The organism is Rhodoferax sp. AJA081-3, from assembly GCF_017798165.1.
Classification (GTDB): Bacteria; Pseudomonadota; Gammaproteobacteria; order Burkholderiales; family Burkholderiaceae_C; genus Allorhodoferax.
Window position 1 is genome coordinate 4,229,941 of the sequence record NZ_CP059068.1, and the last position, 115,343, is coordinate 4,345,283.

Consider the following 115,343-nt stretch of genomic DNA (forward strand, 5'->3'; position numbering starts at 1 on the left):
TGTTTGATGCGCCGCTGGAGCTGCTGTCCAGCGTGGAGAACGCCTCGGCCCTGCTGTTCGGCGCACGCCGCCTGCTGGCGCAATTGCAACTGTGGCTGCGCGCACGCCAGCGGGGTGTACTGGCCCTCGAATTGTTGTGGGAGCTGGACGCCCGGCGCTCCAACGCCGCGCATATCGACGCCCACCACAGCGGCGGCGCGCGGGGTCGCCTGGTGCTGCGCACCGCCCAGCCCACGCAAGACATGCAGCATCTGGCGCGCCTGCTGGGTGAACAGTTGGCCCAGGTCACACTGCCCGCACCCGTGCTGCACCTGCGCCTGCGCTCCCTGCAGACCCAGCCGCTGGCGGGCGAGAGCATCAGCCTGCTGCCCGAAGATGTGCGCCACGGCGACAGCCTGCACCAACTGCTGGAGCGCCTGAGCGCGCGCCTGGGGCCACAGCTGGTGCGCAGCATCTCCTTGCATGCCGACCACCGGCCCGAGCGTATGCAGTGTTGGCAGGCGGCTGCCGATGTGCCAAGCACCGGTGCCAAGAAAGGTTTACCACTTGCTACTAAATCAGTAGCAATAACGTCATATTCCACGAGGGTCAAGGGGTTAAATGGCTTGGATGGTCTGCCCCCCATGGCCCTCTACCCCAGCTGGCTGCTGGCCACCCCGTTGCGCCTGACGGTGCACCAGGGCCTGCCGCAACACGAGGGTGGCCCGTTGACGCTGCTGGCAGGGCCGCAGCGGCTAGAAGCAGGCTGGCTCGACGGCGACGCCCACTGTGCGCTGCGCGACTACTACGTGGCCCGCAGCGCGGTGGCGGGGCTGGTGTGGTTGTATTGCGAGCGCTTGAGCGGGCAGGCCTGCTGGTATCTGCATGGGCTGTATGCGTAGACTTCACCAGTACGGGTGGTGCCAAGAACGGCTGAGCCCACTGCATGGACCCGTGTGGTGTCGTGCAAAATGGAGCGCCGCAGGGGTCTGAATCAAGGTTCGAGTCCAAGCCGAAAGGCAAAACCCCCGGCACTTGCCACACTACAAGTCCATCACATGAAAATTAGCATTCACAAGTTGTCCCGTTCCATGGCGTTGGTCGCCATGGCATTTGCGTCAGTCCACTCGCATGCGGTCGACGCATTTGACTCCAAAGACGGGCTGTTGACTTTGGACAGGGTCAAGGTAGGCGGAACAACCTTCCGCAGCATTGTTGCGACCGTGAATGCCTACACGCTGGTCGGGGTGGCAGGCGGAGCACCCGTCGAAAATACCTTTGATACCACCACCAACACATTGGTGATGGGCGAAGTTGCACACGAGGGAGTGACGTACAACAACGTCACCGTAGTGCTCAGAACGTTTACCTTGCGCAGTTCGGGCAATACTGTCATAGGCAGTTCCACACTCGCCACGCATCAGTTCACGGGCGAGATGGCTGGCTACTTCAATGCTTTGAACCGTTACCGCACGCAGTGCGGCATTGAAGCGTTGGCCGAAAACACCGTATTGGATGGCATTGCCCCGTCGGTGGGAACGGCTACAACGCCCTCCACATTGGCCTCCGGCGCTGGTTACCCAAGCTGGTCAACGGTCGGCGCCGTATCGAGTACTTACCTGAGCAATTCAAGCAACGCGGCTTTGGTAGGGGAGTACGAACTGCAAATCGCCTTGATGGACCCGGCAGCCATGCTCACACTGATGCGTCCATACACACAGATTGGCATGGCGTCGAGTCTGGGCAATGGCGCAGTCAATCAACGGGGCGCGAAAGTCGTATTGGGCACGCCGGTATCGCGGAATATGCCAGGCGTGGTGACCTTCCCCTGCGCGAATACAACGGATATTGCACCCTTCGACCCCGCAAACACTGGCAGCGTCAGCTATGTAGGCCCCGTCTATGGACAGTTCAATGATGACCATCTTGTAACGGGGGCACAAGGCACGCCAATTGGCGTCTACGCGAATGTAGGTGTGGCGCTCACCTCTGCCACGGTTACCGCGCGTGGGGGCACGTCAGTGCCTGTGAAACTTAAATCAGGGACGATGGTGTATCCCACCGAGGGTTATGTATGGCCGCAAGCAAAGTTGCTGCCTAACACGACATATGACGTCGTGATTAACGGTACGTTGGGTGGAAGCTATAACTTCACCAAGCGCTTTGCGTTCAAAACAGGTGCAGCAATTCCCGAGCAAAATTTGCCGTAAGCGCCTCGCCCCACATTCGCTGCAACTGCCCCCGGTGTAGCTGCAGTCGCTCGGGTAGAGTCCCTTCTTGGGGACATGCCCGAGGAGGCGATGGGTACGTCAACTCCGTCTAACCCAACCGCAAAGCCGTCAACTCCCGTATCTGCGCCTCACCCGCCAGCCCCACACGCCCCTGCGTGATCAGCCCGCGCACCAGCTCCATATCCGGCGCCAGGCTGCGGTCCACCATCATGGCGGGTGACACGGAGCGCACAAGCTCCAGAATGCCTTCCAGCACGGGTGAGCTTTGCAGCGGGCGCAGGAATTCAATGCCCTGGGCGGCAGACAGCAGCTCAATGGCAACGATGTACTCGGTATTGCGCAGCATCTGCTGCAGGCGCCGCGCGGCGAATGTGGCCATGGAGACATGGTCTTCCTGGTTGGCGGATGTGGGCAGGCTGTCCACACTGGCGGGGTGGGCCAGGGATTTGTTCTCGGAGGCCAGCGCGGCGGCGGTCACGTGCACGATCATGAAGCCGGAGTTCAGGCCCGGCTCGGGTGTCAAAAAGGCGGGCAGGCGCGACACCACGGTGTCCACCAGCATGGCAATGCGGCGCTCGGTGATGGCGCCGATTTCGGCGATCACCACAGCCAGCGCATCGGCAGCCAGGGCCACGGGTTCGGCGTGGAAGTTGCCGCCCGACAGCAGTGTGGCAGATTCGGCAAACACCAGCGGGTTGTCGGTGACCGCATTGGCTTCGCGCAGCAACACGTCGGCGGCGTAGCGCATCTGGTCCAGGCAGGCGCCCATGACCTGGGGCTGGCAGCGCAGGCAGTAGGGGTCTTGCACGCGGTCGTCGCCTTCCAGGTGTGACTTGCGGATGGCGCTGCCAATGGCGAGTGCACGGTAGGCTGCGGCGCAGGCGATCTGGCCGGGCTGGCCGCGCACGGCGTGGATGCGGGGGTCGAACGGGCCGTCGCTGCCGCGGGCTGCGTCCAGCGTCACCGCGCCGGAAATGACGGCGGCTTCAAACAGGCGTTCGGTGGCCAGCAGGGCGTCGATGGCCAAACCGGTGGACACCTGTGTGCCGTTGATCAATGCAAGGCCTTCCTTGGCCGACAGCTTGATAGGCTCCAGCTTGGCCTGCGCCAGAGCGTCAGCGGCTGGCATGCGCTGGTCTTCAAAAAACACTTCGCCTTCGCCGATCAGCGGCAGGCACAGGTGTGCCAAGGGCGCCAGGTCGCCCGATGCGCCGACCGAGCCTTGGCAAGGAATCACCGGAGTGATGCCCAGGTTGTAAAACGCAAACAAACGGTCAATGACGATCTCGCGGATGCCGGAGTAGCCGCGCGCCAGGCTGGCCGCCTTCATCAGCAGAATCAGGCGCACCACGGGTTCGGACATGGGTTCACCCACACCCACCGCGTGGGAGCGCAGCAGGTTCAGTTGCAGGGTTTCCAGATCGGCCTGGGCGATGCGCTGGTTGGCCAGTTTGCCGAAGCCGGTGTTCACGCCGTAAACGGCATCGCCACCTTGGGCGGCCTTGTGCACCAGGGCCGCACTGGCGCGAATGCCGGGCCGGGCGGCGGGGTCCAGGGTCAGGGTGGTCTTGCTGGCATGCAGTTCGCGCAGCTGCGCTAGGGTCAGTTCGCCGGGTTGGATGTTCATGGTTGTGTGGGCTACGGTGTTGGAATCAAATGCTACAAAAATACTAGCTATAGGGCTATATTTGACGGGGGCTACGTGTGATTTTTACTTGAGCATCGGCAGGTTCAGGCCATTGTCGCGGGCGCTTTGCCGTGCAATGTCATAGCCTGCGTCGGCGTGGCGCATCACACCCGTGGCCGGGTCGTTGAACAATACACGGCCCAGCTTCTCGCCAGCCTCCGCCGTGCCGTCGGCCACGATAACCACGCCGCTGTGTTGCGAGTAACCCATACCCACACCACCACCGTGGTGCAAGCTGACCCAGGTGGCACCACTGGCCGCGTTGAGCAACGCGTTGAGCAGGGGCCAATCGCTGACCGCATCGCTGCCGTCCATCATGGATTCGGTCTCGCGGTTGGGGGATGCGACCGAGCCGCTGTCCAGGTGGTCGCGACCGATGACGATGGGGCCCTTCAATTCACCGCTCTTGACCATCTCGTTGAAGGCCAGGCCGGCCAGGTGGCGTTCACCCAGGCCGATCCAGCAAATGCGTGCGGGCAGGCCCTGGAAGGCGATACGTTCACCGGCCATGTCCAGCCAGCGGTGCAGGCCGGCGTTGTGGGGGAACAGCTCTTTCATCTTGGCGTCGGTCTTGCGGATGTCTTCGGGGTCGCCGCTCAGCGCCACCCAGCGGAAGGGGCCGACACCGCGGCAAAACAGCGGGCGCACATAGGCTGGCACAAAGCCGGGGAAGTCAAACGCGTTCTTCACACCCTGGTCGAACGCCACCTGGCGGATGTTGTTGCCATAGTCCACGGTGGGGATGCCCATGGCCTGGAACAGCAGCATGGCCTTGACATGGTCGGCGCAGCTGCGTGCGGCGGCGGCGGTCAAATCGGCGTGTTGTGCCGGGTCTTTTTGCGCGGCCTTCCATTGCTCCACGGACCAACCTGCTGGCAGGTAGCCGTTGATCAGGTCGTGGGCCGATGTCTGGTCGGTCACCAGGTCGGGGCGGGTGGCGGTGCCGGCCTTGCAGCGCTCGGCCAGCGCCGGCAAGATGCGCGCGGCATTGCCCAACAGGGCAATGGACACGGCCTTTTTCTCACTCGTGTATTTGGCGATACGGGCCAGCGCGTCGTCCAGGTCGGAGGCCTGTTCGTCCACATAACGGGTCTTCAGGCGGAAGTCGATGCTGCTTTGCTGGCATTCGATGGTCAACGAGCAGGCGCCCGCAAACGTGGCGGCCAAAGGCTGCGCGCCACCCATACCACCCAGGCCGGCGGTCAGCACCCAGCGGCCGCTCAGATCCCCGTTGTAGTGCTGGCGGCCAGCTTCGACAAATGTCTCGTAGGTGCCCTGCACAATGCCTTGTGAACCGATGTAGATCCAGCTGCCGGCCGTCATCTGGCCGTACATCATCAGGCCCTTGCGGTCGAGCTCGTTGAAGTGTTCCCAGTTGGCCCACTTGGGCACCAGGTTGGAGTTGGCAATCAGCACGCGCGGTGCGCCCTCATGGGTGCGGAACACGCCCACCGGTTTGCCGGACTGCACCATCAGCGTTTCGTTGGGTTGCAGCTTGCGCAGGCTGTCCAGGATGGCGTCAAACGCCGGCCAGTTGCGCGCTGCCTTGCCAATGCCGCCGTAGACCACCAGTTCGTTGGGGTTCTCGGCCACTTCGGGGTCCAGGTTGTTTTGCAGCATGCGGTAGGCCGCTTCGATCTGCCAGTTGGCGCAGGAGAGCTCTGGGCCGCGGGGTGCACGCACGGGGCGGGCTTTGGCGTCGGAAAAAGGTGATGGTGAAGTCGTGGCCATGGTTTTGCTCCCGGGCAGTGGTTGGTACAGCGGTGAATGTTGATACTATAGTTGTCTATACAACTTAATGCAACAAAGGGTTAACCCTAGTCTATTTTTTGACTGGTTTGCACAAAAAAGTGGTCCACTTGGGGCATCCCAGGAGGCTTTGCCGATGCCGCAGCACGTCATCAACCGATCCCGTCGCAACTACAACCAGTGGGTGGCCAACGAGTCGATAGAAGACTACGCCTTGCGTTATTCGCCGGCCAGTTTTCGCAAATGGTCACCTCGCACACTGGCCACCACGCTGATTGGAACCAACTCGGCACTGTCGTATGAGGCCATAGGTGCATTGCTACTGCTGGATTACGGTTTTAGCAACGCCTTGTGGGCCATGGTTTTCGCGGCCGTGATCATCTTTGCGGTCAGTCTGCCGATCTGCCACTACTCGGCGCGGCACAACATCGACATGGACCTGTTGACCCGCGCAGCGGGCTTTGGTTATGTGGGGTCTACCTTCACGTCGCTGATATACGCCTCGTTCACCTTCATCTTCCTGGCGATCGAGTCGGCCATCATGGCGCAGGCGCTCAAGCTGTGTTTTGGCCTGCCACTGTGGTTGGGCTACATCGTCTGTTCGGTAGTGGTTATCCCCATCGTTTTTTATGGCGTAACAGCTATCAACCGCCTGCACAAGTGGACGCAGCCGCTGTGGCTGGTGCTGCTCATACTGCCGTTTTATTTTGTACTGACACGTGAGCCGGCGGCCTTCAGCTCCATGGTGCAGATCAAGGGGCAGGTGACCGGCAGTTCGGGTTTTGATGCGCTGCAGTTTGGTATTGCGGCCGGCATTTCTTTCGCGCTGATTGCGCAGATTGGCGAGCAGGTGGACTACCTGCGCTTTATGCCAGACCGCACCAAGCAGAACCGGTGGAGCTGGTGGGTCAACACGCTGGCAGGTGGCGCGGGCTGGATTGTGATTGCCTTTGCCAAACAGATTGGAGGCGCAGTGTTGGCCGCCTTGGCGGTGCTGGCCGGTGTAGCCATCGTCGACGCCAAAGAGCCTATCGCACTCTTCAACCTGGCCTTTCGGTATGTATTCGACAACCCGGGAACGGCCTTGCTCGTGGGCACCCTGTTTGTTGTGGTGTCTGAACTCAAGGTTAACGTGACCAATGCGTACTCGGGCTCGCTCTCCTGGTCCAACTTCTTCTCGCGTGTGACCCATGCCCACCCGGGGCGTGTGGTCTGGTTGGTGTTTAACAGCGCCATTGCCTTGCTGCTGATGGAGTTGAACCTGTTCGAGGCGCTGAACAATGTCTTGGGGCTGTACTCCAATATTGCGGTCGCGTGGATCTGCGCCGTGGTGGCAGACCTGGCCATCAACAAACCGTTCAAACTGAGCCCGCCCATCATTGAATTCAAGCGCGCGCATCTGTTCGACTGGAATCCGGTGGGCGTAGGCAGCATGGTGATTGCCTGCATTGTGTCCACCATCGCCTTCAGCGGTGCACTGGGCGTGTATGCACAGGCCTACTCCTGGTTGATTGCTGCAGTACTGGCTTTTGTGCTGTCCCCCGCGATTGCCATCCTGACCAAGGGCAAGTACTACATCGCCCGCGAGAGTGCCTACCCGTACCGATCGGAAGAGATGGTGCTGTGCCAGGTGTGTGGCCAGAACTACGTGATGACCGATTGTGCACACTGCCCCTTCCATGGGGGCGCCATCTGCTCGCTGTGCTGCACGCTGGAGACCAATTGCAAAGACCAGTGCAAGCCCAAGACGCGTTCCTTCCTGGACTATTACCACGCGGCGGTGGCAACGGGCCTGGGCCACGTTTTCAAGCGCGGGGTATCGCAACAAAATGCCCTGCGGGTGTCCAATTTCATGTTGCTATGGGGCGTGATGCTGTCGCTCATTGCGGTCATGGTTTGGGTCACGTTGCCCTCGACCAAAGCAGCCACTGGCGCAATGGCAGAGAGCCCCATCACCGACTATGCCTACCGCCTGTTTTTCATCCTGGCCGTGTTCTCCAGCATTGCCACCTGGTGGATGGTGCTGGTTAACGAAAGCCGCAACCTGGCCGAAGAAGAGCTGCGTGCCGCCAAGGATGTGGCCGAAACCGCAACCCAGGCCAAAGGCGAGTTTCTGGCCAATATGAGCCACGAAATCCGCACCCCCATGAACGCCATCATCGGCATGTCCTACCTGGCCCTGCGCACCGACCTGAATGCCAAGCAGCGCGACTACGTCACCAAGGCGCACAAGGCCGCCACCTCACTCTTGGGCATCATCAATGACATCCTGGACTTTTCCAAGGTAGAGGCTGGCAAGCTGGAGCTGGAGCAGATCGAATTCAGCCTGGAAGAGGTGATGGCCAATGTGTCCAACGTCACCGCGTATAAGGCCCACGAAAAAGGTCTGGAGTTTCTGTTCCAGACCCCCGCCGACATACCGCTGGCGCTGGTGGGAGACCCGCTGCGCCTGGGGCAAATTTTTACCAACCTGATCAACAACGCCATCAAGTTCACCGACACGGGAGAGGTCCGCGTCACCACCACCTGCTTGGCGCGTGAACCGGGCCGCGTGCATTTGCAGTTCACCGTGCACGACACGGGCATAGGCATGACCCCAGAGCAGTTGGCCAAGTTGTTTCAGGCGTTCTCGCAGGCCGATGGCTCCACCACCCGCAAGTACGGCGGCACAGGCTTGGGCCTGTCCATCAGCAAACAATTGGTGGACCTGATGCAGGGCAACATAGAGGCCACCAGCACACCCGGGCACGGTACCCGCTTTACCTTTACCTGCTGGTTTGACCTGGCGCACAGCTTGCCGGTCAAGAAACATCTGATACCCCAGGCGCTGAATGGCCTGCGTGCCCTGGTGGCCGACGACAACTCCGCCGCACGCGAGATTCTGCTGGGCATGTTGTCCAGCATCCCATTTGACGTGGACACGGTGGGCTCCGGGGCTGAAGCGGTCGCTGCGGTCAAGAGCGCTGCCAGCACGGGCCGAGCCTATGACATTGTTTTTATGGACTGGAAGATGCCCGGCATCAACGGGGTAGAGGCTACGCGGTTGATCAAGGGTGATGCCAGCCTGGGCAAGACCCCGGCCGTGGTCATGGTGACGGCCTTTGGCCTGGACGAGGTGCGCACGGCCGCGCAGCAGGTGCAGGCCGACGGATTTTTGGTCAAACCCATCCACCAGTCGGCGCTGGTAGACGGGCTGCTGGAAATCTTTGGCTACACCGAGGGCGAGGCCGCTGCGCGGGGCGCAGAGATCCACCAGGTCGAACTGCAGGCGGCCCGTGTACTGCTGGTGGAGGACAACAGCATCAACCAGCAAATTGCCACCGAACTGTTGCAAAGCGTGGGCGCGCGGGTGGATGTGGCCGACAACGGCGCCGTGGCCTTGCAGACGCTGGAGCAGGCGGCAGACGGAACCTACAACTTGGTGCTCATGGACCTGCAAATGCCGGTGATGGATGGTTTTGAAGCCACCCGGCGCCTGCGCCAGAACCCCCGCTTTGCCACGCTGCCCATCGTGGCCATGACGGCCCATGCCCTGGCCAGCGAGCGGGACAACTGCCTGGCGGTCGGCATGAATGACCATGTGACCAAACCCATAGACCCCGACACCCTGTTCCGTGCATTGGAGCGCTGGTGTGGACAAGGGGGCTTGCAAGAATCCGGCACAGACGCTGCACACGCGGCAACGGCAGCAAACGACAAGGGCGATACCCCAGCGGTGGGATTGGATGCGGCGGCGGGTCTGCGGCGCATGGCGGGCAACTGGACGGCCTACCGCAATGTGCTGGTGCAGTTTGCAGAGCACCATGCGGGTGCGGCAGATGCCTTGCGAGGCCTGCTGGAGGCGGGGCACACGGCCGAGGCTGAGCGCCTGCTGCACACCATCAAAGGCGTAGCGGGTAACCTGGGTGCCCAAGCCCTGTCCGCCCAAGCGGCAAGCCTGGAGCTGGCTCTGCCGCAGGGGACATGGGACGCGCACGGCATCGCCGCTTTCGCTACGCAATTGCAAGCCGCACTGGCTGCCATTGACCAGGTGCTGGCTGCAGGGAATGCAGCTAGTGGTGCACCCGACGGCACGCCGGTTGACAACACACCGCTACCAGCGGAGTTGGCAGCCCAGGCGCTGGCGCAGCTGGGCCGCTACCTGGCAGAAGACGACGGTGAAGCTCTGGCCTACCTGGCCGAGCACGCCAGCGCCTTGCGGCAGGCCCTGGGCGATGGTGCAAAATTTGCTACGTTGGAAAAAGCCATACAAAACTTTGACTTCAGGGCGGCAGCGGCCGTGCTGGCGTCCAGCTAGAAGCTCGCCACTGGAAAAACGATGAGTGCCCCCGACACACCTGCTCTCAAAACCGTGCTGGCGGTGGACGACACGCCTGAGAACCTGGCCGTGGTCAATGCACTGCTGCGGGGGCTGTACAAGGTCAAGGTCGCCAGCAATGGCGAACATGCCCTGGCCATTGCCGCCGCCGCTGTGCCAGACCTGATACTGCTGGACATCATGATGCCCGGCCTGGATGGTTATGAGGTTTGCCGTCGCCTTAAGGACGACCCCGCCACACGGGACATCCCGGTCATCTTCCTCACCGCCAAGTCGGATGAGGCGGGCGAGCAACAGGGCTTTGATCTGGGTGCGGTGGACTACATCACCAAACCCATCAGCCCACCTCTGCTGCTGGCACGGGTCAAGGCCCAGCTGTCGCTGAAAGAGGCGCGTGATGCCCTGGAGCGGCGCAACGCCGAGGACAAACGGCGCTTCGAGTTGGCCATGGCCCAGCAGGTGGAGCTCAATGCCCTCAAGTCCAGCTTTGTCTCCATGACCACGCACGAGTTCCGCACACCCTTGACCACCATTTTGTCGTCGCAGGAGTTGCTGGTGCACTACGGCGATCGACTGTCGGCCGCGGAGCGTGGCGACACCCTGCGCAGCATAGAGGGCGCGGCACGGCGCATGGTTGTGATGCTGGACCAGGTGCTGACCATTGGCAAGGCCGACGCCAACCTGCTGGAGTTCAGACCCAAACCCCTGGACCTAGCGACCTTGTGCCGCCAACTGCGGGACGAGGCCCAGGCGGGACAGGTGGCGCCCGATGGCAGCCAGGCCGATCTGCTGACACTGGAGCTGAACCTGGGCGAGGGCCCGGTCATGGCTGACGAAAAGCTGTTGCGCCACATTCTGGGCAACCTGCTCTCCAATGCCATCAAGTACAGCCCCAACGGCCAGCTGGCCTGTTTCAGTGCACACCATTCTGCGCCGGGTGAACTGGTATTTGAGGTGCGGGACCAGGGCATTGGCATACCGGCGGGCGAGATCCCCAAGCTGTTTGGCAACTTCCACCGCGCCACCAATGTGGGCGACATTCCAGGCACGGGCCTGGGCCTGACCATTGTCAAACGCGCGGTGGAAAGCCATGGTGGCAGCATCGCCGTGCAGAGTGAACTGGGGCGCGGAACCTGTTTCACGGTGAGAATCCCCGTTTAAGGGTTTGTCTGCACCATGTTGTCTATACAACTTGTACAATCACCTGAAACGAGCAGACTATCTGTCTACCATGTCCCAGAATCCATTGCCCGCGTACGAACAGGTCAAAGCCTTCGTCAAAGCCCAGATCAACCAGGGAGTTTGGCGCCCCGGTGATGCCGTGCCCAGCGAGGCGGCGCTGCAGCAGCAGTTTGGCCTGAGCCGCATGACCGTCAACCGCGCGGTGAAGGAACTGGCGGTGGAAGGTGTAGTGACCCGGGTCCAGGGCTCGGGCACCGTGGTGGCCCAGTTGCACCGCATCTCCAGCACACTGGCCGTGCGGGACATCCACGAAGAAATCCTGGAGCGCGGCCACACCCACAGCACAACTGTCTTGCTGGTGGAAACGGTGCGGGCCGATGCCGTGCTGGCGCAGTCGCTCAAGGTGCGTGCCGGCTCCCGGGTGTTCCACTCCATGCAGGTGCACTACGAGAACGGGGTAGCCATCCAGTTTGAAGACCGTTATGTCAACCCGGCGTCGGCGCCGCATTACCTGGACGCCGACCTGACCCAGACCACGCCCACTCATTACCTGCTGGAGCATGCGCCCCTGACCGAGGCCAGCTACTCCATCGAAGCGGCCCTGCCCAGTGCGCAGGAGGCCAAGGCACTGGATATCAGTACGACCGCACCGTGTCTGGTCATGAAACGCAGAACCATTAGTGGCAAACGCGTGGCCAGCATTGCCCGCCTGGTGTATCCCGGTGTTCGATACAGTTTCAGTGGGAATTTTCAACTATGACCTGGCGCACCATCCACCTGGCCGACGTGCCAGCAACCCCTTGGCGCAATGGCGGCGGTTTAACCCGCGAACTGGCGGCCTGGCCCGCGGAGGGCGCGTGGCGCTGGCGCATGTCAGTGGCCGAAGTCACCGCCAGCGGGCCGTTCTCGCGCTTCGAGGGCATTACGCGCTGGTTCGCGGTGCTCAAGGGCGATGGCGTCACACTCACCGTGCGCACCCCGTCCGACAGTGGCGACGCGGGGGCTTGCGAACACCGCTTGACCGCGGCCGATCCTGCCCTGTGTTTTGACGGCGGCGCCACCACCCACTGCGCCTTGCTGGGCGGCACCACCCAGGATTTCAACCTGATGGTGCAGGGCGACTGCCTGCCCGCCCGTATGGTGCGGGTACAGGGGGATCTCACGGTGCTGGCCGGCGCTACTAAAACGATAGCTATATACGCAGTGGATTCGGGGGCTAGAGTCCAATTTAATACAGAAGACCTGTTTGTACCGGCTGGTACGCTGGTGTGGCGCAGCTTGACCAAGGCGGCCACTGTGCACATCAGCGGCAGCCACGTGTTGTGGATGGAGTTGGCGGGATGAGTGTGCAGGTTTGGATGCATTGCGACGCGGCCACCATGGTGCCTGGCGCGCAGCAGCCGTATGGGCTGGTGGAGAACGCCGCGCTGGTGGTGGAGGGAGACACGCTTGCCTGGGTCGGCCCCCACGCAGAGTTGCCGTCCGAATGGATGGAACGCTGCACGGTACTAAACGACGCCGGTGGTGCCCTGATCACCCCAGGCCTGATCGACTGCCACACACACCTGGTCTATGGTGGCGACCGTGCCAACGAGTTCGAGATGCGGCTCAACGGCGCCAGTTATGAAGACATCGCCCGCGCCGGTGGCGGCATTGCGTCCACCGTGCAAGCTACACGCACCGCCACCGCGGCGGAGTTGCAGGCCCGCAGTACCCGGCGCATAAAAGGCCTCATGGCAGAGGGCGTGACGACGGTGGAAATCAAGTCCGGCTACGGCTTGGCGCTGGAGCATGAACGCAAGTGCCTGGCCGTGGCGCGTGCGCTGGCGCAGCACCACGCCGTGGATGTGCGCACCACCTTTTTGGGTGCACACGCCGTGCCGCACGAATTCGCCGGCCGTACGGACGACTATGTGGATACCGTGCTGCAGATGCTGCCGGTCTTGCATGCCGAGGGCCTGGTCGATGCGGTGGACGGTTTTTGTGAACGTATTGCCTTCAGCACTGCGCAGATGGAGCGTGTGTTTGCTTCTGCCCAAGCCTTGGGCTTGCCCGTCAAGTTACATGCCGAGCAGCTCAGCGACAGCGGCGGCACCCAACTGGCTGCCCGTTATGGCGCCTTGAGTTGTGACCACCTGGAATGGTTGTCTGCCGAAGGCGCCCAGGCCATGGCGGCAGCGGGAACGGTGGCCGTGTTGCTGCCCGGCGCCTTCTACTTTTTGCGGGAGACCAAGCTGCCGCCCATTGGCTTGCTGCGCCAGCATGGCGTACTCATGGCCGTGTCTACGGACAGCAACCCCGGCACCTCGCCCTGCACCTCCTTGCTGCTGATGCTGAACATGGCCTGCACCTTATTCCGCCTGACACCCGAAGAGGCGTTGGCCGGCGTAACACGCAACGCTGCCGCCGCGCTGGGACTAAAAGACCGCGGCGTGCTGGCCGCGGGCAAACGCGCCGACTTTGTGTTGTGGGATGTGCAACGCCCGGCCGAGCTGAGTTATGCACTGGGCGGCAACCCCCGCATACAAACCATTTTCAAGGGACAAGAAGTGTCATGAGCGCGCCACCACCCGTCTTTACGCTGCAGCAGGGCACCGTGCCGCTGCTGGTCAGCATGCCGCACATTGGCACTCACATTCCTGCCGAGCTGCAACCCCACTACGCGCCCCGCGCGCTGCAGGTGGAAGACACCGACTGGCATTTGCACACGCTGTACAACTTTCTGGGTGAGTTGGGTGCCAGTGTGTTGACACCCAGCACCTCGCGTTATGTGATCGACCTGAACCGCCCGCCGGACGATACGCCCATGTACCCCGGCGCCGCGAATACCGAGCTGTGCCCCACACACTTCTTCACCGGTGAGCCGCTGTACCAGCCTGGCCAGGCACCTGCTCCCGCAGAACGCCTGCGCCGCCGCGAGACCTATTGGCAGCCTTACCACAGCGCATTGGCCGGCGAACTGGCGCGTTTGAAAGCGCAGCACGGCTATGCGCTACTGTGGGATGCACACAGCATCCGCTCACAACTACCCTGGCTGTTTGACGGCCGCCTGCCAGACCTGAGCATTGGCACGGCCAGCGGCGCCAGTGCCGATGCCCGTATTGCTGACGCGGCCCTGCAGGCCTGCGCCAGCTTCCCACACATCAGTACCGTGCTCAATGGCCGCTTCAAGGGTGGCTACATCACCCGCCACTATGGCCAGCCCGCCAACAGCATCCACGCCATCCAGCTGGAGATGTGCCAGCACCTCTATATGCAAGAAGAGGCACCCTACACCTACGACGCCAACGTGGCTGCACATATACAACCTGTATTGAAGAAAATGGTCGCCAGCTCCCTTGCTGCTTGCCGGGGTTGCTATGAAAAGTGAAGCACAGCAGTTTTTCGCACCCCAGGCCTGGATGCAGGGTGCATGGGCCTATGACGTTTTGTTGGGGGTGGGGGCAGACGGCTGCTGGAGCGAGGTGCAGACCCATGCAACCGTGCAACAACAAGCGGGCGCCACTCGCTTGGGCGGTCCGGTGTTGCCGGGCGTGGTCAATGCCCACAGCCATGCCTTCCAGCGCGCCATCACCGGCCTGACCGAGCGGCGCAGCAGCGGTGCTGGTGCAAGCGATGACTTCTGGAGCTGGCGCGACCGCATGTATTCGGCCGCCAACCGCATCACGCCCGACCAGCTGGAAGCCATTGCCAGCCAGCTGTATGCCGAACTGCTGGCCGGTGGTTATACGCAGGTTTGCGAATTCCATTACCTGCACAACGGGTTGGACGGTGCGCCCTATGCCAATGCTGCCGAGATGTCACTCGCCTTGGTGCGCGCGGCCCAGCGCACCGGCATGGGCCTGACGCTGCTACCCACGCTGTACATGCGCTCGGGCTTCACGGCCAACGGGCTGCGCGAAGACCAGCGCCGCTTTGTGTCCACACCCGAGAGCATTGGGCGGGTTATCGAAGCCGTGCAGGCACAGACACAAGGCGATACGCGCATCAACGTGGGTGTGGCCATCCACTCGCTACGCGCAGTCAGCCCCCAGGCGCTGATGGAGCTGGCTGCCTATGCGAAGCAGGGTGGCCTGCCGGTGCACATCCACATTGCTGAACAAACGCAGGAAGTCGACGACTGCCTGGCCCAGACCGGTCAGCGCCCGATTGAATGGCTGCTGAACCATGTCGAGGTGGATGCCCGCTGGAACCTGGTTCACGCCACCCACACCACGCCCCATGAACTGGCCGGCGTGCAGGCACGCGGTGCATCCATCGTCATCTGCCCTGCCACCGAGGCCAACCTCGGGGACGGCGTGTTTGACCTGCCGGGTTATGCCGCGGTGCGCGGAACCTGGTCCATAGGCTCGGACAGCCACGTCACCCGCCGCTGGAGCGAAGAGTTGCGCCTGCTGGAGTATTCGCAGCGCCTGACCCAACGCAAACGCAATGTGGCCGCCCAGACCCTGGGGCCATTGAGCAGCGCTGCTGCCTTGCTGGATGCTGCCATGGCCGGCGGTCACAACGCCACCGGCTTGGCATTGGGTGGCATTGCATTGGGCCAGCGTGCAGACTTCTGCGTGCTGGATACGCTGGCGCCGTCGCTGCTGGGCGTGCCCGCCGACCATATGCTGGACGCCCTGGTGTTCTCCAGCCCGGATGCGCGGTTTGCCGCTGTGTACGTGGCGGGGCAACCGGTACAGATGCTCAGTGACCCCGGGTTTGTAACGGCCATGCACGCCTTGTGGGGCCGGTAGTCGACAAGGACTTGGCCAGTCGGTGGACAATACGCGTCTTATGACGACGCCAACGCCTTCTCAACCCCACAACCCCCTGCACGGCAAGACGCTGGAAGCCATCGTCACCGAGCTGGCCGAGTACTACGGCTGGGAAGGCCTGGGTGAACGCATACCCGTGCGCTGCTTCACGTTTGAGCCCAGCGTCAACTCCAGCCTGAAATTTCTGCGCAAGACGCCGTGGGCGCGTGAGAAGGTTGAAGGCTTATACCTCTTCATGCTGCGCGAAATCCGCCGCCAGGGTGGTGTCCAATAGCGTGATGGAACAACACCTGCCCTCTGACACCACCGACCAACGCCTGACCGATCTGGAAATCAAGGCCAGTTTTGCCGAAGACCTGCTGGACCAGCTCAACCAGGTCATCGTGCGCCAGCAGCAGGAGATTGATCTGCTGATGCGCGAAGTGCGCCAGTTGCGCCTGCAAATGCCCGAAGGCGCTGGCCCGGCGCAAAGCCGGGCCAGCGAAGAATTACCGCCGCACTACTGATGGCATCCGGGGATTACATGCGGGCCACGGTGCTGCCGGTGTTGCGCACCTTGTCACCCACCTGGAAGCCCGGGTCGTTCGTGAAATCAAAGCTGGCCTTGCTCTCGTTGGCATAGATCACGGTGACGGTCCACACCTTGTGGGTCTTGATCTTTTCTTCAATCATCTTGCCGGCATAGGCGCCGCCTGCGGCACCGGCCAGCGTGGCCAGGTCCTTGCCCAGGCCACCGCCCACCTGGTTGCCCAGCACGGCGCCCAATGCACCACCGGCCAGCACACCCACGGCGCTGTATTCACCGGCCTTTTCGGTCACGGTAATGGACAACACACGGCCGCATTCCGCACAGGCGGGTGCTGTTGCCTGTGCCGCTGTGGCGGCAGGTGCTGCTGGTGTGGCTGCAACCGGGGCCGGGGCTGTCGCCGGTGTAGCCGCAGCCTTGGCCTTGGCCGCTGCCAGGGCCTGGTCGTATTCGGCCTTGGCGTCACGGCGGCACTGCAGGCGGGCGTTGGACGAGGTTTCATCGTTGCACAGCTTCTTGTCGCTGTCGTAGCGGGCCAATGCGGCCTTGTTGTCGGCGGCAAGCTGGGTGCTGGCGGGGGTAGCGGGGGTAGAGGCCCATGCGGCGCTTGTCTGTGTCGCCACGGCCAATGTGATGGCCAGGTGCAGGATGTGTTTGTTCATGACGGGGGCACGTTGAAGTGGTGGAAAGTTGCACTATAGGCGAGCAGGTTGACGATTGTTATACTGTACAAATAAACAGTATTTACCATGCAACCCTACCTACCGCTCGCCTATGCCGAGCTGCACTGCCTGAGCAGTTTCAGCTTCCAGCGCGGCGCGTCCCAGCCCGAAGAACTGGTGCAACGGGCTGCGGCCCTGGGTTATAGCGCACTGGCCATTACCGACGAATGCTCGGTGGCGGGCGTGGTGCGGGCGCATGTTGCGCTGCGCGAGCTGAATGCGGATGTGAAAGGGAATCTGAAGCTGCTGCTGGGCGCCGAGTTCTCCGTGGCTCTGGGACCCGGCCTGGACTTCACCGCGGTGGTGCTGGTGCACAACCTGCAGGGCTGGGGCAATCTGTGCCAGTTCATCACGGTGGCGCGCCGGGCCGCGCCCAAGGGGCAGTACCAGGTGGGCTGGCAGGGCGCCGCCAACCAGGCCCTGTGGGCACAACTCAGCCACTGCGAGGTGTTGCTGGTCTTTCAAGATGCTATGAATATAGAAGCGGCATACTCAATATCCGCGGGGGCTAGAGGCCTATTTGGCTCAAGCCTTTGGCTGGCGGCGGCCTTCCACCTGGGGCCGGACGATGCCCTGCGGCGGGTGCGCCTGCAGCAGCTGTCCGCGCTCAGCGGTGTGCCCATCGTGGCCACGGGCGGTGTGCGCATGCACGTGCGCTCGCGCAAACCCCTGCACGATGTGATGACCGCCGTGCGCCTGGGGCAGCCGGTGGCGCAATGCGGCTTTGCGCTGCAGGCCAATGCCGAGCGGCATCTGCGTTCGTGTGCGCGGCTGGCCGCGCTCTATCCCGCCGAGTGGCTGGCCAACACACTAGTGGTTGCGGGCAAGTGCAACTTTGACCTGATGGAGATTGCGTACCACTACCCGATGGAACCCGTTCTGCCTGGTCATACGCCGGCACAGACGCTGCGCCAATACTGCGAAGAAGGGGCACGGCAGCGCTACCCCACCGGCATGCCGCAGGACATCCGGCAGCGCGTGGAGCATGAGCTGGCGCTGATCAGTGAGCTGCGGTTCGAGATGTACTTCCTGACCGTGCACGACATCGTGCGTTTTGCGCGCAGCGTGGGCATCCTGTGCCAGGGCCGTGGCTCCGCAGCCAATTCGGTGGTGTGTTACTGCCTGCACATCACCGAGGCCAATCCGCAAGAGACGTCACTGATGTTCGAACGCTTCATCAGCCGCGAGCGCAACGAGCCGCCCGACATCGATGTGGACTTTGAACACCAGCGGCGCGAAGAAGTCATCCAGTACATCTACAACAAATACGGCCGGGAGCGGGCCGCGATTGCCGCCACCGTCATCAGCTACCGTCCACGCAGTGCGCTGCGCGATGTGGGCCACGCGCTGGACATCCCCGAAGCACTGATCACCGAACTGTCCAAGGAGCACCCCGGCATGTACAACCGCGAGGTGCTGGTGGAGCGTCTGCAAAGCGCGGTGGACCAGTTGGACCCCGACTGTGTGCCGCCGCCGCTGGATCGCCTGGAGCTGTGGATGTCGCTGGCCATACAGCTGCAAGGCTTCCCGCGCCACCTGAGCCAGCATGTGGGTGGCTTTGTGCTGACACAGGGGCCGTTGACCCGGCTGGTGCCGGTGGAAAACGCCGCCATGAAGGACCGCTCCATCATCCAGTGGGACAAGGACGATTTACAAGCCGTGCGCCTGATGAAGGTGGACGTGTTGGCACTGGGCATGCTCAGCGCCATACGCCGCTGCCTGGAATTGGTGACGCAGCGGCGCCAAATGCCACGCCCCATGACTTTGCAAGACATTCCCCGCGAAGACGTCCCCACCTACGACATGATCTGCAAGGCAGACACGGTAGGCGTATTCCAGATCGAGAGCCGGGCACAGATGAGCATGCTGCCGCGCTTGCGGCCCCGCACGTACTACGATTTGGTGGTGCAGGTGGCCATCGTGCGGCCGGGGCCGATTCAGGGCGGCATGGTGCATCCCTACCTGAAGGCTCGCAACAACCCGGAACTGGCGCAGTCCCCCTACCCAGCACTGCGCAAAGCCTTGGGCCGCACCCATGGCGTGCCCATATTTCAGGAGCAGGTGATGCAGATCGCGGTGCTGGCTGCGGACTTTACGCCGGGCGAGGCCGATGACCTGCGCCGTTCCATGGCAGCGTGGAAGCGCCATGGCAATGTGAGCCAATACCACGACAGGCTGGTCAACGGCATGCTTAAGAACGACTACCCCTTGGAGTTTGCCGAAGCCATCTTCCGCCAGATGGAAGGTTTTGGCGAATACGGTTTCCCTGAGAGCCACGCCGCCAGTTTTGCCATCCTGGTCTATTTCAGTTGCTGGTTTAAATGGCACGAGCCCGCCTGTTTTCTCGTCGCGCTGCTCAACAGCCAACCACTGGGCTTTTACGGCCCTTCCCAACTGGTGCAGGACGCACAACGCCACGGAGTGGAGGTGCGCCCCGTGGACGTGTCGCACAGCGACTGGGATTGCACTTTGGAATGCATGGGGTCAGACCACCGCACTGCGCAGCAGGGTGTGTGCTCTGACCCCATCTGTTCATCCCCCGGCCAACCCGCCGTGCGCCTGGGCCTGCGCATGGTCAGCGGCCTGCGCAAAGACGTGGGGGAGCGCATCGCCGCCGAACGGGTGCAACACGCCTTCACCAACACCCAAGACCTGGCCCTGCGCTGTGGCTTGAACGAGCTGGACTTGAAGGCCCTGGCCAGTGCCGATGCCTTGTTATCCCTGTCGGGCCACCGCCGCCAGCAGGTGTGGGACGCATCGGCCCTCAAGCCCGCGCCAGTGTTGTTACAGGGCATCCCGATTGATGAGGACGAGCTGCTGCTGCCCGCTGCCGCCGAGGGGGAAGAAGTGGTGTTTGATTACGCCTCGGTGGGCCTGACCTTGCGCAGCCATCCGCTGGCGTTGATGCGCGGTGAACTGGCCAAGAAAAAACTGCTGACCGCCACGCAACTGGCCACCCTGCCGCACGGCCGCCTGGTGCGTGCCTGCGGCCTGGTCACCATGCGCCAGCGCCCCCAGACCGCCAAGGGCGTCATCTTCATCACACTGGAGGACGAGACCGGCAGTGTGAATGTGATCGTGTGGAAGGCGGTACGCGAGCGCTTCCGCCAAGAGGTGTATCGATCCCGCCTGCTGATGGTGTACGGTGAGTGGCAGCGCGACGAAGAGAGCGGCGGCAACGTCCGCCACGTGATTGCCAAAACGCTGGTAGACCTGACACCCATGCTGGGTGATCTGGCCACAACCAGTCGGGATTTCCATTGACCGGCCGATGCCTTGGTAGTAACCCGCATGCTGAAGCCGGTTCACAGTCTCGTAGGCGACAAAGGGCAAGAATCCTGACCCAAAAGCCAGCTTCCTTTACAGGCTGCTGACAGCAAAAACTGCTACTGTTGTCTCCACCACAACAGCATGGAAGAAGGCCACACGGCCGAGCTCCCTTTACGCAATGGCAACCCAGACCCACAGCAGCGCAAGTTCTTCGTCCCACCCTCCGGCGCCCAGCGCCTGGCTGATGGCCATGGAGCTCAGGGCGCCGTGGGAATTTGGCGCCGTGATTCCGGCCTGGCCGATGTTGCAGCGTGCGCCCGCAGGCGACGGGCATTCCGTGATTGTGTTCCCTGGTCTGTCGGCCAGCGACACCTCCACCTTGCCGCTGCGCGGTTATCTGAAGGGCCTGGGTTACGACGTGTCGGGCTGGAACCAGAGCCACAACTTCGGACCCCGCGCCGGTGTGCTGCAGGAAGCGCGGCGCCAGGTGCAGGCGGCCTGTGACGAGAGTGGCCGCAAGGTAAGCCTCATAGGCTGGAGTCTGGGTGGTGTGTATGCGCGAGAGTTGGCCAAGGAGCTACCGCACTGTGTGCGCAGCGTCATCACGCTGGGTACGCCGTTTTCGGGTTCGCACAAAAGCACCAATGCCTGGCGCGTTTACGAACTCACCAGTGGGCGCAAGGTGGAGCACGAAACCGAACACTTTGACTTGCCCACGGCCCCTCCTGTGCCAACCACATCCATCTTCACCCGCACCGACGGTGTGGTGGCCTGGCAAGCCAGCCTGCAAGCGCCCTGCAAAACCAATCCGCATACCGAGAACATCGAGGTGTATGCCAGCCACATGGGCCTGGGGCTCAACCCGACGGCCTGGTGGGCGGTGGCCGACAGGCTGGCGCAAGCGCAAGGCCAATGGAGCCCTTTTGCCCGCAAAGGTGGACTCCAGGGTCTGCTGTTCCCCAACCCCCATCGCTGAGCGCTCGGGGGTCAGCTTGCCGCCCAGGCTTGGGTGGCCGTCAGCAGTGCACACACCATCAGCATGGAGCCCATGGCCCGTGCCATCACCCGTTGGCGTGCCTGCAAAAAGGCGCGGGAGCGCAAGGCCAGTGTCGCCACGGTGCCGTAGACGGCTATCTGCGTGCCGACGGTGATCAGGCACAGGGCCAGTGTCTGCGCCAGCAACGAGCGTGTGTCGGCCCGCACAAAAGCAGGAAACAGCGCCAGCGTAAACGCATAGGCCTTGGGGTTGAGCAGGCAGGTGGTGACCGCCTGGCGGTAGATGGTGGAAGCAGACAGCGGCGCCACATCGGTTTGCGCAGGCGCGGCCGAGTCGGCACTGCGATAAATTCCCCACCCGACCCACAGCAGGTACAGCGTGCCGATGACCAGCATGACCCGAAACAGCTGGGGGAACAACACCATCAACGCAGCCATGCCGGTTGCCCCCACGATGACATGGATGGCACCCCCGGTTGCAATGCCCAGCACCGAGCTGACGGCACCCCCACGCCCGGCCCCCAGGCTGCTGGCCATCACAAAGGCCATGTCCATGCCGGGTAACAAGATGACGGCGAGAACCGCCAGGAAGTAGAGCCAGAGATCGGGTGCCATGGTGTGTACCTTTTGCAGAGTGTTGAGTGGCTGCAGTCTAGGAGTCATATAGGTCGTTCTATGTCCTATATCGGGCGTACGATGGACCCCATGGAAAAACCCCTGCAACGTGTGCTGGCCGCGCTGGAGCTGCTGCAATCCCACTCCAGCCTCAGCGGTGCACAACTCGCTGAGTTAATCGGCGTGGACCGCCGCACCGTGCGGCGCTACATCGTCGAGCTGGAAAACTTTGGTGTGCCGATACGCAGCACGCGTGGGCGTGATGGCCATTACGCGCTGATGCCTGGCTACAAGCTGCCACCCATGATGTTCAGCAATGACGAAACGCTGGCCTTGTCGGTGGGCTTGCGCGTGGCGCGTGATCTGGGCCTGGGTGACATGGCGCCAGCGGTAGCTAGCGCGCAGGCCAAGCTGGACCGTGTGATGCCTGCCCAACTGCGGCGCAAAATTGGCGACCTCAATGCTGTGATGGCGCTGGACCTGGCCCCACCCCGGGCGCACAGTGGCAGTGAATTTTTTGCCGAGGTGACGCGTTGCGCCAGCGCCGGGCAAACCCTGCGGATGCACTACTGCGCACTGGATGGCAGCGTGACCGAACGCGAGATCGACCCCTATGGCATGGGTTACCTCAACGGCGCCTGGTATGTGGTGGGCCACTGCCACCTGCGCCGTGGCCTGCGCTCGTTCCGGCTGGACCGGATACAGGCTGTGCAGTCTTGCCCCAAATCCTTTGGGGTGCCGGTAGGCTTCAACGTGTTGGAGTACCTGCGGGAATCGATTGCGGCCCTAGAGCGCACACATGCTGTGGTGGTGCATTTCCCACAGGCCGAGATGGCGGTGGTGCGGCGTGCTATCCCGTCGAGCATCGGCAAGCTCACGCAGAAGCGGGGCCACATCCGGCTGGACGCGCAGGCCGATGACCTGGACTGGTTTGCGCGTGAGCTGGCGCGTTTGAATCTGGCGTTCGACATTGTTCAACCCAAGGCGCTAAAACGCGCACTGGTAGCGCATGTGCAACGCCTCTTACAGGGCCACGGGTAAGGTGGCGGCACGGGCTGCGACACGATCACGCGCGGGCGAAAACTGCCAGCGCAGTGCCAGCCAGGTTGCCAGGCCCACACAGGCCAGACTCAGCCACGGCAGCATGGGTAATTTGTGGTCTCGCGCGTAGTCCAGCAGCATGCCGCCCCCGGTGTAGCCAAACAGGCCACCAATCGCCAGGCCTATGCGGCCCATGCCCATGTAGCTGGCGCGCGCCTGGGGTTTGGCATATCGGGCCAACAGGGCCTCGCGTGCCGGTTCGGAAATCAGCGAGCCAATGAAGAAGATCGACAGGATCACAAACGCCGCATGCACACTGGCCACCCAAGCCATAGCGGCAATGCTGACCGACATGGTCAACACCCCGGCCAGCACCCGCGTCTCCAGCCGCAGATGGCGCTCACCCCAGCGCGCCAGCGGGTAGAGCAGGGTCAGCGACAACACCGCATCCAGTGCATACATCCAGCTGACAGCCTGGGCCGTGCCCGCCAGTTCCTTGATGGTCACCGGTATCAACAGCATGATCTGCACACCCAGCGCGTAGTAGCCGCTGAGCGTGAATACAAACACCAGAAACGCCTTGTCGCCCAGCACGGTGCGCATAGCCGCCAGTGGCGCTGTGCGCACCGATGCCACCCGGTAGGCCGGCAGCAAGACGGCATTGGCCAGCGCAGCCAATACAAATACGGCACAGCCACCCATGGCAACCCAGAAAAAATCAAACCCCAGCAACCAGGTGCCCAGCAGTGCACCGCCCATGGCACCCGCACTGTCCTGCATCATCAGCAGGCTGTAAAAGCGGCTGCGCTCGCGGGCATGCGTGAGCTTGATGATCAGGGCACTGCGCGGCGGGTCAAACAACATGCCACCCAGACCCGACAACAGGCAGGAGAAGACCAGTACACCGGGATGCTGGGCCACGGCCATGGCCGCAAAACCGGCGGCCCGTAACAACATGCCGGCCACGATCAGGGGCTTGGCGCCAAAACGATCGGCAAGCGATCCACCTACCAGACCCAGGCCTTGTTGCACCAGTTGGCGCAGACCCAGAGCCAGACCCACTGCGGCAGCGGCCCAGCCCATCTGGTCCACAAAATGCAGGCTGATCAGCGGAAAAACGCAGAAAAATCCGGCAACCACCAGCAGGTTGTCGAACATGATGAAGCGTCGGCCCAGCCGTCGTGCGCGTTGTGCAGCCATGGTGTCCTTCTATGTGAGGACTCAATTTTCAGTGCGCGTTAGTTATTATGGAAGTCGCTAACTCGTAATACTTGTTATGGATTTTTCTTATGTCTATTAGCGTTGATGATTTGCAGTTGCTGGTGGATATCGTGGACTGCGGCAGCTTCAGCCAGGCCGCAGCGCGCCGCGGTTGGTCGCAGCCCCAGGTCAGCCACCGTGTGGGTCTGCTGGAGGCTGATATCGGCACGCCTTTGTTCCAGCGCCACCGCCGCGGCGCCTTGCCTACTGCGGCCTGTGATGCGTTTTTACCCGCCGCCAAAGAGGCCCTTGCGGCACTGGATCAGGGTCGCAAGGCCATACAACACACACCGCCCTTGCCCTTGGTCACACTGGCGTGTTTGCCGTCTCTAGCATCGGTGGTGTTTGGACCCATCTTGGTAGCACTGGCCCAGGCGCCGATGGAGATACGCTGCCGCACCGACCACTCGCCTGCCATCATGGAAGAGCTGCTCACCGGCAAGTCACATCTGGGTTTTGTGCTGAAGTGCCCGCCCATGGCGGGCATACAGATGGAGCGCATCTGGCGCTCACGCATCGTGGCCGTGGTCCACCGCAGCCACCGGCTGGCGCGCTCCAAACCAAAAACGCTGGCTGCCATTGCCAATGAACAACTGGCACCGCAATCCTGGGGCGATGGCTGTTACCAGCTCATCGACCAATTGCGCGGCCTGCGCACCGTGCCCGGCCCCATCCACACCATACAACCCGCCAGCGCTGCGCGGGAGATGGCGCTGGAGCATGGCTTTCTGACCTTCATGCCCGAGGTGGCTGTCAAACGTGAACTGCGCGAGGGCAAGTTGGTCAAGCTGGACTTGCAGGACCTGCCACTATGGGAGTGGGAGGTGATGGTGGCTTGGCGCAGCGGCAAGCGGGCAGACGCCAGCAAGCAGCGTGTGCTGGACACTGTGCGGGCCATGGCCGCCGACTGGGCCTAGCGCTGTTGGCACTGCACTTGCTTGAATGTAGAGGCGCGCCCTTGGGTGCTGCAAAGGAGTTCGTATGCGCAACGGTTCATCGCCCAGCCCGGCATGGTTCACCCGCCTGGGCCGTGCGCCCCCGCCCACCCTCAACCTGGCGTTGCAAGGTGGTGGTGCGCACGGTGCCTTCACCTGGGGTGTGCTGGATGCCCTGTTGGACCACCCAGACCTGGCGTTTGAAGGCCTGAGCGGCAGCAGCGCCGGGGCCATGAACGTAGTGGTCTTTGCGCACGGGTGGATGCTGGGCGGGCGCGACGGTGCGCGCCAGGGCCTGGCAGACTTCTGGACTGAGGTCGGCCGCCAGATGCCGTGGCACACCACGACCCAGGGCGAGGGTGATGCCACCAGCCTGTCCACTGCAACACGTTTGATGGCAAACTGGGCCGGGCACTTTTCGCCCTCGCAGCTCAACCCCTTTGCACTGAACCCGCTGCGCGACATGCTGGAGCGCCAGATAGATTTTGAACGGCTGCGCAGCAGCAGCCCCTTCAAACTATTCATTGCTGCCACGCAGGCCAACACGGGCAAGCTGCGTATCTTCCGCGAGTCGGATTTGACCCTGGACAAGCTGTTGGCCTCGGCCTGCCTGCCCAAGATCCACCATCCGGTGCTGATCGACGGCGAGCCGTATTGGGACGGTGGCTATAGCGCCAACCCGGCGGTCTTTCCGCTGTTTTACGACTGCCAGACATCCGATGTGTTGCTGGTGCTGCTGAGCCCGCTGAAACACGCGGACACACCCCACAGCGTGCATGCGATAGAAGCCCGTATCGCCGAGTTGAGCTTCAGCGCCCACTTCATGCGCGAGATGAACATGTTTGCGCGGGCCAAGGCCTATGCCCGCAACAGCTGGCTCACATGGGGGCGGCTGGAGCGGCGTTTGCAGGGCATGCGCTTCCACATGGTTGATTCCAGCCAGTTGCCGCTGCTGGAACGTGGTGAAACCCGCATGCTGGCGCATGGCCCGTTTCTGGAGTTATTGAAGGAACACGGCCAGCAACGTGCCCGCCAATGGTTGGCCAGCCATGGCGCAGCGGTGGGCCAGGCGTCGTCCATTGATCTGGTGCAGCTTTTTGGCTGAGCCGCCTTGCCAACCCAGGCCTAGCGGAAAACCAGCACCGGGATTTTGGTGTGGGTCAGCACCTTGTGTGTTTCACCACCCATGATCAGCGCCTGTATGCCGCGGCGCCCGTGTGATGCCATGAAGATCACGTCACAGCCCGCTTCGCGCGCGGTTTTGACAATTTCTTCGTAGGGGTGTTCGTTGACGCTGTGTACGGCAGCACATTCCACACCGGCGGCCTGTGCCGCGTCTTTGAGCACCTGCAGGTTGCGCGCCGCCATGGCCTTGCTGTCTGCGGCGTACAGGTCCATGGAGTCCACCAGCATCGAAGCCTCCAGCGCAAAGAAGTGGTAGGGCATGGTGACCGTGATGCCGGTCACCCGCGCATTGATCTCCTTGGCAAATTTCACACCTTGGGTGATGGCCATATTGGATAGCTCCGAGCCGTCGGTCGGGATCAGTATGTGCTTGAACATGGTGCGCTCCTTCACCGGTTGCAGGGTTTCACTGCGGTGTGGCAAGTATGGGCGGGCGTGGCGGCTTTTGCAAATCACCGGCGGTTGCCGTGCCCTACCAGATGTTTCCCCAATTGCCCTGCACACTGCGGCCACAGACCCGGACCACGGGTGGATACGGTCGGTGTTTGGGGTGAGGTTTGTGCTGGAGGAGCACCATTAGTGGAATTTTTGTAAGCAAAAAGTGCCTCTAGCCCCCGTGAAATATGAAGAAGTAGCTATCAAAAAGATAGCTTATTAGGTAATCGAGGCACGATGCCAAGCGTACAGCGCAGTATCACGTGGAGGGCCACCAATGTTCGGGCGGTACGTAGCCATGCGCATTACGCCCTCCTTTTGGAGGCCCAGCCGCTCAAGCACCCGGTGTGACCTGATGTTTTCTGCATCCGCCGTCGCCCAGATACGAAAGATCTCCGGTTGTACCTTCAGCCAATCGAAGACGAGCGCGCCAGCGTCGAGTGCCAACCCTTTGCCCCATTGTGACCTGGCAAGAAAATACCCGAAATCAGCGGAGTGTCCCTTCGGGCGACAGGATATGGTCCCAGCCAAGTTGCCAGTCGCGCGCTCTTCCACGATCCATTGGAACTCGGTTCCCTCCTGCCAACGGCGGGCGACTTGTTCGAGGTGCGCGCGCGTCTGGGAGTCACTGGTTTGTGCAGCCCATTCCATGTACTTCATGACGTCAGGATCCGTGGCGGCCGTGAACAGGCGTTTGGCGTCTTCGGGTGCCGCGCGTCGCAGCCTCACGCGTACACCATTGATCACTTCTGCTGGGGTCTTCATGCAATCTCTAACCTATTGAGTGGAGATTGTTCTGCGCGCTTGGTCGTATGAGGTGTGGCCACTTTGCATGCACTGCCAGCCGAAGATGTAGGCATGCGGGTTAAAACTCAATCGACCAACTGCCCCCACAACTGATCAAACGCCCCCTGAAACTGCCGCACCAGCGCAACGTCATTCGTCGCCACCAAATTCTCTTCATTGTGCGAACAAGCACTGCGCGTCCAGTTGTAGCTGCCATTCAACAACCACTGCCCATCAAAGATCGCAAACTTGTGGTGCATGTGCGCGTCCGTGCGGTCGACTGCGGTGGGCACACCCGCTGCGCGCAGGCGCGTGACGTCACTTCCGGAGTCGGTTTCCTTGTCGTTGTCGGTGATGAAACGCAAGGCCACGCCACGGGCGTGCGCGGCCAGCACCTCTTGGGCGATGCGGTCGTCGGACAGGGTGAAGACGCAGAAGTCCACACTACGGCGGGCGCTGCGGAAGTGTTGGACGATGGTGTTGAGGCAAGCCTCGCCGGGGCTGAAGCAGGCGTTGGAGCGTGTAGCCTGTACGGGCGCACGGGCCACGTCCAGTGCGCGCACCACGGCTTCCACCCAGCGCAACACAGCAACGGGGTCTTGCTGCGCGGCCAGCCGGTTGCGCGCCAGCGTGAAGGCGTGGTTGCGCAGTTGGCGAAAGCCGTCTTCTGGCGGCTGAGCCTGGCGCAGGGTTTGGGCCAGGCTGTGTTTTTCATCGTCGTCCAGGCGCAGGTCGGTCAGGGAGGCATCCAACTGGCCCAACAGGTTTCCAATATCTGCAGCGGCCACGGCGGGTGTAGTGGATGTTGCCATCACGCTTATCCCTCCGTCTTCTTGTTGCCGCTGGTATGTGCGCGCGGTGCCCTTGGCTCATTGGCCTTGGCCAGCAATAGCTCTAGCCGTTTGCTGATGCTGTGGTCCAGGTCCATACGTTTCTCGGTCGCGGCGATCAGCGGCATGATGACCTTGCGGTAGGTCACGGCCAGTTGCAACACGGCCTCTGCCATTTGTTTGCCTTCGCTGTCACCGGTCGACTCGCTGCTTGGTTTGAGGTCATCCACCGCGCGGCTCACGTCCAGCAGGGCGTTGGCAATGCGGGTGGAACCATCGGCTTCTTCACCACCGGCCTTGCGCTGGCGCAGAAAGTCGCCGCAGATGGATTGCCAGCGCGCGGTCTCTTCCGCTGTGGCGCTGCCCATCAGTTGTGCCAGCTTCAGCAGATTTTCTTGCGCGCCGGTGGTCAGCGTTTGCGCCTCGCCGCGGTAGTGGTCGCGCAGCAGGGCGTTGAGCTCGTCGTCGTGCATCAGCGGCGTGATCTTGGCCGCCAGCTTGGTCATGTTGCGGTAGCTGCCCTGCAGTTTGAACGGTGGCTCCGTGCGGTAGCTGTCGCGTTGTGCGGCCGATTCAATGTAGGCCATGTTGACCTTGAGCAGCAGGTCGCGTGCGCGGAACAGGCGTTTCAGCAACGCGGTCAGCTCCTCCAGCTCGGCGCTGCTGTAGGCATGGGCAAAGTCGCCGCTGGCCACGTCTTCGCCCTGTGCCATGCGCACCAGCAGTTGCACATCCTTAGGGTCGCGCGACGACAGCGGCGCCAGTGCCGGGTTGCTGGTCAGGCTGTTCTCAATGTAGGACAGCGCAAACAAGGCCTCGCGCCCGGCCAGCACATCGCCCAGGTTGTAGATGTCGGCGCGGTTGGCCAGCATGTCGGGGATCTTGAAGACCTCGCCCGACTCGGTGTAGGGGTTACCGGCCATCGCAATTGCAAAACGCTTGCCGCGCATGTCGTAGCTGCGGGCCTGGCCCTGCCACATGCCTTCGATGCGGCGCGTGCCGTCGGCCAGGCCGATGAACTTTTGCAAAAACTCTGCGCTGGTGTGCTGGATGTCGTCCAGGTACAGCATCACATTGCTGCCCATGGCCAGGCCCAGGTTGAGCTTCTCCAGCTCCTGGCGCGCGGCGCTGTTGGCGGCCGATGCCGGGTCCAGCGCCGTCACATCGTGGCCCAGCGCCGGGCAGTTGATGCGCACAAACACCAGGCCCAGGCGGTCGGCCACATACTCCATCAACGTGGTCTTGCCGTAACCGGGTGGCGAGATCAGCAGCAGCAGACCCATGCGGTCGGTGCGACTGCCCGCACCGGTGGTGCCGATCTGTTTGGCCAGGTTGTCGCCAATCAGCGGCAAATACACCTCGTCGATCAGTCGGTTGCGCACAAAGCTGGGTAAGGGCTTGGCCTGGAACTGGGCCAGGCTGAGCCGAGCCTTCTCGGCGCTCAACAGGCTGTGGTGCACCTTTTGCAGTGCCTGGAAGCCCGGCACCACGCGGTTGCGGTGGAACGTGAAGCGGCGCCAAAAGTCATTCAGGTTCAGCGCCATGCGGCCGTTGTCCACGCGTGTATGTTCGCCGCGCAATCCTTCTACCGTGGCGTCTAACGATGCATTCACGCGCCGGCGCTGCACCGGCACGGCCAGCAGGCTGGCCGCATCGTCCACCCAAGCTTGCAGGTCTGGGTCTTGTTTACTGGCGAACGCCTTGACCCAGCTACGCGCCTGTTCCCAGCGCTCTGCAGGCGCCGATGCCTCCAGGCTGCGTTGCCAGTCGGGCCATTGGCCACCACGCTCCAGCTCGCGCTGCAGGGCCGCTGCCAGGTCTTCGCCCGCGCCGCTGATGACCCATAACTCGGCACCGCTTTCGTTGGCCACTTCGCGCACCAGATACGCGGCAGCTTGTGTGCACAGCGATGCCATGCGTTCGGCATCATCGGTCCCGTCGGTTGACGGGGGCAGTTCAAAGCCAACAGCTTTGGCAAAAACGGCCAAAGCTTGGGCCGATTCCTGCTCCAGCAACACAAGGCTGTCGCGGGCGCCAAACAGTTGTTGCACTTGCAACGCAGAGCGCGCGCGGCGGTGCAGGGATTCGCGTTCGGCGCCAAAACGGCCGTCCTGCCAATACAACAAGGCCAGTGCGCGCTCGGTCGGGCCCCAGGCCAGCAGGCCGGCTGCGTCTTGCATGGCGGCCAGCGCGCTGAAGATGCGTGTGGCATCTTCGTCGTGCACGCCTTTCTCGTAGCCGTCCTGGTAGCGCTCTGCGGCAAACTGGCGCACATGGTCCAGCAGTGCGGCATGGCCGTCTGGCCCGAGTGCGATCAACTCGGCAATGCGTGACCAAGACAGTGGGGTGGTGGCCTGCAGTGTGGCGTCCAGCAGGCAACCCGCTAAATACTCGGCGCGGCTGATGGCGGCGGTTTCGGATGGCAGGGCCTGTTGCCAATAGGGCTTGTAGGTATCCAGTGCCGCGTCAACAACCGGCACCAGGTAGTCCGTGCCGGTCAGGTGGTAGGCCAGGCCGTCGCCGTTGGGCACCAGGGTCAGCTCCAGCGGATGGCGGCTGATGGTGAAGGTATGGTTGCCCAGGCGCAGGTTGTTGCCACCCTCGGACACCAGATCGCGCTGGTCTCGCACACCACGCAGGGCCTGGTCGCGGTTGGTCTTGAGGCGGGTCTCGATGTCGTCGGCCGCCACTTGAGCACCCAGCGCGCGCATGTCTTCCATGAGCTTGCGCAGCTTGGTGATCAGCATGTCGGCCGCAAAGTAACTGTGAACCTCTTCCAGGCTGGCCAGTTGCGCCACACGGCGTTGTGTGCCATCCAGAATACGACCGGCCGCGGCCACCAGGCCTTGCACGCGCTGCTGGCGTGCCTGGGTCAGCGTTTGTTTGCGGGCAGTCAGCGCCTCGTAGACGGACTCGCGTTTGGTGGCGATGTCAGCCAAGAAATTTTCTTGCTCGGCAAAGCGGCCTTCCAGCTCTTCCAGTTGGGCCAGCAGGCGGGTCAAGGCTTCGTCGCATTTCTCGGGGCTGTCGGCAAAGTCCAGCGCGTTCTCCACCGCCTGGCCAAAGAGCTTGAATTGCGCCTGAAACTCTGCCGCCGCTTCGTGTGATCCCAGCGCCTTGCGCCGGCTGCGGGCGTCGGCGCGCAGGCGGTTGATGTCGGTGTACAGCGCGGAGATGCGCTCCAGAATCGTGGTGCGCTGCACCGCGTCCCCACCAGGCAGGCCGCCCAGTTGTTCGGTCAGCAGGTCCAACCCGGCGGCGGTTTCGTCCAGGCCATCCAGAATGATCTGAAGGCCTTGGCTGGTGGATGCCTGCACCAGGTCGGCACAGAGCTTGGTCAGGCTTTGGCGGTGGCTGGCAAAGGCCCCCTCATCGGCCAGGAAGACCATGGCACGTTCGCCCACGCGCTGCTGCTCGGCCACCAGCTCGGTGTGCATGGCCTCGATACGGGGCAGGTCGGTGTAACGCAGTTCCTTCAGTGTTTCCAAGTGGCCACGGCGTTCGCGCAGACGGCCCAGCGCGTGGATAAAGTCCTCGGGCTTGCGCCACAGCGTGCTGGCTATGTCGACCAGCAGGGTCTTTTGTTTGGTCTGCGCATCATCCAACGCGCGCGCGGTCTCGCGGCGGATCTGCTCCACTTTTTCAAACTCGGCCAGCGTGGTGCGTGCGGCCTCGCTGATGCGCTGCAGGTCTTGCAGTGCGGCACCGGCCTCGGGCTCGGCCAGCCAGAAGTAGGCGTCAATGACGCGGGCGCATTGGCGTATCAGGTCGTCATACGCGGCGCGCGTAGGCGCCTGCTCTTGCACGGCGCGGGCAATGCCCATCAGGTCAGCCACACCACGCACCAGTTCGGCGTTGCCAATACGGCCAAAGAAGCCGGTTCCTAAGGCGGCAGCGCCTGCGTGTTCGTCGCTGGAGAACGGCGTTTGCCACAGCTGCATGGGGTGCACACGGGTGGGCTCGCCCGGCCCCACCTGGAACACCAGCACCTTGCCATCGGCATACAGGGCATACCCATTGGCGACGATGGGCGCGGCCAGGCTTTTGTCGATCAGGTTATAGGTGAACAGCGCATAGTGGCCGCTGCTGGGCTGGTAAAAAACATACAACACGTCTTCGCCATTGGGCGAGCGCAGCATACGTTTGAAGCGCAGGCTGTTGACCACCTCGCCCGGCAGGTCAAAGTGTTTGAACTCTCCGGACTGCAGGTAGTAGCCCCCAGGGAACACGATGCCATGGTCCTCGGGTAGCTGCACACATGACAGGCCCAGCGCGTCGATGCGCGCCACCTGTTGTGTGCGCTGGTTGAACACCAGGTAACGTGTGGTCTGCTCGCGGTAGGGGCGTATGCGCAGCAGTATCAATTGGCCGAGTTGGGCGTAGGCCACTTCGGCATCCGTCAATGACTGGTTTTTGTCTTCCACCGGCTCGTTGTAGATTCCCAGTCCGCTTTCGGTGTTGTTCTCGATCTTTACCGTCAGGTCGCCGCCCACGGTCTCCACAAACACCGTGTCCAGGATGCTGATGTGCGGGTGGCGGCCTTCCACATGGTCGGCGCGGGTTGTGGGCGTCCATTCAAAGTCATGGCTGGGTGGCAGCGCAATGTCGCGCTCGCCGCGGTTGTCGATGTATTGGAGCGCACCGTCGGTTGCCAACTGCCAGCGGAACACGCGCACATCCTGCACCTGCTGGCCGATCTGGAACGATGCCAACAGCTTGCCCTGCGTGATACGCAGTTGCAGCAACTGCGCATTCTTGTAGTAGGCGTACAGCTCTTTGAAGTCGGACGCAAAACGCGCGTCTTCCAGAAAACTGCCGGCCAGCGGCAATGCCTCCAGCTCGGGTTCTCCGCCATGCGCAGCCAGGCGGTACAGGCCAAACACATCACTGACATGGGTCTCTTTGCGCAGGCCGATAAAGACGTTGTAGCCAAACAGTAATTGGTCGCCAATACGCACAATGTCGCGCGCCACACAGTTGTTCTCTGTGCGGGCACGGGTGCGCAGCACCAGCGATTGTTCTGACTTACCAAACTCGGCCACCCGCGCCGCGTTCAAGGCCTGTGCCTTGTTGCGCAGTTCTTCGCCGTGTGCGCTGAGGCGTTTTTTCAGCAGCTCATAGCTGCCGCTGGCGGCGACTAAGTTTTCGGTTTGCTCGGCGGCTGCGGGGCTGGCATCTGCGGATTCCATGGCCTGGCTTACCAGTCTGCACGCAGCAGCGCGAGCAGTTCATCGCGTTCGGGTTGTGTGTGCAACCACTGCCGGATACGGGCCAACTCATCCATGGTGGCTGCACCATGGCGCTGGCGCAGCACTACCTCGCGGCCCTTGCGTAGTTCTTCGGCTTGCACCTGGCGTTGCCATGCGTCCGTCAAAATTTCATCCAGGCGTGTGCCCATGCCCGCCGCCAACAAGGCCTGCCATTCGCCACCGGCAAACCAGACGGCCTGGCAGGCTGCGCAGCGGTCGACCCGAAAATCGGGCGTGCTGCCGACGCGGTAGCGCTGCATCAAACGGGTGCAGGCGGGGCAATGGCGTGCGCTGTCGTCTTCGGCCGTGGCGGTGGCTGTCGTGGCGGGCTGCGCGGGTGCGGTGCTGCGCCACGCGCGGTAGTCTTCCAGCATCAGCATGTGGCCGTCGCAACTGGTGCAGTGCAGTCCCTTGAGGCCGGGGGCGAGTTCACAGGGGCTGAGTTCGGTGTGTGCAGCACAGCTGCAGTGCAGAGGTTTGTTCATGCTTGGGCTTTCTCTCGGGATCAAGCGTTCTTGTTGCCGCCTTTGCCGTCTTTGCCGGTTTTGTTCAGCAAAGAGGCAATCGCCAGGTCCTTCAGCTCGCTGGAAGAATCGCCCAGTGCGCCGACCAGACGGCCCACGTCGTCCACCATATTGCGGTCGCCGTTCAGGTGGTCCTTGAGCGCGATCTTCAGTGTGTCGCTCTTGGCGATGGCGCCGTCTATGCCTTTGCCAACCGCCAACGCACTGACAAAACTGTCGAAGTAGCTGCCGTCGCCGCCGACCATTTCGATCTTGGCGGTGGCCAGGGCTTTGCCCAGCACCTCGGCCTGCTCTTTGGCAATGGCCGTTTGCGCCTCGATGCCCTTGAGGGTTTCGGTGTGCAGCATTTCCAGGCGCATGCGGAACTCTTCGTGGTCGCGCGTCTCGGGGCTCATGGCTTTCATGGCTTCGAACTTCTCGCGCAGGCCCTTGGCCTCGGCGGAGAAGCGAGCCTGCACGGTTTGTGCATCTGCATCGCCCACCTTAATGGTGGCTTCGGCACCGGCGGTGCGCACTTGCACTTCGGCCAAGCCCAACTTCTCTTTGCCCTGTGCTTCGGCCTCAAACTTCGCTTTCATGCCATTGGCTTCGGCCAGCGAGGTGGCCTCGATGACCTGGGCTTCGGCCATGCCTTGTTTCTGCTTGGCGTCGGCCGTGACCGTCATCACCCGCGCGGCGGCTATGCCAGGTGCAGCGCTAATGGCCTCCATGCCTTCGGCTTCGCGCTTCTTGGACTCGGCATTTTTCTCGGACACCTTGAGGTGGGCGTCGGCCAGGGTGATGTCTTCTGTGGCCTTGTGGCGTGCGCGGCGCTCCTGTGCCTCGGCGGATTTCACCTCGGTAATCATCTTCTGCTCGGCTTCACCCTCGGCCAGGATGATGGTGGATTTTTTGTTGCGCTCGGCCTCAGACACCATACGCAGCTCTTTGATGGCTTCTTCCTGTTCGGCCACGGTGCGGTCCACCACAATGCGTTCGCGTATCACGTCGGCAATGGCCTTCTTCTGCACCTCCAGTGCGCGTTCCTTGTCGATCTTTTGCAGGGCCACTTCCTTCTCGCGGTCGACCACTTCTAGGTCGCGTGCGCGGGTGACCTTTTCTTCTTCAATCGCCACGGCGCGTTTGCGGTTGTTCTCGGCGACTTCTTTCTCGCGCTGCGAGTTTTCGCTTTGCACAGCCACCAGCTGTTCGCCCTGCAGGCGGGCCATTTCGGACTTGGTGCGTTCCTCGGCCTGCACCTTGGCCGTTTCAGCTTCTTCGCGGGCGCGCACCGAAGCCACTTCGCGGCTCTGGCGGGCCTGGGCGTCGGCGGCCTGGCGGTCCAGCTCCAACAGGGTTTCTTGCGTTTCTACATTCTTCTTCTTGATCTGCATCTCTTCGTTGCGGCGCAACTCATTGGTGCGCACACTTTCCACAGCGGTCAGCTCGGTGATCTTCTTGATACCTTGCGCGTCCAGGATGTTGCTGCCGTCCAGCTTGGACAGCGGGGTCTGCTCCAGGTAGTCGATGGCCGCATCTTCCAGCACATAACCCGATAGGTCGTCACCAATCTGGCGAATGATTTCGTCGCGGAAATGGTCGCGGGCCTGGTAGAGGTCCACAAATTCCATGGATTTGCCAACCGTCTTCAGCGCCTCGGAGAACTTGGCGGAGAACAGGTCTTCCAGTGCGTCCTGGTTGGAGGCGCGTTCGCAACCCACACCCTGGGCGACCTTCAACACGTCTTCCGCCGTCTTGTTGACGCGCACAAAAAACTTGACCTTGATGTCGGCGCGAATATTGTCTTTGCAGATCAAACCTTCGCGGCCCGAGCGGTCAATCTCGATGGTCTTGACCGAAATCTCCATCAGCTCGGCCTTGTGGATGACCGGGTAGACCATGCAGCCGGTGAATGTGACCGTAGGTTCGGCGCGCATGGTGTTGACGATGAGTGCGTGGCCCTGCTGGATCTTGCGGTAGAACTTTGCGAACATCGCAAAGAGCACGAAGACCAGGACGATAAGCGCGGCGGCCGAGATGAGGATTGGCTCCATGAGAACTCCCTAACGTGAGAAAAATCGGTTGACTGGTAGAAGACGAATAGTGCGCCTGGAGAATCAGGCTCTGTGCGGAGGCGCTGTCATCCGTCGGCCTCTATGCGGTAGCGTGCGGTCTTTTCTTCGTAGGCGGCGATGCGGGCATGGCTGCCACGCGCCAGTGCATTGGGTGTGTGGGCCCAGACCCGGATGTTGATGTTGGCGCCGCGTTGTGACACCTCGGCCCGGCCGCTTTTTTCATCCACGGTTTGTGTCAAGACCTTGCAGTGCTGGCCTACCAGCGACGCGTTGGTGATGGCGGCATGCGTGACAAACAAACCCCGCAGCGGCTTGAGGATGCGTGCGGCAATGGGCACTGCCAGGGACACACTGGCCAGGGCCAGCAGTGTGCCACCCACGTAGACGGGAATAGTGCCAGGCAGCAGCGCCAGCAGCCACATGGCGCCCATGCAGGTCAGCGTCCACGACAAGAGCACCAATAGGCTGAACACGATGGAGAGCGGCACACCCTGCAAGCCAAAGGCGACGATGATGCCAGCCAGGCTGCCCAAGTCGGGGTCGGTCATGGCGGGGTCGACATCCAGATCCGTTTCACCGGAATCAAAATCGACCAGACCCAGCAAGGCCAGCACCCAGTAGAACGCCACAACGCCCAGCAGGGTGGTGAAGATGGCCGTGGGGAATGCGACGACGGCATCCAGAAAGCTAACCATGTCTCTCCCTTTTTAGAAACCCGGCATGGGGTCGTGGCGCGATATTAGCTGATCGTGCAATGGGCTTTGTGTCGAAGCCAATGTATCTTGCGGGGACTTTTGTCGGCCTTGTCGCCAATTACAATGGCTCAGACTTCAGACGGTTGCAGCGCTTTCGTTGCAATTGCAAACCCTAGGATTACCGGACGATGAGAACTGCAAAGTTTGCATTTTTATGTTTATTGGCGCTATCGGCGTTCGCATCACACGCGCAGTTGAGAAAGTGCACCGGGGCCGACGGTAAGGTGACCTACAGCGATGTGGGCTGTGCGACGGAGAAGAAAGAAGCCGGCCTGCGCGGCGGCACCGTCACCACTATGGAATCGTCTGGCTTGAGACAGTACGCTGCCCAATCACAAGCACCCGTCGCCACGCGGGTTTCAGTGCAAGTTGTAGGCAGTAGCAAAAATACCACCTCGCAAACCAGTCAAACGGGCTACTGGAAGTGCGATTAGCAACTAAGCGTTTATAGAAAAACAGCCTGTAGCCCCCGTCAATCATAGCAACTTAGCTACTAAAGTAATAGCATTTTGCTCTCACCCAATCCGTGGCGGATTGAACTTCTCCTGCAAAAACTGTGAATGGTTCAAGAAAGCCTGCGCGTCCTGCGTGGCCAGGTCCTCGCTGAGTTGCAATACTTTGGCGGTGAGCTCGTCCAGCGTGGCGGTGAAGGTCTCTTGCGCGGTTTGGCCATTGGTCAGGCGCTTGGTCATGGCGAACTGCTGCGGGATGGATAAGTAGGTCTTCAGCGCATCGGGCAGGTAGGTCAGCGCAATGTGGCGGGCGTGGAAGCTTTCTTCCAGCGACAACTGGCCCTTGCTGCGCTCCCATTGGTCCAGCAGGCCATTGAGCTGTTTGCACAATTCCAGCACCTTGGCCTGCAGGCTTGCGGGCAGACGGTTCTGAGGATTGTGGTCCACCAATTGGCGCACCGCGTTCAGCGCGGTCAGCATGCTGGTGCGGGCGTCGCCCTGGTCTTCAAACTCCAGCGCATCCCAGGGTGTGCCGGAGAAATTGGGGAACCCAAACCACATGCCGCCCACACCAAAACCCGCCGCATAACCCAGCACGGCCAGCGCACCCGCCCCAACCTGGGTCAGGCCCAGGCTGCTGAGCACCAGTGCCAGCGTGGACAGCCCAATGCCGCCCCAGTTGGCGGGGGACTGCAAAAAATTACTGATCTTGTTCATGCCTGGGCGGTTGCCTGTGGAGTGCCGGCCATTTATTGGTAAGCCCGTATGTCCTTGAACACGCTGTACAGCGAGGCCTTGCGGGCATCAAACACGCGCCCGCCCGTGGTGGCCACCAGTTCTTTCAGCGCGGCTTCGTTGGCCTCTCCAAACAACACCATGAAGACGGGAATGGCGCGCACGTCTTCGGGCAGGTTGGCATAAGCGGCCTTGAACTGCGCCATGTCGCGGCCCTTGTTGACTTCACCGTCGGTGAACGCCACCACAGAGTATTGGTAGCCGGGGTTCTTCTGGCGCTCCTCGTGCATATTGACCAGGGCTGTCAGCACGGCGTCGTACAGTGCGGTGCCACCGGTCATGTTCAGGCTGTCTGCAAAGTCGCGCACCTGGCCCAGCACCTTTTGTTTGCCTTCGGAATCGGCTTGTGTGGCCAGGCCTTTGCCAGTGGCCGCACCCTTGCCCACGCCCGGCAGCTGGAAGAAAACAGGGCTGTAGACTTGTTCTGAGAAAGGCAGCATCCACACCTTCTCGCGGCTGGTCAGGCGGGCGATGCGGCCGGTCAGCGACGCGTCGTCACCGGCGATGTACTGCAGGGCCTCTACCAACTGCTGGCGCCGGCCGCCCTGGTTCATGCTGCCGCTCACGTCCAGCACAAAGGTGGATGCAATGGGTGTGCGGAATTCGTTCAGGTAGGCGTTGATCAGGCCATCGGCCAGCGCTCGGTCGGTGGAGAAGGGCAGCTCCACCAGCATGCTGTCTTGTGGGAATAGGCTGGCCTGCGCCTTGGCCACTTCGGAATTCACCGGGCGGCGCAGCGTGGTCTTGGCTAGCCAGGTCTGGGCTGCATCGCCCTTGAGGTAGGCAACGACTTTGAGGTATTGCTCGCGCTTGGCGTCGTTGAGCAGCATCAGCGGGTAGTCGGCCGTGGCCACACCTTCGTGCGGGTAGATCAGCGTGAGTTTTTCCTTGAGCTTGCCAGACTGGTTTAGCGACAGCAGCCAGCTTTCGTAGTTGATGAAGGCATTGACGCGGGTGTTTTGCTGCTCGATGAATTTTTCGCTGAGGTAGCTGCTGTTGTCGCCCACCAGTTTGTAGCCCTTGATAAAGCCGGCTATGGCGGCGCGGTCCACGTCGGAGGCGGTCAGCGCTTCGGACTTCTGCGCGGCCGATGCCACCACACCCATCAGCGACATAAAGCCCTGGTTGCTGGTGGCGGGGTTGGACAGTGCGTATTTGAGCTGGCCGCTTTGTGCGGCCTTGGCGATCACATTCCAGGTGACCTTGCGGGCCACCTCGGGCTGGTCCCAGCCCAGTACCTTGGCCTGGCTTTCACTGACGCCCACCACCACGGGGGACAGCATGATTTTTTCCTGCAGCTTGACGCGGCCCTGGCCCTGCGGGTCGGACAACAAATACTTGGCATTGGCGAACCAGGCGGCGTCGGTATTGGCCTGACCCGTCTGCACGGCCTCGGTGCTCTCCATGGTGCCGCCGAACTTGAAGCGCAGCTTAACGCCCGTGGCGTCTTCCACCATCTTCTCCAGGGGCTGGGCGTCTTTTAAATCACTGGTGGCCAGCACGGTGAAGGTGTCGACCGCCGCGGCGGGTGACGCCGTGCTCTTGGCGGGCTCGGTCGGTTTGTCGCAGGCAACCAAGCCCAGCGTCACCAGCAGTACCGAAGCCCAGCGTGTCAGATGATGTTTTTGTCGTGCTTGCATTGCGTATCCCTTTTTTCTATTGCGCCATCTCGCGGGTGATGACGTCAATCATCTCGGCCATCATGTCGAAGCTGGGTGGGTCTATCACCTGGGTCAGACGCTCTTCCACCGCCAGGTTGGTGGCCTTGGCGGCCTGCACAAAGTAGGCGCTGTCGCCGATGCGGAAACCGAAGTCCACCGCCAGCTGCTGCAGCTCGGTGTTGGTGGACAGCAGTTCGCCCAGCTTCTTGGCCCGCGCACTGGCCGCTACAAACACCACCTTGTTGAACAGCGTGGGTTGGGGGTAGACCAGCACCATCCCCGGGCTCAGGCCCTTCTTGGCCATGGCATAACTGACGATCTGGTTCTCGTAGATAAAGGCCATGGGCGTCTTGCCAATGCCAATCGACACATAGTCGTCGAAGTTGCCGTTGACATAGTTCTCTTGATAACCCTGGCGCTTGAACAGGCCAGCCACGGCCTTGGCAGACTTTTGCGCCGTGTCGCGGTCGGTGACCACTTCACCCCCGTTGAAGGCGTAGGTGGTCAGCGCCAGATACATGGCGGCAGAGTTGCTCTTGCGCACGTCGGTGGTGGAGACCAACACACTTTTGTTCACGTCGTAAGCCGTTGCACCCTTGAGGTCTTTCCAGCGTTTCTTGTCCAGCATGAGCTGGGTCAGCTTGGCCAGGTCAACATGCCAGACGCCGGGGCTGGCCTCGGTGGCCATGCCATTGGTGGCCAGAATCTGTGCAATCGGTGCCCAGGACGCAATCACCATGGGTGTGTAAATGGGGGAGTACACCGTGGTGGCGATGTTGGCCTTTTTGGCCGCGTCGCCAATCTGGTTGGCGGCCACCACACCCGACGAGTAAAAGAAGTCTGGCGTTTGCCCGGGGATCACACGCGCCGCCATGTCGCGCGAGCCAATGCGTTGCACGTTGAGTTTGAAGCCGTTGGCCGCTAGCGCCTTTTGCACCCGCGGGTCCTGGAAGTAAGGCTCCACATCCAATGCAATCAGCCCGGAGAGTTCTTCCACTGGCACTGCACCCGTCAGCTTGCCGGCCAAGCCACCCAACACCCCGGTGCTGGGGGCGCCGGACGCGGGTTGCCGCCCGGTCTGGTACACCGAGAAGTAGGCGGCTGCGCCAAAGATCGCCAACAGCCCTACCGTCACAATTGCCTTGCCTGCTTTGTTCATCGGCGCAGTATCGCGCAAAATAGGCCAACTATGAACGACCTCAAGAAGAGTAAAAACTACGCCGTTGCCAAGGGCCCGGTGAACCGCCGCACCAGCGTGGCCGCCCCCGAGACCAAACCGGTGGTTGCACAGGCCGTGCTGCAGCGCGTGAGCATGGCCCACGCCAAGCGCCGGCTGGGCACACCCCTGTCGCAGCGCCTGACGGCGTCTGCCGACGCTGCGGCCCACGGCAAGCTACCCACCGCGACAGCCATTGTTCAGGCCATAGGCGGCACGGTCTGTGCGATGGGTGTTGGCTTGGGTGTCATTCAGAGTTCGGTGCTGCTCATGGGTGGCAGTGCACTATCCCTGGGCGCCGTGGGCATCTGGGCCGCGGTTAGCCGCCGGTCACAGCGTGGTGATGGCGCCGCGCAGCCCCGCGTGACCGTTACAGACCTGGCAGACCCCGAAGCCCTGGCGCGACTGGACGCGGTGATGGAGAAGATGGCAGCCCAAGCACCACAGGCTACCGTGGACAGCCTGGCCCGTCTGAAGGAATCGATTGTGCGGAGTATGGCACTGGTAAGCGCCAGCGCAGAGGAGGGCAGCCTGGCCACCGAAGAGAGTTTGTATTTGCGCGAAGCGGTGCGACGTTACATCCCCGATTCAATCAACAGCTGCCTGCAGGTGCCGCAAAAAGACCGGGCCACATTGGTGATTGATGGCAGCAAACCGGCGCTGGATTTGCTGCACGACCAGTTGTTGATGATCCAGCAGCAACTGGACACCCGAGAAGCCAAACTGACCCAGATCGCGGGTGAAGCGCTGCTGCGGCAACAGCGCTTCCTGGCGTCCAAGGCCAACTCGCATTGAAGTGTCGAGCAGCAGAACGGCGGCGCTCGCTCCAGTTCTACTGCGGTCGAAGCGACTAAAGTGTCGCGGGCTTGGTATCTGGGCTGGCGTTGGCCGCGCGGTCCATCAGATCGGCTTCGTGTTTGTCACGCACGGTCTTGGCGACCGTGAAGGTGCTGCTGACCAGGAACAACCAGCTCACCACCATGAAGGCCTTCTGCCAGTCACCAATATTCATACGCCACAGACCCCAGGCCGTCAGGCTGAAGGCCGCCGCAAAAGCAACCCACACGGTCATCACCCACGAAGCAGTGTCCACTTGCCCGTCGCGGTTGTCCCGGATGGACTTGGCCACGGCAAACGATGAGAAAAGGCAGAAGAACAGGCCAATCGCCAGAAAGGCGCGGTCCAGCTCCTGGCCTGGCAACATCATCACACCAATCGCGCAGGCACCTACGGCCAGGCCGAAGGAGAGCCAGACCTGGGTGCGCCAACCGCCGGTGTCACGTTGCATCACATATTGCGTAGCCATAAAAGTCCCTTTTTAAAAATTGGAGAAATACTCACAGTGCAACCGGACCACTGAGGGCCTGTTTGCTGGCCTCACGGGCCTGTTGTTGCCGGGTGCGGTCCAGGTACTGGTCGGCCCGGGCCAGTTGCTCTTTCATCATCGCGTTGTTCTGGCCCATGACTTCGATGGACTTGGCGCGGAAGTTGTCCATGGCATCCATGGCGCTGAAGGTCTGGTCAAACATTTCCTTCAGCTTCTCGATACCCAGCAGGGGGTTTTGCGAGAACTCGGTGGTTTTCTCTACATGGGTGCCCAGCTGGCGACCGGTTTCGGCGACCAGGTTGTCGATGGAGCTGTTCACACCCGACAACATTTCCATGACCTTGATCTGGTTGCCGGTGGCGCGCGCCACGGTCTGGGCAACCGCTAACGCGCTCATGCCGGTGGTAGCCACGCGGGAGCAGCCGTTCATCATCTCACGGCCGGTTTTCTTCAGCACGTCCAGCGCCAGGTAACCATTGGTGCAGACGGCCTGTTGCGTCATCATGTCCTGCAGGTTTTGCCGGGCGTAGAACAAGACTTCTTGTTGCAAGGCCTTGGCCTTGATGGGATCGGTGGACTGCAGGGCGTCGACCTTGGAGGCCAGCTTGGCATCTAGCTGCTCGGCAAAGTAGATGGCGCCTGCCAGTTTTTGCATGGCTTCCCACAGCTTGGTGCGGGTGGCTTCAATGTCGACCACGTCGCGCTGCATGTCGTCACGTGCGGCATAAATCTGCTGCATGCTTTTCTGCAATTGCGAACCCGCGCTTTGGTACTTGCGGAAATAGGCCTGCAGCTTGTTGCCAAAGGGGATGATGCCCAGAAACTTCTGCGGCTGGAACAGGTCACCCTCTTTGCCGGGGTTCAGTTCATCCAGATGGCCGCGCATGTCCTGGATGGCCTTGAAGGCCGAGCTGTCTTCCACACCGGCGAAGTTGCGCTGCATCAGCCGGCTTTGCATCAGGCTGGAGGCCACCGATACCTCTTCACGGCCCAGTGCAAAGGCGCTGTCCAGCTTGGCCTTGAAGGCCTCGCTTTGCACATCTTCTTTCAGCAGGCCATCCATGAAGCGGTCAACCTGGTCGTCCACCGCCGTTTGGGTTTCCTTGGGCAAGGGGACCGCAGTTTTTGCGACTTCCGCGGGAACTGGCGCGAGGACCTCGGGTGGTGCCAAGGTAAAACTGGGGACTGTGGTTGTGGTGGTTTGGCTCATGGTGTGTTCCTGCCTATGGAGTACTGTGGTCGCGTTTATACCAAACCGCTTGTGTGGTGAGTCCGGTGCGTGTCATCCAGTCAAAGACCGAGTCCACCGTCACGGTTGCAATCTGGTCCGAAAAGCGTTGGTCGGTGGGGTGGTCATCAAACGCGATGTTGGCCGCACCCATGCGCCCGCCCAGCCGTGTCAGGGCACCGATGCGCAGCACCGTGGGCTGGTAGCCGTGGGTCTGCATCCAGCGCTGGGCTTCTACCCGGCCTTCCGATACGGTGGTCTGGCGCACCGGCGCTCGCAGGGCCATGGCCAGTGTCTCCAACGCCCATTGGTTGGATTGCTGGTAACGCTGGCCCCAGGCGTAACTGACCAGGCTATAGGGTTTGTGGTGCAGCTGGGTGGCGCGGGTTTTGTGTTGGATCACATCCATCAGTTGCGCCTGCACTGCCGGTGTGGGCACGGCCCAGGCGGCCTCATAACGCCACAGGTCGTCCATAAAAAACTCCCCCATGCCCTGGCGGTAGATGGCGGAATCGGCTGAGCCACACTGGTTGAGCTTGTGCAACACGCGCCAGACGTGGCCGAACTCGGCGTCCGGTTGGCGGTAGGCAAAGCCCAGGTGGGAGTAACGCAGGCCATATTTGCTCAGGTCCTGCCCGGCACGGGCCAGTACCACCACACCGGCACCACTGGCGTCCAACGCCTGGGCGGTCAGTTGTGCCAGGCGCAGGCCACGTTCCAGCGTGCTGGTCTTGAGGGGTTGTGGTGTGTCGCAGTTGCGCCCGGCCAGGGCAGGGCCTGCAACTGCTGCCACGGCGAGTGCGACTACCAGCGGAGTAGCGCGGCGCATCATGACGTCAAACGGTGGTTGTGCAGCAGGGCGCGGCCCACCGCATTGGGGATAAAGGCCAGCACCTCACCGGCCGCCGATAACACGGTGCCGGCGCCAATGACGCTGACGGTCACCAATGTGCCCACACTGGCCGATGCTGCCACTGCGCCGCCAGACAACACCGACACGCTGACCTGTGAGCCATCGGAGGCGCGCTCCAGCAGGTAGACCGTGCCCGTGGCGCTGACCTCTACCGTGCGGACCACCAGCACGGTGCCGGCGGTGGATAACACCAGTGGCAGTGCCACCACCGCGCTGCCGCCCGCCACCACGGATGCCACGGGCATGGCAGAGACGGCGCTCAGGGCGGAGGCATCGCTCTGTGCCTTTACGTCGAAACTGGCTGTAGCCCCCGTCAATGCTGCACATGCCGCTATCAAATATGTAGTTATTCGGTGTTTCATAAAAATCTGTGCTGGATGGATTGCGTGAGCGGAGGTCGAAGAAATATGGCGCGAGTCTAGGCAGACCGTCCTCTGCAGCCAGTGAAAAGCTGAACCGGTCTAGAAAAATAGCAGCCGGAGTATCGCGATGCAATACTGCAAGCCGGATTCCGTCAGTTCAGACGGTCGACCGTGTTGGGGTCAGGCAGGTACATCACCAATGGCCACCCGCGTCAGCGCGGCCTGGGCCTGCAGCCAAGTGCAGAAGGCCACAATCTCCGGGCGTGCTGCCGAGCGCGGGCCTACGATGAGCCAATAGACCATGGGTGAGTCCAGCCGCATATGGGGCAGTATCTCCACCAGGTCACCACTTGCCAGGCTGTCTGCCACCAGTGGCATGCGCGCCAGCGCCAGGCCCTGGCCGGTGAGGGCAGCCTGCGCGATCTGGTGTGCGTAGTTGAAGTAGAGCCAACGCTTGGGCTCCAGGGTTTTGAAGTTGTGGGTGTCCAGCCAGCGCCGCCAGGTCAGCCACTCCAGGTTTTGGGTGCGGTGTGAATCGCTGGCCTCAATCAGGCCAAAGTGCACCAGGTCGCTGCCGTTCTTGATAACGTGGCCACTCTTGAGCAACCAGGGACTGGCCACGGGCGCGAGTTGTTCGCCAAACAGGCGTACCGCCCCCGCTGGGACCTGGACCGGACGCGCGTAGCGCAAAGCCACGTCTATGTCTGCCGTCTCCATGTCCACCGGCACATCACTGGCGTCTATGCGGATGTCGATGTCCGGGTGGGCGCTTTGAAAGTCTTCCAGCCGCGGGATCAGCCACATGGACGCAAACGAGGCCCAGGTGCTGATGGTGACACTGCGCCGGCCCGCACTGCGCCGTATCAGGCGCACGGTGCTGTCCAAACTCTCCAGTGAAGGCAACACGGTGCGCAGCAACTGGGCGCCTGCGCCGGTCAGTTCCACGGCGCGGGTGTGGCGCAGAAACAGGGGCACCCCCACCTCTTCTTCCATGGCCTGGATCTGGCGGCTGACCGCACTTTGCGTCAATGACAGCTCTTCTGCTGCCGCGCGAAAGTTCAAGTGGCGGGCCACGGCTTCGAAGGCGCGCAGATGGCCCATGGCAATGGGGCGGGTGCGCAAATGGTTCTCTGAGTGGTGCATGGCGCGGGTGGTGTGGTTGCGGTGATTGATGCGAAAAAGGAATGAATAGCTTATCCCGATTTCATTGGACGATCAAGGGTTTTCCCGCGATCATTCAGGCATCAAACGCAACCAAGGAGAGCACCATGTCAAGCAGCCACACACTGGAATTCCAGACATCCCACAGCCAGGACACCGTCCCCGGTTTCTGGAAGTTGGCCCCTGGGCGTGCGCTCAGCCTGCAGCCGCGCCAAGCCGGATTATTGCGTGTGGCCCAAGGCCAGGTGTGGGTCACACTGGACGCCGAACACCAAGGCGCTGGCAACGAACTGGGTGATTACTTTCTGCAAGCTGGCGAGCAAATTGCCGTTCGCCCTGGCCAGCATGTGGTGCTGGAGCCCTTTGCGCCTGCAGAGCAGCAAGCGGTGTTTTTTGACTGGACGCCCAGCCCTGCAGTGGTGCATGCGCACGTCGCCCAAGATGCTGGTGCGGTGACGCAGCCCCTGCGGGACCTGGGCCAGGCATTGGGTCTGGTGGCCCTGGCGCTGCTGCACCTGGGTACCGGCCTGCTGGCCTATGGTCGGCAACTGGTGTCGGGGCGGCCCGTGGTGCAGGCACCGCAACACTGCAGCTAAGACCACACGGGGGCGTGGGTGCCCGGTGGGACGGACGGGCGACTCCACCCTGCGGGCGTGCGTGACAGCTGCGGCGTGGGGCGTACCGCCACCAGCTTGCCAAAGCCTGATGCGTAGGTTTCCATGTAGGGTTGACGGTCGGGTTCAGCCACCGCAAAACCCGACGCCACACGCCCCAGGCCGCGCAGCCAGTGTCCCGTTTGGGCCAGCGATACGCGCACATGCCAGCTTCCCCCTTCTTGCAATTGCCGCGCCTTCGCGGCCGCCGTGGCAAAGGCCATCAGGTAACCACTGGCGTGATCCAGGATTTGCATGGGCAGAGCCTGGGGTTTCGAAACACCGGCCGCTTCGGCCTCCGCCAGGTTGAAGCCCGTGGCGGCCTGCACCAGCGAGTCAAAACCGCGTCGCTTGGCCCAGGGGCCCTGTTCCCCATAGGCCGATAGCGACACCACCACAATGCCTGGTCGCCGCTCCGCCAGCGCCTGGGCGCCATAACCCAGGGCCTGCAGACCACCGGGGCGGTAGCCTTGCACAAAAACATCGGCGTTGGACACCAACGCATCCATGGCCTGCCGCTGGTCTGCTGCACGCAGGTCCAGGTGGCACGAGCGTTTGCCGCGGCTGGTCTCGGCAATCAGGGCGATGTTGGGCAGGTGGGGCGAGTTGACCAGCATCACGTCGGCACCCAGCGCGGCCAAGGTTCGGCCCGCTACCGGGCCTGCCACGATGCGGGTCAGGTCCAGCACGCGTAGGCCTGTCAACGGCAACTGGTCATCGCCCAGTGGGGGCAGTGCCAGCGGCGGTGCGTCACCAATACGTTCCAGCGTGAGCAAGGGTTGCGCCGCAATCGCCAGTGCATGGGGATGGGCATCCCACTCGGCAAAGCTGCGCAGGGCGGATACGACCATGCCGCGGTCGGCGGCGGCATGCTCAAAGTCCAGGGCTTTCCAGGTGCGCAGTGCCTGCTCTGCGTCCTTGCGCTGCGCGGTGGTACTGGAGAGCCCCAACAGGGCCAGCGCGCCATCACGGTGGTGGGCAAAGTTGGCATGCATACGCACCCAGCCATCGGAGCAGGCGTACAGACCCGAGAACGGATCCCAGGCGTCGGGTGTCTGCCCGTCCACACTGAATGCGCCTTCACATTCCAGTGCCGCGTGCAGCAAGTCGACACCCACCCGTTGGCGAGCCTGGCCCCGCACATGGCCCAACTCACATGCTGCCAAAGCCGCGGCAGCAATACTGGTTTGTGCCGCGGTGCCCACGGCAAATGACGAGGGCAAGACCGGCTCTGCGCCGGACAAGTCCACACAGTCCAGGGCCTGTGGCGGCAGGCCGCCCAAGGCCCAGATGCGGGAGAGAATTGCGTTGGCGTCCATGGCGGCTATTATCCCGGCGATCCCTATTTCTGCGCGGTTCACAAGACGGCGCCCCAACCCGGAAAACATCCACCATGGCGCACAACGCACAGGCAGACCTTTACCCCACGCCCTACGAGCAGGGCAACCAGAACCAGACTACGCAATGGAGCGCCTGCATAGCTTTTTACGAGCGGCTTGCCGCAGATTTCCCCGGCATATTGCATTTCTTCCAGATTGGCACGGCGGACAATGGCCTGCCGCTGCATGCTGGGGTTGTGAGCAGCGATGGCGTGCGGGACCGTGCGCAGATCAAGGCGACTGGCAGACCCATCTTTTTCAATAACAACGGCATACACCCTGGCGAGCCAGAAGGCATAGACGCCTGTATGGCCCTGGTGCGGGATTTTTGCACCCAGCCCGAGCGCCTGGCGGCACTGGGCAAGACCGTGTTTCTGTTCATCCCGGTCTACAACGTGGACGGTTGTTTGAACCGCCAGTCCACATCGCGCGTCAACCAGTTGGGCCCCGAGGAGTTTGGCTTTAGGGCCAACGGACGCAACCTGGACCTGAACCGCGATTTCATCAAATGCGACAGCCTGGCGGCGCAGGCCTTCAACCAGTTCTTCACTGCCTGGGACCCGGATGTGATGGTCGACACCCACACCTCCAACGGGGCCGACTACCAGTACACGATGACGCTGATCAACACCCAGACCGACAAGCTGGGAGGTGGCCTGGGCGATTTCCTGCGCGACACCATGCTGCCCGACATCTACACAGCCATGGCAGAACGCGGCTGGCCCACCTGCCCCTATGTGAACCCCATACGGGCCACACCAGACGATGGCATTGAAGACTTTCTGGAGGTGCCGCGTTTCTCCACCGGCTACGCTGCGCTGCACCACTGCATAGGCTTTATGCCCGAGACCCACATGCTCAAACCGTTTGCCGACCGCTACGCCTCCATGCGTACCCTGGTCGAAGTGGTGCTGGCGTTCACGCTCAGCCATGCCACGCAGATACAGGCCCTGCGCCAGACCGCGCGGCAGGCTGCCAGTGCGCAGCGGCGTTGGCCGGTGCTGTGGGCGCCTGATACCAGTCGCCCGTCTGCTTTCACATTCAAGGGGTATGCGGCGGTCTACCGTCCCAGCCTGCTGGGCAACTACAGCCGCCTGGCCTATGACCGCGACCAGCCCTGGGAGCGCGACATTCCTTGGTTCAACCGCTGCACGGTGGCCTTGGAAGTGGCCACACCCAAGCAGTACCTGATACCCCAGGCATGGCGCGAAGTTATTGAGCGTCTGCAATGGAATGGCGTGGTGCTGCGGCGCCTGGAAGCAGGCCAGAGCCTGCAGGCACAGGTCTACCGCATAGGCACGGTGCAATCGCGCGCCAACCCCTACGAGGGCCATATGTTCCACGACAACATGGAGCTCACGGTGCACACCGAGACCATCCAGGCCCAAGCGGGCGATGTGCTGGTGGACCTGGCGCAACCGAATGCCCGGTATGCGGTGGAGACGCTGGAGCCACAGGCACACGACAGTTTTTTCCGCTGGGGCTTTTTCAACAGCGTGCTGGAGAAGAAAGAAGCCTATTCCGACTACGTGTTTGAAGACACGGCGCTGGAAATGCTGCAGGAGGAGCCCGAACTGCGCACACGTTTTGAGGCCTGGAAGCAGGCACATCCCGAGCAGCTTGCCAGCCAGACCGCCGTGCTGGATTTCATCTTCGCCCACGGCAAACGCTTCCACGAACCGGAGTGGCGGCGCTACCCGGTAGTCGGCTTGTTGTAGGCGTATTGCCAAAGGGGTTGTGTGCAGGAGTAGGATGCAGCTAACGACACGTTGGACCTACTTGGAGAATCACTATGGCGAACAAACATGCGGCCACCCCTGCCGCCCCGGAACCGCCTGATGTGGACGATACGCTGCTGGACGGCGATGACATGGACGATGAGGGCGATGAAGGTATTACTGAGGTGGAGATTGGCCAGCTCATGCACCACCCCAACGGCTATTACTGGATCACCCCGGACGGCAAGCAGGAGTTTGGTCCTTTTGACAGTGTGGAGCTGGCCTTGGCCGATATGCAGTCGGCCAGCGAAGAGTCCGCAGAGCCCGGCGAAACCCTGCGGGAGGCGGAGGACGAAATTGGTGTTGCCGACTGGATAGACCCCGACACCGGGGCGCTGGCCGAGGGCCAGTCCACCCCCCATTTTCGGAATGAATAGATAGGCCTAGACAAACCGGCTGTCCACGCCCTTTTCTTTCATCTTCTTTTCCAGCTCCTGGTCTTCCAGTTCGCGTTTGCGCTGTTGCTGTTTCACACGCTCAGCTTCGCGCAGGGCCTCCAGTTCTTCGGGTGTTGGCTCTTTGTCAAATGACAGGGTAGGGCCACTGGCGGTGGCGGGCTCACCGCGTTTGCTCTTGAGCTTCATGGCCAGGCGCAACTCATTGGCCGAGTCGGCATTGCGCAGGGCTTCTTCGTAGCCAATATGGCCATCGTTGTAGAGCTCGAACAGCGCCCAGTCGAAGGTGCGCATGCCCAGCTCGCGCGACTTCTCCATCAGCGCCTTGATCTCGCCAAACGCACCTTTAAAAATGCGCTCCGCAATGGTGGGCGTATTGAGCAAGATCTCAATCGCCGCCTTGCGGCCCTTGCCGTCTTCGGTGCGCACCAGGCGCTGCGAAATGATGGAGCGCAGGTTGGCGGACAAATCCATCAATAGCTGGTTGCGCCGGTCTTCGGGGAAGAAATTGATGATGCGGTCTATGGCCTGGTTGGCGCTGTTGGCGTGTAAGGTGCCCAGGCACAGGTGGCCGGTTTCGGCGAAGGCGATGGCGTGCTCCATGGTCTCGGGGTCACGGATCTCGCCAATCAGAATCACATCGGGTGCCTGGCGCAGCGTGTTTTTCAGCGCATGGTGCCAGGAGTGGGTGTCCACGCCCACCTCACGGTGGCTGACCAGTGATTTCTTGGACACGTGTACGTATTCGACCGGGTCTTCCACCGTGATGATGTGGCCCGCCGAGGTGCTGTTGCGGTGGTCGATCAGGGCCGCCAGCGTGGTCGACTTGCCCGAACCGGTGCCGCCCACCACCAGCACCAGGCCACGCTTGTTCATGATCACTTCTTTGAGGATGGGTGGCAGGTCCAGCTTGTCAAAATTGGGGATCTCGGACGCGATGGTGCGCACCACCATGGCCACGTTCTGCTGCTGCACATACACATTGACGCGAAAGCGCGACAGGCCGGGTATGGAGATCGCGAAGTTGCACTCCATCTCCTTGGCAAACTCTTCCCGCTGGCGCTCGTTCATCAGTGAGTTGGCAAAGACCCGTGTCAACTCGCCAGTGAGTTTCTGGCTGGACAACGGCTGCATGGACCCGTGGGCCTTCATGCTGGGCGGGAAGTCATTCGCAATGAACAAATCGGAGCCTCCAGCCTGGCTCATGGCGGCCAACAGCTTGTGCATGTAGGCGCGGGCTTGTTCTTCCGTGAGGGTGGCCATGGGCGGAGTATCCGCGGCATTTTTTGGATGGTCAAGCGTGCACAATGGGCGAAACCAATCGAGGGCGAACCAACATGCCAAGCAAAGCGAAGCACCAGATCAACGTGCTGCAATCCGTGGTCACCTCCACCCTGAGCGCCTGGCGCGGTACCAGTGTCGTCAAGGCGTCCAAGCAGCCCAAAAAGCGGCTGCAGCTCTACGATATGGAAGGCTGCCCTTACTGCCGCCGGGTGCGCGAAGCCCTGACCGCCTTGGGCCTGGATGCCGAGATTTATCCTTGCCCCAAACGCGGTAAACGCTTTCGCCCACAGGCGGCACGCCAGGGCGGCAAACGCCAGGTCCCGCTGCTGGTAGACCCCAATACTTCCACCCGGCTGTACGAGTCGGCCGATATCGTCGATTACCTGTTCAAGACTTATGCGGACCGCGCGACACCGTTTGCCTATACCAAGGGGCTGCTGGCTCCTGTGCTGGGTGGTGTGGGCTCGTTGGTGAGTGGCATGCGTGGCACAACGGCGCGCAAGGCAAACCATCCCAAGAAGTTGTTGGAGCTGTGGAGCTTTGAGTCCAGCCCGTACTCACGCCTGGTGCGGGAGCGCCTGACGGAGCTGGAGCTGGCCTATGTGTTGCACAACATCGGCAAGGAGCAGTTCGCGGATATGGGACCGGCCGTGCGGCGTGTGCTGCCTGGCCCCTACAAGCCGCGTGCCGGCGGCCGTCGTGAAAAGCTGCTGGCAGAACACGGGCGGGTGCAGGTGCCTTACCTGGAAGACCCGAACACGGGCACCAAGCTGTACGAGTCGGCCGACATCATCGATTACCTGGAGCGGCAATACGCTCAAAAAACTCTCAGCCTCTGAGCCCGCTCACCACAGCTTGGCGCAGTTGCCGCTGAACAGGACCGGCCCCTGCGGGCTGGCAGGTGCCGCATCGGTTTCCAGCGTGATGCTCAGTTTGCTCACTTTGGAGAATAACTTTTCCGAGGTATCGGGCAGGTTGGATACGGCGGATCCTGTGGCTGGAACAATACCGACTGCAAACGGCAGTCCTTCCGCAGGGTAGGCCCACAACACCATGTGGCCCGCGGGCTGCGCCATGATCGGGCCGATGATTTTCACCGTCATGGTCTTGCCGTGGCGCAGTGAACTGACCAGCACTTTGCCATTGCCCGCAGCATCGGTCAGCAGGCCGACATAGCTGGGCGGCAGGCGCTCACCGGAGCGCATGGCGATCTGTTCACTGGACACAAAGAGTGTGGGTGCCAGGAAAAACAGTGCAGTGGCAGCTACTACGCCTGCGGCCAGCCCGCCGAAACCAAAACCCGCGGGCATCAGCCAGCCCAGCCAGGCCGGTGGCTTGAGGGGCGCCAGCGGTTGGGGCTTCTTGGCTGGCTGGGTGCGCGCGGCAATGGCCGGCCATAGTTTTGCCGAGGGCTTTTCGGGGGGGATGGAAATGGCCAGTTCTCCCAACCGGATTTCCCACTGGGTAACGCGCATTTGAACGTCGGCGCGGTCGCTGCGCAGCCGCTCAAAGCGTCGCCGGGCACCGCCTTGCAACGTGCCGAGTACATAAGATGAGGCCAGGTGGTCCAGCAGCTCGGGTTGGGTGTACCTCATGCCACCACCCCTTGTCCCGCCAGGCAGGTCTTGAGTTTTTCCAGACCCCGGCGTATCCAGGCTTTGACAGAACCCAACGGCGCGCCCATCTGGGCCGCCACCTCGGTGTGGGACAGGCCCTGGTAGTAGGCCAGGGCCAGGCTTTGGCGGTGGCTTCCCTCCAGCGCGCTCATGCACGCCTCGATATGCAGTGCCTGGGTCGCCTGCTCCAGCAGTTGCATGGCGCTGGGGTTTGCGCCGGCGGTAGACCCCGGTTCAGCGTCTTCGGTCAGGTCATCGTCCTGCGACAGCTCGCTTTCCTTGCGGCGGGTGCGCGTGCGCAGTGCGTCCAGCGCCTTGTTGCGCACAATCGCAATCAACCATGTCATGGGTTGAATGGATTGCCCGCCAACCTCGCTGCGGTAGCCTCCAGCACTTTTCCAGATACTCACATACGCCTCTTGCAAAACATCCTCCGCCGACTGTCCATTGCCCAATATACGTACGGCAACGCCAAACAGATGCGTGTGGGTGCGTTGGTAGAGGTGTGCAAAGGCGCCGTGGTTGCCTTGGGCGGCAAAGCCAATCAACTCCTGCAGACTCAGGGTGTCCAGTTTCATGCGCGCCAGTATAGGGAGTTCTGTGAATAGCTTGCCTGCCCTGCATCCAAATTTCAATCCCGACCGTATATCCGGTATCGGTTGTGTGATGGCAGCCGTCGAATCCCCCTCAGGAGAATAGTCATGGGACGTTTGTCTGCAAACAAGGCGTGTGTTGCGCTGCTGGTCAGCATGGTGTGGCTGCATAACGCATGGGCGTCGGCCGCGCCGCCCGCAGCAGTGGTGGATGGGGTTGTCATGCTCCGCCTGGCTGGAGCGCGCGGGTCAACGCCAGCCCATTGTTCCTGGCATGGTGCTGCAAGAGCGTGACCGCATTGAGACTGGAGCCAACGCGCGTATTTTGCTGACCCTGCCCGAGGGCAGCAAGGTCAAACTGGGCGAACGGGCGCAACTGGGTTTTGATGCCCTGGTGGCCCGGCGTGAGGGGCAGGATGGCGGTGTGTTTATGAAGTCCGCCATCAACGTAGTGACCGGTGCATTCCGGTTTACGACGGACGTGTTGTCCAAGGCACGCAGCCGCCGCGAGGTGGACATCCGCCTGGCGACCGTAACGGCGGGCATTCGCGGTACCGACCTGTGGGGCAAACAGGGCGGAGCCAAGGAAATCGTCTGTCTGCTGGAAGGCAAGATCGAGGTCACGCGCGACCCGGTGGCCGGCCAGAACACGGCGCCCGTCATCTTGGACCAACCGCTGCAGTTCTACATTGCTCCCAAAGGCGAGCCGACCTTGCCGATAGGCCGCGTGCCAGAAGCACAACTGGCCCAGTGGGCGGCAGAGACCGACATCGCGCGGGATGCAGGTGGCGCCACCGTGGGCGGGCGTTGGAAGGTGCGCTTTGATGCCGACACCTCGTTTGCCGGCGCTATGGCGCTCTATGAAGACCTGCGCAACCAGGGTTATGCCGCGCAATTTCAGCCCGAAAAAAAAGCTGGCAAGCGCATCTATGTGGTGCAACTTGCCAACTTGTCCAGCGAGGGTGATGCCCGCGCACTGGCGACCCGGCTGGGCCAGGGCGCAAGCGCCATGCCCAGCGTGGGTCGCTAAAAACGCCTTACATCGTCATCTTGAACTGCACACCGTAGGTGCGCGGGTCGTTGATGAAACCGGTCAGGTTGTTGAAGTCGATGGCACCGGTCACACGCACCTGGTTGGTGATGTTGCGGCCGAAGATGGCGGCTTCGTACTTGCCGTTGCCCCAGTTGTAGCCCAGGCGCAGGCCGCCTTCCAGCAGGGGAGGGGCGGTGAACTCGGCAGACTTGTACAGGAACAGATTGGTCTCGCTGCGGTAGGCCCAGTCGGTGTAGATGAAGTATTCACCACCGTTGGCCGCGGGGATGCCGTAGCGCGCGGTCACGTTGGCAATCCACTTGGGTGCATTGGGCAGCGGGTTGCCGTCGATCAGGGCCAGCCCGGCTGCGTTCTTGGTGTTCAAGACCGTGCAGCCACCGCAGGTGCCCACCGCCAGGGATGGATCCTGAATGGCGGTTTGGTTGTAACTGCCGCTCAGGGTCACCAGGAAGTTCGGCGTCAGGTAGGCGTCGAAGTTCACCTCTACGCCTTCACCCATGGAGTTCTTGGCGTTGAGCAGGCGCACGGCGTTGTTGCTGCCACCCACGGCGGTCAACTGCTGGTCTTTCACGTCGTAGTGGAACAGGCTGACGGATGCGCGGGCGCGCTTGTCAAACAGGTCGCTCTTGACACCCACTTCAAACGAGGTGGTGGTCTCTGGGTTGGCCTGGTTCAGCGGTCCAAAAGGACCTGCTGGCTGGATACTGGCGCCGCGGAAACCGGTGGCCACGCGTCCAAACAGGTTGGTGTCCTTGTCCAGCTTGTAGGTGGCGCCCATGTCCCAGCTGACCTGGCTGTTGTCGCTGCTGGAGCCCAGGCCGTTGGCGGTGTTGGTGGGGTTGGGGTCACCGGCTGGCAGGGGCTGGGTGTTCAGGTTTTTCTTGTCCTGTGTGTAACGCAGGCCGCCGCGCAGTTTCAGGGCATCGCTGACGGCATAGGTCAGGCCACCAAACACGGCATAGGTGTCGTTGGTCTGGTCGGAGCGCAGCGTGGCACCCGATTGCACGTTGTTGGCCAGCGTGTTGTAGGTGTAGCTGTCAAAGCCCAGCTTCTCCTGGAACAGGTACGCACCGGCTTGCCAGGTCAGCGGGCCCTTGCCCTTGGATTCCAGGCGAATTTCCTGGGTAACCTGCTGGTGGTCGCGCACGCCGGCCGCACTTTCCGATGGGAAGGGGATGAAACCCGGGCCGCCGCCTGTGGGCAGGAAGGCGGCGCCATAACCACCGTCGATGTCACCGCGGCTGTAGGCGTTGACGGTTTCGTAGCCGGTGATCGAGTACACGTTGAAGTCGGTCAACGACCATTTCAGCTTGGCGCTGGCGCCGGTATTGCTGAGGTTTTGTTTGTTGATGCCGTCGGTGTAGATGCGCGCAGGGTCGAAGTCGTCTACCAGGTCGTTTGTGCCCTTTTTGATGATGTTGGCGCGGAACAGACGGGCACTGCCATTCAGATCACGGCCATGCACATTAAACAGGGCGCTGAACATGCCGCCACCGTCGTAGGCGGCCTGCACACGCACGGCGCGGTCGTCATAACCTTCCAGGTCTTTGGTGGGGCTCTTGTCGTTCTTGACCCAGTTGTCACGGTGCTGCAACTGCGCCGAGATGCGGGCATTCCATTCGCCAGACAGCGGCAGGTTGAATGCGGTCTCCAGCGCGGCCGTGCCATACGTGCCGTAGGACGCGTTGAAATAACCGTCGGTGGACTTGGAGGGTTTGACCGAATCGATCTTGACCACACCAGCCGGTGTGTTGCGGCCAAATAGCGTGCCCTGGGGGCCGGCCAACACTTCAATGCGGTCCACATCAAACACCGGGAAGCCCTTGAGGATGGGGTTTTCTTGCACGATGTCGTCATAAATCAGCGACACGGGCTGGGACGCGTTGGAGCGGAAGTCGGTATTGCCATAACCACGGATATAGAAGCGGGGAAAAGCGCGACCAAACGAGGATTCGATGTTCAGGCTGGGCACGCGGCCCGACAGCATGCGAATGTCCATGCCACCGGTGTTCAGCACATCAAATTTTTCACCGGAGATGGTAGAAATGGAGCTGGGAACGTCTTTGACGTTTTCCGCACGGCGTTCGGCCGTCACGGTTACGGCTTGCAGCACGCCCGCTTGTGGTGCAGCAGCCGTCTCGGCGGGTGCAGCGGTTTGGGCTACGGCAAACGCCATAGGCCACAGCAGGGCCATGCCAACCATGAGCGGTGTAGGTGAAAAGCGGGTGCGGCCTGAGCGGGCAGTTTTTTGCATGGGTAGTGCTTTCTTGAATAGTTGGTCAGGAAATTGTCGCACGACACATGCAAATACCGCGCCACCTTGGCGGTGCGTTGGCTTTGCGCTACACCCGGATAGGCACGTTGGGGACGCCTATTGACGGTTACCGCGGCACGGCCTTGGCCTCGCGCATCAATTGGCTGCAGTCACTGTCCTGTCCCGGGCCGGGATCAATCAGTGGGATCAACGCCAAAAAGGGGTTGAGCAGACCCAGTGCCACGGCTCCTGCAGCCCGTGCGGCGATGCGGCCCTTGTCCACCCCTACGTTTGGTTTTGCAAAGGTGCCGCGGATGTGGATGGGGCTGCGCAGCGCCAACGGGCTGGTGCGTTTGGTCTTCTGGTTGAGTGTGATGTCCAGGGTTTCGCGGGCCAGGTCGACGCGGCCGCTGCCAAACAGGGTGGTGACATCGGTGTCGAAGACCAGCGAGTCGATGTTCATAACGCCGCTCTTGACTTCAAAGTCGGCCAGCGCACACCGCAGCTTGATGCGCCGGTCACCCGCCACACTCAGTTGCAGGATTTCGAACACATGCAGGCCCGCCTTTTCCATCATCAGCTGGCTGACCTCGCCTTGGGCAATGCCCAGCGCGATCTGGCCGTTGCCAGTAGCCAGCATGCCGCCAATGGAGTTGCCGCTGCCCGATAGCGAAAAGGCGCCGTTGATTTCACCCAGGCTGGCCTGGTTCAGCGCCACAGTGGGGAACGTTTTGGATAACAGCAGTTTGCGCACCTGCGCCTGCACCTTGGCCTTGATGGGTTTGCTGCGTCCATCCAGAGTGATGTTGGCACGCACGTGGCCGCCCGCAACGCCAAAGTCCAGCGGGGTCAGTGTCAGCACTGCGTCCTGCAGCTTCAGCTGCACGTGCAGATCGTCCAGCGGCAGGGCTGTGGCGCGGCGAATCTGTTTGGCCTTCAGGCCCACGTCGGCGTCCATGCTGGTCCAGCGGTCCGCATTGAAGGGAATGTCGGGCAATACACCTTTGGTCTTTGGCGTTGCCGGGGTTGCAGTTGTGGTGGCGGGCGGTGGGGCGTCGGTGGCGCGTTTGCCAATGACGGGCGCCAAGTCATCAAGGTCCAGAACCTTGGATGTGAGTTGGGCGGTCAGCTGTGGGCGTGTGCCGCCGGTGACGACCTGGGCCGATCCGGCCAGATCGCTGTTGCCCATGCGACCGGAAAACGCCTCGTAGCGCCAGCTGTTGCCATGGTGGGCCAGGCGCCCCCGCATGGCATACGCGGGCGTGGCCGGCGCCGGAATGCCCAGCAGGGGATAGAGTTGCTCCAGGCTGTCGCCGGTGATCGCCAGCTGCATGTCAACGGCGGACAGCTTGGTCAAGCCAGTAACCGTGCCAGATGCCTTGATGCGGGTGCGCCCCAAAGTGGCGTCCACGGTGAGTGGGTAGGGCGTGCGTTCGTCACGCAACGCCAGGACCGGCCCTCCGCTGCCTGCAGCCTTGACCGGCAGGCCGTGGAACTGACCGGTGGTGCTGAAACTGACCCCTGGCGGCCCTTGCGGCGGTGGGTTGCCGGTTGTTGCCGCGGCCGTTGTAAGGCTTGAACGGAGGAGGGTTTTGGTGGCGCGGTCTTCATACCCCAGCGTGCCCTGGTCCAGCGTCAGCTGGCCGATGTGCACGCGTGCGCTTTCGTCCTGCTGGTCCAGGTCGAGCAGCCAGTTTTTCTTGCCCTGTGCGTCCTGCTCCAGAAAAACGGTTGGGTGGACCAGGTGGACGGTGGGCAGCACCACATTGCGGATCAGCAGCTGTGGCACATCCACACTGATTTCCACCGCGTCCGCCGCCACCATCTGCTTCTCGCGCGCCCAGGGCGGATTGGCAAACGTCACAGCATTGGCGCGTAGGGTGGGCGCGGGCCAGGCCAGCCGCAGCGAAAGATCGCCCTGGATGGCGAGCACGCGGCCGGTCTTCTGATGGGTCAGGTTCTCGATAGGTGTCCGCAACCAGTTCCAGCCAAAGATGGCGATCAGCAGTGCAGCCAACACGACGGGCGTAACCAGCAATGCAGCCAGCCACAGAAAGATACGTTTCCACCTCATGCCGCCATTGTCTGGCGCGCAATCCATGTGTTCTGTTCGCGGGCGTACATACAGGCTTGCAACCAAGGCCTAGTCTGTGGTTTCCAATCAGAAAGCTACGATTATGCAAACACCATCACCTTCTTTTATTCGCCTGACGCTCACAATGGCCACACTCCTGGTCTCTGCGGGCGCAGCGCTGGCCGCAGGCCCCTCGCGTGAAATTGCCGATGCGCAAGAACGCTACCGCCAGGAGATGGCGGTTTGCAACAGCGGGCAGTCCCATCAGGATGTAAAAATCTGCCGCACCGAGGCGCGCAACGCCTTGGCTGAGGCCAAGCGGGGCGGCCTGGCGGAAGCTGCGCCCAACCAGTACAGCCGCAACGCGGTGCAACGCTGTTCAGAGTTTCAGGGTGATGAACGCACGGCCTGCGAGGCGCGTGTATTCAACCCGTCACGTGTGGATGGCAGTGTCTCCGGCGGTGGCCTGGTGCGGGAAAGTGTGATTGTGGTACCGGTGCGCTGATCAGCACCCCAATGGTCATGAAAACCGACCGCACGCCGCTGGTGACCGGGGTAGGCAAGGCGCCAACCGGCATCTCCGGATTTGACACCATCACGGGCGGTGGTTTGCCGTTGGGCCGCACCACGCTGCTGGTGGGCGGGCCCGGTTCGGGCAAGACCGTATTTGCCCTGCAGTTTTTGGTGAACGGTGTGCAGCAACACAACGAGCCTGGCATTTTTGTTGCCTTTGAAGAGTCTTCCCAACGCATTCTGGACAACGCCAGTGGCTTTGGCTGGAAGCTCAAGCCTGCCCAGCGCAAGAAGCTGCATTTTTTGAACGCGCAGCCACAGCCAGATCTGGTGCAGTCGGGGGACTTTGACTTTTGTGGCTTGCTAGCCGCATTGCAAGCCCAAGCCCAGTCCACGGGCGCGCGGCGCATTGTGTTTGACGCGCTCGACATGGTGCTGGCCCTGTTGCCCGACCCACAGGCCCAACGGCGAGAGATCTACCGCCTGCATACCTGGCTGCTGGCGCGTGGTCTCACCGGCATCATCACCCTCAAGGCCGACACCGATGACACCCATGCCGTCAGCCAGCAGCCCTTTGGATTTATGCAGTTCATGGTGGACTGTGCGGTCATCCTCAAGCACAGTGTGGTGCAAGGCGTATCACAGCGCAGTCTGCGGGTGCAAAAATTCCGCGGCTCCAGTTTTGACGAGAACGAGTCCCCCTTCCTGATTGGCAATGGTGGATTGGAAGTAGCCGGTGCACGCACCCTGGACAATGTAGATACCCAGGTCACCACCGAGCGCATCTCCAGTGGGGTGGAGCGCCTGGACACCATGCTGGGCGGTGGCTACTACCGTGGCGCCAGTGTGCTGGTGACCGGGTTTTCGGGCACCGCCAAAACCACGCTGAGCGGCGCCTTTGTGCAGGCCGCCTGCCAGCGCGGGGAGCGCACACTGTTTGTCAGTTTTGACTCCGAAGGCGGCGAGGTGATTCGCAACTTGGCCTCCGTGGGCATACGGCTGGCACCTTTTGTGAAGAATGGCATTCTGCGCATGGCTTCGGCCCGCACCATATCTGGCAGCGCAGAAACCTACCTGGTGCGTATCAAGGCACTGGCACAGGAACACCGCGCGCGCTGCGTTGTGATTGATCCGGTCTCGACCTGGTCCAAGTCGGGCACAGATCTGAATACCCACAGCGTTGCCGAACGCCTGATCGACTGGTCCAAGGCCGATGGCACGACCCTGTTGTGCACCCGCCTGCTGGATGAAATGTCCAGCCCGGCCGAAGGCAGTTCGCCCCTGCAACTCTCGGCCCAGGTGGACACCTGGATCCACCTCAACTACCTGGTGCAGGCCGGTGAACGCAACCGCGGCCTGTCCATCATCAAGTCACGCGGCACAGCGCATTCGAACCAGGTACGTGAGCTGATACTGAGCGACAGCGGCGTCACGCTGGCCGATATCTATACCGCCGGTGGTGAGGTGCTGATGGGTACCTTGCGATGGGAAAAGGAACGCGCCGAACGCGTGGCCAGCGAGGCCGTTGAGGTTGCTCGCAAACTCAAACGCGTGCGGCTGGACGCCGAAGAGGCTGAGCTGGAGGTGCGTGTGAAGTCCCTGCAGACCGAGCTGGCAGCCAAACAGATCGAGAAGGCCTTGTTGCTCAGCAGCTCCAAGAGCCTGGCGGGCGATGTCTCGCGTGACCGAACCCGTTTGGAGGAATTGCGCGGCGCAGACGCCACACCGCCAACAAGAAGCGGAGGTGTGCCATGAGCCGCCCTCCCGTCTTCAAGTTCCGGCTGTACGTGGCCGACGATTCCCTCAACTCCGCGCAGGCGCGCACCAACCTGGCCATGCTGTGCAAGACCCACCTGCCGGGGCGCCACGAAGTAGAGCTCGTGAGTGTTTTCAAAGACCCCCAGCGCGCCTTGACGGATGCCGTCTACATGACACCCACCCTGGTACGGTTGTCGCCGCTACCGGTGCGCCGTATTGTGGGCACCCTCAGCCAGACTGCGCTGGTGCTGCGTGCGCTGGACCTGGAGGTTGGTTTGCCGTGACTACCGCGCCTGCACCGTCGCCCGAAGTGAGCGAAGAGGTCCGTGCGCTGATCGAGACCCTGCACGTGACCGGCCAGCGGCTGGAGGAACTGACGGCGGGCGAGGTGGATACGGTGGCCAACCGCGAAGGCAAGCCCTTCTTGTTGCGGCGTGCACAAGACCACCAGCGTGTGAGTGTGGCGGCCAAACAGAGTGCCATCCTCAATGCACTGCCGGCCCACATTGCCCTGCTGGACGCCCAGGGCCGCATCGTCGCGGTGAATACTGCGTGGTGCCGTTTTGGCAATGCCAACAGCCTGACCGGTCCGGTTCCGGGGCTTGGGCTGAACTACCTGGATCTGTGTGATGGCGCCGAGGGTCTGGATAGCGCCCCGGCCCATGCCGCCGCGGCAGGCATTCGCTCGGTTTTGCATGCCCAAGCCCCGAGTTTTACGATGGAGTACGCCTGCCACGCGCCGACCGAACCGCATTGGTTCCAGATGAGCGTGACGCCGCTGTTCGAGGACCATCCGAACGGTGTGGTGGTCATGCACCTGGACATCAGCGCACGCAAGGCCGCAGAAGACCGCATCGTCTACCTGAACCGGGTGTACGCCACGCTCAGTGGTATCAACACCTTGATTGTGCGGGTCCGAGACCGCGACACCCTGTTCAGCGAAGCCTGCCGTGTCGCCGTGGAGGCGGGGGGCTTTCAGATGGCATTGATTGGCACGGTGGATAGAGACACACAGCGTGTTGCCTTGGTGGCCTCATCCGGCGTGGATGCGGCATTTGGTGCTGCGCTGGCAGGGCACTTTGCATCGCTGGGAAGCGGCGCCGCTGGAAATGCCGTGGTCGCACGGGTGATCAGTGAGAACAAGAGGGTGGTGGTCAACGAACTGCAGAACAACCCCGCAATGGTGTTTGAAAAAGTGTATGCCGAGCGGGGTGTCAACTCCATGGCCATCCTGCCGCTCATCTTGGTGGGGCAAACGGTGGGCCTGTTGACACTGTATGCCAGTGAGCCGGATTTTTTCCGCGACGAAGAGCTCAAGCTGCTCGACGAACTGGCGTGCGACGTGGCCTTTGCCATGGACCACATCGACAAGCAGGAGCGTATCGACTACCTGGTCTATTACGACGTACTGACCGGCCTGGCCAACCAGCACCTGTTTTTGGAGCGCCTGGCCCAGTACATGCAAAACGCCGCCAGCGCCGGCCACCAACTGGCCGTGTACCTGATTGACCTGGAGCGCTTTAAGAATATCAATGACAGCCTGGGCCAGGCCGCGGGTGATGCTTTGTTGCGCCAGGCGGCGCAATGGCTGACGCACAACGTGGGCGACGCCACGTTGTTCGCGCGCCTGGGCGCGGACCACTTCGCGGCCGTTTTGCCGGTGGTGCAGCATGCCGACGATGTGGCGCGATTTCTGGAAGGCAAGCGCGAGGCCTTCCAGGAGCATCCCTTTCTGGTGGGCGACGCTGTACTGCGGGTGGCCATCAAGGTGGGTAGTGCATTGTTCCCGCGGGATGGCGCGGACGCGGCCAGCCTGTTCAAAAATGCGGAGGCCGCACTCAAGCAGGCCAAGGCCCGGGGCGAGCCCTACCTGCTATACACCCCTGCCATGACGGCGGCGGTTGCGAACAAGGTGGCGCTGGAGAACCAGTTGCGCCTGGCGCTGGACCGGGGTGAGTTTGTATTGCACTACCAGCCCAAGGTCAACCTGGCGACCGGTGCCATGACCAGCGCCGAAGCGCTGCTCCGCTGGAACGACCCGCGCACCGGCCTGGTACCACCGGGCCAGTTCATACCCGTGCTGGAAGAAACTGGCTTGATCCATGCCGTGGGCCGTTGGGCCCTGCGCCAGGCCATTGCCGACTACTTGCGCTGGCGTGCGGCGGGGCTTGCGGTGGTGCGCATTGCGGTGAATGTGTCACCACTGCAACTGCGCAATCGCAACTTCATCGACGAGGTGCGCAAGGCCATCAGCATCGACCCCCATGCACAGGACGGTGTGGAACTGGAAATCACCGAGAGCCTGATCATGGAGGATGTGAAACACAGCATCGCCAGCCTGCAGGCGATCCGCACCATGGGTTTGACCGTGGCCATTGACGACTTTGGCACCGGCTTCTCGTCGCTGAGTTACCTGGCCAAGTTTCCCGTGGACACGCTGAAGATCGACCGCTCCTTTGTGTTGGACATGACCGAATCACCCGAGGGCCTGGCCCTGGTATCCACCATCATCAACCTGGCCCATGCACTGCGGCTCAAGGTCGTAGCCGAGGGTGTGGACAGCGAGGACCAGCTGCGCCTGTTGCGGGTGCTGGGCTGTGACGAAATGCAGGGTTACCTGTTCAGCCAGCCGGTGCCCAGTGCAGTGTTTGAGGCCAAATACCTGGTGCCATCTGCGGTTAACTAGTGACCAGAATCTGGGGTATTGCAAGGTGGATTTTGGTGGGCGGATTCAAGTACGAAGTGCAACGTTTTAGAAACGGGTTAGGCCAAGAGTGAATAGGATGCACTTTTGTGACCGGCCAGTCCCAAACGTTGCACCATGACCTATACACACTTGACCCAAGAAGAACGATACCAAATTCACAACCTCACGCGCCAAGGCATTCATCTGTCGCAAATTGCAGCAGAGCTTGGACGTAGCAGCTCGACGATCAGCCGCGAGCTCAGGCGCAATGCCAGTGCCCGGGGCTACCAACCTGCACTGGCCCAAGACAAAGCGACTCAGAGACAGACACAGCGTCGCAATGCACGCCAGTTCGAGCCAGAGCAGTGGCAACTCGTGGAGCTGTATCTGCGCCTGAGCTTGTCTCCCCAGCAAGTCAGTGACCGCCTGGCTTTAGAGGATCGTTTGTCGATTAGCACCGAAGCCATCTACCAATACGCCTATGCCAACAAAGCCCAGGGCGGTGATTTAGTCGGGTACTTGCGCTGTCAAAAACTTCGTAGAAAGCGCTATGCCAGTGGTCGAGAGCGCCGTGGGGTACTCAAGAACCGGGTCGGAATTGAACATCGCCCCGCAGTGGTGGATAGCAAGAAGCGCATAGGCGACTGGGAGGGCGATACGGTGATCGGCGGGGGGCGCAAAGGCGTGTTGGTGACACTGGTGGAACGCAAGTCCCGCTATACCTTGGCGCATCCACTACGCTCCAAGCACAGTGCGGGGGTGACGCAGGCCATTGTCGATTTGCTGCGCCCCACAGACATGCCTGCAAGACACTGACCTTTGACAACGGCAAGGAGTTCGCTGAGCACGAATTCATTGCAAGTTGTTTGAGGGCGAAGGTGTACTTTGCCAAGCCCTACTGCTCATGGCAGCGTGGGCTCAATGAGAACACCAACGGGCTGCTGCGACAGTTCTTTCCAAAGGGGTGCAGTTTGCTCAAGGTGACACAGGCTCAGGTCGATGAAGCTGTGTACTTACTCAATCATCGGCCTCGTAAGTGCCTGGGCTATCGCACACCGCATGAGGTCTTCTACAACCTACCCGTCAGACCTCTTACACTGCATTCCGTTGCGCTTTGTACTTGAATCCGCCGTGAAATTGGCCTGTAGCCCCCGTAAAATATCATGCATTCGCTATGAAATAAATAGCAGCCTGTGCGCAATATTGATCTGACGGTTTGCCACATACCATGCAGCGAATTCATAGCGTTTAGCTATTGTGTTGTGCAGCGCAATACCGCGTCTGTATGCCAAAAGTCGTAGACTCTTGCGACCCGCCAGGTGGCGGTGATTTTCAAGAGGGATAGAAAAATGCGCACACGATTGTTGACCACTTCACTACTGATGGCCGCGCTGGCTGTGTTTTTGGCGGGTTGCATGGAGACGGCTCCCAAAGCAGCCGAGACAACACAGGCCGCCCCTGCTCCTGCGCAAGCATCGGGCCCAACATTCGGCAACCCTTCGCCCAACGCCGGTACCTCGACATCGAACAAGGCCAATGCCGCTGCTGATGCCGCTGCCTACAAAGAAGTGGCCTACAAGAATGCCAACAAGAAGGGCCCCGCGCTGATTGTTATCCCCGGCGATATCAAAAGCGCCAACGCTACCTTCACGCAAAAATTCTCCCCTAATAACATTGCCGACTTTGGCGAGCTGGAGCTGTCCCAAGCCAATTTCACGGTGCTGGAGCGTGCCAATCTGGGGCATTTGTTGAACGAGATCACGTTGGCCTACAACCTGGGCAATGTGGCGCAGGCACGCAAGACCATGCAGGTCGGCAAGCTCAAGACCACCAAATGGATCGTCAAGTTCGACATCCTGAAGGCGGAGCAGATTGCGGCCAACACCAAAGGTTTTGATGGTCAGGCCATTGGTGGTCTGATCGGATCTCTGTCCGGCACACGGGGTGGTTATGCGACAGGCCAGGTGGTTGGTTCGGTCAAAACCGGCGACTCCACGGGCGTCTGGCTGATCGGCATGCGCTACAAGATCATGAACGCCAACACCACCGAGCAAGTGGCCCAGGGCTACAAGGAACTGAAGATGGAAGTTGGCGCCACCAGCACCAGCGTGATGGGTATCTCGGAGAGCGCCAAGGGTGGCGTGGGTCTGGACACCATGATCCAGCGCCTGATCCAGACCGCCGTCTGGGATATTGACGCCAAGTACAAGTAAAGAAGACCCGGCCTTCAGGCCGGTACCAGCGGCCGGCTTCTGAGGTGGATGCCGGCCAGCATGCAGCGCACCGAGCCACCTGCCAGTTCGATGGTGGGGACGTCCAGCGGCAATAGCTGGACGTGGTTTTCCAAAGCCCTGATCTGGTCCGCTTGCAGCGCCCGCACCGCGCGGGACGATATCGCCAGCAGGCGACCATGCTTCCCCTGTAACTCCAGCGCATTGCCTGCAAACTCGGCGATCTGTGCGCCGCTCAGTGCGACCAGTTCGCGGCCGCTTTCCTGCAGCCGCGCACGCACTTCCTGGCGCCGCGCTGGGTCGGTGATCATGTCAAAACCTGCCATTGCGAAGTCTGTGCCTATGCACATCAGCACATTGGTGTGGTAAACCGCCCGGCTCTGGGCGTCCGCCGCGTCAAACAGCATGGGCTCAAAGTTGAAGTGGGTGCAAAAACGCTCCAGCGCCAGCGGGTTGGCCCGGTTGGAGCGGGCCACGTAGGCCACGCGGTCGATATGGTCCAGCACCATGGCACCGGTGCCTTCCAGGTACACCTGGTCTTGTTCCAGGCCGGAGTAGTCGATGACATCCTGCACGCGGTAGTCTTGCTTGAGCAGGTCCACCACGTCCTGGCGCCGCTCCCGTTGCCGGCTGGGCATGGCCATGGGGTAGATGGCGACATGGCCACCGGCGTGTGTGGAGAACCAGTTGTTGGGGAACACGGCGTCGGGTGTGTGCTGGCCGGTGTCTTCAAACAGGTGCACAGCTACCCCGGCATCTTCCAGTCTACGCACCATGGTGCTGACCTCTGCGTAGGCGCGGGCCGCGGTCTCTGCATCGGTCTGCGCGGGGCTGCGGGTTTGGAAGGCGTTGTCTTGCAGCGTGTCCGGGTTGGAGCGAAACGCATGGGGCCGCACCATCACCACCGCGGCAGGTGCCTGCACCGAGAAGCGCTGGCTCACGCCACCGCTTCCAGTACGGCGTGGGTCGGGCTTGTCGCGCCGCCGCTAGCCTGCTGCCGCGTGGTGGCGGGCACCGTGGGTCGTACCAACTGGTACAAATCCTTGGGGTCTGCCAAGGCGGGGATCAGCGGGATGTGGGCACCCAGGTTCAGCGACTGCGCCAGATCATGCACATAACGCAGTGCCGAGAAATCTTCCATGGCAAAACCAACCGAGTCAAAGAAGGTGATCTGTTTGGCGTTGTCACGACCGGCCTGCAGACCGGATAGAACCTGCCAGAGTTCGGTCACACCAAAGTCGGCGTCCATCTGCTGCAGGTCGCCTTCGATGCGTGTTTGGGGCTCGTATTCCACAAACACCTTGGCGGCGCGCAACACATCGGCGTGGATTTCGGTCTTGCCAGGGCAATCGCCGCCCACACCGTTGATGTGCATGCCGGGTGTCAGCATCTCGGGGGTGATGATGGTGGCATTCGTCTTGTCGGCGGTGACGGTCGTCACTATGTCCGCGCCGCGCACGGCCTCCGCGGTGCTGTTGCACACAACCAGGCGCAGACCGGCGGCGTCGGGGTTGTTTTGCAGGTTGCGCAGAAGCTTGGCGGTGGCGCGGGTATCCACGTCGAACAAACGAATTTCCTCAATGCCGACCAGGTGGTGGAAGGCCAGCGCCTGGAATTCGCTTTGCGCACCGTTGCCGATCAACGCCATCACACGGCTGTCGGGGCGTGCCAGTGCACGCGCAGCCACGGCAGACGTGGCGGCCGTGCGCATGGCGGTGGTCAGCGTCAATTCACTAATCAACAGCGGAAAGCCACTGGCCACATCGGCCAGCACGCCGAATGCCATGACGGTGGGCAGGCCCACAGCGGTGTTTTTGGGGTGGCCGTTGACGTATTTGAAGGTGTAGGTATTGGCGTCGGCAATCGGCATCAGCTCGATCACGCCATCTGCGGAGTGCGCCGCCAGGCGGGCCGATTTATCAAAGCTTTGCCAGCGCAGAAAATCCTGGCGAATGTAGGTGGCCATGCCTTGAAGTGTGGCGGCCAAGCCAGAACGGCTGACGATGCTGGCTACGTCTTGCGGGCTCAGGAACAGCGTGTTGTAGGGCGTGTTGTTGCGGGGGCTGGATGGTGTTGTCATGGTCTCTCTCCTCGTGGATCGCAAGGGCCTGCAATCGGTAGAAAGAAGTATGGTTTTGTGACCAAACAATAACAATCGTCAACAATGCATAAAAATAGCTAAATTATTGCCATTTCGGCATGGTAAATTGCCACTATGGATGAAACGGACCACAAATTGCTGTCCTTGCTGCGGCAAGACGCCCGCCTTACCGTGGCGGCACTGGCTGCCAAGTTGAAGGTGTCGCGGGGTACGGTCACCAACCGCATCCGGCGGCTGGAAGACGAGGGGGTGATCGTGGGCTACACCGTGCGCCTGCGCCCGGACGTGCAGCACAACACCATCAAGGCCTGGATGAGTATTGCGGTAGACGGCAACCAGACCCGTGCGGTGATTGCCAGCCTGCTAGGTGAACCCGGTGTGGCGACTTTGCACGACACCAATGGAAGGTGGGATCTGTTGGCCGAACTGCGGGCCGAATCGCTACAGGAGCTGGCCAAGGTGCTGGAGCGTATCCGCCTGCTCAAAGGCATCAGCAATACGGAGACCAGTATCCACCTGGAGACGTTCAGGGCGTCTTGACCACCACCACTACGTGTTGGTGGTCGTCAGGGGTTGAAAGACTACCCGGCGCCTCAGTCTTTGTGTTTGTTTCCTTTGCCATGGCCCTTGCCATTGCCATTTCCGTGGCCCTTGTCTCCGTGGCGGTTGCGCTCTTCATAACGCTCCCGCACCCAATCTTCCTGCACAAAGTAGACCGGCTGACCACAGGCGTTGTAACGGCCGCAGTGTTTTCGCCAATTCTTCTGATGCCCTGGTGGCACATACAGGTACACCGGTTGCTGGTGAACCGCGATGGGTGTTTGCAGGATGACAACCGGTTGCGGGTAAACGATGCGGGGCTGGGGGAAAGCTCCAATATCGATGCGCCCGTAAACCCCTGGTTGGTTGATGCCGATGGAAACGCCGACATTGGTTTGAGCCAGTGCGGGTGCGAGGGTACATGCGGCGAGCGCAAGGGCGAACAGCTTTTTCATATTTTTCTCCAGTGGTCCAAACACATCCAACGGGCAATCGTCTGTCTCAGACGACTGCGATGCGATTGTGAATGTAAAACTTTGTCTATCTGGTCTCTGTTGGTTAGCGAACATAGCGCGGTTCTGGGGCGTGGGGGCAGCGCGGGTATTCCCCAGTTGTTACGCGCTGGCGCATTGGAGACACTTGCGCACCCCAATAAGTTGAATCCAGATTCAAGGAGTTATCCATGCGTTCTGTTAGCTTGGCTTTTTTCCGTCAAAACCCCGCACATGCGGTCAAGGCACTTGCGGTTTTCCTGGTTCTTTTAGCGGGTGGGGCCTATGCCACCAATTACTCGTTGTGGATCAATGGTCGCAACAATCCCAACGCCCAGGCAGGTAACCACGCAGATTTCACGTATTGGGGCCCAGCCAGCACCGCTGCCGGTGTGAACAAAAAGTCGGTCAATTGGGATGGCTTCAGCCGCGTCTCTGACCAGAACTACCGCGTTCGGGATGCATTGGATTGTTATTGCACCGGCAACAACTGGTGTTACATCGCCGCCCACAGCGCGGGCAATTTGCAGATTGGCTACGCTCTGTCGCTGTACGGTGGCTCGGCGCGCAGCAAGAAAAACGCCACGCCCAATGCATCGGGGGTGTGCGGCAATAGCGACGGCACAACGCAGACCGGCTGGAATATCAAATGGGTGGACGTGGCAGCCGGAGCGGGTGGTGGCAGCGAACTGGCCAATGTAGGCAGCTGGGCCGTATCGGACCCGCTGACATCTGATCTCAAAACCGCAACGGCGCGTGCGTTGTACGACCACAACCAGACCCGTTCCAAATGGTTCTATATGTATGCAGGCTCCAAAGGCACGCTGTACTCTGCCGTTTTGCCCGGGCAGGACGATGAGGCTGTTGCCTACCATTCTTCGGGCGGTGTGTCGGGCAGCGGTGGCGCCGGGTTCTGCAATCCTTCGGACTGGTTTTGCAATGACCTGACACTGGGTACCGCCGCCAATGAAGGCGGCAAGGCCAAGTGGAGTTTCCATTCTGTGAAGTTCCGTGACGATGGCGAGGCCTTGAACCACTACACCAATGGTGCCTGGGGCGGCGTGGTGTCCAAAGTCCGCGCGGACATGGCGGCCAACGCCAATTGATGCTTCCTCCACCTATTCGCAAGACCTAAGTGGTGTGAACTTTGGCGCGCAAGGCTAAGGCGGTTTGGCTGGGCGGCGCACTGGTTGCGCTTGCCGCGCTGGGTTGGTATGGCTTCGGCGCAGACAGCGACGCGGACGCCGCGGTTGGCAGTACACGCCAGCTGTCCGCATCCTTGGGGCCAGCGCAGGCAGCGTCACAGCCCGTTGTGGCAGGCAGTGGACCGTACAGCGCAGCGGGCTTGCAGTCGCGCCAGGAGCAACTAGTGCTGTGGCGTGGCCGCTACGAGCGGGCAGAACAGATTTATGCCAGTTACCGCGACGCCACGCGTTACCCCTATGACTCACGCCCGATTGCCGAGCACCCGGATCAGGTTCGCCCGTTTGCCCCAATTGCCGAAGAGCTGAAGCTGCGCAATGCCAATGGCGAAGAGGTCAAGGGCTTGCGTCTGCGCACCAGCCAGGAGCGTGTGTTTCTCAGTGGCTCCGAGAGTGTGAAGTTCACCGTTGCGGTGCGGGACGAAAACGACCGCCCCTTGCCCCTGGTGATCCGCAATGCACGGGCCCAGTCCATTCCCGATTCGCGTACACCCATCCAGTTGGTGCAAACCAGCGTGGCTTTTTCGGACGACGGGGCCAGCGCAGACGATGCGTCGGGGGATGGCACCTATTCCGGGCGGTTGACGCCAGCCAGCCAGGGGTTTCAGAACTTTGGTGGCACCATCCGCTTGCTGGTCGAGTTGGCGGCAGATGGCAAACAGGGTGTCGTCCACTTCGATGTGGTCTACGTGCCCGACGTGCCCGCCACCTGGACGGGGGTGCGCGAGGCGCTGGAGGCCGGGTCACTGAACTTCTACCTGAAGGCCCAGGTGCGCCAGGCGGGCCGCTACGTGGTCAGTGCAAGGGTGGACGATGCCAATGACGTGCCCTTTGCATTGCTGCAGTTCAACGACGAGGTGGCGGCCGGTAGCCGCGAATTCAAGCTCCAGGTGTTTGGCGCCCTGGTACTGGACAAAAGCCCCGCCTTTCCCTTGCGCCTGCGGGATGTGGACGGCTTTTTGCTGATACCTGACAAATTTCCGGACCGCAGCACCATGGCACGCCAGGCGGGTGTTGTGCATGTGAGCGCGTCCTACCCCAAGAGCCGCTTTTCACCGGCAGAGTGGAGCAGCGAAGAACGCCAGCGTTACCTGGCCGAATACGGAAAAGATGCAGAGACCGCCAGGCGCCAGGTCGAAGAGCTTTCTAGCCGATAAAGGCCGCTTGCAGTAGACTAAATCCGGCGCACGGGCAGGATCTACTACAGGAACTCCATGGAAGAAGCAGTCGGGTTGGAGCGCAAGCAGCGCTTGGCGAGCCTTCTCGACCGGGTGGGCGATGTCATGGCCAGTGCCGCCGGCCGGCCGGCCGATGACAGACTGCTGCTGTTGATCCGCTTCAATTGGGCGGTGGTGGGTTTTGCGATTTGTTATGTCGCCGTCAGTTGGGCCATCAGTTTCCAGCCCGGAATCTATGTCATGGCCTTGCTGGATGTGATCCTGCTGGTCAATCTGGTTTTCATCCACACAACGGGCAATTACACCGTCGCCGCAAACATCTATCTGTTTGCCAACTGTTTTGTTGGCATCTTGGGCTGCACGTATTTTTCGGGTGGGCTCTTTTCGCCCGTCATATCCTGGTTTGCTACAGGCCCGGTGACCGCAACACTGCTGCTGGGTTTCAACCGCAATGCCATCTACTGGCTGGCTGTTAATGCGGTTCTGGTGCTGGCCTTTGGTATTGCGGCATGGCTGCATATAGAGCTGCCATTTTTGTACGACGCGCAGCATGCAGACTTCTTCTTCGCGACCAGTCAGATTGGCCTGGTCCTGACACTGCTGATACACACCAAGATCTTTGACGCCGCCAAGAACCATGCATTGATGGAGTCCGAGGCACGCAACGCAGAGCTCCAGGCGGCCCTGCACGCAACCGCTCTGGCGCGCCAAAAGGCAGAAGAAGCCACGGCGTCCAAGTCGGCTTTTTTGGCCAATATGAGCCACGAAATCCGCACCCCCATGAATGCCATCATTGGCATGAGCCACCTCGCACTGAATACCGAGCTGCCCCCGCGCCAACGCGACTACCTGCAAAAGGTGCAGCAGTCTGGGCAGCACCTGCTGGGCATCATCAATGACATTCTGGATCTCTCCAAAGTTGAGGCGGGCAAGCTCGATCTGGAGATCGGTGAGTTCAGCCTGGAGCAGGTACTGGCCAAGGTGGCCAACCTGATTGACGACAAGGCGGCAGACAAAGGTCTGGAACTCCTGTTTGACATTCCACACGATGTGCCCGACATACTGCGGGGTGATGCCCTGCGCCTGAGCCAGATGGTCATCAACTACGCCAACAATGCGATCAAATTTACAGACCGTGGCGAGATCGACATCATTGTTCGTGTCCTGGAGCGCACCAGCGATGCCGTGGTGCTGCGTTTTGCCGTGCGTGACAGCGGCATAGGCCTGACCCGTGAGCAGGCAGAAAAACTCTTCCAGAATTTTCAGCAGGCCGATACCAGCACCACCCGCAAATACGGTGGCACCGGCTTGGGGCTTTCCATCACCAAGATACTCGCGACCCAAATGGGGGGCGAGGTAGGGGTGGACAGCGTGCCGGGTGTCGGTTCTACGTTCTGGTTCACTGCCAGGCTGGGCCTTGGCAGCGATGCGCCACGCTTGGGGAGTGTGCGTGGCGAAGTGGCGCACACCGCCATTCCTCAGGCCTTGCGGGCTATTCACGGCGCACACGTCCTTCTGGTTGAAGACAACGCCCTCAACCAACAAGTCGCTAGTGAGTTGCTGCGGGATGTCGGCTTGGTGGTGGACATTGCCGACGACGGCCGTATGGCGTGCGACCGCGTCGCACAAGCTTGGGCTGATGGCCGGCCCTATGACCTGGTCCTGATGGATCTGCAGATGCCTGTCATGGATGGGCTGGATGCGGCGCGTGAAATCCGCTCACAACCACAGGGTCTGACCATTCCTATTGTGGCAATGACGGCCAACGCCATGGCGTCAGACCGCGAGAACTGCCTTGCCGCCGGCATGGTGGATTTTGTCGCCAAACCCATAGACCCCGATGACTTGTTCCGCGCACTGTTGCGCTGGATAGCGCCGGTGCACGGCCCGCATGCCACACCCGCTGGCCCAGCAGACGACGGAGCACATTCGGACGCGATGCCACCCTTTGCCCCGGTGTTGCCCACCATTGCCGGGCTGGACCGTGATACCGGCCTGCGCCGTGTTCTGGGGAATACCCCGCGTTATGTGGCCATGCTGCGGGGCTTTGCGGATACGCAGGCCGATGCAGTGGCGCATATCCGCGTGGCCGTAGCCGCGCGGGACGGAAAGACAGCGTTGCGCCTGGCCCATACGCTCAAAGGCCTGGCAGGCAATATTGCGGCAACCGATTTGGTGCGGGATGCTGCTGCGGTGGAGCAGGTCTTGCGCCAGGGGTTGGAGGGGGCCGAGCTGGAGCCGCTGTTGTTGGCACTGGACATGACCCTAGGCGCCCAGGTTGCCGCCATTCGAGAGGCGCTGCCGCTTGACAGCGTGGCAGCTGCGGATGCCGGTGGCCACGCCCTGGACCCACACAAACTGGCGTTGGTATGCCAACAATTGAGGCACTTGTTGACCAATGACGACGGAAACGCAGAGCGTGTGTTGTCAGAACATGCAAATATGTTGCGCATGGCTTATCCTCAGCACTTCTCCGAACTGCAAGCGGCTGTCAACCGATTCGACAGTGAGCGCAGCCTGGAGATACTTCAGCAAGCCATGGCCATAGACCCCATTGAGTGACTGCAATGCATGCCGCGCAAGACCTAAGCCACCGCCCCACCATTCTGGTGGTTGACGACACGCCGCTGAATCTGAAGCTGATGCGTGATCTGTTGGAGGCCGACTACACCGTCAAGCTGGCGCCCAGTGGCGAACGCGCACTCAAGATTGCCAAAAACCAGGCACCTGACCTGGTGTTGCTGGACATCATGATGCCGGAAATGGATGGTTACGAAGTCTGCCGGCAGCTGAAGGCAGATCCGCAGACCGCCGGCATACCGGTGATTTTTCTGACGGGCAAAACCGAGACGCAAGACGAGCAAATGGGTTTTGCCCTGGGTGCCGCAGTCTACATCGCCAAACCCATCAGTCCGCCGATTGTCCTGGCGCGTGTGAAAGCGCATGTGTTGTTCAAGCAGGCGCGCGACGCACTGGAGCAGCGCAACCGGGACGACAAACAACGTTTTGACAGCGCATTGGCCCAGCAGGTCGAATTAAACGAACTGAAGTCCACCTTTGTTGCGATGACGTCACACGAATTTCGTACGCCACTGACGTCCATCCTGGTTTCACATAGTTTGCTGCGCAACTACTGCGACCGCCTTCCGGTCGACGAGCGCAATGGGCTGCTTGACAGCATAGAGTCCTCGGTCAAACGCATGGTGCTCATGCTGGACCAGGTGCTCACCATAGGCCGGGCAGATGCCCACCTGCTGTCCTTCAGCCCCAAGCCGTTTAATCTGCTGACCCTGTGCCACCAGCTGCGGGACGAGGCCAATGCCAGCCATGCGGTGCCCGGCAAGGCGCAGACAGCCCGCGTGGCGCTGGACGCCCAGTTGGACGACCCGGACATCCTGGCCGACGAGAAGCTGCTGCGCCACATCCTGGGCAATTTGCTGTCCAACGCCATCAAGTATTCACCCGAGGCAAAAGACGTTTTTTTTAGCGTGCGCCAAACCGGGCCGGGCCTGTGTTTTGAAGTGCGTGACCAGGGGATTGGCATTCCGGCGGGCGACCTGCCCCGCCTGTTTGGTGACTTTCACCGCGCCAGCAATGTCGGCAACATCCCGGGCACGGGTCTGGGACTGGCGATCGTCAAACGGGCGGTAGAAAGCCATGGCGGCAGCATTGCCGTGACCAGCCAGCCCGGCCAGGGCACCTGCTTTACAGTGACCCTTCCTCTGGGCTGATCACAACACCTGCGTCCAGGGCAGTCCCTTGTCGAAGTTCATGCGGTCCAGTGCCTGGAGCGGTTTGAGCAGCAGTGGTGTGTGCATGTCCCAGATGTCGCAGTAGTCCTCGTCGGAATCCGCGGCCAACAGAATGCTATTGACAGCACGCCGGGCGGCCTCGTTGGCACCTTCCATGGTCGCCAGATCGGTATTGGTCTTGACGTAGTCGCTGGCCAGAAACAGGTTGTTGATGGCGGTGTGGGCGTTGGGGCGTATGCCCCAGGTATTGCACTGGTTGACCAGCAGCGGTTCCAGTTCAATCACCTTGCCCAGTGCCTCCTGCTTGACTGGGCTCAGACGGTCGGTGACCGCTTTGCTCATGCCGCCGCTGGTGGGATGGATGTCCGAGTCCAGGTAGTAGTCTTCAATCATCTCGTCGCGCAGGATGTCGGCACCACCGAAGTTGAGTTCCTGTTTGAGCTGCGCCCATACTTCCTTCATGACCTCGTCCTTGGTGCAATCCCGGGCGGCCTTGCCATTGAAATTGCCATGGGCCTTCCAGTCGGAAATGTCTACCGACAGTATGGACACCACTTTGCCATTGCCGCGGCGGCTCAGGTCGTAGTCGGGCCAGAACTGGATTTGGGAGATGCTGGTCAGTGCCCAGTTGCTGCCGGTGTACATGCTGTGACCCCGGTTCAGGTTGACCCCGGTGTTCAGGTAGAACTGGATGCCATTCATCCACTCCACATTGGGGGCCAGTTTGATGATGTTCTTCAGCGATGGGTCCAGAGCCAGCACCTCTTCACTCATCAGGTTGGCGGCCCGCTCCACCGGCACGGCCAGCAGGTAGTAGTCGCCCGGTGCACCGCCGTGGCCCACATCACCGTCTCTTTCGTAGGTGACGCCGCTGATGCGGCCATCCTTGGTCTGTAGGCTGGTCACGCTGGCGCCGTGGTGGTATTTGACGCCCTTGCCGGTCAGGTATTTGTACCAGGGGTTCAACCAGGCCTCGTTGGTCGGCGCATTAAACACGCGGTCGGTGTCACGCGTGAACGGGTCCATCATCATGTACAGCATCTGCAGCAGAATGGCGCCGCAGGTGCGTGTGCTGGCCATCTGGGCCTGGCAGGCCACCAGGCTGCGGGTCAGCCCACCGGCCAGCAGCCGCTGGTAGTCTGCGCTTTTGCTGCCTGCCTCCGTGTAGTCCCACCAGCTGATGTTGTCGTATTCGTCGGCAAAACGCTGCTTGCAGCTGGTCATCAGCTGCCAAATCTTCCCGGAGAAGAAGCTGATCTCCTCGTCTGACAATTCGGCGCTGAAGGTCTGGAAGCCCTTGAAGAATTCCTCGATTTCCCTGAACGAGGTCGGGAAGTCTACCGGTATCACGATGGGCTTGGCATCGGCCTGCGTCATCATCATGTTTTCGGTCACCACGAGGTTATCAAATGCCGATCGACCACCCCCCACCGGGATGCGTTTCATGGTGTCGGTGACGTGGCGGTAAAAGCCGGGAAAGAAACGAAAACCGTGTTCGCCAGGCAAAAAAAGCTTGGGGTCGATTTTGTTGGTGCCGGGTGCATCCACGCTGCGCGCCTTGCCACCGACGTAGCGGGGGTTGCGCTCAAAAATCTCCACCTGGAATCCGCGTTCCACCAGTTCGTGAGCGGCGCTCATGCCCGCCACACCGCCGCCAATGATGATCACTTTTGGCATAGTGCCTCCCTAAAAATGTCAGATCCAAACAGTGCGCTACGGGTTTTGGTATGCGCTGGCGGATATTACTGACATCCTGGGAAATTGCGCGGCTTTTTTAGCAGTTAAGCCACGACGACAACACCTTTCCAGAACGCCACGCGACCCTTGATGCTGGCGGCTTCGGGTGTGGGGTCGGGGTAGTACCAGACCGCGTCGGGGTTCAGCTCCCCATTGACCATCAGCGAGTAATAACTGGCCTGGCCCTTCCAGGCGCAATGGGTCTTGTGGTTGCTGAAGGTCACGTAAGCCCGGTTCAACGCGGCTTCGGGGAAGTAGTGGTTGCCCTCCACCATGACGGTGTCGTCACTCTCGGCGATGACGGTGTCTTTCCAGATGGCTTTCATAGGTGGCTCCTTGATTTGGGTGCGTCCAGCCACAAGAGGCAGAACTGTTGGTCGGGGTCGGTCCATGTCTGGCCTGGCGTAAAACCAGCCCGCTGGGCCAGTTGGCACAGGCCATCCACCGTGAACTTGTAGGAATTTTCCGTGTGCAGGGTTTCACCTTGCGCAAATACAAAAGAAGAACCGCCCACCTGCACGGTCTGCTGGCAGGTGCTCACCAAGTGCATCTCAATGCGCTGGAACGGCGCGTTGTAGAAGGCGCTGTGGGCGAACTGGTCCAGCTGAAAGTCGGCACCCAGCTCGCGGTTGGCCCGCACCAGCACATTGCGGTTGAAATCCGCAGTAATACCCTGCGCATCGTTGTAGGCCGCATGCAGCCGATCCGGGCTCTTGACCAGGTCGGCACCCAGTATCAGCGCACCGCCCTGCAGGGTTTTGGCGCACATGTGCATGAATCGCAAGGCGTCCAGGGGTTCGAAGTTGCCCAGCGTGGAGCCGGGAAAAAATCCTACCCGGCGGCCTTCGGGTGGCATGTCGGGTGGCAAAACAAGGTCTTGTGTGTAGTCGGCTTCCAGGGGCTCCACCTGCAGGTGGGGATAGTCCTTGGCCAACTGCAAGGCGGCACCCTGCAGGTGTGCTGCCGAGATGTCAATCGGGACGTAGCGTGCCGGGCGGTCCATGGCGTCCAGCAACACACGCACCTTTTGCATGGAACCGGCACCAAATTCCAGTATCTCGGCGTGGGGCCCCAGCTGCACGGCGATCTGTGGCGCGTGATGGTGCAGGATGGACAGCTCGGTGCGTGTCGGGTAGTACTCTGGCAGCTGGCAAATCTGGTCGAACAGGCGCGACCCCGCCGCGTCGTAAAAATACTTGGGCGAAATGCTTTTGCGTTGGCGTGCCAGGCCTTGTTTGAGGTCCAGCAGGAATTCCGTGTGGTCTAGGTCGCCCGTTATGCCACTGGCGTCTTCCGTGTCCATCAGGTCCTCCGTGTCCGCGTAAGCCAGGCTGTCTTTCATGTGGAATCCTTAACCAGGCGTAGGCCCGAAAACTGCCAGCGCGCGGCGGGCGGGAAGAAGTTGCGGTAGGTCTTGCGGCTGTGTCCTGCGGGTGTGGCCGGGCTTGCACCGCGCAGCACCTGCTGACCCACCATGAATTTGCCGTTGTACTCGCGCACGGTGCCGCTGCGCGGTCTGAAACCGGGGTAGGGGTCGTAGGCAGAGCGGGTCCACTGCCAGGCGTGGCCCAGCATCTGGGTGATGTGAGGTGCATCAAATGCCTGCTCCCACTCAAACTCCGTGGGCAGGCGTGCACCAGCCCATTCGGCAAAGGCAACCGCTTCGTAAAAGCTGATGTGTGTCACCGGGGCCGCGCGGTCCAGGGGCTGCACACCGTGCAAACCAAACACCTGCCACTGGTCGGATGGCGCGCGGGGGTCTCCGGGTGGCAGCCAGTAGGCGGGCGCACGCCAAGCCTGGCTTTGTACGGCGGCCCAGCCGTCGGACAACCACCAGGTGCTATCAGCGTAACCCCCGTCGGTGATGAAGTCCAGGTATTCGCCGCAGTTCACCAGGCGGTGGGCGATGTGGAACGGTTGCAGCATCACCGGGTGTGGTGGCGTTTCGTTGTCAAACGAAAAGCCGGTACCGGCATACCCCATGGTGTGGATGCCTCCCGCCACGGCCAGCCATTGCACGGGGCGCTCGTCGTACGGCGCGCGTGGGGCCAAAGGGCTTGCGCGGCCACCCGCGGTAGGGGTTAGGTAAGGGGGCAACAGCGGGTTGCAGGACAGCAGGTGCAGGACGTCGGTCAGCAGCAGCTCCTGGTGTTGTTCTTCGTGCTGCAAGCCCAATGTGATCAACCCCGCCGCTGCATGCCACAGCGCTGTTGATGCGGTAGCGATAAAACGCTGCAGCGCAGCGTCGACGTGTTGCCGGTAGGCGTGCACCTCGGCCAGTGCAGGCCGTGTCAAGAGCCCGCGCTGCGGCCTGGGGTGGCGCGGTCCCAAGGTCTCGTAGTAAGAGTTGAACAGGTACAGGTACTGCGGGTCGAATGGGGTGTAGCCCGCCACAAAGGCCTGCAACACCACCGTCTCAAAAAACCAGCTGGTGTGGGCCAGGTGCCACTTGGTCGGGCTGGCGTCGGGCATGGACTGCACACACTGGTCTTCCGCCGACAGGGGCTGGGCCAGCGCCAGCGTGTTTGCACGCACGGCCGCAAAACGCGCCGCCATGTCCGCACGCGGGTTTACCACTGCGGCGGGTGGAGTGGCTAACGTCGTGGGCAACATGGAAGTGGAAGGTGTAGTGGGTGTAGGGGGGCGTGGGGTGCTACAGCGCGTGCTGCACCGTGGGTTTGCGCATGGTAACCAGTTCTTCCGCCGCGGTCGGGTGCACGGCCAGTGTGGCATCCAGCGCGCTTTTGGTCGCCTGGAGCTGCAGGGCCACGCCCACCAGTTGTGCCATCTCGCCGGTGTCGGGTCCCACACCATGGAAGCCCAGCACACGGTCGGTGTCGCGGTCCACCAGCAGCTTCAGCAGCACCTTGCCGGTGTGGCCCGAGAGTGTGGCCTTGAGCGGGCGGAAGGTGGACTGGTAGACATCCAGGCGCGGGTACTGTTGCAGTGCGGCCTGTTCGGTCAAGCCCACCACGCCCAGCTCGGGGGTGGTGAACACGGCGGTGGGCACCAGGCGGTGGTCCACACTGCGCGGTGTGCCGCCAAATACCGTGTCGGCAAAAGCATGGCCTTCGCGGATGGCCATGGGGGTCAGGTTGACACGGTTGGTCACATCGCCCACGGCATGGATGTTAGGGATGCTGGTCTGGCTGAAGGCGTCTACCGGAATGGCGCCGTGGCTGTCCAGCGTGATGCCCAGCGCTTCGAGCCCCAGGTCTTGCGTGTTGGGCTTGCGGCCTGTGGCGCGCAACACGCAGTCGGTGGTGATGGCGCCGCCGTTGTCCAGGGCCACCTGCAGGCTGCTACCAGCCTGGCTGATGGCGCGGATGCTGCGACCAAAGTGAAAGGTCAGACCGCTCTCCACCAGCTCGTGCGCCAGGTGGGCGCGCACGCCATCGTCAAAGCCACGCAGGATGGCGTCGCCCCGCACCACCACGTGCACGCTGGCGCCCAGGCGCTGCAACACACAGGCCAGCTCCAGCGCGATGTAGCCCGCACCCTGCACCACCACCCGTTTGGGCAGAGCCTGTAACTCGAAGAAACCATTGGAGTCTATGGAGAGCTCATGGCCTTTTATGCCGATAGCCCCCGTCGGTGTTGCTCCGGTTGCTATCAAAATATGACTACCCCGTAGCTGTGTGCCATCGGTCAGCACCACCGTGTTGCGGTCTTGCAGTTGTGCCCGCCCGGCAAAAATCTGCACCCCGGAGCCCAGCAGGTTGTTGCGGTAAATGCCCTCCAGACGGGTCACCTCGGCATCGCGCCGGGTCTTGAGCGCGGCCCAGTCAAAGTGCCGTTCGCCCAGCGTCCAGCCGTAGCCGGCTGCCTCGTCAAACTCCTGCGCAAAACGCGAGGCGTAAACCATCAGTTTCTTGGGGACACAACCGCGTATCACGCAGGTGCCGCCGAGCCGGTATTCTTCTACCAGGGCTACACGGGCACCGTGGCTGGCCGCAATGCGGGCCGCACGCACACCACCGGAGCCACCACCTATGACGACCAGATCGAACTCGGACATGGGAACCCCTCAAAAATAGGACAAAACCAGAGCGGACATCGCATCGCGCAAGGAAAGGTTAACAGCATGCTGCCAGAATGTGTCTACGTCGCCCAACGAACAGGAGTAGAGGCCATGCCGCACCACTTTTCTTCCACCGTCAAATCCTTCACCACGGCCTCGGGTAAAACCGGCCAGCTGTATTCCCTACCAGCCCTGGCCAAAAAATTCCCCAACGTCAAACGCCTGCCGGTGTCGCTGCGCATTGTGCTGGAGAGTGTTTTACGCCATTGCGATGGCAAGAAGGTGACGGCCGAACACGTGGCCCAGTTGGCCAACTGGCAGCCCCGGGCCGAGCGCACGGCCGAGATCCCATTTGTGGTGTCCCGCGTGGTGCTGCAGGACTTTACCGGCGTGCCGCTGCTGGCCGACCTGGCCGCCATGCGCAGCGCTGCCAAACGCCTGGGCAAGGACCCTGCCCGCATTGAGCCGCTGGTGCCGGTGGACCTGGTGGTGGACCACTCGGTCATGGTGGACCACTATGGCCAGAAGAACTCGCTGGACCTGAACATGAAGCTGGAGTTCCAGCGCAACCGCGAGCGTTACGAATTCATGAAGTGGGGCATGCAGGCCTTTGACACCTTTGGCGTGGTGCCACCGGGCTTTGGCATCGTGCACCAGGTCAACCTGGAGTATCTGGCGCGCGGTGTGCACAAGGCCTCGCAACGCGGTGACAAAGGCGCTCTGTATTACCCCGACACGCTGGTCGGTACCGACAGCCACACGACGATGATCAACGGCATAGGCGTAGTGGGTTGGGGTGTGGGTGGCATCGAGGCGGAGGCGGCCATGCTGGGCCAGCCGGTGTACTTTTTGACGCCGGATGTGGTGGGCTTCGAGCTGAAGGGGCGTTTGCGCGAGGGCGTGACTGCCACGGACCTGGTGCTGACGGTGACCGAGATCCTGCGCCAGCACAAGGTAGTGGGCAAGTTTGTCGAATTCTTCGGTGAGGGCGCACGCACGCTGAGCCTGCCGGACCGCGCCACCATTGCCAACATGGCGCCAGAGTACGGTGCGACGATGGGCTTCTTCCCAGTGGACGAGAAGACCATGGCGTACTTTGAGGGCACCGGCCGCACCAAGGCCGAGCGTGAGGCGTTTGAGGCCTACTTCAGGGCCCAGGGGCTGTTCGGTGTGCCGGTGTCGGGTGAGATCGACTTTTCGCAGGTGGTGACCCTGGACCTGGGTAGCGTCACGCCCAGCCTGGCCGGTCCCAAGCGGCCGCAAGACCGTATCGAGTTGGGCAAGGTGGCAGGCCAGTTTGAATCGCTGTTTTCCAAACCCAATGCAGAAAATGGTTTCAACCAGCAGGCGGCCGTGTTCCAGACGCGCCACCTGGTACGGGGCTTTGGCGCGCCTGCGCCAGCTGCTGTGCCGCAGGCGCCACCGACCGCCTTGGGTGCTGCCCGCCAGGTGGTCGAGATGGTTGCCAACAAACCCACGCTGGCCGCGCACCACGCACCGGCGGCGGCTTCTGCAACGGCCGCCGTCCGTGGCAAGCCGGACATCACCGTAGGCCATGGCGATGTGCTGATTGCGGCCATTACCAGTTGCACCAATACGTCCAACCCCAGCGTGCTGCTGGCCGCAGGCCTGCTGGCCAAGAAGGCGGTGGAGGCGGGGCTCAAGGTGCAGCCACACATCAAGACTTCACTGGCGCCAGGCTCACGCATCGTCACCGAATACCTGACAGCAACCGGCCTGTTGCCCTACCTGGAGAAGCTGGGTTTTGCGCTGGCCGGTTATGGCTGCACCACCTGCATCGGCAACGCCGGCGACCTGACACCCGAGCTGAACGCGGTCATCACCCAAAACGACCTGGTCTGCGCGGCCGTGCTGTCGGGCAACCGCAACTTCGAGGCCCGCATCCACCCCAACATCAAGGCCAACTTCCTGGCCAGCCCGCCGCTGGTGGTGGCCTACGCCATTGCCGGCACCGTGACCCGCGACCTGATGTCCCAACCGGTGGGCCAGGGCAAGGGTGGCAAGGATGTGTACCTGGGCGACATCTGGCCCAGCAGCGACGAGATCCATGCGCTGCTGAAGTTTGCGATGAACGGCAAGGCCTTCCGCGCGAACTACGCCAAGGTAACGACCGAACCCGGCAAGTTATGGGACAAGATCAAGGGTGTGTCAGGCCAAGCCTACACCTGGCCCAGCAGCACCTACATCGCCGAGCCACCGTTTTTTGAGCATTTTGCAATTAAATCAGTAGTAAATACACCATATTCCACGGGGGCTAGAGGCCAGAATGGCTTAAATGCATCGGGTGAAGCGGCTGTTGCACCCAGTGTGCGGGGCGCACGCACCATGGCACTGTTTGGCGACTCCATCACCACCGACCACATCTCGCCGGCTGGCTCCATCAAGGAGAGTTCTCCCGCAGGCCAGTGGCTGTTGGCGCATGGCGTGCAGAAGGCCGACTTCAATTCCTACGGCGCACGCCGCGGCCACCATGACGTGATGGTGCGTGGCACCTTTGCCAATGTGCGCATCAAGAACCTGATGCTGCCGCCCAAGGCCGACGGCGGCCAAGAGGAGGGCGGCTTCACGCTGTACCAGGGGCCCCGGGGGGCCGCGGGTGTGGGCGACAAGCTCTCCATCTTTGACGCCGCCGAGCGTTACCGCGCGGCGGGCGTGCCCACCGTGGTGTTTGCGGGTGAGGAATACGGCACCGGGTCGAGTCGCGACTGGGCCGCCAAGGGCACGGCCCTGCTGGGCATCAAGGCCGTGGTGGCGCGCAGCTTTGAGCGCATCCACCGCAGCAATCTGGTGGGCATGGGCGTGCTGCCACTGCAGTTCAAGGCCGGCGACAGCTGGAGCAGCCTGGGCCTCAAGGGGGACGAGGTGGTGGACATCATCCCCGATGCCCGGTTGACCCCGCAGAGCGAGGCCGAACTGGTCATCACCCGGGCTGACGGTTCGCAGATCCGGCGCACACTGCTGCTGCGCATCGACACGCCGATTGAGGTTGACTACTACCGGGCGGGTGGCATCCTGCCCTATGTGTTGCGCCAGTTGCTGGGCGACTGAGCCTAGGCTGCAACCGCCGCGCGTTTGGCCCGCTTGCGTGCGATGGGGCTCTTGCTAGTGGTCGGTTTTGCAGCAGGGCTTGGCATGGTGTTGTGCACCAGCGCAGTCGGCTTGTCCGTTTGGGCCTTGGCCGGTTTCAACAGCGCCTCAACCGGATCGGCCAGCTGGGCCCGCGCCAGCTCCAGCAACACGCGGTGTTCTGCCAACAAACCATCGGCCAGGTCATTGACATCGGGCACAGCCCGGCGGCAAGCAATCAGGCCGTAGTCCAGGCGCCCGTTGTAGCTCTGCACGGTCACGTTCAGGGCCATGCTGTGTGCAGGAATGGATACGGGGTAATAACTCACCACCTTGGCACCGGCAAAGTACAGCTGCACCGGAATACCCGCCACATTGGAAATCACCAGGTTGGCCAAGGGCGGCATCACATTGGCCAATCGCGAACGGCTGAACAACGAGGCCACGGCCGACATCAGCCAGGGCGCGGCCGGTAGCGGGAAGTCGGTGGGGATAGCGGCCTTGAAGCGGCTCATCTTGGCCTTGGTGTTGGCCGATAGTTCGTGGATCTTGCGCAGGCGTGCCAGCGGGTCCTTGATGTTGGTGGCCAACCCCATGGTCACCATGCTGACTTGGTTGTTGGAGGTGGTGTCACCCTCTGCGCGCAGGCTCACAGGCACCGCAGCGGTGAGGGGTTTGTCCGGCAGCTCGTTGTTGTCCTTCAGGTAGCTGCGCAGGGCGCCGGCCGTGGTGGCCATGACCACGTCGTTCAGTGACACACCCAGCAGCTTGGCGATCAGTTTGACCTCGGCCAACGGCACCGTGCGCCCGGCGAAGGTGCGCTGGTTGGTGATGGCCACATTCAGCGAGGTGCGGGGCGCAAAAAGCGTGAAGTCCTTGGGCAGCGACCAGTCGCGTTTGCCATTCTCCCCCCGGGCCGGAACCAGTGCATTTTTGGCCGATTTGGCAATCAGCGGCAAGGATTTGACCAAGCCCACCGACTGGGCCACCGTATTGCGGGCCGCCGCACCCAATAACTCGGCGATGCCCATTTGGTACTGGTTGCGCCGGGCGCGGGGGCGGGGCGGTTTGATGACACGCCCGGTGGCTGCCAGGTCAAATATGGCCTGGGCCACAGCCACACCGGCCTGGCCGTCGATGCCGGCATGGTGCAGCTTGCTGTACAGCGCCACCTGGCCGCTTTTGAGGCCGTCAATCACAAAAAACTCCCACAACGGGCGGCTGCGGTCCAGCAGGCTGGAGTGCAGGCGTGCTACATACTGTTGCAGTTGGCGGTTGCTGCCGGGTTTGGGCAGCGTGATGTGGCGTATGTGGTAATCCAGGTCAATGTCTTCGTCCTCCACCCAGACCGGGTTGGACAGGTCCAGCGGCATCAAGGCCAGCTTGCGGGTAAAGACTTCAGCCAGGTGCAGGCGCTGCTGAATGTAAGTCTTTGTATCTTCAAAGAAATCTCCGGCATAACCCTCGGGCAGGTCCAGCACATTGAGGGAGCCTATGTGCATGGGCATTTCTGGCGATTCCAGATGCAAAAACGCAGAATCCACGCCGCTGAGATGTTTCATGGCCACAGCCTTTCGCAAAAATTGAGCGACCACGATAGCACGGCAGTTCGCGAATGCGAAGGGGGTTTTCCGCCCTGGCTGTCGCCTGGGTGCACGGTCTGCACTCGGTTACTATTCGCCCGCATTTTCAAGAAAGCTTCCATGTCACTCATCGTTTCCATCCACTCTGGTGTTCATTCTTTTTCGCGTGGTCCGGTCGTCACTGCCGCGGTGCTGCTGTGCGCCGCTGCGGTCTTGTCCGGTTGCGGCAAGCAGGGAACCGAGCTGGGCGGCGGCAGTTCCGAAGTGACGGGCTCGGCTGGGCCGGCCGGCGCCAAGGGCGAGAACAAGTCGTTGGTCAAGTGTGATGCCCCAGTGGCGACACTGGCCCTGGCGGAGAACCCCAATGGTTATGTCATGAGCAGCAGTTACAACCTGCCCAGTTCACCCGTGCCGCTTGTGCGCTTGCTGGCGCAGCAAAGTGGCTGCTTCCGCGTGGTGGACCGCTCTGCCGGCCTGCGTGGCACCATCCAGGAACAACAGTTGAAGGAAAGCGGCGTTTTGCGCAAGCAGGGCAATACGGTGGAAAAAGGCAAAGGTTATGAGGCGCAGTACACCTTAATCCCCAACCTGACCTTTAGTGAGCAAAACGCTGGACGCACCCTGGGTGGCGTGCTGGCCCACATTCCCATCGTGCGCGACCTGGGGGCGCTGATTGGCATCGTTGAGCAGATCAAGTTCAAGGAAGCCCAGGTGGCCCTGCTGTTGACCGACAACGAAACGACCGAACAAGTCGCCGCCGCAACCGGCGCCGCGCGCACCACAGACCTGGGCCTGGGAGGCTTTGCGTTTGGAGGTATGGGAGGTATGGGTGGTGCCGGTTGGAGCAACACCAACGAGGGCAAAGTGATTGCCGCCGCGTTTCTAGATGCACACAACAAGCTGGTGGTGCAGGCCCGTGAATTGATGGCCAAGGACCTGCCGCCGCCGGTGGCGACGAAGAAGGCACCCAGCAAGGGCCTCGAATAACTTTAGGGCCCTGCTGGTTTTGCTAACTTAGGGGAAAGTGCCGGTCAGTGTGGCCTTGCCGATGATGAAGGCTTTGAAGTCGAGTTCGAACTTGGCGCGGCTGTATTCAGGAACGGCGGTCACCCAGGTAACGTTGTCCGTCAAGGCATATACCGTCAGTTTGTAGGTGTGCTGCGAAGTAGCGGCTGGGCCTGCATAACCCACTCCAGCCACGCCGCCAACGCCGATGGTGTAGTTGCTGCCATACACCACACCGCTTTGCAGCAACAGATTTTCGCCTTCAGCAATCGCCGTCTTGGCAACGGGGAGATTGAATACACCCCAATGGCGGCAGGCGCTGATTCCGGTTTGGCACGGCGCGGTTTCATCGTCCATGATGATGGCGAAGCGCTTGGTGCCATTAGGGATGTCTGAAATATTCAGCTGGGGGGAGAGGTTGCTGCCGCCGACGCCGGTAGCTGCAATCCGAAGGGGTATGGTCCCGCCGTTTGCATAGGAGGTGGAATTGATGGTCAGATTGGTGGCGCTGGCGGTCACCGTGGTACTGGCAACGGCGCTGCTGCTCTTGCCATCACTTGCGACAAGGGTGATCACATAAAGACCTGCGCCCTCGGGGACAAACGTTGTCTTGGCGGTGGTTGTCGAGGCAAGAGTGGCCGTGCTGCTGGCTGGGCGCTGCAAGATTGACCACGAATAGCTGATGGAGTCATTGTTGGCGTCGGTAGTGCCTGTGCCGTCGAGTGTGACGGTGGACCCAACCAAAACGTTTTGTGGCGCACCTGCATTGGCGACCGGCGGGACATTGCAAGAATTGACACCCATGGTGCAATCGTTGGTTTTGAGATCGCTAGCCCCTCCCCCGCAGCCTGCCAGCAATGCCGTACCCAATCCCAAACAGATTAAAACCTTCATTTTGAACATCCCGTGTTTATGACCCTTCGATTGTGCATGACAGTCGCTCACTATTCAATAGCAGGATTCGCACATCACAATTGGCGGTTACAACTGTAAATCGGGTGGTGAGCTTGATTCATCTCTTGTCCACACTAGTCCATTCGGACTATTGGTGGTTACCTGCCCCCCCCCCAATGCAAAACCGCAAGATCGCTGTTGCTGCCTAATCTCTGGTTTTGAGTGGCCAAGCCCCGCATGTGCGGGGCTTTTTTTGCCTATTTACTTGCAGGTGTGGTTTATGCGCCCAGGTAACGCGTCTCCAGGTGTTTGCGGAAGTGGCTGGCATTGAGCGGTTCGCCCGTTGCACGGGTCACCAGCGCATCGGTGGACCAGCGGCTGGCCTGGCTCCAGATGTTGGTGTCCAGCCAGTCCAAGACGGGTGACAGGTCGCCACTGGCGATACGTGTATCCATATCCGGGTGCAGTGTGCGGATGGTGGCAAAGTATTGCGCCGCGTACATGGCGCCCAGCGTGTAGCTGGGGAAGTAGCCAAACATGCCGGCTGGCCAGTGGATGTCTTGCATACAACCCTTGTCAAAGTCGCCCGCTACATCCACGCCCAGGTAGTCCTGCATTTTGGCGGTCCACAGCGCGGGGATGTCCTCGGCCTCGATCTCGCCAGAGATGAGCGCACGTTCAATGTCAAAGCGCAAGATCACGTGGGCCGGGTAGGTTAGTTCATCCGCATCAACGCGGATAAAGCCACGCTTGACGCGGGTGATCATGCGGGCCAGGTTGTCGGCATCAAAAGCGTCCTGGTCGCCCAGGTGTTTCTTGACCAGAGGCGCAATCAGCGTCAGGAAGGCAGGGTTGCGGGCCAGCTGCATTTCAAACGACAGGCTTTGGCTTTCGTGTATGCCCATGGAGCGTGCGCGGCCCACGGGGAGGTGCAACGTGTCGCGCGGCAGGCGCTGCTCGTAACGGGCATGGCCGGTCTCGTGGATGATGCCCATCAGGCTGGGCGCAAACGTGGCCTCGTTGTAACGCGTGGTGATGCGCACGTCCTGCGGCACACCCCCACAAAACGGGTGGGTGGAGATGTCCAGCCGCCCGCCCTCAAAGTCAAACCCCAGCAGGCCCATCACTTCCACGCCCAGTGCGCGTTGTTTGTCGATGGGGAAAGGGCCGACAGCCTGCGCCACCACTTCGGATTCCTGTTTGGCAATAACCTTGCTGATCAGATCGGGTAGCCAGGTCTTGACGTCGCCAAACAGCTGGGTGATGGCGCTCTCACGCATGCCGGGCTCGAACTTGTCCATCAGTGCCTCATAGGGCGTGCTGCCAGTGGCTTCAGCCAACAACTTTGCCTCCCGGCGGGCCAGAGTGACGACCTCCTTGAAGTTGCCCAGAAAGCCCTGCCAGTCATTGGCCTTGCGTTGTGTGCGCCAGGCGTGTTCGCAGCGCGCGCTGGCCAGGCTTTGGGCTTCTACGAGGTCTTGTGGCAGGCGGTTGACAAGTGCCCACTCGCGGCGCATTTCGTTCAGGCTGGCCTGGTCGGATTCTGCCAAGTTGGCGTTTTGTGCCGCGTCGAACTGCGCTTTTAATGCGGGATTGGTCAGCGTCTGGTGCATCAGCACCTGCAGTTCCGCCATGGCCGCTGCGCGGGCTTCATTGCCTTTGCTGGGCATCATGGCGGCCTGGTCCCACCCCGCGATGGACGCCAGGTGGGCAAAGTTGTGCAGGCGTTTAAACGTGGTGTGCAACGGGGTGAGTGCAGATGCGTGTGTGGTCATGGAAGCTATTTAAAAGATGAAAGCGAATGGGGATGTGGCAGCCGACTTAGGCAGCGGGTGATTGCCCGAAGCGCTGCGATGACTGGGACGCCAACCACGCGACAACGGACCAGGCTGCTACGTTTTGCGGCAGGGTGTCGGGGTTGATTTTGTCCAGTGTGTCGTTGTCGGTGTGGTGCCAGTCAAAATAATCGGTGCCGTCCTGTGTGAGTTCGATGCCGGGCCACTGGTTGCGGCGCACCATCACGCCGGCGTCGGGGGCCGGCGAGCCGTTGTTGTCGCCCGCCTCAATGCCCAGTGGGGCGAGCCATCGGGCCATCTGCTGCAGTGCAGGCACGGCGTCGCCATGCACCTTGCTGCGCATACGCCACACCTTGCCGGCTCCAAAGTCGGACTCGCCCACCAGTTGGTGGCGGACGGCTTTGTACTGGTCTGCGTAGGCCGTGGCCCCGCTCAGACCGTTTTCTTCGTTGGCGAACAAGACCACACGTACCGTCCGGCGCAGTGGCTTGCCGCCGTCCAGCAGGCGCTTGGCGGCGGCACACACAATACCCACGCCCACACCATCGTCAATGGCCCCCTGGCCTACATGCCAGGAATCCAGATGGGCACCCAGCAAAACGATTTCGTCCGACAGATCGGTGCCCGGCACTTCGGCAATCACGTTGTGGGAGGTTGCGTCCAGCCCCGTCTCGGTTTGGACATTCAAGCGCATCACTACCGGTCGCCCATACCGTTGCAGGCGCTCTATCAAGTCGGCATCGGGCACCGAGACAGCCAGCGCCGGTACTTGCCGCAATTGCGTGTCGTAGCGCATGCCGCCAGTGTGGGCGAGGCGATCGCGGTCCGTCCCTATGGAGCGGATCGCCACCGCCACGGCGCCCCGCCGCGCAGCTTCCACCGCACCGGCAACCCGCGCCATCACGGCGCCGCCATAACCTGAGCCATCGCGGCTGCGTTCCGTTTTCTGGTTGATAAAAACAATACGACTCTTGGCACGGTCACTGGTGTCGGCTTTGAGAGAGGCCAGGTCGGGGTAATAGGCCATTTCTGCCTCCAGCCCGCCAGCCGGGGTGCCTACCGAATTGCCAAGCGCAGTAGCCACCAGCCGGTGGGCAAATGGCGCGGTGATGTCCACACTGACGGGTCCTGCCCGCCAGGCCTTGACCGCGACGGGATCGGCGCGGACGTTGGAGAAACCCAGCGCTTTGAGCTTGGCTAACGCCCACTCCACGGCACGGGGGTCGGCCGCAGAACCGGCGGGTCGACTACCCACTTCGGTCACCAGTGAATCCACCAGCTGGTAGGCCAGGTTGTCGGTCGGGGTCGCATCACGCAAAGCCAGGGCCTGCCGCAAGTCGGACTCGGTCCATAGTGGTATGTCTTGCGCTAACAAATGTTGCGGTAACAAGGCAGCGCCTGCCCAAAAGCCCAGGATGTGGCGGCGTTTAGTCGTCATGTCTGAATTTCATCCTGTTCACACACTTAGGGGGTGACGGCAATGGCCCGTGTCGGCACACTGCGGTTGCAAATATTGCTGTGCAACGCGCTGCGCACGGCCCAGCCACCGATGGCGTGGCGGCTGGCCTCGACCAGGTTGCGCCAGGTGGCGGTGTCGGTGCGCATGATTTCGATGTTGGGTTGTTCGGCCGCGGGTATGTCGGCCAGCATGCGTGCACGGGTGATGGGCACATAGGCTTGGGGCTTGTCATAAAACCCCATGGCGCCCGGGCCGCGCTGCAGGGATGACAACACCTCCATGCCCTTGACGATTCGACCTACCACCGTGATGTTCAGGTCCAGCGCCCGCGGCGCCTGGCCATTGATGGCATACAGGCTGGTGCCGTTGCTGCTGTCGGGCTTGGTGCTGCGCGCCGCGCCCACCATGCCATAACAGTGCGCCAGCCAGGCCTGGTTCTTGGCAGGGTTGGCCGCAGCTGGCATGCCGTCTACAAAACCGCTGACTGGCGCCCAGCCATCGGGATCGGTGAATCGGGTGATAGGCAGGCCCTTGAAGGGAATAGAAAACTCTGCGGGCAAGCTCGCCTGAGCGGAGCCCAGCGGCTTGACCTTGTCCTTCTCTTTTTCTTCATCCGCCGGGTCGGCCCACTGAGTCACGTAGTTGTCCTGCACACGCACCACGGCGGAGCCGGTGTAATAACCCTCACGCGTCAGTGTGCGGATGTTGGCTGCGTGTTTGGGGGCGAAGCGCGGCGCCAGTTCCATAACCACGGACTGGCCATTGATCTCCATGACCACCGTGTTCTCAGGGTCCAGGCGCCGCCAATCGCTTGGTGCAGAGTTCTTGATGATGTCGGCCTGGCTGGTGCGTGCCGGTTGAGCAGCACCCGCTGCCGAATGACCAGCCAGCGCCAACAAGGCCGCGGCGTAGAGAAGTGACAGTGACTTGAAGCGCAGCATGCAGACCCTTGTCGTGATGAAGGCCTCAAGCATAGCCTCAGTTCAGATCAAAACGCACGCCCTGAGCCAGTGGCAATTCCCGCGAGTAGTTGACCGTGTTGGTGGCGCGGCGCATGTAGGCCTTCCATGCATCGGACCCCGATTCGCGGCCGCCGCCGGTCTGCTTTTCACCACCAAAAGCGCCACCAATTTCGGCGCCCGACGTGCCGATATTGACATTCGCAATGCCGCAGTCGGAGCCCGCCGCGGACATGAACTGCTCGGCCTCGCGCACGTCCGTTGTGAAGATGGACGACGACAAACCCTGGGGCACATCGTTGTTCAGCGCAATGGCTTCCGCCAGTTCGCTGTACTGCATCACATACAAGATGGGCACAAATGTCTCGTGGCGCACCACCTCGGTCTGTGCGGGCATTTGCACCAGCGCCGGGCGCACGTAAAAAGCGTTGGGGAACTGGTCCTGCAAGGCTCGTTCACCGCCGGCAACCACACCACCTTGCGCCTTGGCCTGCTCCAGCGCCGACTGCATGGCATCAAACGCCGCACCGTCAATCAGCGGCCCCACCAGGGTGCCTTCTTCCAGCGGAGAGCCGATCTTGAAGCTGGCAAAGGCGCGGGTCAGCTTTGCCACGAGATCGGCATGCACCGACTTGTGCACGATCAGGCGGCGCGCCGTTGTGCAGCGTTGGCCGGCGGTACCGGCTGCGGCAAAAGCCACCGCACGCACCGCCATGTCCAGGTCGGCCGACGGCGCCACGATGATGGCGTTGTTGCCACCCAGCTCCAGCAGGCTGCGGCCAAAACGTGCTGCCACACGTGGACCCACGGCCAGGCCCATGCGGGTGCTGCCGGTGGCAGATACCAAGGCCACCTTGGTGTCGTCCACCAGGGCTTGACCTACATCGGCGCGGCCCATCACCAATTGCGACAGGTTGGCCGTGCGGTCGGCACCAAAGCGCGCGCAAGCGCGGTCAAAGACTGCCTGCACGCCCAGAGCGCACAGCGGGGTTTTTTCAGACGGTTTCCACACCACGGTGTCGCCACAGACCAATGCCAAAGCAGCATTCCAAGCCCACACAGCAACGGGGAAATTGAACGCGGTGATAACACCCACCACACCCAGCGGGTGCCAGGTTTCCATCATGCGGTGGCCAGGGCGTTCGGACGCAATTGTCAGGCCGTACAACTGGCGCGACAGGCCCACGGCAAAGTCGCAGATGTCAATCATCTCCTGCACTTCGCCCAGGCCTTCGGACAAAACCTTGCCTGCCTCCAGCGACACCAAGGTGCCCAGGGCCTGCTTGTGCTCGCGCAGCTCTTCACCCAGCAAACGCACCAGCTCACCGCGCTGTGGTGCGGGCACCGTGCGCCATGTTTGGTGCGCGGCATGGGCGCGGCTGATCACCGCGGCCACTTCGGTCAAAGAGGTTTCGTGCACCTGGCCCAAGGCTGCGCCATCAATCGGCGAGCGTGATGGCAAGGAGCCGCCGGTGTAGGCGGTGCTGGGCACGCCCAAGCGGGTGAGCAGGGTTTGGATGGAATCGGTAGGGGTAGACATGGGCTCTCCGTAAGCGGTAAAAACGGTCGGCTTAACCGATGGACTCGACTTGGCGCGACTGCTGGTACGCCTTGCCAAAGCGGTTGGCCAGGAAAGCTGGCAACTCTACCTGTTCCTGGCGGATGAAACCGGACTGTGGCAACTTGCCCTCACGGAACAGATCGACCGCTGCGCAGATGCCCGCAGCCGTGGTGATCTGGATGGCGCTCAGCGGAGCCTTCTCGTCCCGGTCGGCAAAAATCTTGCGGGCAAACACTTCTTGCACCAGCTGGCCATCGCGCTCGCCGCTGACGGTTACAAACACCAGCACCACGTCCTGCATAGTGAGCGGGATGGACTTGCGCAGGATGTCCTTCAGGTTCTCTTGGTCAAACTGCATGCCCAGCTCTTGCAGCAGCATCTTCATGATGTCGCAGTGGCCGGGATAACGCACGGTCTTGTAGTCCAGCGTCTGAACCTTGCCCTTCAGTGTTTCGCACAGGGTTCCCAGCCCGCCGGAAGTGTTGAAGGCTTCGTATTCGGTGCCGTCCAGCGAGAAGTGTTCCATGCCTTCCAGCGGCAGCACCTCGATGATTTCGCCATTGCGGATCGCTTCGCAGGGGTGGCAGTACTCGTTGATCAGGCCGTCCACGCTCCAGGTCAGGTTGTATTTCAGTGAATTGGTTGGGAAGGCTGGCAGTGCTCCCACGCGCATCTTCACCTCGTGCAGCTTGCTGAACTTCTTGCTCAGGTGGTGGGCCACGATGCCGATGAAGCCGGGTGCCAGGCCGCACTGGGGCATGAAGGCGGTCTTGGCGCCTTCGGCCATGCGCATGATCTCGCGGGTGGCGGCCACGTCTTCGGTCAGGTCAAAGTAGTGGCAACCCGCTTCCAGCGCCTGGGCGGCGGCCATGGTGGCCAAGTGGTAGGGCAGGGCGTTGATGACGGCGTCATAACCCTTGAGTGCACCGCGCAGGGCCGCGGCGTCCGAGGTGTCGATCTGTGCCAGCTCCAGCGGCAGGTGGCGCAGCTTCTTGAGCGCCTCTTCGCTGCGGTCTACCACCTTGACCTGGTAGTCACCGGAACCCGACAACAAGGTCGCAATCGTTTGGCCAATGTGGCCCGCACCCATCAGAACAACACGCATAACAATCTCCTGGTAATTGATTTGGATGGAACAAGTCTAGGCGCGAGTCCAGACGAATTAAATCGACAATGTGACGTATTGATTGTCAAAGCAGACGATTCGTCATACCATTTGGTCAATATGATTTTTCCGAAGCCATGAGTACCGTTGCATTGCGTGACCAACTGGACCGCGACCTGCTGGCGCTGTTACAGGCCAACGCCCGCGCCTCCACCGCCGACCTGGCCCGCCAGCTGGGCGCCGCCCGCACCACGGTGCTGGCCCGCCTGGGCCGCATGGAGCGTGAGGGGGTCATCGCCGGCTATACCGTGCGCCTGGGGCAGGATGTGCGCGACATGGGCTTGCAGGCCTTTGTCGGCATCACCGTGCAGCCCAAGGCCGGCCGTGAGGTGGTGCGCCAGATCTCGCGAATGCCCGAGGTACGCCAACTGTGTGCGGTCAGTGGCGAGTTCGATTACGTGGTGCTGCTACGCGCCGAGTCGGCGTTGCGCATGAATACGTTGTTGGATGAGATGGGCAACTTTGATGGCGTGGTGAAGACCACCACCTCCGTGGCGCTCGAATGGAAGATTGACCGGACCTGAGTAGCAAAGGCCAGCCCGCGTGCCCCCCCGTTTACAATCGGGTTACCGGGCCGGTATTCACTGCCAGCCCGCAAACGCTAGGGGTGCTGACTGTCGTGAGGCGGTCGGCTGAGATAACACCCTGGAACTTGATCAAGGTAATACTTGCGCAGGGAAGCGTGGTGAGTACATGCCCTTGTTCCATCTATGGAGCGCCGGGCCTATCGACTATCCGCGTTCCCCTGCCATCGAACGAAAAGGTGAACTGCGATGGCGCTCCGTCTGAATCTGAAACTGTCCCCCTGTGCTGCCGCATTGGCCGTGATGTTTGTCACACCCGTCTGGGCACAGGCTGGCGCCCAAAGCCTGCAAGGGGTCACCGTCACCAGCAAGGCCGCACCGGTGCTGGATGTAGACCGGGCTGACGTGGGAGGCCTGGGCCAGGCGCTGGCCAAGACGCCGCAAAGCGTCTCCGTTCTGGGTGCGGATCTGCTGGCCGCCACGGCCTCCAGCAGCCTGTCGCAGATCATCAAGCTGGATGCCTCGCTGGCGGACAGTTACAACACCACGGGCTACATCGAGGGCATGTCGGTGCGCGGTTTCCTGCTGGACCAAAACAACAACTATCTGCGCAATGGCCTGCCGGTGACCAACTATGCGCCCGCTGCGCTGGAGAACAAGGAGCGGATCGAGGTCTTGAAGGGTGTGGCCGGCTTGCAAGCCGGTGTGTCTGCCCCCGGTGGCCTGGTCAATTTTGTTACCAAGACTCCGCAGGCGGACGCGTTCACGGCTGCTTCTATCGGTGGAGACGGCAACGGCGGCAGCAAGGTGCACCTGGACAGCAATGCGCATTGGGGCGCGGTCGGTGTGCGCGTCAATCTGGCAGCCGAAGACCTGCGCACGCAGTTTGACCGTGCCGACGGCAAGCGCGAATTCGCCAGTGTGGCCTTGGCCACAACTGCGGCACCCGGTACCAAGCTATCCGCAGATCTGGAATACCACCACAAGAAGCAGCCCTCGGTCCCTGGCCTGGGCTTGTTGGACACCAATGGCGATGGCGTGGCCGACACGCTGCCGGCCAGCAACTATTCGCGTTTGAACCTGAACAACCAAAGCTGGTCGCAGCCCTTTGAGTCCACCAGTACCAACGCCCAGTTGGCCATCGACCACCAGATCAACACCGACTGGCAGGCCCGTGTGGGTCTGGGTACGCAGCGCACCGTGGCGCACGACCGCCTGGCTTTCCCCGATGGTTGCAGCACCGGCCCCAATTATGTCTACCCCGGGCTGTGCGCCAACGGCGATGTGGATGTTTATGACTACCGCAGCGAAAACGAAGAGCGCAGCACCTGGGCCTGGGACGCCAAACTGCAGGGCCGGTTGGGAACACAACACCGCGTGACGATGGGCCTCAGTGGCCGCAGCGCCCGTACCGATCTCAACCCGACGCAGGCCTACAACTTTGCAGGCACCACGAATATCGACCGCCCCATTGCCCTGCCAGGCGATGGCGCGGCCAACGACCTCAACACCAACAGCCGCGAACGCGCGGTTGACGTGCATGCCTCGTTGGTCAGCGACCTGAGCACCACGGTGCAAAGCTTTGTTGGTATCCGCACTTCACGCGTAACCCGCAGCAGCGAACGCAGCGACGGCTCCCGTGCCATCGCGTTTGAGCAAACGGTGACCACGCCATGGGCCGGCCTGTCCTGGTCGCCACTGGCCGGCACCATGGTCTATGCATCCTGGGGCCAGGGTACTGAGCTGGAGGCCGTGCCCAACCGTTCCAACCGCTTTGTGAATGCGGGCCAGGTATTGCCGGCATTGAAGAGCGAACAAACCGAGCTGGGCATCAAGTGGCAGATGAGCCCCCGCATGCTGGTAACCGCCGCAGCCTTTAACATCGACAAACCCTATGCTGACGACCAGCCCACCGCCAGCGGCATACCCCTGCGTGTTGCCGGCGGCAAGACTGCACGGCACCGCGGCCTGGAGCTGGCGGCCGTGGGCCAGGTGGATGCGCAGTTGTCGGTGCAGGCCAGCCTGAGTTTGCTGGACGCCAAGTACACCGCAGCAGTAGACCCCGCCTTGGTGGGCCAGACCGTGACCAATGTGCCCAAGACCAAAGCCTCGCTGTTTGCGGATTACAAAATCGCAGCCTTGCCCGGCCTGTCGCTCAGCGGCTTGGTAGCACACGAGAGTGGCAAGACCGTTACCGCCGATGGTTCGGTCAGCCTGCCTGCCGCATGGCAGCTGGATACCGGTGTGCGCTACCAGAACCGCCTGATGGGCAAATCCACCCAGTGGGCGCTGAATGTGGAAAACATCACCGACCGCAGCTACTGGCGCGAGGCCCCCACGCAGTACTGGGGCGCCAACTATGTGTTCCCCTCCACACCGCGCACGGTGCGGGCCCGCGTCACGGTTGAGTTTTAAAAACTTGTGGGTCAGACCACTCGCGAAGCGATGTGCTCTGACCCCAACGGATTAGAAGGAAGCCATGGAACCACGCCTCATCTGCCTGATAGGCGCAGAGTGCACCGGCAAGACGACGCTGGCCCAGGCCCTGGCCGAGCAGTTGGGTGGGCTGTGGGTACCGGAATACCTGCGCAGCTTTACGGACCAGCAGGGCCGCACGCCCGAGCGCACGGAGCAATTGCAGATCTTGCAAGAGCAGGTGCGCCAGGAAACGCAGGCCCTGGCCACCGCCCGCCGCCAGCAAAAGGCCCTGGTGTTTTGCGATACCGCGCCCCTGCTCACCGCGGTTTACAGCGATTGCGTTTTTGCAGACACCTCGCTCTACCCGCAGGCCCATGGCCTGCATGCGCGCTATGCGCTGACCCTGCTGCTGGAGCCTGACATTCCGTGGGTGGCCGATGGCCTGCAGCGGGATGGCCCGCAGGCTCGCACCGCCGTGCACGCGCGTATCGGGCAGGCTCTTGCGGACTGGGCGTGGCCGCATGTGCGCATTGCAGGCACAGCCGAACAGCGGCTAGCGCAGGCGTGTGACGCGGTGGCTAGCGCTGTGCGCTGAGGACGTATACAAAGAATTGGCCGATAGCCCCCGATAAATATGGCGGTACCGCTATCGAAATGATAGTATTCACTAGGTGGATTCCTGCGGCAGCGTTCGGGCTGTTGGCCCCCGCCTCATACTGTCAAAGGACCAGAAATCGGCGGGGGCCAACAGCCCGAAACGCTGCTAAGGTGTTTGTTTTGGACGCGAGTGTGGAAGGACAGTTCGGGGCCGACTCCCGACGTTGGCGAGTGACTGGTAACTGGCAATCAGTTCATCGATTCTTCCATCGGTAGGGGGACTCCACCAGCCAGATCGCAGGCACTTCGGGTTAGGCTATGTATTCGTCCTAGGTCTTTTCTGCTCGATCGCCACCGTGAAAGACGACCAATCTCACTGGCTAACTCTCTAATTAATCAGAGCCTTGGGTCGGGCTTGTGCCCGCCCGGCGGCTTCCAAAGCACTTAACTCAGCTAGCGGAATGCTAATCGTCCAAGCCTTCTTGTTTTCCTCACCAATGGAGTGTCCGTACACGCCATGAATTAGAAATGCTGAGCGCACCAACTCAAACTTCACCGGCTCAAAATTCAAAACGGTGGATGCGATCCAAGGAGTCAATGGGGCAACCCGCGCGCGCCAAAGAAATTGACCCTCGAAGTCCGCTCCCAAAATCGTGAGCTGGTTACTTGGACCCTGTCGCACTGTTACGAGTTGAGTCCCCGTTGTGCCCCATTTCCTTATGCCCAGGCGTTCACTGTTAACTCGAACGATCTCGCCACGACTTGGTACAGCCAGCTCAGAATAAAACAACCAGGCACCATACTTCGTTGCCGCAGCATAGCTATCTGACCAAATCGGCCATTCATGTAGTTCTTTGAAGTCACCACCGAATGGCCTGTCGGTAGATTTCAGCGTCTTTAACAACCCGCCTTCACTCATTTGCCCTATTTGATCGAGCGCTTCTGGAATCTCCTCGATGACAACCGCAGAGCTAGTGAGGTTCCAGCGCCGAGAATCAATGACTGCGTCCTTTGATGCCTCAATACGATTGAGCAGCAAGCTATACCCGCTCACTCCATTCTCGCAACGACTTGCATTCGTACGCCGATCCCAAAACGGAATCTGCTGTGTTTTGGTAGCGACTCTGAATGCATCGGTGACACGCGCCAACGTATTTTTCGACTCCCGATCCTCAAGAACCCAGGTGGAGAATTGATTGGCCCATCCAGTTCGGATTTCTCTCACAACATATTTACCCAATGGATTGTCAAGGTAAGAGATTTGCAGGCAGGTCCCAGGTTTCACCGGTGGCTGTTCAGTAAAGAATTCTTTTTTATCCCTTTCAAGTGGGTAGAAACAATTGGGTGAATCCTTGTCGCCTAATTCCAGATGCGCGTACGTATGTTGCATCGACGCGGGCGACCAATCATCGCCGCCGTCGGCAACGCCTTTGAGTCCCAACTTGATGTCGATTGAACTTAGTTTGACGGATGTGAGTAAATGCGCAATGTCACCAGACCGCAACCCACCTGTTTCATCGACCAAGCTATCTATAGCGATTGGTCCATTGCGACTCTCCGAATTGCATAACTTGGAACTTTCAGTGCGGGCTGCATTCCAGATGCTGCCTTCTAGAAAGACCGTCAACCCTGGATACCAAACCGGGGAGAGCAACACCGTTACGATCAAGAACCCTATCAATTTGCCCGCCGGTGCTTTAAATAGCTTGAAGGCTATAAAGTAGGCACCAAAACATAGCATTGCGACGCCGAATGCGAATAGTAATAACAAGTGCTCTACGTACATGATCACCTCACCTTAGTAACATACAGAGCGCTCCCAGCATCTGCACGCCTAGGTTTTACCACGTGGAAATTCCTACCCGACTTCACGATCAAGTTTGCCACAGCACACATGTGGCAGCCATTCTCATTGTGCAATTCGATCTAGTCATCCGTAATGTTGTAAGGCGTACCACCCTTGATCCCACAGGCTCAACCGGGACTGATTCTCGTGCGAAGAAGTCATAGATCATTTGCTTTGGTGGGATCATGATTGCGGCAAACCTGCTGGCTGGATTTCCTGTCGTAAGTGACCGGTTACTAGTAATTTGGGGTCGAACTCGGGCTTGCAGAGCCGACTCGCCAAATTCAGCTAAGTGTCTAGAACGGTTCGATAGCACATTCCACGCCGAGGGCAGATGGCATGGCCGGTGAGCAACGCCCGGTCGGCGATACAGTCGCCTCTGGATCAATCGGCCCACATCCCCCTGCGGTAGACTGCCTCAATCGTTCCCCTCAACCTTTTGCAGGACCCCACCACCATGACCGAACTCGTCGCCTACAGCCTGGAAGACGGCATTGCCACCCTGACCCTGAACAATGGCAAGGTCAACGCGTTTTCACACGAGCTGATTGCAGCGTTCAATAGCGGACTGGACCAGGCCGAAGCGGCCGGTGCGGTCGTCATTGTTACCGGGCAGCCCGGCATTCTGAGCGGTGGTTATGACCTCAAGGTCATGATGGCCGGGCCACAGGCCGCCATTGATCTGGTCGCGGCCGGCTCCACGCTGGCGCGGCGCATGCTGGCCCACCCGCAACCCATCATCGTGGCGTGTCCCGGCCATGCGGTGGCCAAGGGTGCCTTTGTGCTGCTGTCGGCTGACTACCGGATTGGGGTCGAAGGTCCGTTCAACATTGGCCTGAACGAGGTCAAGATCGGCATGACCATGCACCATGTGGGCATTGCCCTGGCGCGGGACCGGTTGACCACACCGGCCTTTCAGCGCTCGGTCATCAATGCCGAAATGTTCTCGCCCCAGGGCGCGCTGGCCGCCGGTTTCCTGGACCAGGTGGTGGCGCCCGAGCAACTGCTCAGCGCGGCAGTCGAAGTGGCACAGCAGATGAAGAAGCTCAACATGACAGCCCACAAGAACACCAAGCGCAAAGTGCGCAAGGCGCTGCTGGATGGGCTGGATGCCGCCATCGAACTGGATAAAACCATCAGTTTGATGTAGTGCTTGTTAGTGTTTTAGGCCTCTAGCCCCCGTCGAAACTCATCGTGGCGCTATTGTTTTAGTAGTGTTTGGCAGATGGTGCGGCTCGGTCGGGCCTGGGCCGGGACTCCACCAGGCTTGCGTTGGGTCAAGTCGCCGCGCCGGGGCGACCCCTAGAATGGTTGAATCCCCACGCCCCGAGACCGCCGCATGTCCTCCACCCTGATCCGCCGCCTTTTGCTTGCACTTTTGGTCCTGGGCCTGCTGGGTGCAGGCATTTGGTGGGCCAAACGCACCAAACCGGTGGCCGTGCTGGTGACCACCATTGACCAGGGCCGGGTCGAATCCAGCATTGCCAACACCCGCGCCGGCACGGTCGAGGCCTGCATGCGCACCAAGCTCTCCGCCACCATGGGTGGGCGCATTGAGGTGTTGGCGGTCAAAGAGGGTGACAAGGTCAAAAAAGGCCAGCTGCTGATGAAGCTGTGGAACGACGACCAGCAGGCCCAAAGCAGTTTGGCCATGGCCCAGGTAGAGACGGCGCGCAAACGCGTGGTCGAGGCCTGCACCGTGGCAGCCAACGCCGAGCGCGAGGCCGAGCGGCAGACCACGCTGTTCAAACAAGGTTTTATCTCCGGCTCGCGTGACGAACAGGCCCGCTCCGAGGCACAGGCCCGCCGCGCCGGGTGCGACGCCGCCAAGGCCGATGTGGCCCAGACCCAGGCCCGTGTCAACGCCACACGCGTGGAGCAAAACCGCACCGTGTTGTATGCACCCTTTGCCGGCACCGTGGCCAAGATCGTGGGCGAGGTGGGTGAATATTCCACTCCGTCCCCACCCGGTGTGCCCACTCCACCGGCTATTGATCTGATTGACGACACCTGCCTCTATGTGCGCGCACCCATGGACGAGGTGGATGCGCCCAAGATCAGCGCCGGGCAAACCGTGCGCATCAGCTTCGATGCCCTGCCCAAACAGTCTTTCCCCGGCAAGGTCAAGCGCGTGGCACCGTATGTGTCGGCGGTGGAGAAGCAGGCCCGCACGGTAGATATTGAAGCCACACTGGACATTGCCGCAGACAAAACTTCACCCCGCCTGCTGGTGGGCTACAGCGCCGACGTGGAAGTGGTGCTGGCCCTGCGCGAGAGCGTGGTGCGCGTGCCCACCTCGGCCTTGCAGGAAGGCGGCCGCGTGCTGCTGGCAGGTGCAGACGGCACCTTGCAGGAACGCAAGCTCAAGACCGGCCTGGCCAACTGGGAGTACACCGAGGTGCTCGAAGGCCTGGCGGCCGGTGACAAGGTGGTGACCTCGTTGGAGCGCGAAGGTGTCAAGCCGGGTGCACATTTCGTTGTGGACGAAAAGCAAAAGAAATGACTGCCCCCGCGCAAATTGAGCTCGCTGGCATCGAGCGGGTCTTCCATCTGGGTGACTCCGAGGTGCATGCGCTGCGCAACCTGAGCCTGAGCATTGCGGCCGGGGAATACGTGGCGGTCATGGGCCCATCGGGGTCCGGCAAATCCACGTTGTTGAATTTGCTGGGCCTGCTGGACCCGCCCAACAGCGGTGTTTACCGCCTTGAAGGGCGCGATGTGACCACGCTGTCGCCCGACGAACAGGCGAAGGTGCGCAGCGAGCGCATAGGTTTTGTGTTCCAGAGCTTCCACCTGGTGCCGCGGCTCACCGCTGCAGAGAATATTGCCCTGCCTATGGTGCTGGCGGGACTGGCCCCCGCGCAACGTGCCGCTCGGGTCAAACAGGCGCTCAAAGACTACGGCCTGGAGAACCGCGCCGACCACCGGCCCGATGAACTCTCGGGCGGGCAGCGCCAGCGTGTGGCCATTGCACGCGCCACCATCATGCAGCCGGCCATGATCCTGGCGGATGAACCCACCGGCAATTTGGACCGCGCCACGGGCGAAGAAGTGATGCGCCTGCTGGAGGGCCTCAACGCCCAGGGCGTGACCCTGATCATGGTCACCCACGACGCTGTGCTGGGTGACCGTGCCCACCGCCAGTTGCGCATGGAAGATGGTGGCATTCAGCGCGACGTGCGCAACCCACCCCCCGTTGCAAGCGATTCGCCATGCGCAGCTCCGACCTGATCCGCTTCGCGCGGGACGCAGCCACGGGCAACCCGCTGCGCGCCTCGCTGCTGGTGTTGGCCATGGCGATTGGCGTGGCGGCGGTGGTCGTTTTGACGGCCTTGGGCGACGGCGCACGTCGCTATGTGATGAACGAGTTTTCCTCCCTGGGCAGCAACCTGGTCATTGTGTTGCCCGGGCGTTCCCAGACCGGTGGTTTCAACCCCGGCAACGCCATCACCAACACCACGCGGGACCTGACGATTGACGATGCCCAGGCCCTGCAGCGTGCAAGCGCCGTCCACCGCGTGGCACCACTGGCCGTGGGCACGTCCGAGATCAGTGCCGGTGGCAAGCTGCGCGAGGTCATGGTGGCGGGCACCGTGTCGCAGTACGCACAGGTGCGCCAGCTGGCACTGGCCCAGGGGCGGTTTCTGTCGCCGGGTGACTGGCGCCGGGGTGCTGCAGAGGCGGTGATCGGCTCCAAGGTGCGCGACGAGATTTTTGGTACCGCGCCCGCGCTGGGGCAACTGGTACGCATTGGCGACCGGCGCTTTCGTATTGTGGGCGTGCTGGGTAACAGCGGCCAGGGCCTGGGCATGAACACGGATGAGCTGGTGTTTGTGCCGGTTTCATTGGCGCAGGCCATGTTCAACAGCAACACCCTGTTTCGCATTTTGGTGGAGGCCACGGGGCGCGAAGCCATTGGCGCGGCCAAGCAGCAGGTGGCCGACATCATCCAGTTGCGCCACGAGGGCGAGCAAGACGTGACCGTGGTCACGCAGGACGCCGTGTTGGCCACCTTTGACCGCCTGTTGGGCGCACTCACACTCGGCGTGGCCGGTATTGCCGCCATCAGCCTGGCGGTGGCCGGTATCCTGGTGATGAATGTGATGCTGGTCTCGGTGAGCCAGCGCACCGCCGAGATCGGTTTGCTCAAGGCCCTGGGCGCCACCGGTGGTCGTATACGGCTGTTGTTCCTGGCTGAGGCCAGCATGCTGTCGCTGACCGGCGCGGTGGCCGGATACGTGCTGGGGCAACTGGCTGCGGCCCTGATCCGCCAGCTGTACCCCACCTTTCCGGCCTACCCGCCGGATTGGGCGGTGTTTGCGGGGCTGGCCACGGCACTGAACACCGGCATTTTGTTTGGTGTGTTGCCTGCGCGTCGCGCTGCCAAGCTCGACCCGGTGCAGGCTTTGTCCAAACGCTAAGACATGCTGATAAGCGACGCCATACGCCTCGCCCTGCGCGCCATCGTGGCGCAGCGGCTGCGCAGCTTTCTCACGCTGCTGGGCATTGCCGTGGGTATTGCCTCGGTGATCTTGCTGACGTCGATTGGTGAGGGCATACACCGCTTTGTGCTGGCCGAGTTCACCCAGTTTGGCACCAACATTGCCAGCATCTCGCCGGGCAAGGTCAAGACATCTGGTCCGGCACCCACCGGCATACCGACGTCCGTACGCCCGCTCACGCTGGACGACGCTCGGGCCTTGCGCAACCTGCCCCATGTGACCGGCATGACGGCCACCGTCTGGGGCAATACCGAAGTAGGCGGCAATGGCCGCATACGCCGCACAACGGTCAATGGTGTAGGGGCCGACATGCTCAAGGTCTACAGCATCAAGGTCAAGACCGGCCAGTTTTTGCCGGATGAGGCGCTGGAGAACGCCCGTGCCTTTGTGGTGCTGGGCGCCAAGCTCAAGGCTGAGTTGTTTGGCAGCACCAACCCCTTGGGCGCACGGGTGCGCGTGGGCAATCTGCAGTTTCGCGTGATTGGGGTGCTGGAGGCCAAGGGCCAGTTCTTGGGTGTGGACCTGGACGACGCGGCCTACATCCCCACGGCGCGGGCGCTGGAGCTCTACAACCGCGACGGCATGATGAAGATCGACCTGGCCTACGAAGAGGGTGTGCCCGCGGCGCGTATTGTGGCCGCCGTCAAAAACACCCTGACAGCCCGCCACGGCCGGGAAGATTTCACCATCACTACCCAAGAGGACATGCTGCGCACGCTGTCCAACATCCTGGACATTTTGACGATGGCTGTGGGCGCGTTGGGCAGCATCTCGCTGCTGGTGGGCGGGGTTGGCATCGTCACCATCATGACCATTGCGGTGAGTGAACGCACCAGCGAGATCGGGCTGATGGTGGCGCTGGGCGCGCCGCGCAAAACCATACTGGGGCTGTTCCTGGGCGAGGCGGTCACGCTGTCGGCCATTGGGGGTGTGATGGGGCTGGTGCTGGGCATGGGCCTGGCACAACTCATCCACTTTGCGGTGCCCGCCCTGCCGGTGCACACACCGCTGAGTTTTGTGCTGCTGGCCGAAGGCATCGCCATTGTGATTGGTCTGCTGGCCGGTGTATTGCCAGCCCGCAGTGCGGCCCGACTGGACCCGGTAGATGCATTGCGCACCGAGTGAATACGCACCACAAAGCTTGCCACCTTGCACACCAAAAGTGCGATACTGGAATGGACGCACAAGACCGATAGCGCCGAAAGGACACCATGACTGCAACCCTGCTTGTTGTTGACGATTCCAAGAGTTCGCGCAAGGTCAATCTGGCCCTGCTGCGCGAACTGGTTGGTGACAGTGCGCTGTACCTGGAGGCCAGTGGCGGCCAGGAGGCATTGGACCTGTTGGCCGAACGGTCGGCAGACCTGGTGCTGCTGGACCTGACCATGCCCGGCGTCAGCGGCTTTGATGTGTTGGCCGAGCTGCAGCGCCGCGCTTTCAAGGCGCCCGTGGTGGTGGTCAGCGCCGACATCCAGAAGCTGGCACAAGAGCGGGTGGCCGCCCTGGGCGCGGCAGGTTTTATTGCCAAACCCATACAAATGGACGCCTTGCGCGCCGCGTTGACCAAAGTGGGGGTGCTCCATGTCTGAAGCCCTGTTTGACGAAGACGAACGCGACGTATTGGGCGAGACGGTCAACATCGCCATGGGCAAGGCCGGTGCCACACTGGCCGAGGCCTTCTCCGGGTTTGTCAACCTGCGTGTGCCCGACATCCGCTCTGTAGGGGCCTCTGACATACAGGACACCCGGGCGCGCCTGGTCAAGACCTATGAACGTGTCAGCGTGCTGGAGCAGGAGTTTTTTGGCGAGCTGGCAGGCCATATCGCCGTCATCTACGGCCCGGCCAGTTATGCCGCCCTGCGCGATGTGCTGGGTTTTGACGACCGTGATGGTGATGGCCGCAAACAGCGCGAAGAGTTGTTGCTGGAGCTGGGCAACGCGCTGGCAAGCACCTGCGTGTTGGAGATTGCTGCCCTGCTGGAGTTGCGCACCGGTTTGCGCCCCCCACGCGTGGTGGCCTTTGATGTGCCGTCTGCCGAGGCCGACTTGCGCCTGTTTGGGGACGCCCAGGCCTGGACCGGGCAGACGCTGCAGATCGACATCGTGTTCCACCTGGAAGCCCACGAGGTGCCGTTTGAACTGATGATCAAGGTCAAGCCCGATTGCCTGCCTGCGGTGAAGCAGAGCCTGGCCAAACGTATCTGATGGCGTAGTTATGGACCGGGTTTTTGATACACGCCTGCCGTTTGACTTTCCGCGGATCATTGACGATCTGCTGCCCGTTGGCATGGTGGTGGTGGACCGGCGTTTCACGGTAGTCATGTGGAACCGGTTCATGGAGCTCAACAGCAGCATGCGCGCCGAGTCGGTGTTGGGCAAAAACCTGTTTGATGCCTTCCCCGAGCTCAACCGCAACTGGCTGGAGAAAAAGATCAAAAGCTGCCTGGTGCTCAAGACTGCATCTTTCAGCTCCTGGCAGCAGCGGCCCTACCTGTTCCGTTTTAAGGTCTCGTCCATGGATTCGGGAGAGGCCGACTTCATGCACCAGGACGCCTCCATCTTCCCGGTCTACGACCACGAAGGCGTGGTGCAGGGCGCTTGTATTGCCATACAGGATGTCACTGCCATTGCCGAGGCCAAGCTGCTGCTGGACCGCACCATGGACCAGGCGCTGGATCTGGAGGAAACCAGCCAGCGCGATGGCCTGACCGGGCTGTACAACCGCAAGTTTTTTGACGAGCAGATCACCCAGGAAATTCTCAGCTCCCGCCGCTATGGCTGGCCACTGGCCCTGGCCATGATTGACATCGACCACTTCAAAACGGTGAACGACACCTTTGGCCATGATGGAGGCGACGCGGTTTTGCGCAACATCTCCACCCAGCTGCGCGGCATGCTGCGTGCGTCCGACACCCTGTGCCGTTACGGTGGTGAAGAGTTTGCGTTGATCCTTCCGCACATCAACCAGGACAGCGCCAGTGTGTTGCTGGAGCGCCTGCGCAAGGCCGTGGAGGGTATGCAGGTGGCACTGGAAGACGGTCAGCAGGTCACCGTGACCATGAGTGTGGGCCTGGCATCCTTGCAGGACGGCATGACCCCCGGCCAGTTGCTCGGCAATGCCGACAAATCGTTGTATGCTGCCAAGCGCGCGGGGCGCAATTGCATCGTTTCGCACGTGGAGCCAGCGACTCCCGCACCCCCATCCCCACCACCTTCCCCCTGAATTTTTCTCCCCGAGGTTTTTCTCCATGCGTTTACTGCAAAACATCTCGCACGCCCTGTGTGCGGCCGCACTGGCGGCGCTGCCGGTGGCCGCCGCCGCGCAGAGTGCCGGCGTGGGGTTTGTCAAAACCGTCACCGGTGATGCCTGGGTGACCACCACCGGCCAGCGTGTCAAAGCTGCGCCCGGCACCGAGGTCGCCATTGGCAGCCAGATCAAGACGGCACCGGGCGCATCGCTGGGCATCACCTTCAAAGACAACACCGTCATGTCCTTCGGGCCCGACACCGAGATGACGGTGGACGCCTACCTGTACGCACCTGCACAGGGTCAGCTGCAACTGAGTACCAGCCTGGCCAAGGGCAGCCTGAACTATGTGTCGGGTGTGATTGCCAAGCTCAAACCCGATGCCGTGACCGTCAAGACGCCCAGCGGCATCATCGGTGTGCGGGGCACCCAGTTCCTGGCCAAGGTGGAGGCCCCGCAATGAGCCGGAACCAGCTTCCCGCACCTGTCGTGAAACTGGCCTGCGCCGCACTGCTGGCAAGTCTCTTGTCCGCCTGCGCCGGCCCCCAATCGTATGTGGCCCTGGTACCCAGCCCGGATGGCAGCCTTGGCAAGGTCAGCGTGCAAGGGCAGCGGGGTGACCAACTGCTGACCCGGGCCAAGCAGGGCGCGCTGCTGGACGGCAGCAAGCCACCCTTTGACGTCAGCGACGAACAACTGCAGCGCGACTTTGGCGCCGCCATGCGGGCCCGCCCCGTCTTACCCGAGCAGTTCTTGCTCTACTTTGAAACCGGTGGCTCGGAGCTGACTGCCGAGTCCAAGGCCCTGCTGCAGCGCGTGGTGCAGTCTGCACTGGCCCGTGCCTCGGTGGATATGTCGGTGATTGGCCATTCGGACACCCAAGGTGCGGCAGACGCCAACGAAGCCCTGGCCCTGGCCCGTGCCACCGCCATCGCCGAGCAACTGCGCGGCATGGGCTTGGCCAACACCGCCATGGCCATTGAGTCGCATGGTGAACGCAACCTGCTGGTGCCCACGCCCGATGAGACCGCGGAGCCACGCAACCGGCGGGTGGAGATTACGCTGCGGTAGAGTTGGGGGTGGATGTGGTTTTGCTATTGTATTAATAGCAATATGACCATATTTTACGGGGGCTAGAGGCCGATTTCACCAATGACCTCTTGGTGGGTTCCCCCTATTTGTCCACCATCACCACCAGGTCATCCACCGCCCCCTGGCGCAGGCGCTGCACGTGCAGCGCCACCAGCGGGTCGTGCGGGTGTGCCACGGCCAGCGCCTCCAACCGCTGCAGCGCCAGCGCCGGGTCTTGGGCCGCACCGTCCACTAGGCAGGCCATGGCCGCGGCGTAGTCATCTGCTGCGGCGCACTGTGCCAGGTCCAGCGTGGCCTCGGGTGCAAACACTGCCAAGGGCTGGCTCTTGCCCTTGAGCAAGACGCGGCCCACCGCGCGCACGGCCACACCCTGGCAACCCTCCAGCAGCGTTGCAGACACACAGACCCGTGTACCCAGGTGTTTGTTGACACCCTCCAGCCGGGCTGCGGTGTTGATGGGGTCACCCAGGGCGCGGTAGTCAAACAGAGTCTTGCCACCAAAGTTGCCCACCATCACCTCGCCGCTGTGCACACCAATGCGTGTCAAGCCCCAGGCCACACCGCGGGCCTGCAGGCGCTGGACGTAGGCGGTGGCAAACGTGTCCATCTCCAGCGCGCAGTCCAGCGCGCGTTGCTGGTGGTCGGCCTGCACCACGGGGGCCGAGAACAGTACCGCCATGGCGTCGCCTACGAAACGGTCCAGCGTGCCCTCATGCCGGAAGGCGATCTGCAACATGCCATCGAGGTAATCGTTGAGCAGGCCCACCATCTGGGCTGGGTCGCTGGCCTCCAGCAGGGGCGTAAAACCCGCCAGGTCGGTGAAAACAAAGCTGCAGACCTGGCGCTGGCCGCCCAGGTGCAATTGCTCGGGGTGGGCCACCAGGTGGTCCACCCGGTTGGGTGACACATAACGCGCAAAGGCACTGCGCAGCCAGCGCTGCTGGCGCTCGCCCACCCAGTGGTGCATGCCGCTGGCCAGGCCAAAGACCAGCAGCATGGCCCATGTGGGGTTGACCGCATCCAGCAGCAGCTGGGCGTGCACAAAGGCATACCAGGCACCGCCCCAGGTGGCGGCCAGTGCCGCCAACAAGGCCAAGGCCGCCCTGCGTGCCGACAGGGCCAAACCCAGCAAGCCCAGCAGCAGGGTGCTACCCAACAGCACCACGGCCTCCAGCCCGGTCGCCCAGGACGGGCGCTGCAAATGGTGGCCCAGCAGCATTTGTTCTACCGCCAGCGCATGGGCCAACACGCCGGGCATTTGCTGGCCCAGGGGGTTGCTGCGCACATCCATCAGGCCCGCGGCCGAGCTGCCCACCAGCACCACATGGCCTTGCAACTGGTCGGCGGCAACGGTGCCGTTCAATACCTGGGCCGCGGACACCACACGCGCTGTGTGGGGCTGGGTGTAGTGCAGCCAGATCTCGCCCTGGGCGTTGGTCGGCACGGTGACCGCGCCGATGCGCAGGTCTTGCACTCCGGCTGCCTGGCTGCGCAGCAGGTAGTTGCTGGCGCCCTGGGCCACCCGCAGGGCTTCGGCGCTCAGGCTGGGCACGGGGGTGGCATCCACACGCAGCAACAAGGGCACGCGGCGGACCACACCGTCGGCGTCGGGTGCTGCGTTGAGCGCGCCCACACCCTTTGCGTTGGCGGTCAGCGCGGGCAGGGGCCACAGTACGGTGTCATAACGCTGCAGCCAGGCGCTGGCCGTAGGGTCGCCACTGCTGACCAGGCGGTAGGGTAGCAGGGGCGTGGTGGCGGGCAGGGCCGCTGTGCTGCCCACTGCCTGGCGCGCCAAGCTGCTGCCCAGCACCACCGGGCTTATGAGCAGACTCTTGGCGAGTGTGAGGTCTGGGTCGGGCAGGTGGGCCAGTGCGGCGTTGGCCTGTGGGTCTTGCCAGAGCTGGGCCATGGCGCTGGGGGCGTTGCGGTCAGGCTCACTTAGCAACACGTCCAGCGCAATGGCGCTGGCACCGGCGCCATGCAGCCGCTCCACCAGCTCGGCCACACGTGTGCGCGGCCAGGGCCACTGCCCATAGGCCTGCAGGGCGGCTTCGTCAATATCCACCACCCGCACCGGCACCGGTGTGTAGGGGCGAGGGTGCCAACGCTGCAACTGGTCAAACTGCGCCAGGCGCAGGTTTTGCACGGCTATGGGGTCGGCCAGGTACAGGGCGAGTGCAGCCAACACCAATACGACGACCCCGCACAGAGCCCACAGGTGGGACAGGGCGCCAGGCAGGGTTGGGAAGCGGCTGGGTGTCAATGGCAAAAAGAGTTGGTGTGCAAGAGGTGCACGGAGGTGAAGAGGCGGCTATATTCTGGCATCAAACGGGCCTGCACCGGCTGTGCCTGCACCCTTGCCAAGGAGTGGATCCCAGTGGCCATTTCCACCATCAACCGTTTTATCTCTCTGTTCGACACGGCGTTTCGCGCGTTGCCGACCACCGTCAGCATGGCGGACACCGAGCGCCTGGCCATGCTGGTCCACCACGCCATGGAGTCCACCCAGCGGGTCTACCACAAGTCTGGCCATGTGTTTGGTGTGTGTGAGGGCATGGGCCCGTTGCAGGTGCTGGCGGGTCTGTTCCATGACATCGTGTACTACCAGCTGGACCAGGGCTTTCCCCAGCACTGCCGCTACTGGCTGCGCGATGTCACGCGTGAGGTGGGTGACACCCTGGTTCTGCAGCCCATACCCGAAGATGACACCGCGCTGGCGCTGTGCGCGCAACTGTTTGACTTTGCGCCGGGCCAGGTCTTGCCCCTGTATGGCGGCATGAATGAGTTTTTGAGCGCCGTGGTGGCGGCCCGTTTGTTGCAACCCCATGTGGGCGTGGCTGATCTGATTGCCGTGGTGGCGTGTATCGAGGCCACGGTGCCGTTTCGCGCACCCGACAGCCAAGGCCACACCGCACCCCAGCGCCTGGCCCGGCGGGTGTACCAGGCCTACTGTGACCGGGTGGATGGTGCTGACGCACAGGCGGCACAAGCCTTTGCCGACCGGGTGGTGCGGGACGCCGTGGCGCTGACCAACCGCGATGTGGGCAGTTTTGCCGAGGCCGACCCGGGGCTGTTTTTGTCCAGCACCTGGTTGTTGATTGAAGAGTCCAACGCGCCGCTGGCCGTGGCCGGCATGTACACGGTGCAGGAGTACCGGCTGGGCCTGTCGCGCATGGAAGGGTTTCTGCGCAGACTGGACCCCCAGCATGTTTTTCACCAGTACCAGGGCCAGCCCAGTGCCCAGGAGTATTTGGAGCTCTATGCCGCGGCCCGCAACAATATTGGCTTTGCGACCGATTTTCTGGGGGCCAAGATCGCCTCCATTGCCATTGTGGAAGCGCTGGCGCTGTGCACCGGTACCGATGCGCCCATTGCCATGTTCCTGGGTGAAATCCGCAGTGCCTATGGCCGACCCGAACGGGTGGAGGACCATCTGCCCGCGGTGCCCGCCAAAGCCGATGTCAACCCCCACCTGCTCCAGGCCTTTGAGAAGGGCCGCACACTGGAATCCAACAACGACCTGACGGCTTCCCCCATCACGGCTTTTGTGTACCGTTATGTCGGCCACCAGGGTACGCTGGATATGCTGGCACTGGCCCGTGAGATGTTTGAGGGGAAGCGCACACCTCTGGCCTTTTTGCAGGCGCTGGACCGGGTGATGGTTTGCGCCATCGTGCGCGGCTGTGCGCAGATTGCGTTGTCGCGGCGGGCGGCTTTGCAAACGCTGGAGCAAAGTCTGTAGCGCGATGTATCTGTGGTGCGCCACAGATACTTCCCGACACACCTGCTTACCGCTTGACGCGGGTGAAGCGGCGATGCTGGGGCTTCGTTGGTATGAGGAGCCCTGGTATGAGGAGACCATTGCGTGGTACAGCCTGACAGACGCAGAGCGCAGGACGCGCCGGCATCCGCACCCATTCCTCTGGAACAGCTGGTGCAAGATGTCTACGCATCGTCGCCGCCCGAGGCACAAAAGCTAATACTGGTCCGCCTGGTAGACAAGGTGTATGAGACAGCGCCCGCCCCCTTGCAAAGCCTGGGCGATGGCGAACAGCGACCGGTGCGCCCCGCCGATGTGGTGGCCATGGTCGAGCATGCCTTGCATGCCGGAGGGGCTGCGCTGGTTGGTTTGACGCGCAGGCTGGCCCATGTGCTGGCCCATACGCCGTCGCTGGCGGGTTCTGGTGCGGCTGCCGTGTTGGTTGCCCTGATGCACAAGCGCACCCACCAGCGCAGGGCAGAAGACCGCGATTTGGTGGACTGAAGGAGCGCCAGGGCTTCTGCTGATAATGGGCCATGGCCCACTCCAAACGCATCACCGTAAGCGTTCTTGCCGCAATCCTGTTGGTGGCCGGCTGCGCCGACACCGCCTACCTGGTGGGCTCGGCCACAGGCCATCTCAAAATTTTGCAGGCCGCGCGGCCGGTGGACGACTGGCTGGCAGATGAACAAACACCCGCGGCATTGAAGCAGCGCCTGCAGCTGGCGCAGGAGATACGCCGCTTTGCCGTAGACCAACTGCACCTGCCCGACAACGCCAGCTACCAGCGTTATGTGCAGCTGCAGCGGCGCGCGGTGGTGTGGAATGTGGTGGCGGCCCCGCCCTATTCACTGACGCTCAAGACCTGGTGTTTTCCGGTGGCGGGGTGCGTGGGTTACCGCGGGTACTTTGACGAGCAGGATGCCAAGCAGGAGGCCGACGCGCTGCGTGCCCAGGGCCTGGAGGCCAGTGTCTACGGCGTGCCCGCCTACTCCACGCTGGGCTGGATGAACTGGCTGGGCGGAGACCCGCTTCTGAGCACCTTTATCCAGTATCCGCAGGGTGAGCTGGCGCGCATGATTTTTCACGAACTGGCGCACCAGGTTGTTTATGTGAAGGATGACACCGCGTTCAACGAATCCTTCGCCACGGCGGTCGAGCGCCTGGGTGGTGCCGCCTGGCTGGCACACCAGGCCAACCCCGCGGTGCAGGCGGAATACGCCAGCCTGGATGCGCGGCGACGCGCCTTTCGGGCACTCACCGCACAAACGCGCATGCGGCTCAGGGCGCTGTATGCGGATAACAAGCCCTCCGATGGCGCTGCACAAGAGGCCATGAAACAGGTTGCGTACGCCGAATTCCGCCAGGCCTACGCACAACTCAAACAAGGGTGGGGCGGCCAGGGGCCGTATGACGTGTGGGTGGCCAACGCCAATAACGCAGCCTTTGGCGCACTGGCGGCATATGACGACTGGGTGGCCGCGTTTGAAACCTTGTATGCCCGCCAACCGGGTGATTGGCGGGCCTTTTATGCCGCTGTGCAGCAGCTCGCGGCGCTACCGCGCGACCAGCGCACCCAACAGCTGCAGCAGTTGTTGGGTGAAAAGTCGTCCTCGCCCTAGAACTTGTAGTCCAGCCCGATGCTGATGAAGCGGCCAATGGCGCCGGCCTGGTGCAGCGACGGGTTGTATGGCGCGCCACTGCCACCACTGCTGCCGTTGGCACCCGTACCGCCATAGGTGTTCAGGTCCACGGGCGGTGCCGCGTCAAACAGGTTGACGATGGCGCCACGGATGGTCAGGTCCTTGCTGTACTTGTATTTGACCGACAGGTTGGTCGACGAGAACGCACCCACCGTGCAGTACTGGGACGGCACGTCGGCATGGTTGGCAAACTGTGCGTTGTAGGCGGTAGCGCCGGTGTTGCAATCGTCCACATGCAAAGACGGGTCAGTCAGGTTGTACGAACCCACGTAGTTGGTGGTGGATGTCACGTTCCACGGTCCATTTTCATATGCCAGTGTGAACTGGGCGCGGTTCTGCGGATTGGCCGTATTGCCACCGACGACTGTTGGACCATGGGTGCCCGCAAGGTTGTAGGGAACACCGTTGATGGTCTGGATGTAGTCAAACATGCGGCTCATCTGTATGCCCACCGTGAGTGCGCTCTGGGTGCTCAGTTTGAACTTGTACTTGGTCTCAAACTCCAGCCCGCTGGTGGATGTGGCTTGTGCATTCACATAACCCGTGGTTGCGTACTGGATGGGACCGATGCTGGACGTGCCCGTGCGGCCATCGCCAAAAGTCACGCTTTGTGGCGCGGCCCGTACGATGTGCTGCAAGGGGTCGTAACCT

95 protein-coding genes, 1 pseudogene and 1 riboswitch (2 of these 97 only partly in view) are annotated in these 115,343 nt (G+C 61.8%); of the genes and pseudogenes, 52 read left to right on the top strand and 44 right to left on the bottom strand.

Annotated features, from left to right (window positions below; all coding sequences use genetic code 11):
• Positions 1–881: the 3' portion of a DNA polymerase Y family protein gene (locus HZ993_RS19830; protein WP_209394427.1), read on the top strand. The gene continues 532 nt to the left of window position 1, outside the view; the window shows 881 of its 1,413 coding nt (coding positions 533–1,413); its start codon lies beyond the left edge, outside the window; its stop codon occupies positions 879–881.
• 156 nt (positions 882–1,037) lie between these two features.
• Positions 1,038–2,189, top strand: coding sequence for a hypothetical protein (locus HZ993_RS19835; RefSeq protein ID WP_209394428.1), 1,152 nt, complete (start codon positions 1,038–1,040; stop codon positions 2,187–2,189).
• 109 nt (positions 2,190–2,298) lie between these two features.
• Here the strand turns inward: HZ993_RS19835 and hutH are convergent, their stop codons facing one another.
• Together hutH and hutU are read right to left on the bottom strand one after the other, a co-directional pair.
• Complete coding sequence (gene hutH / locus HZ993_RS19840) at positions 2,299–3,837, bottom strand: histidine ammonia-lyase (protein WP_209394429.1); 1,539 nt, start codon at positions 3,835–3,837, stop codon at positions 2,299–2,301.
• Positions 3,838–3,921: 84 nt separating this feature from the next.
• A complete protein-coding gene (gene hutU / locus HZ993_RS19845; protein WP_209394430.1) occupies positions 3,922–5,628 on the bottom strand; it encodes a urocanate hydratase in 1,707 nt (568 codons plus the stop codon).
• 154 nt (positions 5,629–5,782) lie between these two features.
• On the opposite strand from hutU, the gene HZ993_RS19850 reads away from it, so the two are divergent.
• The 9 genes from HZ993_RS19850 (at position 5,783) to HZ993_RS19890 (ending at position 16,412) form a co-directional block, all read left to right on the top strand.
• On the top strand, positions 5,783–9,943 hold the full coding sequence (locus HZ993_RS19850) for a response regulator (protein ID WP_209394431.1): 4,161 nt from the start codon (positions 5,783–5,785) through the stop codon (positions 9,941–9,943).
• A gap of 21 nt (positions 9,944–9,964) precedes the next feature.
• On the top strand, positions 9,965–11,125 hold the full coding sequence (locus HZ993_RS19855; protein WP_209394432.1) for a hybrid sensor histidine kinase/response regulator: 1,161 nt from the start codon (positions 9,965–9,967) through the stop codon (positions 11,123–11,125).
• Between the two features lie 70 nt (positions 11,126–11,195).
• Positions 11,196–11,906 carry a histidine utilization repressor gene (hutC, locus tag HZ993_RS19860; protein ID WP_209394433.1) on the top strand — a complete coding sequence of 237 codons (711 nt, stop codon included), beginning with the start codon at positions 11,196–11,198 and terminating at the stop codon, positions 11,904–11,906.
• On the top strand, positions 11,903–12,490 hold the full coding sequence (locus HZ993_RS19865; RefSeq protein ID WP_209394434.1) for a HutD family protein: 588 nt from the start codon (positions 11,903–11,905) through the stop codon (positions 12,488–12,490). The genes hutC and HZ993_RS19865 overlap by 4 nt, the downstream gene beginning before the upstream one ends.
• Positions 12,487–13,704 (top strand): imidazolonepropionase, encoded by a 1,218-nt coding sequence (gene hutI / locus HZ993_RS19870; protein ID WP_209394435.1) that lies wholly within the window; start codon positions 12,487–12,489, stop codon positions 13,702–13,704. The genes HZ993_RS19865 and hutI overlap by 4 nt, the downstream gene beginning before the upstream one ends.
• Complete coding sequence (hutG, locus tag HZ993_RS19875; protein WP_209394436.1) at positions 13,701–14,516, top strand: N-formylglutamate deformylase; 816 nt, start codon at positions 13,701–13,703, stop codon at positions 14,514–14,516. Before hutI ends, hutG begins: the two co-directional genes overlap by 4 nt.
• The gene (locus tag HZ993_RS19880; RefSeq protein WP_209394437.1) at positions 14,506–15,885 is read left to right on the top strand and encodes a formimidoylglutamate deiminase; all 1,380 of its coding nucleotides are present in this window, start codon (positions 14,506–14,508) and stop codon (positions 15,883–15,885) included. The genes hutG and HZ993_RS19880 overlap by 11 nt, the downstream gene beginning before the upstream one ends.
• Before the next feature lie 40 nt (positions 15,886–15,925).
• Positions 15,926–16,180, top strand: coding sequence for a VF530 family DNA-binding protein (locus tag HZ993_RS19885; RefSeq protein ID WP_209394438.1), 255 nt, complete (start codon positions 15,926–15,928; stop codon positions 16,178–16,180).
• 4 nt (positions 16,181–16,184) lie between these two features.
• A complete protein-coding gene (locus tag HZ993_RS19890; RefSeq protein WP_209394439.1) occupies positions 16,185–16,412 on the top strand; it encodes a SlyX family protein in 228 nt (75 codons plus the stop codon).
• A 13-nt stretch (positions 16,413–16,425) separates the two neighbouring features.
• Here the strand turns inward: HZ993_RS19890 and HZ993_RS19895 are convergent, their stop codons facing one another.
• Positions 16,426–17,094, bottom strand: a complete 669-nt coding sequence (locus HZ993_RS19895) for a glycine zipper 2TM domain-containing protein (RefSeq protein WP_209394440.1) — start codon at positions 17,092–17,094, stop codon at positions 16,426–16,428.
• Positions 17,095–17,181: 87 nt separating this feature from the next.
• On the opposite strand from HZ993_RS19895, the gene HZ993_RS19900 reads away from it, so the two are divergent.
• Positions 17,182–20,418 (top strand): error-prone DNA polymerase, encoded by a 3,237-nt coding sequence (locus HZ993_RS19900; protein WP_209394441.1) that lies wholly within the window; start codon positions 17,182–17,184, stop codon positions 20,416–20,418.
• 184 nt (positions 20,419–20,602) lie between these two features.
• The gene (locus tag HZ993_RS19905) at positions 20,603–21,400 is read left to right on the top strand and encodes a triacylglycerol lipase (RefSeq protein ID WP_209394442.1); all 798 of its coding nucleotides are present in this window, start codon (positions 20,603–20,605) and stop codon (positions 21,398–21,400) included.
• A gap of 11 nt (positions 21,401–21,411) precedes the next feature.
• On the opposite strand, the gene HZ993_RS19910 is transcribed toward HZ993_RS19905, so the two are convergent.
• Complete coding sequence (locus HZ993_RS19910; protein ID WP_209394443.1) at positions 21,412–22,035, bottom strand: LysE family translocator; 624 nt, start codon at positions 22,033–22,035, stop codon at positions 21,412–21,414.
• 90 nt (positions 22,036–22,125) lie between these two features.
• Between HZ993_RS19910 and HZ993_RS19915 the strand changes: the two genes are divergently transcribed.
• Positions 22,126–23,076: a YafY family protein gene (locus HZ993_RS19915; RefSeq protein WP_209394444.1), complete on the top strand. Its 951-nt coding sequence runs from the start codon at positions 22,126–22,128 to the stop codon at positions 23,074–23,076.
• Here HZ993_RS19915 and mdtH read toward each other — a convergent pair.
• The gene (gene mdtH, locus HZ993_RS19920) at positions 23,059–24,276 is read right to left on the bottom strand and encodes a multidrug efflux MFS transporter MdtH (protein ID WP_209394445.1); all 1,218 of its coding nucleotides are present in this window, start codon (positions 24,274–24,276) and stop codon (positions 23,059–23,061) included. The genes HZ993_RS19915 and mdtH overlap by 18 nt on opposite strands.
• Before the next feature lie 89 nt (positions 24,277–24,365).
• Here mdtH and HZ993_RS19925 point away from each other — a divergent pair, with 89 nt between their 5' ends.
• Positions 24,366–25,253 (top strand): LysR family transcriptional regulator, encoded by an 888-nt coding sequence (locus tag HZ993_RS19925; protein ID WP_209394446.1) that lies wholly within the window; start codon positions 24,366–24,368, stop codon positions 25,251–25,253.
• A 64-nt stretch (positions 25,254–25,317) separates the two neighbouring features.
• Positions 25,318–26,376 (top strand): patatin-like phospholipase family protein, encoded by a 1,059-nt coding sequence (locus HZ993_RS19930; RefSeq protein WP_209394447.1) that lies wholly within the window; start codon positions 25,318–25,320, stop codon positions 26,374–26,376.
• Positions 26,377–26,396: 20 nt separating this feature from the next.
• Here HZ993_RS19930 and HZ993_RS19935 read toward each other — a convergent pair whose 3' ends face one another.
• The 7 genes from HZ993_RS19935 to HZ993_RS19965 all read right to left on the bottom strand — a co-directional run bounded on the left by HZ993_RS19935 (position 26,397) and on the right by HZ993_RS19965 (position 37,029).
• The gene (locus HZ993_RS19935) at positions 26,397–26,834 is read right to left on the bottom strand and encodes a universal stress protein (RefSeq protein WP_209394448.1); all 438 of its coding nucleotides are present in this window, start codon (positions 26,832–26,834) and stop codon (positions 26,397–26,399) included.
• 276 nt (positions 26,835–27,110) lie between these two features.
• Positions 27,111–27,656: a GNAT family N-acetyltransferase gene (locus HZ993_RS19940; RefSeq protein WP_209394449.1), complete on the bottom strand. Its 546-nt coding sequence runs from the start codon at positions 27,654–27,656 to the stop codon at positions 27,111–27,113.
• 107 nt (positions 27,657–27,763) lie between these two features.
• Positions 27,764–28,489, bottom strand: a complete 726-nt coding sequence (locus HZ993_RS19945; RefSeq protein WP_209394450.1) for a phospholipase D-like domain-containing protein — start codon at positions 28,487–28,489, stop codon at positions 27,764–27,766.
• A 5-nt stretch (positions 28,490–28,494) separates the two neighbouring features.
• Positions 28,495–33,696 carry a DNA repair ATPase gene (locus HZ993_RS19950; protein ID WP_209394451.1) on the bottom strand — a complete coding sequence of 1,734 codons (5,202 nt, stop codon included), beginning with the start codon at positions 33,694–33,696 and terminating at the stop codon, positions 28,495–28,497.
• 8 nt (positions 33,697–33,704) lie between these two features.
• A complete protein-coding gene (locus HZ993_RS19955; protein WP_209394452.1) occupies positions 33,705–34,241 on the bottom strand; it encodes a zf-TFIIB domain-containing protein in 537 nt (178 codons plus the stop codon).
• A 20-nt stretch (positions 34,242–34,261) separates the two neighbouring features.
• The gene (locus tag HZ993_RS19960; RefSeq protein ID WP_209394453.1) at positions 34,262–36,313 is read right to left on the bottom strand and encodes a flotillin family protein; all 2,052 of its coding nucleotides are present in this window, start codon (positions 36,311–36,313) and stop codon (positions 34,262–34,264) included.
• 86 nt (positions 36,314–36,399) lie between these two features.
• The gene (locus HZ993_RS19965) at positions 36,400–37,029 is read right to left on the bottom strand and encodes a ubiquinone biosynthesis protein (RefSeq protein WP_209394454.1); all 630 of its coding nucleotides are present in this window, start codon (positions 37,027–37,029) and stop codon (positions 36,400–36,402) included.
• A gap of 188 nt (positions 37,030–37,217) precedes the next feature.
• Here HZ993_RS19965 and HZ993_RS25125 point away from each other — a divergent pair, with 188 nt between their 5' ends.
• Complete coding sequence (locus HZ993_RS25125; protein WP_209394455.1) at positions 37,218–37,523, top strand: DUF4124 domain-containing protein; 306 nt, start codon at positions 37,218–37,220, stop codon at positions 37,521–37,523.
• Between the two features lie 81 nt (positions 37,524–37,604).
• Here the strand turns inward: HZ993_RS25125 and HZ993_RS19975 are convergent, their stop codons facing one another.
• The 3 genes from HZ993_RS19975 to HZ993_RS19985 are packed head-to-tail and all read right to left on the bottom strand — an operon-like array spanning position 37,605 to position 41,156.
• The gene (locus HZ993_RS19975; protein ID WP_209394456.1) at positions 37,605–38,258 is read right to left on the bottom strand and encodes a hypothetical protein; all 654 of its coding nucleotides are present in this window, start codon (positions 38,256–38,258) and stop codon (positions 37,605–37,607) included.
• Positions 38,259–38,290: 32 nt separating this feature from the next.
• The gene (locus tag HZ993_RS19980) at positions 38,291–39,976 is read right to left on the bottom strand and encodes a VWA domain-containing protein (protein ID WP_209394457.1); all 1,686 of its coding nucleotides are present in this window, start codon (positions 39,974–39,976) and stop codon (positions 38,291–38,293) included.
• 16 nt (positions 39,977–39,992) lie between these two features.
• Positions 39,993–41,156 carry a substrate-binding domain-containing protein gene (locus HZ993_RS19985; protein WP_209394458.1) on the bottom strand — a complete coding sequence of 388 codons (1,164 nt, stop codon included), beginning with the start codon at positions 41,154–41,156 and terminating at the stop codon, positions 39,993–39,995.
• A gap of 30 nt (positions 41,157–41,186) precedes the next feature.
• Between HZ993_RS19985 and HZ993_RS19990 the strand changes: the two genes are divergently transcribed.
• Positions 41,187–42,008, top strand: coding sequence for a hypothetical protein (locus tag HZ993_RS19990; protein ID WP_209394459.1), 822 nt, complete (start codon positions 41,187–41,189; stop codon positions 42,006–42,008).
• A gap of 55 nt (positions 42,009–42,063) precedes the next feature.
• Here the strand turns inward: HZ993_RS19990 and HZ993_RS19995 are convergent, their stop codons facing one another.
• The 5 genes from HZ993_RS19995 to HZ993_RS20015 form a co-directional block, all read right to left on the bottom strand.
• Entirely contained in the window at positions 42,064–42,519 is a 456-nt protein-coding gene (locus HZ993_RS19995) for a YiaA/YiaB family inner membrane protein (RefSeq protein WP_209394460.1), read from the bottom strand.
• Positions 42,520–42,550: 31 nt separating this feature from the next.
• Positions 42,551–43,750, bottom strand: a complete 1,200-nt coding sequence (locus HZ993_RS20000) for a toxic anion resistance protein (protein WP_209394461.1) — start codon at positions 43,748–43,750, stop codon at positions 42,551–42,553.
• Positions 43,751–43,763: 13 nt separating this feature from the next.
• Positions 43,764–44,597: a DUF2145 domain-containing protein gene (locus tag HZ993_RS20005; protein WP_209398632.1), complete on the bottom strand. Its 834-nt coding sequence runs from the start codon at positions 44,595–44,597 to the stop codon at positions 43,764–43,766.
• On the bottom strand, positions 44,597–45,043 hold the full coding sequence (locus tag HZ993_RS20010) for a hypothetical protein (RefSeq protein ID WP_209394462.1): 447 nt from the start codon (positions 45,041–45,043) through the stop codon (positions 44,597–44,599). The genes HZ993_RS20005 and HZ993_RS20010 overlap by 1 nt, the downstream gene beginning before the upstream one ends.
• A gap of 180 nt (positions 45,044–45,223) precedes the next feature.
• Positions 45,224–46,186, bottom strand: a complete 963-nt coding sequence (locus tag HZ993_RS20015) for a LysR family transcriptional regulator (RefSeq protein WP_209394463.1) — start codon at positions 46,184–46,186, stop codon at positions 45,224–45,226.
• A 125-nt stretch (positions 46,187–46,311) separates the two neighbouring features.
• Between HZ993_RS20015 and HZ993_RS20020 the strand changes: the two genes are divergently transcribed.
• Complete coding sequence (locus HZ993_RS20020) at positions 46,312–46,800, top strand: DUF2917 domain-containing protein (protein WP_209394464.1); 489 nt, start codon at positions 46,312–46,314, stop codon at positions 46,798–46,800.
• On the opposite strand, the gene HZ993_RS20025 is transcribed toward HZ993_RS20020, so the two are convergent.
• Positions 46,797–48,176, bottom strand: a complete 1,380-nt coding sequence (locus HZ993_RS20025) for a CoA transferase (RefSeq protein ID WP_209394465.1) — start codon at positions 48,174–48,176, stop codon at positions 46,797–46,799. The genes HZ993_RS20020 and HZ993_RS20025 overlap by 4 nt on opposite strands.
• Before the next feature lie 74 nt (positions 48,177–48,250).
• On the opposite strand from HZ993_RS20025, the gene HZ993_RS20030 reads away from it, so the two are divergent.
• Both HZ993_RS20030 and HZ993_RS20035 read left to right on the top strand, forming a co-directional pair.
• Positions 48,251–49,954, top strand: a complete 1,704-nt coding sequence (locus HZ993_RS20030) for a M14 family zinc carboxypeptidase (RefSeq protein WP_209394466.1) — start codon at positions 48,251–48,253, stop codon at positions 49,952–49,954.
• Positions 49,955–50,028: 74 nt separating this feature from the next.
• Complete coding sequence (locus tag HZ993_RS20035) at positions 50,029–50,391, top strand: hypothetical protein (protein WP_245213704.1); 363 nt, start codon at positions 50,029–50,031, stop codon at positions 50,389–50,391.
• Positions 50,392–50,397: 6 nt separating this feature from the next.
• Here HZ993_RS20035 and HZ993_RS20040 read toward each other — a convergent pair whose 3' ends face one another.
• A complete protein-coding gene (locus HZ993_RS20040; protein WP_305847089.1) occupies positions 50,398–51,672 on the bottom strand; it encodes a PilT/PilU family type 4a pilus ATPase in 1,275 nt (424 codons plus the stop codon).
• A gap of 74 nt (positions 51,673–51,746) precedes the next feature.
• On the opposite strand from HZ993_RS20040, the gene HZ993_RS20045 reads away from it, so the two are divergent.
• Complete coding sequence (locus tag HZ993_RS20045; RefSeq protein ID WP_209394467.1) at positions 51,747–52,532, top strand: glutathione S-transferase N-terminal domain-containing protein; 786 nt, start codon at positions 51,747–51,749, stop codon at positions 52,530–52,532.
• A 6-nt stretch (positions 52,533–52,538) separates the two neighbouring features.
• Here HZ993_RS20045 and HZ993_RS20050 read toward each other — a convergent pair whose 3' ends face one another.
• Both HZ993_RS20050 and HZ993_RS20055 read right to left on the bottom strand, forming a co-directional pair.
• Positions 52,539–53,288 carry an anti-sigma factor domain-containing protein gene (locus HZ993_RS20050; RefSeq protein WP_209394468.1) on the bottom strand — a complete coding sequence of 250 codons (750 nt, stop codon included), beginning with the start codon at positions 53,286–53,288 and terminating at the stop codon, positions 52,539–52,541.
• Positions 53,285–53,887, bottom strand: coding sequence for an RNA polymerase sigma factor (locus HZ993_RS20055; protein ID WP_209394469.1), 603 nt, complete (start codon positions 53,885–53,887; stop codon positions 53,285–53,287). The genes HZ993_RS20050 and HZ993_RS20055 overlap by 4 nt, the downstream gene beginning before the upstream one ends.
• 226 nt (positions 53,888–54,113) lie before the next feature.
• Between HZ993_RS20055 and HZ993_RS20060 the strand changes: the two genes are divergently transcribed.
• Entirely contained in the window at positions 54,114–54,932 is an 819-nt protein-coding gene (locus HZ993_RS20060; protein ID WP_209394470.1) for a FecR family protein, read from the top strand.
• Between the two features lie 7 nt (positions 54,933–54,939).
• On the opposite strand, the gene HZ993_RS20065 is transcribed toward HZ993_RS20060, so the two are convergent.
• A complete protein-coding gene (locus tag HZ993_RS20065) occupies positions 54,940–57,210 on the bottom strand; it encodes a TonB-dependent receptor (RefSeq protein WP_209394471.1) in 2,271 nt (756 codons plus the stop codon).
• 127 nt (positions 57,211–57,337) lie between these two features.
• Positions 57,338–59,284, bottom strand: a complete 1,947-nt coding sequence (locus tag HZ993_RS20070) for an AsmA family protein (protein WP_245213705.1) — start codon at positions 59,282–59,284, stop codon at positions 57,338–57,340.
• Between the two features lie 145 nt (positions 59,285–59,429).
• Between HZ993_RS20070 and HZ993_RS20075 the strand changes: the two genes are divergently transcribed.
• From HZ993_RS20075 to HZ993_RS20105, 6 genes and pseudogenes are all read left to right on the top strand, one after another.
• A complete protein-coding gene (locus HZ993_RS20075; RefSeq protein ID WP_209394473.1) occupies positions 59,430–59,789 on the top strand; it encodes a hypothetical protein in 360 nt (119 codons plus the stop codon).
• 17 nt (positions 59,790–59,806) lie between these two features.
• The gene (gene kaiC / locus HZ993_RS20080) at positions 59,807–61,552 is read left to right on the top strand and encodes a circadian clock protein KaiC (protein WP_209394474.1); all 1,746 of its coding nucleotides are present in this window, start codon (positions 59,807–59,809) and stop codon (positions 61,550–61,552) included.
• On the top strand, positions 61,549–61,839 hold the full coding sequence (locus HZ993_RS20085) for a circadian clock KaiB family protein (RefSeq protein WP_209394475.1): 291 nt from the start codon (positions 61,549–61,551) through the stop codon (positions 61,837–61,839). Before kaiC ends, HZ993_RS20085 begins: the two co-directional genes overlap by 4 nt.
• Positions 61,836–64,241, top strand: coding sequence for an EAL domain-containing protein (locus tag HZ993_RS20090; protein WP_245213706.1), 2,406 nt, complete (start codon positions 61,836–61,838; stop codon positions 64,239–64,241). Before HZ993_RS20085 ends, HZ993_RS20090 begins: the two co-directional genes overlap by 4 nt.
• Before the next feature lie 135 nt (positions 64,242–64,376).
• Positions 64,377–65,365, top strand: a pseudogene (locus tag HZ993_RS20095) (IS30 family transposase).
• Between the two features lie 225 nt (positions 65,366–65,590).
• Positions 65,591–66,454, top strand: coding sequence for a hypothetical protein (locus tag HZ993_RS20105; RefSeq protein ID WP_209394477.1), 864 nt, complete (start codon positions 65,591–65,593; stop codon positions 66,452–66,454).
• A gap of 14 nt (positions 66,455–66,468) precedes the next feature.
• Here HZ993_RS20105 and ctlX read toward each other — a convergent pair whose 3' ends face one another.
• Entirely contained in the window at positions 66,469–67,371 is a 903-nt protein-coding gene (gene ctlX, locus HZ993_RS20110) for a citrulline utilization hydrolase CtlX (protein WP_209398642.1), read from the bottom strand.
• Between the two features lie 38 nt (positions 67,372–67,409).
• On the bottom strand, positions 67,410–68,552 hold the full coding sequence (locus HZ993_RS20115; protein WP_209394478.1) for an ornithine cyclodeaminase: 1,143 nt from the start codon (positions 68,550–68,552) through the stop codon (positions 67,410–67,412).
• Positions 68,553–68,687: 135 nt separating this feature from the next.
• On the opposite strand from HZ993_RS20115, the gene HZ993_RS20120 reads away from it, so the two are divergent.
• Positions 68,688–69,113 (top strand): Lrp/AsnC family transcriptional regulator, encoded by a 426-nt coding sequence (locus HZ993_RS20120; protein ID WP_209394479.1) that lies wholly within the window; start codon positions 68,688–68,690, stop codon positions 69,111–69,113.
• A gap of 53 nt (positions 69,114–69,166) precedes the next feature.
• On the opposite strand, the gene HZ993_RS20125 is transcribed toward HZ993_RS20120, so the two are convergent.
• On the bottom strand, positions 69,167–69,568 hold the full coding sequence (locus tag HZ993_RS20125) for a hypothetical protein (RefSeq protein ID WP_209394480.1): 402 nt from the start codon (positions 69,566–69,568) through the stop codon (positions 69,167–69,169).
• A 227-nt stretch (positions 69,569–69,795) separates the two neighbouring features.
• Between HZ993_RS20125 and HZ993_RS20130 the strand changes: the two genes are divergently transcribed.
• Genes HZ993_RS20130 through HZ993_RS24705 form a run of 4 tightly spaced genes read left to right on the top strand, consistent with a single transcriptional unit; the run spans position 69,796 to position 75,715 of the window.
• On the top strand, positions 69,796–70,710 hold the full coding sequence (locus tag HZ993_RS20130) for a hypothetical protein (protein WP_209394481.1): 915 nt from the start codon (positions 69,796–69,798) through the stop codon (positions 70,708–70,710).
• A 41-nt stretch (positions 70,711–70,751) separates the two neighbouring features.
• Positions 70,752–71,963 carry a hypothetical protein gene (locus HZ993_RS20135; protein WP_209394482.1) on the top strand — a complete coding sequence of 404 codons (1,212 nt, stop codon included), beginning with the start codon at positions 70,752–70,754 and terminating at the stop codon, positions 71,961–71,963.
• Between the two features lie 57 nt (positions 71,964–72,020).
• Entirely contained in the window at positions 72,021–74,546 is a 2,526-nt protein-coding gene (locus HZ993_RS20140; RefSeq protein ID WP_209394483.1) for a response regulator, read from the top strand.
• Positions 74,547–74,551: 5 nt separating this feature from the next.
• On the top strand, positions 74,552–75,715 hold the full coding sequence (locus HZ993_RS24705; RefSeq protein ID WP_209394484.1) for a hybrid sensor histidine kinase/response regulator: 1,164 nt from the start codon (positions 74,552–74,554) through the stop codon (positions 75,713–75,715).
• On the opposite strand, the gene HZ993_RS20150 is transcribed toward HZ993_RS24705, so the two are convergent.
• From HZ993_RS20150 to gorA, 5 genes are all read right to left on the bottom strand, one after another.
• Positions 75,716–77,413, bottom strand: a complete 1,698-nt coding sequence (locus HZ993_RS20150) for an FAD-dependent oxidoreductase (RefSeq protein ID WP_209394485.1) — start codon at positions 77,411–77,413, stop codon at positions 75,716–75,718.
• 104 nt (positions 77,414–77,517) lie between these two features.
• Positions 77,518–77,799 carry a DUF427 domain-containing protein gene (locus HZ993_RS20155; RefSeq protein WP_209394486.1) on the bottom strand — a complete coding sequence of 94 codons (282 nt, stop codon included), beginning with the start codon at positions 77,797–77,799 and terminating at the stop codon, positions 77,518–77,520.
• Positions 77,796–78,779 carry an L-histidine N(alpha)-methyltransferase gene (gene egtD, locus HZ993_RS20160; protein WP_371817007.1) on the bottom strand — a complete coding sequence of 328 codons (984 nt, stop codon included), beginning with the start codon at positions 78,777–78,779 and terminating at the stop codon, positions 77,796–77,798. Before egtD ends, HZ993_RS20155 begins: the two co-directional genes overlap by 4 nt.
• 32 nt (positions 78,780–78,811) lie before the next feature.
• Entirely contained in the window at positions 78,812–80,029 is a 1,218-nt protein-coding gene (gene egtB / locus HZ993_RS20165; RefSeq protein ID WP_209398646.1) for an ergothioneine biosynthesis protein EgtB, read from the bottom strand.
• A gap of 97 nt (positions 80,030–80,126) precedes the next feature.
• Entirely contained in the window at positions 80,127–81,491 is a 1,365-nt protein-coding gene (gene gorA, locus HZ993_RS20170) for a glutathione-disulfide reductase (RefSeq protein ID WP_209394487.1), read from the bottom strand.
• Positions 81,492–81,605: 114 nt separating this feature from the next.
• Here gorA and HZ993_RS20175 point away from each other — a divergent pair, with 114 nt between their 5' ends.
• Positions 81,606–84,563, top strand: a complete 2,958-nt coding sequence (locus HZ993_RS20175) for an aconitate hydratase (RefSeq protein ID WP_209394488.1) — start codon at positions 81,606–81,608, stop codon at positions 84,561–84,563.
• A 2-nt stretch (positions 84,564–84,565) separates the two neighbouring features.
• Here the strand turns inward: HZ993_RS20175 and HZ993_RS20180 are convergent, their stop codons facing one another.
• Positions 84,566–86,143, bottom strand: coding sequence for a wax ester/triacylglycerol synthase family O-acyltransferase (locus HZ993_RS20180; RefSeq protein ID WP_209394489.1), 1,578 nt, complete (start codon positions 86,141–86,143; stop codon positions 84,566–84,568).
• Between the two features lie 141 nt (positions 86,144–86,284).
• Between HZ993_RS20180 and HZ993_RS20185 the strand changes: the two genes are divergently transcribed.
• Positions 86,285–87,151, top strand: a complete 867-nt coding sequence (locus tag HZ993_RS20185; protein ID WP_209394490.1) for a CsgG/HfaB family protein — start codon at positions 86,285–86,287, stop codon at positions 87,149–87,151.
• Between the two features lie 27 nt (positions 87,152–87,178).
• Here the strand turns inward: HZ993_RS20185 and HZ993_RS20190 are convergent, their stop codons facing one another.
• The 6 genes from HZ993_RS20190 to HZ993_RS20215 form a co-directional block, all read right to left on the bottom strand.
• Positions 87,179–87,973: a YbhB/YbcL family Raf kinase inhibitor-like protein gene (locus HZ993_RS20190; protein ID WP_209394491.1), complete on the bottom strand. Its 795-nt coding sequence runs from the start codon at positions 87,971–87,973 to the stop codon at positions 87,179–87,181.
• Positions 87,974–88,341: 368 nt separating this feature from the next.
• Complete coding sequence (locus HZ993_RS20195) at positions 88,342–89,838, bottom strand: carboxypeptidase M32 (RefSeq protein WP_209394492.1); 1,497 nt, start codon at positions 89,836–89,838, stop codon at positions 88,342–88,344.
• Positions 89,839–89,884: 46 nt separating this feature from the next.
• Positions 89,885–91,297, bottom strand: a complete 1,413-nt coding sequence (locus HZ993_RS20200) for a M28 family peptidase (protein ID WP_209394493.1) — start codon at positions 91,295–91,297, stop codon at positions 89,885–89,887.
• Positions 91,298–91,323: 26 nt separating this feature from the next.
• On the bottom strand, positions 91,324–92,292 hold the full coding sequence (locus tag HZ993_RS20205; protein ID WP_245213707.1) for a peptidylprolyl isomerase: 969 nt from the start codon (positions 92,290–92,292) through the stop codon (positions 91,324–91,326).
• Positions 92,293–92,296: 4 nt separating this feature from the next.
• Entirely contained in the window at positions 92,297–93,817 is a 1,521-nt protein-coding gene (locus tag HZ993_RS20210) for an aldehyde dehydrogenase family protein (protein WP_209394494.1), read from the bottom strand.
• Positions 93,818–93,848: 31 nt separating this feature from the next.
• Positions 93,849–94,943, bottom strand: coding sequence for a saccharopine dehydrogenase family protein (locus tag HZ993_RS20215; RefSeq protein ID WP_209394495.1), 1,095 nt, complete (start codon positions 94,941–94,943; stop codon positions 93,849–93,851).
• A gap of 137 nt (positions 94,944–95,080) precedes the next feature.
• Here HZ993_RS20215 and HZ993_RS20220 point away from each other — a divergent pair, with 137 nt between their 5' ends.
• From HZ993_RS20220 to HZ993_RS20230, 3 genes are all read left to right on the top strand, one after another.
• The gene (locus HZ993_RS20220; RefSeq protein ID WP_209394496.1) at positions 95,081–95,527 is read left to right on the top strand and encodes an Lrp/AsnC family transcriptional regulator; all 447 of its coding nucleotides are present in this window, start codon (positions 95,081–95,083) and stop codon (positions 95,525–95,527) included.
• A gap of 69 nt (positions 95,528–95,596) precedes the next feature.
• A riboswitch (TPP riboswitch) is annotated at positions 95,597–95,699 on the top strand.
• Between the two features lie 77 nt (positions 95,700–95,776).
• Positions 95,777–97,942 (top strand): TonB-dependent siderophore receptor, encoded by a 2,166-nt coding sequence (locus HZ993_RS20225; protein WP_209394497.1) that lies wholly within the window; start codon positions 95,777–95,779, stop codon positions 97,940–97,942.
• Between the two features lie 64 nt (positions 97,943–98,006).
• Entirely contained in the window at positions 98,007–98,540 is a 534-nt protein-coding gene (locus tag HZ993_RS20230) for an AAA family ATPase (protein WP_209394498.1), read from the top strand.
• Positions 98,541–98,930: 390 nt separating this feature from the next.
• Here HZ993_RS20230 and HZ993_RS20235 read toward each other — a convergent pair whose 3' ends face one another.
• Entirely contained in the window at positions 98,931–100,328 is a 1,398-nt protein-coding gene (locus HZ993_RS20235; protein WP_209394499.1) for a hypothetical protein, read from the bottom strand.
• A gap of 517 nt (positions 100,329–100,845) precedes the next feature.
• Here HZ993_RS20235 and HZ993_RS20240 point away from each other — a divergent pair.
• The 10 genes from HZ993_RS20240 (at position 100,846) to HZ993_RS20285 (ending at position 109,208) form a co-directional block, all read left to right on the top strand.
• Positions 100,846–101,538 (top strand): crotonase/enoyl-CoA hydratase family protein, encoded by a 693-nt coding sequence (locus tag HZ993_RS20240; RefSeq protein WP_209394500.1) that lies wholly within the window; start codon positions 100,846–100,848, stop codon positions 101,536–101,538.
• A gap of 189 nt (positions 101,539–101,727) precedes the next feature.
• Positions 101,728–102,891: an efflux RND transporter periplasmic adaptor subunit gene (locus HZ993_RS20245; RefSeq protein ID WP_245213708.1), complete on the top strand. Its 1,164-nt coding sequence runs from the start codon at positions 101,728–101,730 to the stop codon at positions 102,889–102,891.
• Complete coding sequence (locus tag HZ993_RS20250) at positions 102,888–103,619, top strand: ABC transporter ATP-binding protein (protein ID WP_209394501.1); 732 nt, start codon at positions 102,888–102,890, stop codon at positions 103,617–103,619. Before HZ993_RS20245 ends, HZ993_RS20250 begins: the two co-directional genes overlap by 4 nt.
• Positions 103,601–104,809, top strand: coding sequence for an ABC transporter permease (locus HZ993_RS20255; protein ID WP_209394502.1), 1,209 nt, complete (start codon positions 103,601–103,603; stop codon positions 104,807–104,809). Before HZ993_RS20250 ends, HZ993_RS20255 begins: the two co-directional genes overlap by 19 nt.
• A gap of 3 nt (positions 104,810–104,812) precedes the next feature.
• Positions 104,813–106,015, top strand: coding sequence for an ABC transporter permease (locus HZ993_RS20260; protein ID WP_209394503.1), 1,203 nt, complete (start codon positions 104,813–104,815; stop codon positions 106,013–106,015).
• Between the two features lie 86 nt (positions 106,016–106,101).
• Entirely contained in the window at positions 106,102–106,479 is a 378-nt protein-coding gene (locus HZ993_RS20265) for a response regulator (RefSeq protein WP_209394504.1), read from the top strand.
• Positions 106,472–107,095, top strand: coding sequence for a hypothetical protein (locus tag HZ993_RS20270; protein ID WP_209394505.1), 624 nt, complete (start codon positions 106,472–106,474; stop codon positions 107,093–107,095). Before HZ993_RS20265 ends, HZ993_RS20270 begins: the two co-directional genes overlap by 8 nt.
• Before the next feature lie 10 nt (positions 107,096–107,105).
• Complete coding sequence (locus tag HZ993_RS20275) at positions 107,106–108,113, top strand: diguanylate cyclase (protein ID WP_209394506.1); 1,008 nt, start codon at positions 107,106–107,108, stop codon at positions 108,111–108,113.
• A gap of 25 nt (positions 108,114–108,138) precedes the next feature.
• Positions 108,139–108,600, top strand: coding sequence for a FecR domain-containing protein (locus HZ993_RS20280; protein WP_209394507.1), 462 nt, complete (start codon positions 108,139–108,141; stop codon positions 108,598–108,600).
• Complete coding sequence (locus tag HZ993_RS20285) at positions 108,597–109,208, top strand: OmpA family protein (RefSeq protein WP_209394508.1); 612 nt, start codon at positions 108,597–108,599, stop codon at positions 109,206–109,208. The genes HZ993_RS20280 and HZ993_RS20285 overlap by 4 nt, the downstream gene beginning before the upstream one ends.
• A gap of 103 nt (positions 109,209–109,311) precedes the next feature.
• Here the strand turns inward: HZ993_RS20285 and HZ993_RS20290 are convergent, their stop codons facing one another.
• The gene (locus HZ993_RS20290; RefSeq protein ID WP_245213709.1) at positions 109,312–111,498 is read right to left on the bottom strand and encodes a CHASE2 domain-containing protein; all 2,187 of its coding nucleotides are present in this window, start codon (positions 111,496–111,498) and stop codon (positions 109,312–109,314) included.
• 108 nt (positions 111,499–111,606) lie between these two features.
• Here HZ993_RS20290 and HZ993_RS20295 point away from each other — a divergent pair, with 108 nt between their 5' ends.
• The 3 genes from HZ993_RS20295 (at position 111,607) to HZ993_RS20305 (ending at position 114,611) form a co-directional block, all read left to right on the top strand.
• Entirely contained in the window at positions 111,607–112,971 is a 1,365-nt protein-coding gene (locus HZ993_RS20295; protein WP_209394509.1) for a hypothetical protein, read from the top strand.
• Positions 112,972–113,163: 192 nt separating this feature from the next.
• Positions 113,164–113,493, top strand: coding sequence for a hypothetical protein (locus HZ993_RS20300; protein WP_209394510.1), 330 nt, complete (start codon positions 113,164–113,166; stop codon positions 113,491–113,493).
• A gap of 32 nt (positions 113,494–113,525) precedes the next feature.
• Positions 113,526–114,611, top strand: a complete 1,086-nt coding sequence (locus HZ993_RS20305) for an aminopeptidase (RefSeq protein ID WP_209394511.1) — start codon at positions 113,526–113,528, stop codon at positions 114,609–114,611.
• Here HZ993_RS20305 and HZ993_RS20310 read toward each other — a convergent pair.
• A protein-coding gene (locus HZ993_RS20310; protein WP_209394512.1) for a TonB-dependent receptor domain-containing protein crosses the window boundary here: on the bottom strand, positions 114,608–115,343 show its final stretch. The gene runs 2,132 nt beyond the window's last position; the window shows 736 of its 2,868 coding nt (coding positions 2,133–2,868); the start codon falls outside the window, past its right edge — the gene reads right to left on this strand; it ends in the stop codon at positions 114,608–114,610. The two genes, HZ993_RS20305 and HZ993_RS20310, sit on opposite strands and share 4 nt — an antisense overlap.

Bases quoted from the DNA above. Each gene is read 5' to 3' on its own strand.
- HZ993_RS20045 (WP_209394467.1), top strand. From the start codon at position 51,747: ATGCCAAGCAAAGCGAAGCACCAGATCAACGTGCTGCAATCCGTGGTC.
- HZ993_RS19925 (WP_209394446.1), top strand. From the start codon at position 24,366: ATGTCTATTAGCGTTGATGATTTGCAGTTGCTGGTGGATATCGTGGAC.
- HZ993_RS20115 (WP_209394478.1), bottom strand. From the start codon at position 68,552: ATGACAACACCATCCAGCCCCCGCAACAACACGCCCTACAACACGCTG.
- HZ993_RS20195 (WP_209394492.1), bottom strand. From the start codon at position 89,838: ATGACCACACACGCATCTGCACTCACCCCGTTGCACACCACGTTTAAA.
- HZ993_RS20180 (WP_209394489.1), bottom strand. From the start codon at position 86,143: ATGAAACATCTCAGCGGCGTGGATTCTGCGTTTTTGCATCTGGAATCG.
- HZ993_RS20000 (WP_209394461.1), bottom strand. From the start codon at position 43,750: ATGAGCCAAACCACCACAACCACAGTCCCCAGTTTTACCTTGGCACCA.
- HZ993_RS19900 (WP_209394441.1), top strand. From the start codon at position 17,182: ATGCAACCCTACCTACCGCTCGCCTATGCCGAGCTGCACTGCCTGAGC.
- HZ993_RS19945 (WP_209394450.1), bottom strand. From the start codon at position 28,489: ATGGCAACATCCACTACACCCGCCGTGGCCGCTGCAGATATTGGAAAC.
- HZ993_RS19865 (WP_209394434.1), top strand. From the start codon at position 11,903: ATGACCTGGCGCACCATCCACCTGGCCGACGTGCCAGCAACCCCTTGG.
- HZ993_RS19950 (WP_209394451.1), bottom strand. From the start codon at position 33,696: ATGGAATCCGCAGATGCCAGCCCCGCAGCCGCCGAGCAAACCGAAAAC.
- hutG (WP_209394436.1), top strand. From the start codon at position 13,701: ATGAGCGCGCCACCACCCGTCTTTACGCTGCAGCAGGGCACCGTGCCG.
- HZ993_RS19980 (WP_209394457.1), bottom strand. From the start codon at position 39,976: ATGCAAGCACGACAAAAACATCATCTGACACGCTGGGCTTCGGTACTG.
- HZ993_RS20285 (WP_209394508.1), top strand. From the start codon at position 108,597: ATGAGCCGGAACCAGCTTCCCGCACCTGTCGTGAAACTGGCCTGCGCC.
- HZ993_RS20130 (WP_209394481.1), top strand. From the start codon at position 69,796: ATGCGTTCTGTTAGCTTGGCTTTTTTCCGTCAAAACCCCGCACATGCG.
- HZ993_RS25125 (WP_209394455.1), top strand. From the start codon at position 37,218: ATGAGAACTGCAAAGTTTGCATTTTTATGTTTATTGGCGCTATCGGCG.
- HZ993_RS20240 (WP_209394500.1), top strand. From the start codon at position 100,846: ATGACCGAACTCGTCGCCTACAGCCTGGAAGACGGCATTGCCACCCTG.
- HZ993_RS20190 (WP_209394491.1), bottom strand. From the start codon at position 87,973: ATGGGTGTCAATTCTTGCAATGTCCCGCCGGTCGCCAATGCAGGTGCG.
- HZ993_RS19930 (WP_209394447.1), top strand. From the start codon at position 25,318: ATGCGCAACGGTTCATCGCCCAGCCCGGCATGGTTCACCCGCCTGGGC.
- HZ993_RS20065 (WP_209394471.1), bottom strand. From the start codon at position 57,210: ATGCAAAAAACTGCCCGCTCAGGCCGCACCCGCTTTTCACCTACACCG.
- HZ993_RS20245 (WP_245213708.1), top strand. From the start codon at position 101,728: ATGTCCTCCACCCTGATCCGCCGCCTTTTGCTTGCACTTTTGGTCCTG.
- HZ993_RS19990 (WP_209394459.1), top strand. From the start codon at position 41,187: ATGAACGACCTCAAGAAGAGTAAAAACTACGCCGTTGCCAAGGGCCCG.
- HZ993_RS20265 (WP_209394504.1), top strand. From the start codon at position 106,102: ATGACTGCAACCCTGCTTGTTGTTGACGATTCCAAGAGTTCGCGCAAG.
- HZ993_RS20280 (WP_209394507.1), top strand. From the start codon at position 108,139: ATGCGTTTACTGCAAAACATCTCGCACGCCCTGTGTGCGGCCGCACTG.
- HZ993_RS19910 (WP_209394443.1), bottom strand. From the start codon at position 22,035: ATGGCACCCGATCTCTGGCTCTACTTCCTGGCGGTTCTCGCCGTCATC.
- HZ993_RS20305 (WP_209394511.1), top strand. From the start codon at position 113,526: ATGGCCCACTCCAAACGCATCACCGTAAGCGTTCTTGCCGCAATCCTG.
- HZ993_RS20270 (WP_209394505.1), top strand. From the start codon at position 106,472: ATGTCTGAAGCCCTGTTTGACGAAGACGAACGCGACGTATTGGGCGAG.
- HZ993_RS20260 (WP_209394503.1), top strand. From the start codon at position 104,813: ATGCTGATAAGCGACGCCATACGCCTCGCCCTGCGCGCCATCGTGGCG.
- HZ993_RS20275 (WP_209394506.1), top strand. From the start codon at position 107,106: ATGGACCGGGTTTTTGATACACGCCTGCCGTTTGACTTTCCGCGGATC.
- HZ993_RS20105 (WP_209394477.1), top strand. From the start codon at position 65,591: ATGCGCACACGATTGTTGACCACTTCACTACTGATGGCCGCGCTGGCT.
- hutC (WP_209394433.1), top strand. From the start codon at position 11,196: ATGTCCCAGAATCCATTGCCCGCGTACGAACAGGTCAAAGCCTTCGTC.
- HZ993_RS19960 (WP_209394453.1), bottom strand. From the start codon at position 36,313: ATGGAGCCAATCCTCATCTCGGCCGCCGCGCTTATCGTCCTGGTCTTC.
- HZ993_RS20200 (WP_209394493.1), bottom strand. From the start codon at position 91,297: ATGACGACTAAACGCCGCCACATCCTGGGCTTTTGGGCAGGCGCTGCC.
- HZ993_RS20175 (WP_209394488.1), top strand. From the start codon at position 81,606: ATGCCGCACCACTTTTCTTCCACCGTCAAATCCTTCACCACGGCCTCG.
- HZ993_RS19955 (WP_209394452.1), bottom strand. From the start codon at position 34,241: ATGAACAAACCTCTGCACTGCAGCTGTGCTGCACACACCGAACTCAGC.
- HZ993_RS19940 (WP_209394449.1), bottom strand. From the start codon at position 27,656: ATGAAGACCCCAGCAGAAGTGATCAATGGTGTACGCGTGAGGCTGCGA.
- HZ993_RS20010 (WP_209394462.1), bottom strand. From the start codon at position 45,043: ATGAAACACCGAATAACTACATATTTGATAGCGGCATGTGCAGCATTG.
- HZ993_RS20155 (WP_209394486.1), bottom strand. From the start codon at position 77,799: ATGAAAGCCATCTGGAAAGACACCGTCATCGCCGAGAGTGACGACACC.
- HZ993_RS19850 (WP_209394431.1), top strand. From the start codon at position 5,783: ATGCCGCAGCACGTCATCAACCGATCCCGTCGCAACTACAACCAGTGG.
- HZ993_RS19835 (WP_209394428.1), top strand. From the start codon at position 1,038: ATGAAAATTAGCATTCACAAGTTGTCCCGTTCCATGGCGTTGGTCGCC.
- HZ993_RS20220 (WP_209394496.1), top strand. From the start codon at position 95,081: ATGAGTACCGTTGCATTGCGTGACCAACTGGACCGCGACCTGCTGGCG.
- HZ993_RS19985 (WP_209394458.1), bottom strand. From the start codon at position 41,156: ATGAACAAAGCAGGCAAGGCAATTGTGACGGTAGGGCTGTTGGCGATC.
- HZ993_RS19915 (WP_209394444.1), top strand. From the start codon at position 22,126: ATGGAAAAACCCCTGCAACGTGTGCTGGCCGCGCTGGAGCTGCTGCAA.
- HZ993_RS20070 (WP_245213705.1), bottom strand. From the start codon at position 59,284: ATGAGGTGGAAACGTATCTTTCTGTGGCTGGCTGCATTGCTGGTTACG.
- HZ993_RS19965 (WP_209394454.1), bottom strand. From the start codon at position 37,029: ATGGTTAGCTTTCTGGATGCCGTCGTCGCATTCCCCACGGCCATCTTC.
- HZ993_RS20020 (WP_209394464.1), top strand. From the start codon at position 46,312: ATGTCAAGCAGCCACACACTGGAATTCCAGACATCCCACAGCCAGGAC.
- HZ993_RS19890 (WP_209394439.1), top strand. From the start codon at position 16,185: ATGGAACAACACCTGCCCTCTGACACCACCGACCAACGCCTGACCGAT.
- HZ993_RS20210 (WP_209394494.1), bottom strand. From the start codon at position 93,817: ATGTCTACCCCTACCGATTCCATCCAAACCCTGCTCACCCGCTTGGGC.
- HZ993_RS20125 (WP_209394480.1), bottom strand. From the start codon at position 69,568: ATGAAAAAGCTGTTCGCCCTTGCGCTCGCCGCATGTACCCTCGCACCC.
- HZ993_RS20215 (WP_209394495.1), bottom strand. From the start codon at position 94,943: ATGCGTGTTGTTCTGATGGGTGCGGGCCACATTGGCCAAACGATTGCG.
- ctlX (WP_209398642.1), bottom strand. From the start codon at position 67,371: ATGGTGCGGCCCCATGCGTTTCGCTCCAACCCGGACACGCTGCAAGAC.
- hutU (WP_209394430.1), bottom strand. From the start codon at position 5,628: ATGGCCACGACTTCACCATCACCTTTTTCCGACGCCAAAGCCCGCCCC.
- HZ993_RS20230 (WP_209394498.1), top strand. From the start codon at position 98,007: ATGGAACCACGCCTCATCTGCCTGATAGGCGCAGAGTGCACCGGCAAG.
- HZ993_RS20015 (WP_209394463.1), bottom strand. From the start codon at position 46,186: ATGCACCACTCAGAGAACCATTTGCGCACCCGCCCCATTGCCATGGGC.
- HZ993_RS19885 (WP_209394438.1), top strand. From the start codon at position 15,926: ATGACGACGCCAACGCCTTCTCAACCCCACAACCCCCTGCACGGCAAG.
- HZ993_RS19975 (WP_209394456.1), bottom strand. From the start codon at position 38,258: ATGAACAAGATCAGTAATTTTTTGCAGTCCCCCGCCAACTGGGGCGGC.
- HZ993_RS20060 (WP_209394470.1), top strand. From the start codon at position 54,114: ATGGGGTTGTCATGCTCCGCCTGGCTGGAGCGCGCGGGTCAACGCCAG.
- HZ993_RS20085 (WP_209394475.1), top strand. From the start codon at position 61,549: ATGAGCCGCCCTCCCGTCTTCAAGTTCCGGCTGTACGTGGCCGACGAT.
- HZ993_RS20185 (WP_209394490.1), top strand. From the start codon at position 86,285: ATGTCACTCATCGTTTCCATCCACTCTGGTGTTCATTCTTTTTCGCGT.
- HZ993_RS19905 (WP_209394442.1), top strand. From the start codon at position 20,603: ATGGCAACCCAGACCCACAGCAGCGCAAGTTCTTCGTCCCACCCTCCG.
- hutH (WP_209394429.1), bottom strand. From the start codon at position 3,837: ATGAACATCCAACCCGGCGAACTGACCCTAGCGCAGCTGCGCGAACTG.
- mdtH (WP_209394445.1), bottom strand. From the start codon at position 24,276: ATGGCTGCACAACGCGCACGACGGCTGGGCCGACGCTTCATCATGTTC.
- HZ993_RS20120 (WP_209394479.1), top strand. From the start codon at position 68,688: ATGGATGAAACGGACCACAAATTGCTGTCCTTGCTGCGGCAAGACGCC.
- HZ993_RS19995 (WP_209394460.1), bottom strand. From the start codon at position 42,519: ATGGCTACGCAATATGTGATGCAACGTGACACCGGCGGTTGGCGCACC.
- HZ993_RS20250 (WP_209394501.1), top strand. From the start codon at position 102,888: ATGACTGCCCCCGCGCAAATTGAGCTCGCTGGCATCGAGCGGGTCTTC.
- hutI (WP_209394435.1), top strand. From the start codon at position 12,487: ATGAGTGTGCAGGTTTGGATGCATTGCGACGCGGCCACCATGGTGCCT.
- HZ993_RS20025 (WP_209394465.1), bottom strand. From the start codon at position 48,176: ATGGACGCCAACGCAATTCTCTCCCGCATCTGGGCCTTGGGCGGCCTG.
- gorA (WP_209394487.1), bottom strand. From the start codon at position 81,491: ATGTCCGAGTTCGATCTGGTCGTCATAGGTGGTGGCTCCGGTGGTGTG.
- HZ993_RS20005 (WP_209398632.1), bottom strand. From the start codon at position 44,597: ATGCGCCGCGCTACTCCGCTGGTAGTCGCACTCGCCGTGGCAGCAGTT.
- HZ993_RS20040 (WP_305847089.1), bottom strand. From the start codon at position 51,672: ATGGCCACCCTCACGGAAGAACAAGCCCGCGCCTACATGCACAAGCTG.
- HZ993_RS20205 (WP_245213707.1), bottom strand. From the start codon at position 92,292: ATGCTTGAGGCCTTCATCACGACAAGGGTCTGCATGCTGCGCTTCAAG.
- HZ993_RS24705 (WP_209394484.1), top strand. From the start codon at position 74,552: ATGCATGCCGCGCAAGACCTAAGCCACCGCCCCACCATTCTGGTGGTT.
- HZ993_RS19855 (WP_209394432.1), top strand. From the start codon at position 9,965: ATGAGTGCCCCCGACACACCTGCTCTCAAAACCGTGCTGGCGGTGGAC.
- HZ993_RS20140 (WP_209394483.1), top strand. From the start codon at position 72,021: ATGGAAGAAGCAGTCGGGTTGGAGCGCAAGCAGCGCTTGGCGAGCCTT.
- HZ993_RS20035 (WP_245213704.1), top strand. From the start codon at position 50,029: ATGGCGAACAAACATGCGGCCACCCCTGCCGCCCCGGAACCGCCTGAT.
- HZ993_RS20075 (WP_209394473.1), top strand. From the start codon at position 59,430: ATGGCCACACTCCTGGTCTCTGCGGGCGCAGCGCTGGCCGCAGGCCCC.
- HZ993_RS19935 (WP_209394448.1), bottom strand. From the start codon at position 26,834: ATGTTCAAGCACATACTGATCCCGACCGACGGCTCGGAGCTATCCAAT.
- HZ993_RS19895 (WP_209394440.1), bottom strand. From the start codon at position 17,094: ATGAACAAACACATCCTGCACCTGGCCATCACATTGGCCGTGGCGACA.
- egtB (WP_209398646.1), bottom strand. From the start codon at position 80,029: ATGGCGGCGCGTTTTGCGGCCGTGCGTGCAAACACGCTGGCGCTGGCC.
- HZ993_RS20150 (WP_209394485.1), bottom strand. From the start codon at position 77,413: ATGCCAAAAGTGATCATCATTGGCGGCGGTGTGGCGGGCATGAGCGCC.
- HZ993_RS20030 (WP_209394466.1), top strand. From the start codon at position 48,251: ATGGCGCACAACGCACAGGCAGACCTTTACCCCACGCCCTACGAGCAG.
- HZ993_RS20055 (WP_209394469.1), bottom strand. From the start codon at position 53,887: ATGAAACTGGACACCCTGAGTCTGCAGGAGTTGATTGGCTTTGCCGCC.
- HZ993_RS20050 (WP_209394468.1), bottom strand. From the start codon at position 53,288: ATGAGGTACACCCAACCCGAGCTGCTGGACCACCTGGCCTCATCTTAT.
- HZ993_RS20225 (WP_209394497.1), top strand. From the start codon at position 95,777: ATGGCGCTCCGTCTGAATCTGAAACTGTCCCCCTGTGCTGCCGCATTG.
- kaiC (WP_209394474.1), top strand. From the start codon at position 59,807: ATGAAAACCGACCGCACGCCGCTGGTGACCGGGGTAGGCAAGGCGCCA.
- HZ993_RS20255 (WP_209394502.1), top strand. From the start codon at position 103,601: ATGCGCAGCTCCGACCTGATCCGCTTCGCGCGGGACGCAGCCACGGGC.
- HZ993_RS19880 (WP_209394437.1), top strand. From the start codon at position 14,506: ATGAAAAGTGAAGCACAGCAGTTTTTCGCACCCCAGGCCTGGATGCAG.
- HZ993_RS20235 (WP_209394499.1), bottom strand. From the start codon at position 100,328: ATGTACGTAGAGCACTTGTTATTACTATTCGCATTCGGCGTCGCAATG.